General features: G+C 64.1%; 110 protein-coding genes and 1 tRNA gene (1 of these 111 running past the window's edge). 64 read left to right on the top strand and 47 right to left on the bottom strand.

Features of this window, described 5'->3' with window-relative positions; translation table 11 throughout:
- Positions 1–529, bottom strand: partial view of a haloacid dehalogenase type II gene (locus tag SLT36_RS22585; protein WP_432284525.1) — the 5' portion only. 134 nt of this gene lie to the left of the window's left edge; 529 of the gene's 663 nt are visible here — the first part of the coding sequence; its start codon is at positions 527–529; its stop codon lies beyond the left edge, outside the window.
- Positions 530–670: 141 nt separating this feature from the next.
- Here SLT36_RS22585 and SLT36_RS22580 point away from each other — a divergent pair, with 141 nt between their 5' ends.
- From SLT36_RS22580 to SLT36_RS22565, 4 genes are all read left to right on the top strand, one after another.
- Positions 671–1549: a branched-chain amino acid aminotransferase gene (locus SLT36_RS22580; RefSeq protein ID WP_432284524.1), complete on the top strand. Its 879-nt coding sequence runs from the start codon at positions 671–673 to the stop codon at positions 1547–1549.
- A gap of 107 nt (positions 1550–1656) precedes the next feature.
- Positions 1657–2253 (top strand): superoxide dismutase, encoded by a 597-nt coding sequence (locus SLT36_RS22575; RefSeq protein WP_067964376.1) that lies wholly within the window; start codon positions 1657–1659, stop codon positions 2251–2253.
- 198 nt (positions 2254–2451) lie between these two features.
- Entirely contained in the window at positions 2452–2889 is a 438-nt protein-coding gene (locus tag SLT36_RS22570) for a c-type cytochrome (protein ID WP_432284523.1), read from the top strand.
- A gap of 10 nt (positions 2890–2899) precedes the next feature.
- Complete coding sequence (locus tag SLT36_RS22565; RefSeq protein ID WP_432284522.1) at positions 2900–3853, top strand: c-type cytochrome; 954 nt, start codon at positions 2900–2902, stop codon at positions 3851–3853.
- A gap of 79 nt (positions 3854–3932) precedes the next feature.
- Here SLT36_RS22565 and SLT36_RS22560 read toward each other — a convergent pair whose 3' ends face one another.
- Complete coding sequence (locus SLT36_RS22560) at positions 3933–6032, bottom strand: S9 family peptidase (RefSeq protein WP_432284521.1); 2100 nt, start codon at positions 6030–6032, stop codon at positions 3933–3935.
- 125 nt (positions 6033–6157) lie between these two features.
- On the opposite strand from SLT36_RS22560, the gene SLT36_RS22555 reads away from it, so the two are divergent.
- The 10 genes from SLT36_RS22555 (at position 6158) to SLT36_RS22510 (ending at position 13550) form a co-directional block, all read left to right on the top strand.
- Positions 6158–6520, top strand: coding sequence for an SH3 domain-containing protein (locus tag SLT36_RS22555; RefSeq protein WP_432284520.1), 363 nt, complete (start codon positions 6158–6160; stop codon positions 6518–6520).
- Between the two features lie 159 nt (positions 6521–6679).
- Positions 6680–8992 carry a putative monovalent cation/H+ antiporter subunit A gene (locus SLT36_RS22550; protein ID WP_432284519.1) on the top strand — a complete coding sequence of 771 codons (2313 nt, stop codon included), beginning with the start codon at positions 6680–6682 and terminating at the stop codon, positions 8990–8992.
- A 1-nt stretch (position 8993) separates the two neighbouring features.
- The gene (locus SLT36_RS22545) at positions 8994–9413 is read left to right on the top strand and encodes a Na+/H+ antiporter subunit B (protein ID WP_432284518.1); all 420 of its coding nucleotides are present in this window, start codon (positions 8994–8996) and stop codon (positions 9411–9413) included.
- Positions 9413–9790 (top strand): Na+/H+ antiporter subunit C, encoded by a 378-nt coding sequence (locus tag SLT36_RS22540; protein WP_067964363.1) that lies wholly within the window; start codon positions 9413–9415, stop codon positions 9788–9790. Before SLT36_RS22545 ends, SLT36_RS22540 begins: the two co-directional genes overlap by 1 nt.
- A gap of 4 nt (positions 9791–9794) precedes the next feature.
- Positions 9795–11369, top strand: a complete 1575-nt coding sequence (locus tag SLT36_RS22535) for a Na+/H+ antiporter subunit D (RefSeq protein WP_432284517.1) — start codon at positions 9795–9797, stop codon at positions 11367–11369.
- Positions 11366–11839: a Na+/H+ antiporter subunit E gene (locus SLT36_RS22530; protein ID WP_067964359.1), complete on the top strand. Its 474-nt coding sequence runs from the start codon at positions 11366–11368 to the stop codon at positions 11837–11839. Before SLT36_RS22535 ends, SLT36_RS22530 begins: the two co-directional genes overlap by 4 nt.
- Complete coding sequence (locus tag SLT36_RS22525) at positions 11836–12153, top strand: cation:proton antiporter (protein WP_432284516.1); 318 nt, start codon at positions 11836–11838, stop codon at positions 12151–12153. Before SLT36_RS22530 ends, SLT36_RS22525 begins: the two co-directional genes overlap by 4 nt.
- Positions 12150–12524 (top strand): monovalent cation/H(+) antiporter subunit G, encoded by a 375-nt coding sequence (mnhG, locus tag SLT36_RS22520; RefSeq protein WP_432284515.1) that lies wholly within the window; start codon positions 12150–12152, stop codon positions 12522–12524. The genes SLT36_RS22525 and mnhG overlap by 4 nt, the downstream gene beginning before the upstream one ends.
- Positions 12525–12790: 266 nt before the next feature.
- On the top strand, positions 12791–13216 hold the full coding sequence (locus tag SLT36_RS22515; protein WP_067964353.1) for a MucR family transcriptional regulator: 426 nt from the start codon (positions 12791–12793) through the stop codon (positions 13214–13216).
- Between the two features lie 22 nt (positions 13217–13238).
- On the top strand, positions 13239–13550 hold the full coding sequence (locus SLT36_RS22510; protein ID WP_432284514.1) for a hypothetical protein: 312 nt from the start codon (positions 13239–13241) through the stop codon (positions 13548–13550).
- A 9-nt stretch (positions 13551–13559) separates the two neighbouring features.
- On the opposite strand, the gene SLT36_RS22505 is transcribed toward SLT36_RS22510, so the two are convergent.
- Together SLT36_RS22505 and SLT36_RS22500 are read right to left on the bottom strand one after the other, a co-directional pair.
- Complete coding sequence (locus SLT36_RS22505) at positions 13560–13988, bottom strand: SufE family protein (RefSeq protein ID WP_432284513.1); 429 nt, start codon at positions 13986–13988, stop codon at positions 13560–13562.
- A gap of 212 nt (positions 13989–14200) precedes the next feature.
- On the bottom strand, positions 14201–14602 hold the full coding sequence (locus SLT36_RS22500; RefSeq protein ID WP_432284512.1) for a DUF5330 domain-containing protein: 402 nt from the start codon (positions 14600–14602) through the stop codon (positions 14201–14203).
- Positions 14603–15055: 453 nt separating this feature from the next.
- Between SLT36_RS22500 and SLT36_RS22495 the strand changes: the two genes are divergently transcribed.
- The 3 genes from SLT36_RS22495 to SLT36_RS22485 all read left to right on the top strand — a co-directional run bounded on the left by SLT36_RS22495 (position 15056) and on the right by SLT36_RS22485 (position 18032).
- Positions 15056–16831, top strand: coding sequence for an ATP-binding protein (locus tag SLT36_RS22495; protein WP_432284511.1), 1776 nt, complete (start codon positions 15056–15058; stop codon positions 16829–16831).
- The gene (locus SLT36_RS22490; protein WP_432284510.1) at positions 16806–17600 is read left to right on the top strand and encodes a peptidoglycan-binding domain-containing protein; all 795 of its coding nucleotides are present in this window, start codon (positions 16806–16808) and stop codon (positions 17598–17600) included. The genes SLT36_RS22495 and SLT36_RS22490 overlap by 26 nt, the downstream gene beginning before the upstream one ends.
- An 84-nt stretch (positions 17601–17684) precedes the next feature.
- Positions 17685–18032 (top strand): DUF1491 family protein, encoded by a 348-nt coding sequence (locus SLT36_RS22485; RefSeq protein WP_067964346.1) that lies wholly within the window; start codon positions 17685–17687, stop codon positions 18030–18032.
- On the opposite strand, the gene SLT36_RS22480 is transcribed toward SLT36_RS22485, so the two are convergent.
- The gene (locus SLT36_RS22480) at positions 18019–19026 is read right to left on the bottom strand and encodes a DUF2336 domain-containing protein (protein ID WP_432284509.1); all 1008 of its coding nucleotides are present in this window, start codon (positions 19024–19026) and stop codon (positions 18019–18021) included. The genes SLT36_RS22485 and SLT36_RS22480 overlap by 14 nt on opposite strands.
- A gap of 393 nt (positions 19027–19419) precedes the next feature.
- On the opposite strand from SLT36_RS22480, the gene SLT36_RS22475 reads away from it, so the two are divergent.
- Positions 19420–19608, top strand: coding sequence for a hypothetical protein (locus SLT36_RS22475; RefSeq protein ID WP_067964341.1), 189 nt, complete (start codon positions 19420–19422; stop codon positions 19606–19608).
- A 60-nt stretch (positions 19609–19668) separates the two neighbouring features.
- Here the strand turns inward: SLT36_RS22475 and SLT36_RS22470 are convergent, their stop codons facing one another.
- The 3 genes from SLT36_RS22470 to SLT36_RS22460 all read right to left on the bottom strand — a co-directional run bounded on the left by SLT36_RS22470 (position 19669) and on the right by SLT36_RS22460 (position 23069).
- The gene (locus tag SLT36_RS22470) at positions 19669–20211 is read right to left on the bottom strand and encodes a DUF1254 domain-containing protein (protein ID WP_432284508.1); all 543 of its coding nucleotides are present in this window, start codon (positions 20209–20211) and stop codon (positions 19669–19671) included.
- Positions 20204–20788 (bottom strand): DUF1214 domain-containing protein, encoded by a 585-nt coding sequence (locus tag SLT36_RS22465; protein ID WP_432284507.1) that lies wholly within the window; start codon positions 20786–20788, stop codon positions 20204–20206. Before SLT36_RS22465 ends, SLT36_RS22470 begins: the two co-directional genes overlap by 8 nt.
- Positions 20789–20915: 127 nt before the next feature.
- Positions 20916–23069 carry a transglycosylase domain-containing protein gene (locus SLT36_RS22460; protein WP_432284506.1) on the bottom strand — a complete coding sequence of 718 codons (2154 nt, stop codon included), beginning with the start codon at positions 23067–23069 and terminating at the stop codon, positions 20916–20918.
- A gap of 431 nt (positions 23070–23500) precedes the next feature.
- On the opposite strand from SLT36_RS22460, the gene SLT36_RS22455 reads away from it, so the two are divergent.
- The 14 genes from SLT36_RS22455 (at position 23501) to SLT36_RS22390 (ending at position 39601) form a co-directional block, all read left to right on the top strand.
- Positions 23501–23797 carry a hypothetical protein gene (locus SLT36_RS22455; RefSeq protein ID WP_067964334.1) on the top strand — a complete coding sequence of 99 codons (297 nt, stop codon included), beginning with the start codon at positions 23501–23503 and terminating at the stop codon, positions 23795–23797.
- 66 nt (positions 23798–23863) lie between these two features.
- On the top strand, positions 23864–24529 hold the full coding sequence (locus SLT36_RS22450; RefSeq protein ID WP_067964332.1) for a response regulator transcription factor: 666 nt from the start codon (positions 23864–23866) through the stop codon (positions 24527–24529).
- A gap of 22 nt (positions 24530–24551) precedes the next feature.
- Positions 24552–25952, top strand: coding sequence for an ATP-binding protein (locus tag SLT36_RS22445; RefSeq protein ID WP_192319625.1), 1401 nt, complete (start codon positions 24552–24554; stop codon positions 25950–25952).
- Positions 25953–26057: 105 nt separating this feature from the next.
- Complete coding sequence (locus SLT36_RS22440) at positions 26058–26501, top strand: hypothetical protein (RefSeq protein WP_432284505.1); 444 nt, start codon at positions 26058–26060, stop codon at positions 26499–26501.
- A 99-nt stretch (positions 26502–26600) separates the two neighbouring features.
- Positions 26601–27737 carry a c-type cytochrome biogenesis protein CcmI gene (gene ccmI / locus SLT36_RS22435; protein WP_432284504.1) on the top strand — a complete coding sequence of 379 codons (1137 nt, stop codon included), beginning with the start codon at positions 26601–26603 and terminating at the stop codon, positions 27735–27737.
- 3 nt (positions 27738–27740) lie between these two features.
- Positions 27741–28181 (top strand): cytochrome c maturation protein CcmE, encoded by a 441-nt coding sequence (gene ccmE / locus SLT36_RS22430; protein WP_067964325.1) that lies wholly within the window; start codon positions 27741–27743, stop codon positions 28179–28181.
- A 16-nt stretch (positions 28182–28197) separates the two neighbouring features.
- Positions 28198–30180, top strand: a complete 1983-nt coding sequence (locus SLT36_RS22425) for a heme lyase CcmF/NrfE family subunit (protein WP_432284503.1) — start codon at positions 28198–28200, stop codon at positions 30178–30180.
- Positions 30177–30644 carry a cytochrome c-type biogenesis protein gene (locus tag SLT36_RS22420; protein WP_432284502.1) on the top strand — a complete coding sequence of 156 codons (468 nt, stop codon included), beginning with the start codon at positions 30177–30179 and terminating at the stop codon, positions 30642–30644. The genes SLT36_RS22425 and SLT36_RS22420 overlap by 4 nt, the downstream gene beginning before the upstream one ends.
- Positions 30645–30762: 118 nt before the next feature.
- The gene (locus SLT36_RS22415; protein ID WP_432284501.1) at positions 30763–32292 is read left to right on the top strand and encodes a Do family serine endopeptidase; all 1530 of its coding nucleotides are present in this window, start codon (positions 30763–30765) and stop codon (positions 32290–32292) included.
- A 186-nt stretch (positions 32293–32478) separates the two neighbouring features.
- The gene (locus SLT36_RS22410; RefSeq protein WP_432288437.1) at positions 32479–33153 is read left to right on the top strand and encodes a response regulator transcription factor; all 675 of its coding nucleotides are present in this window, start codon (positions 32479–32481) and stop codon (positions 33151–33153) included.
- Complete coding sequence (locus SLT36_RS22405; protein ID WP_432284500.1) at positions 33153–34589, top strand: ATP-binding protein; 1437 nt, start codon at positions 33153–33155, stop codon at positions 34587–34589. The genes SLT36_RS22410 and SLT36_RS22405 overlap by 1 nt, the downstream gene beginning before the upstream one ends.
- Positions 34590–37553 (top strand): bifunctional [glutamine synthetase] adenylyltransferase/[glutamine synthetase]-adenylyl-L-tyrosine phosphorylase, encoded by a 2964-nt coding sequence (locus tag SLT36_RS22400; RefSeq protein WP_432284499.1) that lies wholly within the window; start codon positions 34590–34592, stop codon positions 37551–37553.
- Between the two features lie 66 nt (positions 37554–37619).
- A complete protein-coding gene (locus SLT36_RS22395; protein ID WP_432284498.1) occupies positions 37620–38072 on the top strand; it encodes an EF-hand domain-containing protein in 453 nt (150 codons plus the stop codon).
- A gap of 140 nt (positions 38073–38212) precedes the next feature.
- On the top strand, positions 38213–39601 hold the full coding sequence (locus SLT36_RS22390; RefSeq protein ID WP_432284497.1) for a serine hydrolase domain-containing protein: 1389 nt from the start codon (positions 38213–38215) through the stop codon (positions 39599–39601).
- Between the two features lie 3 nt (positions 39602–39604).
- Here the strand turns inward: SLT36_RS22390 and SLT36_RS22385 are convergent, their stop codons facing one another.
- Both SLT36_RS22385 and pepN read right to left on the bottom strand, forming a co-directional pair.
- Positions 39605–41935: a PAS domain-containing sensor histidine kinase gene (locus SLT36_RS22385; RefSeq protein ID WP_432284496.1), complete on the bottom strand. Its 2331-nt coding sequence runs from the start codon at positions 41933–41935 to the stop codon at positions 39605–39607.
- 234 nt (positions 41936–42169) lie between these two features.
- The gene (gene pepN, locus SLT36_RS22380) at positions 42170–44815 is read right to left on the bottom strand and encodes an aminopeptidase N (protein ID WP_432284495.1); all 2646 of its coding nucleotides are present in this window, start codon (positions 44813–44815) and stop codon (positions 42170–42172) included.
- A gap of 149 nt (positions 44816–44964) precedes the next feature.
- Here pepN and SLT36_RS22375 point away from each other — a divergent pair, with 149 nt between their 5' ends.
- From SLT36_RS22375 to SLT36_RS22365, 3 genes are all read left to right on the top strand, one after another.
- Positions 44965–47274, top strand: coding sequence for a xanthine dehydrogenase family protein molybdopterin-binding subunit (locus SLT36_RS22375; protein ID WP_432284494.1), 2310 nt, complete (start codon positions 44965–44967; stop codon positions 47272–47274).
- On the top strand, positions 47271–48218 hold the full coding sequence (locus SLT36_RS22370) for a DMT family transporter (RefSeq protein ID WP_432284493.1): 948 nt from the start codon (positions 47271–47273) through the stop codon (positions 48216–48218). Before SLT36_RS22375 ends, SLT36_RS22370 begins: the two co-directional genes overlap by 4 nt.
- Before the next feature lie 81 nt (positions 48219–48299).
- Entirely contained in the window at positions 48300–49307 is a 1008-nt protein-coding gene (locus tag SLT36_RS22365; RefSeq protein ID WP_432284492.1) for a Stealth CR1 domain-containing protein, read from the top strand.
- On the opposite strand, the gene SLT36_RS22360 is transcribed toward SLT36_RS22365, so the two are convergent.
- Entirely contained in the window at positions 49285–50079 is a 795-nt protein-coding gene (locus SLT36_RS22360) for a helix-turn-helix domain-containing protein (protein WP_432284491.1), read from the bottom strand. The genes SLT36_RS22365 and SLT36_RS22360 overlap by 23 nt on opposite strands.
- A 132-nt stretch (positions 50080–50211) precedes the next feature.
- On the opposite strand from SLT36_RS22360, the gene SLT36_RS22355 reads away from it, so the two are divergent.
- Positions 50212–50616 carry a hypothetical protein gene (locus SLT36_RS22355; RefSeq protein WP_432284490.1) on the top strand — a complete coding sequence of 135 codons (405 nt, stop codon included), beginning with the start codon at positions 50212–50214 and terminating at the stop codon, positions 50614–50616.
- 13 nt (positions 50617–50629) lie between these two features.
- Here SLT36_RS22355 and SLT36_RS22350 read toward each other — a convergent pair whose 3' ends face one another.
- Both SLT36_RS22350 and SLT36_RS22345 read right to left on the bottom strand, forming a co-directional pair.
- Positions 50630–51487, bottom strand: a complete 858-nt coding sequence (locus SLT36_RS22350) for a uracil-DNA glycosylase family protein (protein WP_432284489.1) — start codon at positions 51485–51487, stop codon at positions 50630–50632.
- 37 nt (positions 51488–51524) lie between these two features.
- Positions 51525–52139 carry a hypothetical protein gene (locus tag SLT36_RS22345; RefSeq protein WP_432284488.1) on the bottom strand — a complete coding sequence of 205 codons (615 nt, stop codon included), beginning with the start codon at positions 52137–52139 and terminating at the stop codon, positions 51525–51527.
- 290 nt (positions 52140–52429) lie between these two features.
- On the opposite strand from SLT36_RS22345, the gene SLT36_RS22340 reads away from it, so the two are divergent.
- Complete coding sequence (locus SLT36_RS22340) at positions 52430–54112, top strand: electron transfer flavoprotein-ubiquinone oxidoreductase (RefSeq protein ID WP_432284487.1); 1683 nt, start codon at positions 52430–52432, stop codon at positions 54110–54112.
- An 87-nt stretch (positions 54113–54199) separates the two neighbouring features.
- Here SLT36_RS22340 and SLT36_RS22335 read toward each other — a convergent pair whose 3' ends face one another.
- Positions 54200–55234, bottom strand: coding sequence for an endonuclease/exonuclease/phosphatase family protein (locus tag SLT36_RS22335; protein WP_432284486.1), 1035 nt, complete (start codon positions 55232–55234; stop codon positions 54200–54202).
- Between the two features lie 225 nt (positions 55235–55459).
- Between SLT36_RS22335 and SLT36_RS22330 the strand changes: the two genes are divergently transcribed.
- Both SLT36_RS22330 and SLT36_RS22325 read left to right on the top strand, forming a co-directional pair.
- Complete coding sequence (locus tag SLT36_RS22330) at positions 55460–56062, top strand: DUF922 domain-containing Zn-dependent protease (RefSeq protein ID WP_432284485.1); 603 nt, start codon at positions 55460–55462, stop codon at positions 56060–56062.
- Positions 56063–56190: 128 nt separating this feature from the next.
- Complete coding sequence (locus SLT36_RS22325) at positions 56191–57351, top strand: hypothetical protein (protein ID WP_432284484.1); 1161 nt, start codon at positions 56191–56193, stop codon at positions 57349–57351.
- A gap of 26 nt (positions 57352–57377) precedes the next feature.
- Here SLT36_RS22325 and SLT36_RS22320 read toward each other — a convergent pair whose 3' ends face one another.
- Positions 57378–58880, bottom strand: coding sequence for an AMP nucleosidase (locus tag SLT36_RS22320; RefSeq protein ID WP_432284483.1), 1503 nt, complete (start codon positions 58878–58880; stop codon positions 57378–57380).
- 64 nt (positions 58881–58944) lie between these two features.
- Entirely contained in the window at positions 58945–59139 is a 195-nt protein-coding gene (locus SLT36_RS22315; RefSeq protein ID WP_432284482.1) for a hypothetical protein, read from the bottom strand.
- Here SLT36_RS22315 and SLT36_RS22310 point away from each other — a divergent pair.
- Complete coding sequence (locus tag SLT36_RS22310; RefSeq protein ID WP_432288534.1) at positions 59139–59351, top strand: hypothetical protein; 213 nt, start codon at positions 59139–59141, stop codon at positions 59349–59351. The two genes, SLT36_RS22315 and SLT36_RS22310, sit on opposite strands and share 1 nt — an antisense overlap.
- A 116-nt stretch (positions 59352–59467) precedes the next feature.
- The gene (locus SLT36_RS22305; protein ID WP_432284481.1) at positions 59468–60190 is read left to right on the top strand and encodes a glutathione S-transferase family protein; all 723 of its coding nucleotides are present in this window, start codon (positions 59468–59470) and stop codon (positions 60188–60190) included.
- Between the two features lie 88 nt (positions 60191–60278).
- On the opposite strand, the gene SLT36_RS22300 is transcribed toward SLT36_RS22305, so the two are convergent.
- Positions 60279–60620 (bottom strand): DUF2147 domain-containing protein, encoded by a 342-nt coding sequence (locus SLT36_RS22300; protein WP_067964273.1) that lies wholly within the window; start codon positions 60618–60620, stop codon positions 60279–60281.
- A 438-nt stretch (positions 60621–61058) separates the two neighbouring features.
- Here SLT36_RS22300 and SLT36_RS22295 point away from each other — a divergent pair, with 438 nt between their 5' ends.
- The 3 genes from SLT36_RS22295 (at position 61059) to SLT36_RS22285 (ending at position 63720) form a co-directional block, all read left to right on the top strand.
- On the top strand, positions 61059–61325 hold the full coding sequence (locus SLT36_RS22295; RefSeq protein ID WP_067964272.1) for a sel1 repeat family protein: 267 nt from the start codon (positions 61059–61061) through the stop codon (positions 61323–61325).
- A gap of 408 nt (positions 61326–61733) precedes the next feature.
- Positions 61734–62855 carry an ABC transporter substrate-binding protein gene (locus tag SLT36_RS22290; RefSeq protein WP_067964270.1) on the top strand — a complete coding sequence of 374 codons (1122 nt, stop codon included), beginning with the start codon at positions 61734–61736 and terminating at the stop codon, positions 62853–62855.
- 202 nt (positions 62856–63057) lie between these two features.
- Entirely contained in the window at positions 63058–63720 is a 663-nt protein-coding gene (locus SLT36_RS22285; RefSeq protein WP_432284480.1) for a peroxiredoxin, read from the top strand.
- 56 nt (positions 63721–63776) lie between these two features.
- Here the strand turns inward: SLT36_RS22285 and SLT36_RS22280 are convergent, their stop codons facing one another.
- The 5 genes from SLT36_RS22280 to SLT36_RS22260 all read right to left on the bottom strand — a co-directional run bounded on the left by SLT36_RS22280 (position 63777) and on the right by SLT36_RS22260 (position 68946).
- Complete coding sequence (locus SLT36_RS22280; protein ID WP_432284479.1) at positions 63777–64397, bottom strand: YitT family protein; 621 nt, start codon at positions 64395–64397, stop codon at positions 63777–63779.
- A gap of 106 nt (positions 64398–64503) precedes the next feature.
- Entirely contained in the window at positions 64504–66459 is a 1956-nt protein-coding gene (locus SLT36_RS22275) for an acetyl/propionyl/methylcrotonyl-CoA carboxylase subunit alpha (protein WP_432284478.1), read from the bottom strand.
- A gap of 14 nt (positions 66460–66473) precedes the next feature.
- Positions 66474–68081 (bottom strand): carboxyl transferase domain-containing protein, encoded by a 1608-nt coding sequence (locus SLT36_RS22270; protein ID WP_432284477.1) that lies wholly within the window; start codon positions 68079–68081, stop codon positions 66474–66476.
- A 152-nt stretch (positions 68082–68233) separates the two neighbouring features.
- Complete coding sequence (locus tag SLT36_RS22265; protein ID WP_432284476.1) at positions 68234–68611, bottom strand: type II toxin-antitoxin system VapC family toxin; 378 nt, start codon at positions 68609–68611, stop codon at positions 68234–68236.
- Entirely contained in the window at positions 68608–68946 is a 339-nt protein-coding gene (locus tag SLT36_RS22260; RefSeq protein WP_432284475.1) for an AbrB/MazE/SpoVT family DNA-binding domain-containing protein, read from the bottom strand. The genes SLT36_RS22265 and SLT36_RS22260 overlap by 4 nt, the downstream gene beginning before the upstream one ends.
- Before the next feature lie 341 nt (positions 68947–69287).
- On the opposite strand from SLT36_RS22260, the gene SLT36_RS22255 reads away from it, so the two are divergent.
- Positions 69288–69680 carry a hypothetical protein gene (locus tag SLT36_RS22255; RefSeq protein WP_432284474.1) on the top strand — a complete coding sequence of 131 codons (393 nt, stop codon included), beginning with the start codon at positions 69288–69290 and terminating at the stop codon, positions 69678–69680.
- 41 nt (positions 69681–69721) lie between these two features.
- Here SLT36_RS22255 and SLT36_RS22250 read toward each other — a convergent pair whose 3' ends face one another.
- The 9 genes from SLT36_RS22250 to SLT36_RS22210 form a co-directional block, all read right to left on the bottom strand.
- Complete coding sequence (locus tag SLT36_RS22250; RefSeq protein ID WP_432284473.1) at positions 69722–70882, bottom strand: isovaleryl-CoA dehydrogenase; 1161 nt, start codon at positions 70880–70882, stop codon at positions 69722–69724.
- A complete protein-coding gene (locus SLT36_RS22245) occupies positions 70848–71492 on the bottom strand; it encodes a TetR/AcrR family transcriptional regulator (protein ID WP_432284472.1) in 645 nt (214 codons plus the stop codon). The genes SLT36_RS22250 and SLT36_RS22245 overlap by 35 nt, the downstream gene beginning before the upstream one ends.
- 94 nt (positions 71493–71586) lie before the next feature.
- Positions 71587–73014 (bottom strand): HlyD family type I secretion periplasmic adaptor subunit, encoded by a 1428-nt coding sequence (locus tag SLT36_RS22240; RefSeq protein WP_432284471.1) that lies wholly within the window; start codon positions 73012–73014, stop codon positions 71587–71589.
- Between the two features lie 2 nt (positions 73015–73016).
- Positions 73017–74636, bottom strand: coding sequence for a type I secretion system permease/ATPase (locus tag SLT36_RS22235; protein WP_432284470.1), 1620 nt, complete (start codon positions 74634–74636; stop codon positions 73017–73019).
- A gap of 207 nt (positions 74637–74843) precedes the next feature.
- Entirely contained in the window at positions 74844–76073 is a 1230-nt protein-coding gene (locus tag SLT36_RS22230; RefSeq protein ID WP_432284469.1) for a CAP domain-containing protein, read from the bottom strand.
- Positions 76074–76268: 195 nt separating this feature from the next.
- Positions 76269–77378: a pyridoxal phosphate-dependent aminotransferase gene (locus SLT36_RS22225; protein WP_432284468.1), complete on the bottom strand. Its 1110-nt coding sequence runs from the start codon at positions 77376–77378 to the stop codon at positions 76269–76271.
- A gap of 281 nt (positions 77379–77659) precedes the next feature.
- Positions 77660–78535: a tyrosine-type recombinase/integrase gene (locus SLT36_RS22220; protein WP_432288436.1), complete on the bottom strand. Its 876-nt coding sequence runs from the start codon at positions 78533–78535 to the stop codon at positions 77660–77662.
- Positions 78536–78832: 297 nt separating this feature from the next.
- Positions 78833–79891 (bottom strand): porin, encoded by a 1059-nt coding sequence (locus SLT36_RS22215; RefSeq protein ID WP_286296399.1) that lies wholly within the window; start codon positions 79889–79891, stop codon positions 78833–78835.
- Positions 79892–80038: 147 nt separating this feature from the next.
- A tRNA-Ser gene (locus SLT36_RS22210) sits at positions 80039–80129 on the bottom strand.
- A 472-nt stretch (positions 80130–80601) separates the two neighbouring features.
- On the opposite strand from SLT36_RS22210, the gene SLT36_RS22205 reads away from it, so the two are divergent.
- Positions 80602–81672, top strand: coding sequence for a porin (locus SLT36_RS22205; RefSeq protein ID WP_286296401.1), 1071 nt, complete (start codon positions 80602–80604; stop codon positions 81670–81672).
- Positions 81673–81864: 192 nt separating this feature from the next.
- Here SLT36_RS22205 and SLT36_RS22200 read toward each other — a convergent pair whose 3' ends face one another.
- Positions 81865–82791 carry an alpha/beta fold hydrolase gene (locus SLT36_RS22200; RefSeq protein ID WP_432284467.1) on the bottom strand — a complete coding sequence of 309 codons (927 nt, stop codon included), beginning with the start codon at positions 82789–82791 and terminating at the stop codon, positions 81865–81867.
- Between the two features lie 139 nt (positions 82792–82930).
- Positions 82931–84973, bottom strand: coding sequence for a lytic transglycosylase domain-containing protein (locus tag SLT36_RS22195; RefSeq protein WP_432284466.1), 2043 nt, complete (start codon positions 84971–84973; stop codon positions 82931–82933).
- 231 nt (positions 84974–85204) lie between these two features.
- Here SLT36_RS22195 and dapA point away from each other — a divergent pair, with 231 nt between their 5' ends.
- The 3 genes from dapA to SLT36_RS22180 all read left to right on the top strand — a co-directional run bounded on the left by dapA (position 85205) and on the right by SLT36_RS22180 (position 87557).
- Positions 85205–86086: a 4-hydroxy-tetrahydrodipicolinate synthase gene (gene dapA / locus SLT36_RS22190; protein WP_432284465.1), complete on the top strand. Its 882-nt coding sequence runs from the start codon at positions 85205–85207 to the stop codon at positions 86084–86086.
- A 232-nt stretch (positions 86087–86318) separates the two neighbouring features.
- Positions 86319–86798, top strand: a complete 480-nt coding sequence (gene smpB / locus SLT36_RS22185) for an SsrA-binding protein SmpB (RefSeq protein WP_432284464.1) — start codon at positions 86319–86321, stop codon at positions 86796–86798.
- Positions 86799–87341: 543 nt separating this feature from the next.
- The gene (locus tag SLT36_RS22180) at positions 87342–87557 is read left to right on the top strand and encodes a hypothetical protein (RefSeq protein WP_432284463.1); all 216 of its coding nucleotides are present in this window, start codon (positions 87342–87344) and stop codon (positions 87555–87557) included.
- Positions 87558–87739: 182 nt separating this feature from the next.
- Here SLT36_RS22180 and SLT36_RS22175 read toward each other — a convergent pair whose 3' ends face one another.
- The 3 genes from SLT36_RS22175 to SLT36_RS22165 all read right to left on the bottom strand — a co-directional run bounded on the left by SLT36_RS22175 (position 87740) and on the right by SLT36_RS22165 (position 89689).
- The gene (locus SLT36_RS22175; protein ID WP_432284462.1) at positions 87740–88231 is read right to left on the bottom strand and encodes a hypothetical protein; all 492 of its coding nucleotides are present in this window, start codon (positions 88229–88231) and stop codon (positions 87740–87742) included.
- A 196-nt stretch (positions 88232–88427) separates the two neighbouring features.
- Positions 88428–89108, bottom strand: a complete 681-nt coding sequence (locus SLT36_RS22170) for a uracil-DNA glycosylase (protein ID WP_432284461.1) — start codon at positions 89106–89108, stop codon at positions 88428–88430.
- A complete protein-coding gene (locus tag SLT36_RS22165; RefSeq protein WP_432284460.1) occupies positions 89108–89689 on the bottom strand; it encodes an NYN domain-containing protein in 582 nt (193 codons plus the stop codon). The genes SLT36_RS22170 and SLT36_RS22165 overlap by 1 nt, the downstream gene beginning before the upstream one ends.
- Before the next feature lie 276 nt (positions 89690–89965).
- Between SLT36_RS22165 and rpoZ the strand changes: the two genes are divergently transcribed.
- From rpoZ to era, 7 genes are all read left to right on the top strand, one after another.
- Positions 89966–90361, top strand: a complete 396-nt coding sequence (gene rpoZ, locus SLT36_RS22160; RefSeq protein WP_067964237.1) for a DNA-directed RNA polymerase subunit omega — start codon at positions 89966–89968, stop codon at positions 90359–90361.
- Positions 90362–90647: 286 nt separating this feature from the next.
- Positions 90648–92882, top strand: a complete 2235-nt coding sequence (locus tag SLT36_RS22155) for a RelA/SpoT family protein (protein ID WP_432284459.1) — start codon at positions 90648–90650, stop codon at positions 92880–92882.
- A 36-nt stretch (positions 92883–92918) separates the two neighbouring features.
- A complete protein-coding gene (pyrE, locus tag SLT36_RS22150) occupies positions 92919–93497 on the top strand; it encodes an orotate phosphoribosyltransferase (RefSeq protein WP_432288434.1) in 579 nt (192 codons plus the stop codon).
- A gap of 100 nt (positions 93498–93597) precedes the next feature.
- Positions 93598–94014: a holo-ACP synthase gene (gene acpS, locus SLT36_RS22145; protein ID WP_432284458.1), complete on the top strand. Its 417-nt coding sequence runs from the start codon at positions 93598–93600 to the stop codon at positions 94012–94014.
- A 103-nt stretch (positions 94015–94117) separates the two neighbouring features.
- Complete coding sequence (gene lepB, locus SLT36_RS22140) at positions 94118–94864, top strand: signal peptidase I (protein ID WP_432284457.1); 747 nt, start codon at positions 94118–94120, stop codon at positions 94862–94864.
- A gap of 2 nt (positions 94865–94866) precedes the next feature.
- On the top strand, positions 94867–95589 hold the full coding sequence (gene rnc / locus SLT36_RS22135) for a ribonuclease III (protein WP_432284456.1): 723 nt from the start codon (positions 94867–94869) through the stop codon (positions 95587–95589).
- Positions 95586–96515: a GTPase Era gene (gene era / locus SLT36_RS22130; RefSeq protein WP_432284455.1), complete on the top strand. Its 930-nt coding sequence runs from the start codon at positions 95586–95588 to the stop codon at positions 96513–96515. The genes rnc and era overlap by 4 nt, the downstream gene beginning before the upstream one ends.
- On the opposite strand, the gene SLT36_RS22125 is transcribed toward era, so the two are convergent.
- The 3 genes from SLT36_RS22125 to SLT36_RS22115 all read right to left on the bottom strand — a co-directional run bounded on the left by SLT36_RS22125 (position 96512) and on the right by SLT36_RS22115 (position 99135).
- Entirely contained in the window at positions 96512–97450 is a 939-nt protein-coding gene (locus SLT36_RS22125; RefSeq protein WP_432284454.1) for an IS481 family transposase, read from the bottom strand. The two genes, era and SLT36_RS22125, sit on opposite strands and share 4 nt — an antisense overlap.
- 118 nt (positions 97451–97568) lie before the next feature.
- Positions 97569–98000 carry a hypothetical protein gene (locus SLT36_RS22120; RefSeq protein ID WP_432284453.1) on the bottom strand — a complete coding sequence of 144 codons (432 nt, stop codon included), beginning with the start codon at positions 97998–98000 and terminating at the stop codon, positions 97569–97571.
- Between the two features lie 217 nt (positions 98001–98217).
- Positions 98218–99135: an AraC family transcriptional regulator gene (locus tag SLT36_RS22115; protein WP_432284452.1), complete on the bottom strand. Its 918-nt coding sequence runs from the start codon at positions 99133–99135 to the stop codon at positions 98218–98220.
- A gap of 99 nt (positions 99136–99234) precedes the next feature.
- Between SLT36_RS22115 and SLT36_RS22110 the strand changes: the two genes are divergently transcribed.
- A complete protein-coding gene (locus SLT36_RS22110; RefSeq protein ID WP_432284451.1) occupies positions 99235–99978 on the top strand; it encodes an SDR family oxidoreductase in 744 nt (247 codons plus the stop codon).
- A gap of 45 nt (positions 99979–100023) precedes the next feature.
- Here the strand turns inward: SLT36_RS22110 and SLT36_RS22105 are convergent, their stop codons facing one another.
- Positions 100024–100542, bottom strand: coding sequence for a GNAT family N-acetyltransferase (locus SLT36_RS22105; RefSeq protein ID WP_432284450.1), 519 nt, complete (start codon positions 100540–100542; stop codon positions 100024–100026).
- Between the two features lie 80 nt (positions 100543–100622).
- Complete coding sequence (locus SLT36_RS22100; RefSeq protein ID WP_432284449.1) at positions 100623–101072, bottom strand: helix-turn-helix domain-containing protein; 450 nt, start codon at positions 101070–101072, stop codon at positions 100623–100625.
- Between the two features lie 68 nt (positions 101073–101140).
- Between SLT36_RS22100 and SLT36_RS22095 the strand changes: the two genes are divergently transcribed.
- Positions 101141–102349 (top strand): MFS transporter, encoded by a 1209-nt coding sequence (locus SLT36_RS22095; protein WP_432284448.1) that lies wholly within the window; start codon positions 101141–101143, stop codon positions 102347–102349.
- Positions 102350–102383: 34 nt separating this feature from the next.
- On the opposite strand, the gene SLT36_RS22090 is transcribed toward SLT36_RS22095, so the two are convergent.
- Complete coding sequence (locus SLT36_RS22090; protein ID WP_432284447.1) at positions 102384–102977, bottom strand: TetR/AcrR family transcriptional regulator; 594 nt, start codon at positions 102975–102977, stop codon at positions 102384–102386.
- A 104-nt stretch (positions 102978–103081) separates the two neighbouring features.
- Here SLT36_RS22090 and SLT36_RS22085 point away from each other — a divergent pair, with 104 nt between their 5' ends.
- Positions 103082–103690 (top strand): NAD(P)H-dependent oxidoreductase, encoded by a 609-nt coding sequence (locus tag SLT36_RS22085; protein ID WP_432284446.1) that lies wholly within the window; start codon positions 103082–103084, stop codon positions 103688–103690.
- Between the two features lie 10 nt (positions 103691–103700).
- Here the strand turns inward: SLT36_RS22085 and SLT36_RS22080 are convergent, their stop codons facing one another.
- Both SLT36_RS22080 and SLT36_RS22075 read right to left on the bottom strand, forming a co-directional pair.
- The gene (locus SLT36_RS22080) at positions 103701–104348 is read right to left on the bottom strand and encodes a pentapeptide repeat-containing protein (protein ID WP_432284445.1); all 648 of its coding nucleotides are present in this window, start codon (positions 104346–104348) and stop codon (positions 103701–103703) included.
- A 57-nt stretch (positions 104349–104405) separates the two neighbouring features.
- On the bottom strand, positions 104406–105038 hold the full coding sequence (locus tag SLT36_RS22075) for a LysE family translocator (protein ID WP_432284444.1): 633 nt from the start codon (positions 105036–105038) through the stop codon (positions 104406–104408).
- Positions 105039–105281: 243 nt separating this feature from the next.
- Here SLT36_RS22075 and SLT36_RS22070 point away from each other — a divergent pair, with 243 nt between their 5' ends.
- A complete protein-coding gene (locus tag SLT36_RS22070) occupies positions 105282–106010 on the top strand; it encodes a GNAT family N-acetyltransferase (protein WP_432284443.1) in 729 nt (242 codons plus the stop codon).
- Between the two features lie 94 nt (positions 106011–106104).
- On the opposite strand, the gene SLT36_RS22065 is transcribed toward SLT36_RS22070, so the two are convergent.
- The gene (locus SLT36_RS22065) at positions 106105–107133 is read right to left on the bottom strand and encodes a serine hydrolase domain-containing protein (protein WP_432284442.1); all 1029 of its coding nucleotides are present in this window, start codon (positions 107131–107133) and stop codon (positions 106105–106107) included.
- 332 nt (positions 107134–107465) lie between these two features.
- On the opposite strand from SLT36_RS22065, the gene SLT36_RS22060 reads away from it, so the two are divergent.
- Both SLT36_RS22060 and SLT36_RS22055 read left to right on the top strand, forming a co-directional pair.
- On the top strand, positions 107466–108278 hold the full coding sequence (locus tag SLT36_RS22060) for a hypothetical protein (RefSeq protein WP_432284441.1): 813 nt from the start codon (positions 107466–107468) through the stop codon (positions 108276–108278).
- A gap of 45 nt (positions 108279–108323) precedes the next feature.
- Entirely contained in the window at positions 108324–108683 is a 360-nt protein-coding gene (locus tag SLT36_RS22055; RefSeq protein WP_432284440.1) for a hypothetical protein, read from the top strand.
- A gap of 24 nt (positions 108684–108707) precedes the next feature.
- Here the strand turns inward: SLT36_RS22055 and SLT36_RS22050 are convergent, their stop codons facing one another.
- Complete coding sequence (locus tag SLT36_RS22050) at positions 108708–109259, bottom strand: MarR family transcriptional regulator (RefSeq protein WP_432284439.1); 552 nt, start codon at positions 109257–109259, stop codon at positions 108708–108710.
- Positions 109260–109308: 49 nt separating this feature from the next.
- Here SLT36_RS22050 and SLT36_RS22045 point away from each other — a divergent pair, with 49 nt between their 5' ends.
- Together SLT36_RS22045 and SLT36_RS22040 are read left to right on the top strand one after the other, a co-directional pair.
- Entirely contained in the window at positions 109309–110223 is a 915-nt protein-coding gene (locus SLT36_RS22045) for a DMT family transporter (RefSeq protein WP_432284438.1), read from the top strand.
- Positions 110224–110252: 29 nt separating this feature from the next.
- Positions 110253–110483 (top strand): DUF4287 domain-containing protein, encoded by a 231-nt coding sequence (locus tag SLT36_RS22040; RefSeq protein WP_154385033.1) that lies wholly within the window; start codon positions 110253–110255, stop codon positions 110481–110483.
- A gap of 78 nt (positions 110484–110561) precedes the next feature.
- On the opposite strand, the gene SLT36_RS22035 is transcribed toward SLT36_RS22040, so the two are convergent.
- The gene (locus SLT36_RS22035; RefSeq protein WP_432284437.1) at positions 110562–112067 is read right to left on the bottom strand and encodes an amidohydrolase family protein; all 1506 of its coding nucleotides are present in this window, start codon (positions 112065–112067) and stop codon (positions 110562–110564) included.
- Positions 112068–112099: the final 32 nt, after the last annotated feature.

Genomic DNA, 112099 nt, shown 5'->3' with positions numbered 1-112099 from the left:
ATCGATTGGACGACTGGAACGATATTGCCTCGGGATAGAGGCGCCAGCTGCTGGCCACCAGATCATACACCGACTGGTCCGTCTTGAAGCGGCGGACGCTGTCGACGGAGAATATCTCGTCCAGGATGAGGTCGAGCCCGGCGGAACGGGTGGCTGCCTCTAGCATGGCGGGCGAACCATTGGACAGGATCGCCAGCCGGGCGCCGTTGTCCTTCAGGTTGCGCAGGACGGCGGGCACCTCCGGGTAGCAATCGAGCCGCCAATAGGCGTCGAGCAGCTTGCTGCGCATGGCCGGATCGACGGAGGGCACCTTGCGGAAGGCGAAGTCGAGCGCCTGTTCTGTGAGCTGCCAGAAGTCGAGATAGGCGCCCATCAGGGTGCGGACCCAGGAATATTCGAGCTGCTTGGCCCGCCAGATCTCGGACAGCAACTGGCCGTTCGGGCCGATGTCGGCGGCATGGCGGCGAACGGCGGCGTGCACGTCGAACAGCGTGCCATAGGCGTCGAATATGTAGGCGGCGTGGCGCATGCCTGTGGTTTTCCAACGGCTTGGCGGCGAGCGCAAGCACAACTATTCCCTGGCTCCAACATTTAGGCCTGCTGCCGGTTGACGGGGCCGGCCAAAGCCTTTTCGATGCCCGAAACCAACAAGATGCGACGGGAAAAGACCATGACGCTCGCTGCGGCTGCACAATCCACGACCTGGACCTATGTCGACGGCGATTGGCACGAGGGCAATGTCGCGCTCATCGGCCCGCGCAGCCACGCCATGTGGCTTGGGTCCAGCGTCTTCGACGGCGGCCGCTGGTTCGAGGGCGTGGCGCCCGATCTCGAAGCGCATTCGCGGCGGGTCAACTCCTCGGCGATCGCGCTCGGTCTCAAGCCGACGATGAGCCCGGAGCAGATCGTCGGGCTGACCTGGGATGGGCTCAAGAAATTCGACGGCAACACGGCGGTTTACATCAGGCCGATGTATTGGGCCGAGCATGGCGGCTACATGGGGGTCCCGGCGGACCCGTCGTCGACGCGGTTCTGCCTCTGCCTCTACGAATCACCGATGCTGCCGCCGACCGGATTTTCGATCGGCCTGTCGCCGTTTCGCCGGCCGAGCATGGAAACAATGCCGACCAACGCCAAGGCCGGCTGCCTTTATCCGAACAACGGCCGCGCCATCCTCGATGCCAAGATGCGCGGTTTCGACAATGCGCTGGTGCTCGACATGCTGGGCAACGTCGCCGAGACTGGATCGTCGAACATCTTCCTGGTCAAGAACGGCCAGGTGTTCACGCCGGCGCCGAATGGAACTTTCTTGTCCGGAATCACCCGCAGCCGGACAATGTCGTTGCTTGCCGAGCGTGGCCACACCGTCATCGAGAAGACGCTTTCGGTGCGCGAATTCCTCGAAGCCGACGAGATTTTCTCGACCGGAAACCACTCCAAGGTCGTTCCCGTGACGCGCATCGAAGACCGAAATCTGCAGCCGGGACCGGTAGCAAAAAAGTCTCGCGAGCTATATTGGGAGTGGGCTCACTCTACCGGCAAGGCCTGAGTGCAGCGAAGAAAAAACAGTGCCTCTCATCTGTTTCCAAGATGACGACGACCTATCTGTAGACGGCATAGTCATGCCGCGAAATTGCCAGCAAGGGAGTATGATCCATGGCTTTTGAATTGCCCGAATTGCCCTACGACTACGAGGCGCTGCAGCCCTTCATGTCGAAGGAGACGCTCGAGTACCATCACGACAAGCACCACAAGGCCTATGTCGACAACGGCAACAAGCTGGCTGCCGAAGCGGGCATGGACAAGTTGTCGCTGGAAGAGGTGGTGAAGCAGTCGTTCGGCAAGAACGCCGGCCTGTTCAACAACGCCGCCCAGCACTACAACCACGTCCATTTCTGGAAGTGGATGAAGAAGGGCGGCGGCGGCAACAAGCTGCCGGGCGCACTGCAGAAGGCCGTCGACGCCGATCTCGGCGGTTACGACAAGTTCAAGGCCGACTTCATCGCTGCCGGCACCACGCAGTTCGGCTCGGGCTGGGCCTGGCTGTCGGTCAAGGATGGCAAGCTCGCCATCTCCAAGACCCCGAACGGCGAGAACCCGCTGGTTCACGGCGCGACCCCGATCCTCGGCGTCGACGTCTGGGAGCACTCCTACTACATCGACTATCGCAATGCCCGTCCGAAGTACCTTGAGGCATTTGTCGACAGCCTGATCAACTGGGACTACGTGCTCGAGCTCTACGAAAAGGCCTGAGCCGCAGACCTGCCCGGTCGCATCCCCTGATGTGACCGGCCGACGCATCTGAAACCCCGGCAACCGCCGGGGTTTTGCGTTTGGGTGGAAATGTTCGAAAAACTCTAACAGTCACGGAAGCGTGAAGAGAATTTCAGGACGAATTCGGCCAGTTTCGCCGTTGGCCCTAGGCAGCTGTTGCAACCGAGAGAGGACCTGATGAAGAAAATTGTGTTTGCCGTCGCAGCGCTCGCGCTCGCTACCACCGCAGCATTCGCCGATGTGATTGCTGACCGCCAGGCAGTGATGAAGGAAAATGCGAAGCAAGTCGGCACACTGGTGAAGATGGTGAAGGGCGAGGCGCCGTTCGATGCGGCGGCTGTCGTCGCCGCCCTGACCGCGCTCAACGACAACGTCCAGAAGATCGACGTGGCAGCGTCGTTCCCCGCCGGCAGCGACCAGGGTGACACCACCGCCTCGCCGAAGATCTGGGAAGACCTGGCCGGCTTCCAGGCTCAGGTCGACAAGTTCAAGGCTGTCACCGCCGCTGCAGTCGCCAGCCCGGCTGCCGACATCGATGCGTTGAAGGCACAGGTCGGCACGATCGGCCAGACCTGCGGCACCTGCCACGAGGCGTTCCGCGTGAAGAAGGGCTGACCCCTCGCGGATGGCTGTTTTCAGGAAACTCGCAGTTGCGGCTCTGGCGCTCGGTGGCGCCGGGGCCGCGATTTTCTGGTGGCTGACGGTTCCGCAGAGACTGGCGCCAGAGACGTTGGCGGCACTGGGCACTGGTGACGCCAGCCGCGGCCAGCGGATTTTTGACGCCGGCGGCTGTGCTTCCTGCCATGCCCAACCTAAATCCGAAGGCGATGCGCGGCTTAAGCTTGCAGGCGGCGTCGAGCTCAAGACCCAGTTCGGCACCTTCGTTGCGCCGAACATTTCTTCCGATGCCGCTGATGGCATCGGTGCATGGTCGCTCCAAGACTTCGCCAATGCGATGCTGAAGGGCGTGTCGCGCGACGGACAGCATCTCTACCCGGCATTTCCTTACGCTTCCTACGCCCGCATGAAGCCGTCCGATGTTGCCGATCTCTATGCATTCCTGAAGACGCTTCCGGCCGTTGAGGGCAGGGCGCCCGATCACGAGCTAGGTTTCCCCTTCAACATCCGGCGCGGGCTCGGGCTGTGGAAGCAGCTCTATCTCAGCAACGAACCGGTGGTCGCCTTTGCCGAGGGCACGCCCGAAAACGTGCTGCACGGTCGGGACCTGGTCGAAGGTGCCGGCCATTGCGGCGAATGCCACACACCGCGCAGCCTTGCCGGCGGCACCGAAAAGGGCCAGTGGCTGGCTGGCGCCACGGCCGCCGAAGGCGACGGCGTCGTGCCCAACATCACGCCCGAAGGCAAGGACATCAGCGGCTGGTCCGAGGGGGACATCACAGGCTATCTCGAAACCGGCTTCACGCCGGAGTTCGATTCGGTGGGCGGCACCATGGTCGAGGTGCAGAAGAACATGGCGAGGCTGACCGCCGCCGACCGGGAGGCGATCGCCGCCTATCTCAAGGCCATCCCGCCACGCGCCAACGGTTACCCGGCGCAGCAGCCGAAACCTGCGGGTTGAGCCCCACCGGCGGCCAGAGGCCGCCGGTTCTAGTCCCGATGCAGGGCGGCCAGCGACCGCCGGTCTCTCCATCGCGATCTCAGGCGCGCCCGGCTACCTTCAGGGCAAAAGCATAGTTGAAGGCGACTTCCTCGAGCCTGGAGAAGCGGCCGGAGGCGCCGGCATGGCCCGAATCCATGTTGATCTTGAACAGCACCGGGCTGTCGCCCGACTTGCGCTCGCGCAGCCGTGCCGCCCATTTGGCCGGTTCCCAATAGGTGACGCGCGGATCGGTCAGGCCGGCCACCGCCAGGATCGGCGGATAGTCGACATCAGCGACATTGTCGTAGGGCGAGTAGGCGGCGATGGTCTTGTAGTCCGCTTCCGAGGCGATCGGATTGCCCCATTCGGGCCATTCCGGCGGCGTCAGCGGCAAGGTGTCGTCGAGCATGGTGGTCAGCACGTCGACGAAGGGCACTTCGGCGATGATGCCGGCAAAGGCCTCGGGCGCCATGTTGGCCACCGCTCCCATCAGCATGCCGCCGGCCGAGCCGCCTTGCGCGACGATGCGCTCATGCGCGGTGTAGCGCTCGGCGACGAGATGGTGGGCTGAGGCGATGAAGTCGGTGAAGGTGTTGACCTTGGTCGCGCGCTTGCCGTCCTCGTACCAGGCATAACCCTTGTCCTTGCCGCCGCGGATATGGGCGATGGCATAGACGAAGCCGCGGTCGACCAGCGACAGGCAGTTGGTGTTGAACGAAGCCGGAATGGTCATGCCGTAGGAGCCGTAGCCATAGAGCAGGCACGGTGCTGTTCCGTCGAGCGGGGTGTCGCGGTGGTGGATCAGCGAGATCGGCACCAGTTCGCCATCCGTCGCCGGAGCCATCAGGCGGCGCGTGACATAGTCGTCGATGTTGTGGCCCGACGGTACTTCCTGCGTCTTGAGCAGGGTCCGTTCGCGTGTCCGCATGTTGTAGTCGAACAGCTGCGACGGGGTGGTCATCGACGAATAGGAAAAGCGCATGGTGTCGGTGTCGTATTCGTAGGAACCCGACAGCCCGAGCGAGAACGCCTCTTCGGGGAAGGAGATGAGGTGCTCGGCACCCGTGGCGCGCTCATGGACGACGATGCGGGGCAGGCCCTCCTTGCGCTCGAGACGGACCATGAAGTCCTTGAAGCCGACCACCGACAGGATGAGGCGGCCAGGTTCATGGGCAACCAGCTCCTTCCAGTTGCTTCGCGCCGGATCGCTGACCGGTGCGGTCATGATCTTGAAGTCTTTGGCGCCATCGGCATTGGTCAGGACGAAAAAGACGTCGCCGCCTTCTTCGAGGTCGTATTGCAGGCCGATCTCGCGCGCTGCCACGAGTTTTGGCGCGGCCAGCGGATCGTTTGCCGGGAACAGCCGGTACTCTGAGGTCTCATGGTCGCTGATGGAGATCATGATCCATTCGTTAGAGCGCGTGCCGCCGACATTCATGAAGAAGCCGGGGTCGGTTTCCTCATAGACCAGCCGGTCCGCTGCGGCGTTCGTGCCGAGCCCATGGTAGAACACCTTTGACGGCCGGTGGTTGGGATCGAGGCGGGTGTAGAAGAAGCCGGTATTGGCCGCGTCCCAGGTGCCCGAACCGCCGGTGTCGCCGACCACGTCGTCAAGTTCCGCGCCGCTGCCGATGTCGCGCACGCGCAGCGTGTAGAATTCCGACCCCTTGTCGTCGAAGGCCCAGATCAGGCGCTTGTGGTCCGACGAGTGGTCGATGCCGCCGAGGCGGAAATAGGCGTGGCCGTCGGCTTCCTTGTCGCCGTCGAGGATGATCTCTTCCGGACCGCCTTCGCTCGGAATGCGGAAGTAGCGCGGCTGCTCGCCGCCCTTCTTGAACGAGGAGCCATAAGCGAAAGGGCCATCCTTCATCGGCACCGAGGAATCGTCTTCCTTGATGCGGCCCTTCATTTCCGCAAACAGCGCCTTCCTGAGCTCGGCAGTATCGGTCATCAGCTCGGCCTGGTAGCCGTTTTCGGCTTCGAGATGGCTGCGGATATCGGCATCGAGCACGCTCGGGTCGCGGAACACCTCCTGCCAGTTGTCGGCGCGCAGCCAGGCATATTCGTCGACGCGCGTGATGCCGTGGCGCGTGTCGGAGACGGGGCGCTTGTCGGTCACGGGCGCGGCGATGTCGGCGAAAATCTTGGGTCGGGTCATTAGGTCTCGCGTGGGTGCTGGTTCTTGAATGCCGAATGAACACGTCGATCAGGGCGGGTTCAAGGGCGGAGTTGCAGTGTGGCGGCAACGTATATGTGACCGGCCATGCCGAAGGAGAAGACCAGATGTTCAAGAAGACCGCCGCCGTGCTTGCCATTGCCTCGACAGTCGCCGTGTTCGCGGCCGAATCCCATGCCGCTGCCTTTTCCGCCTGGGAAGTTGCCAGGGTGCCCTGGGGCGATACGCTCAACATCCGCAAGTTCCCGTCGAACGGCTCGCAGAAGCAGGCGGCCTATCCCAACGGCAAGGTGCTGCAGATGACCGGCCGTTGCACCGGCGGGGTCGATCTGCGCGACATAAGTCGTCTGCCCGAGTGGAAGCAGGAACAGCGGGTCCGCTACAGCTGGTGCCAGGTCTGGCATGACCCCGCACAGAACGGCAACTACGTCACCGGCTGGGTCTATGGTCGCTACATCACCCCATACTGAGGCGTTTCGGGCGATATTGCCGCAGCTGCCGCAGGGGCGAGGAGCGGTTGTCGTTGACAAGGTCCGATTGCGCTTGCCCCTTGGCTGCCCGACGTCTATGCCCTCAGGTCAACAACGTGAGACACAAAGAGGGCCCGTCCGCTGACCTTCCTGATACTCATGCTGCCGTTTGCGGGAGCGTTGCTTGCACCCGCGCTCGTTCGCGTGATGAAACACAATGCCGGCTGGCTGCTGGCCGCCATTCCACTGGTCGTTTTCCTGCATTTTGCCGGCATGCTCGATGCCGTCAGCAAAGGCAGTTCGATCTCTGGTGGATTTGACTGGGCTCCGAGTCTCGGTCTTCGCTTCTCCTGGTTTCTCGATGGCCTGTCGCTGACCTTTGCCCTGCTGATCTCAGGGATCGGCACGCTGATCGTCATTTATGCCGGCGGCTATCTCAAAGGGCACCCGCATCAGGGCCGCTTTTTCTCGTTCATCCTGCTGTTCATGGGCGCGATGCTGGGACTTGTCGTCTCGGATTCCTTCCTGATGCTGTTCGTCTACTGGGAGCTGACGTCGATCACGTCGTTCCTGCTGATCGGCTTCGACCACGGGCGGGAAGCTTCGCGACGCGCGGCGCTGCAGGCGCTGCTGGTCACCGGCATTGGCGGGCTTTCCCTGCTGGCAGGTCTGCTGGTCATCGCCCAGGCAACCGGCATGAGCGAGCTCTCGTCGCTGCTTGGCTCCGGCGACGCCTTGCGCAACAGCCCGCTCTACCTCGCTGCCCTGTTGCTCGTGTTGGGTGGCGCTTTCACCAAATCGGCGCAGTTTCCGTTCCATTTCTGGCTGCCCAACGCCATGGAAGCGCCGACGCCCGTCTCGGCCTATTTGCATTCGGCGACCATGGTGAAGGCCGGCGTCTATCTCGTCATGCGCCTCAATCCCGTCATGGGCGACACTGCGGCCTGGGAGACGATCCTGCCCTTGTTCGGCGGCGCGACACTTGCAGTGGGCACGCTGCTGGCAGTCAGGCAGACCGATCTCAAGCTGATGCTCGCCTACACCACGGTCGCCTCGCTCGGTCTGCTGGTGATGCTGACAGGCCTTGGCTCCGACAAGGCGATCGAGGCGGCGGGGCTCTACCTGATCGCGCATTCGATGTTCAAGGGCGCGCTGTTCATGGTCGCAGGCCTGATCGACCATGAGACCGGCACACGCGACATCACCGGTTTGCGCGGCCTGCGCAAGGCCATGCCGATCACCTTCGCGGCAGCCAGGCTTGCAGCACTCTCGATGGGCGGGCTGCCGCTGTTCTTCGGCTTCCTGGCCAAGGAAGAGATCTATGCGGCATTCGGCTCGCCCTGGGGCTGGCAGGCGGTGCTGCTTTTCGTTGCGCTCTGCGGCAACGCCTTGATGTTCGCCATCGGCTTTGCGGTCGCGCTCCGGCCTTTCATCGGCGATGCCGTCAAGACGCCGAAGGCCGCGCATGAAGGGCCGATATCGTTGTGGCTGGGGCCGGCCGTGCTCGGGGCCTTGGGTCTGGCTGCGGCCCTTGCCGCGCCGATCACGCATCGGTTCCTCTCGTCGCCCGCGGCGAGCGCCGTTGCCGGCAGCCCCATCGAGGTCACCATCTCGACGATCCCGCACATCGGCGTGCCGCTGTTGCTGTCCGGCCTGACGGTCGCGCTGGGCATCGCCGCCTATGTCAGGCTCGACAGGCTGCGCGGAGCGATGGCAGCAGTCCTCGGGGCGATCGGCTGGGGTCCGGACCGGGGCTTCGACCAGGTGCTGCGCGGCCTCTTGCGGCTCGCGACCGGCCTGACGCGCATCATCCACAACGGCCGCCTCGACATCTACATGACCGTTACCTTCGTCGCGGTGGCGGCAGCGCTGCTGCTGCCGATGGTGCTGTTCGGCGAGCTGCCCTCGATGCCTGATGTGCCGGAATTGCGCTTCTATGAGTGGGGCGTTCTGGCCATCGCCGTGATCGGCATCGCTGCCGTGGTCCAGGCGCGGAGCCGGCTGACGGCCATCGTTTCGCTCGGCATCCAGGGTTTTGCCGTCGCCTTGCTCTACATGCTGTTCGGCGCGCCGGACCTGTCCTTCACCCAGTTCATGGTCGAGACGCTGTCGGTGGTGATCCTGGCCCTTGTCATGACGCGGCTCAGGCTTGCGCCGACCGACCGCCGCCCGCATGCGCAGAAGCTTCTGGACATGGCGATTGCCGCAGCTTGCGGTACGGCCTTCGCGCTGCTTCTGCTCAAGGTGACGCAACTGCCGTTCGACGACCGGCTGTCGCAGTTCTTCAACACCTACGCCAAGACCATCGCCCATGGCCGCAATGTGGTGAACGTCATCATCGTCGATTTCCGCGGCCTCGATACGCTGGGCGAAATCGCCGTGGTGATGGTGACGGGCCTCGCCATCCTGGCCCTGGTGCGCATCCGCTCGAAGAAGGCGGACGTGCCCACCGCCGTGGTCGAGGAGGCCTAGCATGCAGACGCTGATCTTCCGCACCGCCGCACCCTACCTCACCGGCCTGATGCTGATGTTTTCGGTGTTCGTCTTGTTGCGCGGCCACAATGAGCCGGGCGGCGGTTTCACCGGCGGCCTGATCGCGGCATCCGCCTTCGCCATCCACGGCATCGCCTTTGGCGTGCCGGCGGTGCGCCGGGCGCTCTACTTCCATCCCATGGCGATATCAGGCTTTGGGCTGTTTGCCGCCGCTGCGGCCGGTCTGCCGTCACTTCTGTTCGGCGTGCCGTTCCTGACCGGGCTGTGGACCTCGTCCGCCTTCTTCGGGATGTCCGTCGATCTGTCGACAGTCATCGTCTTCGACATCGGCGTCTATCTGGTCGTGGTCAGCTCGTTCACCTCGATCGCGCTGGCGCTCGAAGACAGGGAGCACGACTGATGGAAGCCGTGTTCGCCATCCTCGTCGGCCTGTTCTTCGCTGCCGGCATCTATCTGATGCTGTCGCGGCACATCATCCGCATCCTGCTCGGCGTTGTGCTGTTCGGCAACGCGGTCAATCTTCTGATCTTCACCAATGGCCGCATCATCCGCGAGGTGCCGCCGATCATCGCGGAAGGTCTCGACGTGCCGGCGGGCGCCGTGGCCAATCCGTTGCCGCAGGCGCTGATCCTGACGGCAATCGTCATCTCGTTCTGCTTCTTCTGCTTCCTGCTGGTGCTTGCCTATCGGGCCTATCAGGAGATCGGCACCGACGACACCGACAGCATGCGTGTCGCCGAGCCCGTGGACGACGGCTTGCCGCCGATGGGGTACTGAGACCATGGCCGTGCAAGGTGAGATCGTCGACAAGGCCTCTGCCATGGTTGCCGGGCCGATTGCATCAGTCGACTGGCTGGTCATTGCCCCGGTCGTGCTGCCGATCATTGCGGGGGCCGTGCTTCTGATGATCCGGCACAGCATTCGCTGGCATGCGGTGCTGGCGCTGGCGGTTCTTGTTGCCATGGTCGGCGCCAATGGCCTGCTGCTGCAGCGCGTGCTGGCAACAGGCCCGGTGTCGATGACGATGGGAAGCTGGCTGCCGCCATTCGGCATCTCCTTTACCGCTGACGTGCTGGGGGCTGCATTTTCGCTGACGGCGTCGCTCGTCGCATCCGTCTGCTGCGCCTATTCGCTGCGCGACATCGACGCGACCGGCAGGCGCTACGGCTTCTATCCGTTCCTGATGCTGATGATGGCCGGCGTCAGCGGCGCCTTCCTGACCGGGGACATGTTCAACCTCTATGTCTGGTTCGAGGTCTTCCTGATCTCGTCCTTCGGCCTGCTGATCCTGGGGTCCGACAAGGCGCAGATCGACGGCGCCACCAAATATGCGATCCTGAACCTGGTCGGCACGACCTTGTTCCTGATCGCGACCGGCTATCTCTATGGCACGTTCGGCACGCTGAACATGGCCGACCTTGCCACACGGGCAGGGCAGATCGGCACGGCTGCGCCGCTGATGACGCTGGCCACGCTCTATCTGCTCGCCTTCGGCATGAAGGCGGCGGCCTTTCCGCTCAATTTCTGGCTGCCGGCGTCCTATCACACGCCGCCCGTCATCACCGGCGCGCTGTTTGGCGGATTGCTGACCAAGGTCGGCATCTATGCATTGTTGCGGACGCTGGTGATGATCTTCGCCGCCGAACGGCTGGTGCTGGCCGGCCTCATCGGCTGGGTGGCGGTGGCGACCATGCTGATCGGCGCGCTTGGCGCCCTGGCGCAATCCGACATCCGCAGGATCGCCGGCTTCCTGGTCATCTCGGGCGTCGGCATCATGCTTGCCGGCATCGCGCTCGGTAGCAATGGCGGGCTGTCGGGGGCGATCTTCTACGCACTGCATTCGATGCTGGCGCTGTCGGCGCTGTACTTGCTCGGCGGGCTGATGCGCCAGCGCGGCGGCAGTTTTTCGCTGCACAGCCTGTCAGGGCTCTATGGCGCAAGTCCATTTCTCGCCGCGCTCGCCTTCATCATCTCACTTGCGGTTGCCGGCCTGCCTCCCGGCTCGGGACTGTGGCCGAAGGTGATGCTGGTGCGGGCGTCGCTCGACAGTGGCGCCTGGCAGATTGCGGCCGCTATCCTGGTGAGCGGCTTCCTGGCGACCGTAGCACTTGGCCGTGTGTTCATCCTCGCTTTCTGGCGCGAGGCTCCAGGTGACAAAGCTTCAAGTGACAAGACAGCGGCCGCTGGTCCGATGTCGGCGTCGGGTTGCTCAGCCCTTGTCGTTCTTGTTGCGGCGATGCTCGCGATGGGCGTCCTGCCGGAGCCCTTCATTCGGCTCTCGACGGCGGCGGCCAGCGGACTGCTCGACGCTTCGGCCTATGTACAGGCAGTCTTCCCGGCGGGGAGTGGATCATGATCCCGTTCCGCAACGAATTGATACTGGCGCTTGTCTGGGTCGCTGTCTCGGGAAGCTACTCGATCCCCAATCTGGTCTTTGGTTTTGCCGTCGGATGGGTGGTCCTGTTCCTGGTGCGCGACCAGATCCAGGCCACAAGGGCCGTCATCCGCCCGGTGGCGTTGCTTCTGCTGATTGCCTTGTTCATCAAGGAACTTTTCCTCTCGGCCTTCAGGGTTGCAAAGCTGGTGCTGTCGCCACGCATGGACATCAAGCCCGGCATCTTCGCCTATCCTTTGAAGGTCGACCGGGATTTCGAGATCACCTTGCTCGCAAATCTGATCACGCTCACGCCCGGCACCTTGTCAGTCGACGTTTCCGATGACCGGCGCACGCTGTTTATTCATGGGATGGACTGTTCCGACCTGGACCAGGCGCGGCGCGACATCGCCCAAGGCTTCGAGCGCAGAATACTGGAGGCATTCAGATGATGTCTGGAACTGCTTTCCTCAACATCAGCGCGATCTTTGCGCTCGGCGTTCTCACCATCTCGTTTCTGCTGGTGGTGGTGCGCGTCGTGAAGGGGCCGTCCTTGCCGGACCGGATCCTGGCGCTCGACATGCTTGTTGCCGTTGCTATCGGCTTTATTGCCGTGCTCGGAGTGCGTTCGGGCTTCACATTGTATGTCGATATCGCCATCGCCCTTGGTCTTGTCGGCTTCCTGGCCACGGTTGCCTTCGCGCGCTTCGTGATGAGCGGCGGGATCGATGCCAAGGAGCAAGAAGCCGAAGAGGACAGGCCATGATCACCGCAGCAGCCGATTACCTGGCCGGAGCTCTCATCATCGTCGGCGCGTTGTTTGCGCTGGTCGCATCTGTCGGGTTGTTGCGGCTGCCTGATCTTTACACACGCATGCATGCGGCATCGAAGGCCGGCACGGTGGGATCTTGCCTGATGCTGATTGCCCTTGCCGTGCACATCGGCGAAGCCGCAACCGCATTGCGGGCGCTGGCCGGTGTCGTGTTCTTCCTGCTGACAGCGCCGATCTCGGCCCATCTGCTTGCCAAGGCTGCTTATTCGGCCGGTTATCGCATGTGGCAGGGCGCAGTGAGTGACGATTTGGCTGAAACGGCCGCCGCGGCAAAGAAGAACGGCCCCTCTGGCACTGAAGGTTGATAATGACCTTTCGGGACAACTTTCAGCGTTGTCAAAAATGTTCTCATCTCAATGCCACAGCGTATCAAAAAGGTTCATTTGTTAGAGATGTGATGAAATCAATGTTGTTGTAGTTCACAAAGAATAGTGAATTGACTTGTTCTGGCGACGGGCTCATTAAAGTGATGGAGTGCGAGTCGCAGAGGCAATCTGCGATACAAGAACGCACCGCATCCCGATCGGAATATCGGGCAAAAAAACATCCAGTCACATTGGGGCCTAAGCATATGGATACTTCCGAAACGCCTGCAACCAACAATGACACGCTGATCGAGTTGACCGCCGATGTGGTGGCTGCCTATGTCAGCAACAATCCAGTTCCGGTGGGAGAACTTCCGGGCCTGATCGCAGATGTCCACGCAGCTCTCGGCCGCGTTGGCAATGTCACCGAGACGCCGCCAGCCGACAAGCAGAAGCCGGCCGTCAATCCCAAGCGCTCGGTGCACGACGACTACATCATCTGCCTTGAAGATGGTAAGAAGTTCAAATCGTTGAAGCGTCACCTGATGACGCACTACAACATGACCCCCGACCAGTATCGCGAGAAGTGGGGCCTTGACGCCGCCTATCCCATGGTGGCGCCCAACTATGCGGCTGCGCGTTCGCAGCTCGCCAAGAAGATGGGCCTCGGCCGCAAGCGCAAGGGCAAGTAACGCCCTTCGAACGAGTTTCAGCTTGCGGCGCCCGCGGGCGCCGCATTGCGTTTTGGTCTGGGATGGTGCGGCACAGCGACAGCTGGTCCGGCTGGCCAGGAAAGAGGCTCGTCAGCCGGTCGCGCACCTGCCCGAGGGCGATGCGGCGATCGAGATCATCGCTCCGGTGGCGATCCTCTGGGCCTCTCGCGTTCGTCTGGGCCTCTCGCGTTCGATTGCCTGCTCGGCCGATGCGGTGCTCGCCGCACGACAATGCGTCGTCATCGCAAGGTGCTGCCGAGCCGAAAAGGTGCTGCCCGGCATCAAGGGACGGAGGCGCCCGAGATGCGGCTGAGACGGAGGCTCAGGCGATCTGGTGGAGCGCTGCCTCGGCATCACGCTTGATGCGCTTGACCATCGAACGCAGGCCGTTTGCGCGCTGGGGCGACAGATGCTCGTTGAGGCCAAGCTCCTTCAGCGTCGCCTCGGCGTCGATGGCCGTGATCTCGCTGGCGCGATGGCCTGAAAAGAGCGCAAGCATGATGGCAACCAGGCCGCGCACGATATGGGCGTCGGAAGTGCCTTGGAAATGGATGACCGGGTCGGTCCCGTCGCCAAGATGGGTCACCAGCCAGACCTGGCTGACGCAGCCTTGCACCTTGTTGCTGTCGGTCTGGGCGCTTTCCGGAAAGGACGGCAGCGCTTCACCCAATTCGATGACATAGCGATAGCGGTCCTCCCATTCCTCGAGGAATGAGAAGTCGTCGCGAATGGTGTCGATCGAAGCCGTCATGATGGGTTGGATATAGTCGCAGCATCGCTGCCCGTCACGAAAAAAGCCCGTCACGAACAAAGAAAGACACCGCAGGCGCCAGAGGCGGGCGACCTGCGGTGGGGTCTGGCGCCTTGGGCTTGCAGCCGGGCTGGCTGAGCCGAAGCGCTGAACCGAAAGGGACTGGCTGCCCGAACGCCTGCTCCGGTCGCGGCAATGCCTTGTGTCGGAAATCAGTTGGCCGGAGCCGCGGGCCGCGGGGTCGGCACGGCGGCAGCCTCGATCGGCACGATGTCAGCTTTCGGGCCAGCTTCCGGGCCAGCTTCTGGAGCAGCCTCGGGGACGCTGCCGGTCTGCGTTGCCGTGTCGGGCTGGCCGAACTGCTCATCAAGCGCCTGATAGGCGATGCGGGCGCTTTCACGGGCCCTGACACCGATGGTCTGCATCGCGGCCTTGCCCGTCTCGCAGACGTCAGGCTTGCGCTCGCAGATGCCGGCGAGGTCGCCGACGGCTTCGCGGGCGGCAAAGATCGCCTGCAGCGGGCTCACGCTGTTCTCACCATTCGGCCCGGTGCCGAGCGGCAGAACAAGAAGGACGAGCGAGAACCAGAATGCGGTCCTGATGAGAAAGCCCATGCTGTGCCTCTTACTGTGTGGCGGGCCTGATTGTTTTTTTGTCGACCCACATCTTGTTGAGCCGACAATGACATGGAGGAACGAAGGAGCGATTGCTGCAAACGGTGGCATTTTGCGCAGGCTTTTCACCAAAGTTTAACGGACTGGCTCGGCTTGCGCAGGTGGTTTCGCAGGCAATGTCTCACGGTTTCCGTAAGCAATTGATTTAAATTGAAAAACCGCGGGAAAATGCGGCCAGGACAGATTCGCAGGCGCCAAGTCGGCAAATAACCCCCTGTTTACCATGGCGATAACTGTTCTCGAATGTCGGCGCTGTGATCCCGATATTCGCCGCGTAGCCGGGTTTCGGTCGGCCAGCCTTATCCCTTCATTAAAGGCTCGGTGCGAGTTTGGGACAACCACAGAAGAGCCGCAAAGCGAGCCACGGAAGAGTGCGTAGCGTTGAGTTTTGTCATGACCAGATACGGTGAGTTTTCCGGCGCGATGGCCGGCGGCTGCGACCGGCTGGTCCATCCGTCAGCAGATGGCATCGAGCGTTCGCGCCAGCGGCGCCTCGTCGGCTTGCTGCTGGCGGCGCCCTTCCTGGTTGCCGGCGCGGGTGTGTTCCTGGTCTCAGCCAATCTCGGCGCAGCCTCGACCTTTGCCGTCATTTTCGCGGCCTTCAGCCTGAGCTGGCTTGCTGCATTGCTGATTGCCGCGACCGGCAAGACCGGACAGATCGGCGCGACATCCCTTGTTGTCGCAACGACTGCGATCGCTGCGATCGTTGCCGCGGCGGGCGGATTGACGTCGCCGGCGACATTGCTTGTCGCGGCACTCCCGCTGGAGGCGCTGTGGGTCTGGCGGACGCGCAAGGCGGCAAAGCTCGGCACTGTGGCGGCCGTCGTCGCGCTGCTGTCCCAGGCTGTTATCGGTTCCATGCCTTTTGCAGATGGCGCAGCCGTCTCGGCCTGGCAGTGGCTTCTGCCGGTTGCCTGGCTTGCCACATTTGCCGTTCGTGCCGGTGCATTCCTCGATCGCCGCGTCGAACAGCAGGACGCGCCCGCTGGTTCTCTCGAAACGATCCTCAAGGCGGTCGTGTTGCGCATTGCCCATAATGGCGACGTGACCGACGTCTCCGAGCAGGCTCGGACCATGCTCAGGCTGCAGCCGGAGCTGCTGCTGGGAACGGCGCTTTTCGACCGCATCCATGTTGCCGATCGTGTCGGCTATCTCTGCGCGCTGGCTGACATGCGCGACGGTGCGCAACTGCGCGAGGTCGAATTGCGCCTGCGCCTGCCCAGGCAGAATGAGGGCGACGCCGGTGACAATTTCCGGCCGTTCGCGCTCGAGCTGATGAAGGCCGACGGCCAGGCCTTCGTTGCCGTCGTCCGCAACAACGACATGGTTGCCGAACTGCGCGATCAGCTGGCCACCGCAGCTGACGCGGTCAAGAGCGCCGAACTCGCCAAGAGCAATTTCCTCGCCGCCGTCAGCCACGAGCTGCGGACGCCGCTGAATGCGATCATCGGCTTCTCCGACATGCTGCTGCACGAGATGTTCGGTGGCTTCAAGGAGCCGCGCCAGAAGGAATATGTCGGTATCGTCCGCGATTCCGGCCAGCACCTGCTCGACGTGGTGAACTCGATCCTCGACGTCACCAAGATCGAATCGGGCTGCTATGCGATCACGCCTGAGCCGTTCAGGTTCCGCGATGCTGTCGACATGTGCGCCTCGATGCTGGCGCTGCAGGCTGAGGCCAAGTCGCTCGACCTTGCGGTCGAGGTGGCGGCCGGAACGGGGGAACTGAAGGCTGACCGGCGCGCCGTGCAGCAGATGCTGATCAACCTCGTCTCCAATGCGGTCAAGTTCACGCCCGATGGCGGCAGGGTCGAGATCGGCGCCAAGCGTCTCGGTTCGCGCCTGCACTTCTGGGTTTCCGACACGGGCATCGGCATTGCGCAGGACGACCTGTCGCGGCTGGGCACGCCGTTCACGCAGATCCAGAACGACTATACCCGCCGCTTCGAAGGCACCGGCCTCGGACTGTCGCTGGTCAAGGGACTGGTTGCCCTGCACGACGGCACGATGTCGATCGAGAGCGCGCCGGACGAAGGAACGACTGTCACCATCAGCCTGCCCATCGAGGGCCCCGCCTTCCGGCCCGAGCCTGCGCGGGGCGAGTTGATGAAGCTTCCTGCCGGCAGGAACAAGGAGATGCGCAGTGGCCCGCTCCGCAAAGCAAGCTAAACGGCAGGTCATTGAGGAACGTAGCCCGCTGCAGGACGGCGTCCTGGCGCTCGGCGGGCTGATTGCCCGCAACCCGGTCCTGGTGGGCGGATCGACGGCGTTCATGGTGGCGCTGTTTTATGTCTCGGCGAATGCGCTCTGGTATCAGCCCTATGCGCACAAGGGGGCCTTCTTCTCGACCCGCGAGGCGGTCGAGTTTCCCGACATGAACCAGAACGCGCCCGAGACGACGATCAAGATCGAACGTCCCGAGGAGGCTGCGGAGGCCGTGCGCCCGCAGGGCGATCCGCGCATCGAACGGGTGCAGGGTATTCTCAAGGACCTTGCGTTCTACGACGGCAACGTCGACGGGTTGAACGGTCCGGCAACGCGCGGCGCCATCCAGGCCTACCAGAAGAAGGTCGGCATGGCGGCATCAGGCGAAATCGACGCGCAGCTGCTCGAGCAGCTGGGCGCGGCCGACACCACCGCTGGCATCGCCCCGCGACCGACACCACGTGAAGAGGTGATGCCTGCAGCGGCACAAAGGGCAACACAGGCTGCGACGCCGGCACGTGCCGAGCCTGCCGCTGATACCAGCGCGCGGATCATGAAGATCCAGGCCGGGCTGAAGGCTTTCGGCAATGACGGCATCGAGATCGACGGCGTCCCCGGGGCACGGACGAAGTCCGCAATCCGTGAATTCCAGGCCCTGTTCGGGCTGCCGGAAACGGGCGAGCCCGACCCTGGCGTCTATGTCAAGATGCGCGAGATCGGCCTGACCAACTGAAGCAGGGCAGCATTGGCTCGGATTGGCCTGTGCGCGCCGAGCCGCTATAGAGGCTTCGTCGAAACTGCGATCGGGCCCGGTCCTATGCGTCTCACCACTGACTTCTGGGTGTCGGCCCTTTTGCGTCGCGTCTTCGGCGAGGGCGGGTTTGGCGCGATCCTCAACCGTGGCGCGCTGGAAGCAGGTGCCGTCTTCATCCTCACCCGCGATCGTTTCGGCCGCTCGAACCTCTACGGCCCGGCACCGCAGACCAGCTACGACATGGCCCGACCCGGCGAACGCCAGTTCAGCCTGCTTGAAAGCGATGATGACGGCACGGCGATCGAAAAGCGGCTCGAACGCGAGCGGCGTTTCGACCCCGACATCTGGGTGGTCGAGATCGAGCCCGGCAAGACGGGGATCGTCGACCTCGTTGCGATTACGACGCCTTGAGCCGGTCGCCCTTGGGCGTGGAGGACTTGACCCTCGTCTGCAGGCGCTCGGCATTGCTGCGGATGCGGGCACCGACCGACGCGGCCTTCCAGTCGCGAACACGGTCGAGTGCCACGTCGCGATGCAGGGCGCGATAGCGCTCCAGGAACAGCCTGACCGATTCCGCATGGGCGAACTGGCCGGGCAGGATGGCGGCGGCGAGCAGGAATGCCTGCTCTTCGGCGAGGTCGAGCGCCTTGAGCGCGTCGATGAGCTGGGAATAGCCAGACTTCTCGGTGATCGAGCGAGCGGCGAGAAGGTCGATTTCCAACGCGTCGGCAAGGGCTGTCTGGAAGAAGCTGTCGTTGCCCGTCAGCGCCGTCGTCTTGAGCCTGTCGTAGGCCGGCGCGCGCTCTTCATCCGGCATTGCCTGGCGGGGCGTGGCCGGTGTCATCATCGCGCGCAGCTTGCGGCGGACATTCTCGGCAAGCTCACCGGGGACGGGGCCATTGGACATGTCGGGTGCAGCGATCGCGTCGGCGGCTTGCGACGCGTTGGCGGCCGGCTCCTGCTGCCTGGCCACTTCGGGATACACCAGGCGTGGGCGCTCGAGCACCCGGATCAGGTCGGCGATGGTCTTGTGCAGGTTCGGGCGGCGGGCGATGGCGCGCGCATGCGGCAGGCCGTGACGGCCGATCAGCGCGATCAGCGTGACGTCGGACAGAACAGGTGACCGCACGAGCAGCGGTGCTGCGATGTCGACGGGTTCGTCGCAGAGTTTGCGAACCAGGCCGAACGGCGCGTATTCGCTTTCCGAAAGGGCTGCGGCGACAAACCGGCGGGCTTCCACCGATACCTTGTCGAACAGCGGCAGGGTCAGGTCTTCCAATTGGGCGATCTCGCGGCGCGACGGCCGGGGCAGGGCGCAGAAGGCTGAGACCGCTGCTCGGAACAGCCGCTCTGGCTTACCGGTTTCGCGTCCGATGGCAATTTGCCTGAAGTCCGATGCTGACACGAACGGGTACGCCTGACAAAAACTCGACACTGCCCTGGATCGTCTGACGCCCACGCGCCATGGCTTCCTAAGGTGAACATAAACTTAGCGAGGATTTGTTAGCGCACTGTTAACTCTGGCGTTAAGGAATCCGTTTGTTACCAATTGGTTACGCGGATTTTCCAGCGAAACCGGGCAAAGCGGGCCGCACCAGGCCCGTGTCATCGGCAATGCTGCTGCTTTCACGCGCGTCTAACGGCGATCGGATATCTAGAGGATGCCAAGGGCGCAGGCGAGAACCGGGAATTGAATCAAATCCTTGGCAGTAACGGTCTGTTAACCTCTCTGCTGGCCTTATCGAAGCGGAGGCGTTGCGTGCTTACTCCGGTCGAACCGAGAGGGAAATCGCGAACCATGGGCAGCGTTGTGTCATTCATGCCGCGTCAGGCGGCCATCCGCCGGTCTCCCCGGACAGCGGAAACTTCGGCATCCATCATCATCTTTCCAGGCGTGCGCTACGAGCGGACCAAGGGCCCGGCTTCGGGTGCCGGTGAGTTGCGCAACGATGCGCCCCGCCGCAACGATCCCGTGCCGCGTCACTGAAGGCGACGGAGCGGAGCATCCGCAAGGCTGGGCATTGCACGCCCGGCTTGCTGCGCACCCTTACTGGATGTCGCAGTTGATGCCGTCGAGGAAGCGCGACACCGTCGGCTTCCAGCTGTCGTCGGGAACGAAGACGCGAACGACGACGATGCCTTCATCGATGGGCGTTTCGACGAAAATCGATTTCTCGAACTCGGTCGGCAGCTCCTTGCGCAGGTCGATCATCTGTGCCGGTGTCAGCACGACGAAATCGAGGGTGCCGTCGGTCGCGGTGCGGTCGTTGAAGCTGTAGATGTTCTGCCCGCTGCGGTCGTAGACCGAGGCCGACCAGTAGGGGACCTTGCCGGCATTGTCGATGCGGACGACACCTTCGTCGAGATCGAAACGGCAGGCGGCCTCGAAGAAGGACGGATCGAGCGCCTTGACCACCGGCGTGCCGCCGATCTCCTGGTCGAGACGGACGACCTTGTTGGGGCCGGCGACCATGGCAAGGCGCGACCAGGCATCGCGCTCGGAGAAGCTCGGCACCAGAAGCAGGATGACGATGTGGGCGATGCCGGCGCCGATCAGGCCGATCGCCAGGGCATGAAGCAGCCTACGCATTGCACTGGACCCTGACGATGCGCGGCATCTCGATGCCGGAGAGGCCGGTGCTGCTGGCAATGGGCGTGTCGTAGAGGGTCAGCACCAGGTTCATCGCGCCGACACCTGTGACCGAGAGCCAGTTGCCTGGTTCGGGCCGCGTGCCGACCGCGACGCTGATCGAGTTGTCGGGCTGGCGCAGCACTTCCAGCGAATGCAGCGTGGCATCGCGGCGTATCCCCGACTTGAGCGCGATATGCGCCCTGTCGGTCGCATAGAGCGTCCAGAACCTGGCGACCGGCAGCGACCCTTCGATGCGGTAGTTGCATTCGCTCTTCAGGCTAACGCCTGCGGAGTCGCGGTCGGCGACAAAGCTGAGGCCCTCGGCGCGGCCCAGCGCCAGAACGCCGTCGCGGGCGACACGCGCTTTCGAATAGGGGTCGGCTTCCGGGGTGCCGATGTCGGGAAAGGCGGTCCAGGGGCCGACTGACACGGCGCCGATGCCCTCCTGCGAGTTCAGCACCATGCCGACACTGGCAGCGCCGCCGCCGACAGCGACGGCGAGGGCGAGGGCGATCAGGATCGATTGTTTCAGCATGAGCCGCCGCAGGATGGAGTTGGCGGAGGAATATCCTGCCCTTTGACAGGAAGGCAAGCGGGCAGCGGCTGCAACCGGTGGGTGAACATGTGCTGGCCCGAACTTTGCCCCAATCCTTGCCCCGATGTCACAGCGCCGACAGCGTCTCGGGTTCGGGCGGTGCAGCAATCGCGGGCGCCTTGTGGAAGACGTCGGCGATGTCGCGCAGCGCACGGGTGGTCGTGCTGGACAGGACGGGAGGACGGTCGGAGGTATCGACGGCCTGCTGCGGCCCGTTCTTGGCGGCTTCCTCGGCCTTGGCGATGGCCGCCGGATCGACATAGGGATTCTTGATGCCGGGGATCGGCTTGAGGTCGATGTTCTGGTGGGCGTAGGCCATGAAGCGCTGCCAGACCATGGCAGGAAGCGAGCCGCCGGTCATGTTGTTGGTGGTCGAGAAGTCGTCATTGCCCAGCCAGACGGCGGCTGTGTAGTTGCCGGTGTAGCCGATGTACCAGGCGTCGCGATAGGATTGGGTGGTTCCTGTCTTGCCGGCGGAGCGGATGTTGGGCAGCGCCGCCTTGCGCGCCGTGCCGACCTCGGGGATCTGCACCATGATCGAGTTCATCGAGGCGACCGCCTGCTCGGACAGCACGCGGTGCGGCGGCGGCGCATCCTTGCTGTAGTCGTAGATGAGCTGGCCGGAATGGGTGACGAGCTGGGTGATGCCGTGGCGGGTGCCGACGATGCCGTTCTGCGCCAGCACGCTGTAGCCGGTCGCCTGATCCATGACGGTCAGGCCCGAGGTGCCGAGCACCATCGTCTTGTGCGAGCTGACAGGAGATTCGACGCCCATCGCCTCGGCCATCGCCTTGATCGGCGGGATCGACAGATGGTCCTTGGCAAGGCGTACCGGCACGGTGTTGATCGACTTGATCAGCGCGGTCGACAGCGTCATGCGCCCGGAATAGCCGCGGGTGTAGTTCTTCGGCGACCAGGCACCCCAGCTGATCGGGCCATCCGAAATGACCGATTCCGGCGTGAAGCCGTTTTCCATGGCGGTGGCATAGACGTAGGGCTTGAACGACGAGCCGGTCTGGCGCTGCGCCCTGGTGGCGCGGTTGAACTGGCTGGCACCATAGTCACGCCCGCCGACGATTGCGCGCACCGCACCATTGGTCTCGATGACGACGACCGCACCTTCGCTGACGTGATACTCCTTGCCGAACTGGCGAAGGTGAAATTCGACCGACTCTTCCGCCGCCTTCTGGATGTTCATGTCGATGGTGGTGCGGGCGACCAGCGAGTGGATGCCTGATTTGGCCGCGATCTTCTTGACCTCGTCGAAGGCCCAGTCGAGGAAATAGTCTGGGCTCTTGCGGTCGCCGCGGTCGACGATGTCGGCCGGATGCAGCCGTGCCGACAGCACCTGGCCTTCGGTCATGAAGCCCGCCTGCACCAGGTTGCTGAGCACGACATTGGCGCGGGCGCGGGCGGCGGGAAGGTTGATGTGGGGCGCGTATTTGGTCGGCGCCTTGAACAGGCCGGCGAGCATCGCCGCCTCGGCGAGGTTGAGGTCCTTGACCTGCTTGCCGAAGTAGAAGTCGGCCGCAGCTGCAATGCCGAAGGTGCCGCCGCCCATATAGGCGCGGTCGAGATAGAGCTGCAGGATCTCTTTCTTGGACAGGTTCGATTCGAGCCAGATCGACAGGAAGGCTTCCTTGACCTTGCGCTCGACGGTGCGTTCGTTGGTCAGGAACAGGTTCTTGGCCAGCTGCTGGGTCAGGCTCGAACCGCCCTGGACGACCGAATTGGCGCGGACGTTTTCCGACATGGCCCTGACAAGGCCGAGGAAATCGATGCCGTAATGCTCGAAGAAGCGCCGGTCCTCGGTCGCCAGCACCGCCTTGATGACATGGTCCGGCATCTCGTCGACCGGCACCGAGTCGCGCTGGATGATGCCGCGCTGGCCGATCTCGTTGCCGTAGCGGTCGAGGAAGGTGACGGCGAAGTCGTCCTGGTTGCGCCAGTTGCCGGTGGTTTCCTGGAAGGCCGGCATGGCCAGCGCCAGCATCACCACCGAGCCGCCTGCGGCCATGGTGAAGGATTCGCTCAGGACCTCGATGACGCCGCGGCGCCAGCCTTTGACACGGAAGCGGCGGAAGAAGATCGTCGCATTTTCCCAGAACTGCTGCGCCCGGAAGCGGAGTTCATAAAGCGACGAGTCGAGCCAGGCGTCGAATGCCAGCAGACCGGCCGAGATCCGGCCTCGTTTCTTGCGCGGTGGGATGGGATTTTCCATTCGAGACGAGCCCGGCACGTGACTGCAGCTTACACCAAAACACTTTTGCTGGCGAATTCAGGGCGCGCGTCCCTCGGCCCAGCTTCGACTTGTCCCCGATTTTTGTTGCCGCGACAAGAGCAAGTTGAACACAGTCCAGCGATTAGCAGCCGGCATTCTAGCGACGAGGAGATGAAGATTTCGATCCCGAAACGCTGCTGTCTCTCGCGCATCGACGGGCGCCGCCGTCGCGGGCCGCACCGGTCGGTGCCGGCTCGCCTGTCCGTCGGCGGGATCGACGGCAAACCCGCATTGTCGGGGCCGATCGCAGCATTTTGCCGGGTATCGGCAAGAGGACGGATCGGCAAGAATTAGCAGACTTGCAAATGCAGCTGTTTGCATGAATTCATTGTTCATTCCACGTTCAGCACTGGCGTATTAGAAATCCTGACATGAAAACGCTTCGCTCCATATTCCGGCCTGCCATGACTGCGGTCTGCGCGCTTGGCCTGTTTGCCACCTCGGCGGCAGCGGCGCCGATGCCGTCAGCGGAAGGTGGCGAATATCTCGTGGCTGCCGCGGATTGCTACTCGATCGGCCAGCAAGTGGCCGACGAGCATGGCGGCACCCTGGCGCGGGCGTCCGAATCCAACCAGGGCGGCCAGTCGGTCTGCGTCATCGTGGTGCTGGTGCCGGCCAAGGACGGCCAGCGTCCGCGTCGCGTCGAGGTCGTGGTGCCGGCCAACTAGTCTGGATTTCCCGCAACTCCGGAATCGCCTATATCTCCATCATCTTTTCACTGGTCGCAAAACCGCATGCGCATACTCGTCGTCGAAGATGACAAGGACCTGAACCGCCAGATCTCCGAGGCGCTGACCGATGCCGGCTACGTCGTCGACAAGGCCTTTGACGGCGAGGAGGGGCATTTCCTCGGCGACACCGAGCCGTATGACGCCATCGTGCTCGACATCGGCCTGCCGCAGATGGACGGCATCAGCGTCGTCGAGCGCTGGCGCCGCGAGGGCCGCAAGATGCCGGTGCTGATGCTGACGGCGCGCGACCGCTGGAGCGACAAGGTTGCCGGCATCGACGCCGGCGCCGACGATTACGTCACCAAGCCATTCCATATCGAGGAAGTGTTGGCGCGGGTGAGGGCGCTGATCCGCCGCGCCGCCGGCCATGCCTCGTCCGAACTGTCCTGCGGGCCGCTCAGGCTCGACACCAAGGCCTCCAAGGCCGACGTCAACGGCGTGCCGCTCAAGCTGACCTCGCATGAATTCCGGCTGCTTGCCTATCTGATGCACCATATGGGCGAGGTCGTCTCCCGCACCGAACTGGTCGAGCATCTCTACGACCAGGATTTCGACAGGGATTCCAACACGATCGAGGTGTTTGTCGGGCGTCTTCGCAAGAAGATGGGCATCGACATGATCGAAACCGTCCGCGGTATGGGCTACCGCATGCGCGAGCCGGAGGCGTAAGGCGGAAAAGCTGGCCAAACGACTGGGGCGCTGGAAGCGTTACGCGCTCGGGCTCGGACCGCGTTCCCTCGCGTTTCGCGTCATCGCGTTTTCGACCGTCTGGGCGATCCTCGCCTTTGCCCTGATCTTCACCGTCATCAGCTCGCTCTACCGCCAGACCAGCGAGCGCGGTTTCGACAGCCTGTTGTCGGCGCATCTGTTCAATCTCATCGGCTCTGTCGGCGTTTCGGACAGTGGCACGCTGACCGGCGGCCCCGATCTCGGCGATCTCAGGTTCTCCGAGCCTGAATCGGGCTGGTACTGGTCTGTCGAGCCGGTGTCCAAGGGCCTCGTCGGCCAGCTCAGGTCGTCGTCGATGACCGAGCCGGTCACATCGCCTGACGTCGCCGACGTGCCGTTCAACGCCGAGTTCCAGCGCCATTATCGCGTCGCCGGCATCGTCGGCGAGGAACTCGAGGTCTTCGAGACCGAGTTCGTGCTCGATGCGCAGAACCGCATCGCGCGGTTCCGCGTCATGGGCAACCGCTCCGAGCTCGAAGCCGAGATCAGCGGCTTCGAATGGCGCCTGTTCACCTATCTCTCGCTGTTCGGCCTCGGCATGATCGCGATCAACGCCATCGCCATCCTGCTCGGACTGCAGCCGCTGGCGCGCGTGCGCAATGCGCTGGCCATGGTGCGAGAAGGCACGGCGCAGCGCCTGACCGGGCGGTTTCCCGCCGAGATCCAGCCGCTCGCCAATGAAACCAATGCGCTGATCGAAAACAACCGCCGCATCGTCGAGCGCTCACGGACCCAGGTCGGCAACCTGGCGCATTCGCTGAAGACACCTCTGGCGGTGATGCTGAACGAGGGGCGCGCCTTGGGCGGGCCCAAGGGGCAGCTTTTCGCCGATCACGCGGCAGCCATGCAGAAGCAGATCGACCATTATCTCCAGCGCGCCCGGGTGGCCGCACAGCGTGAAAGCGTGGTCTACCGCACGCCGGTGGCGCCTTTGCTCCAGCGCATGGTGCGGGTGATGGAGAAGCTTTCGCGGGGGACGGCGTTTTCGCTGAATTTGCCGGCGACCGAGGTGGTGTTCGCCGGCGAACGCGAAGATCTCGAGGAAGTTGTCGGCAATCTGCTCGAAAACGCGATGAAATGGGCGCACAGTGCGGTCAGGATTTCAGTCGAAGCGGCCGAGCCGGTGAATGAGGAGCCGCCACGGTTTTCGATCCTGATCGAGGACGACGGTCCGGGCATTCCGGAGGACAAGGCGCGCGAGGCGTTGCAGCGGGGCAAGCGCCTCGACGAGACCAAGCCGGGTACCGGCCTCGGGCTGGCGATCGTCGCCGATCTGGTCAAGGAATATGGCGGTACGCTTCGGCTCGAGCGCTCGACGATGGGCGGATTGAAGGCCGTCGTCGAGTTGCGCGGCGTCCAGTAGGGAATAGCAGGAGAAATGGCTGGCCGAATCGGCCCCATTTCGGCCAAAGATGCAATCTAACGCGGCGCCAAGCCCTTGTAAGCGGACGCAAATTCGGGACCGGTGATGAGCAGGACACTTCAGGTAGCACTGGTTGCGGGATTGCTTGCCGGCTCAGGCTGCACGACCACCAGCTTGAGCAGCGGTGGCGGCGTGGTGCCGGCGCTTGGCGGCGGCGACGATGGCTCGAGCGGCAAGGTTGCCACACGCATCATCAATGCCATGGATGGCGGCCTCATCGGCGGCACGATCGGCAATGGCCTGAACAGCGACGACCGGCGCAAGGCGCTGGAAGCCGAATACCGCGCGCTGGAATATGGCCAGGGCGGACAGGCAGTCGCCTGGAAGGGTGACGGACGGTCGGGCGAAGTCGTGGCCGCGCAGCCCTATCGCGTCGGCTCTCAGGACTGCCGCCAGTATTCGCAGACCGTGTTCACCACCGGCACGCCGTTGACCGCGCGCGGCACGGCCTGCCGCAATGCCGATGGAAGCTGGACGCCGCTGACCTAAGTCTTCACGTGTTGTTGCTTTGGCACGGGCGTTCGAACCGTCAATAAGCCGCAGCACGGAGATGTTGGCAGCTTGGAGGCTGCTGGCTATTTAGGTGACATGCTGTTCTGGATCATAGCCGCTGTTCTGACGCTTGGTGCAAGCCTTGCGGTCTTGTTGCCGCTGACGCGGCATGCCAGGGCCAGGGACGATGCCAGCCATGACCTCGAAGTCTATCGCGACCAGCTTGGCGAGGTCGACAGGGATGCGGCGCGCGGGTTGATTGCTGCCGCGGATGCCGAACAGGCCCGCGCCGAGATCGCGCGCCGGATCATCAGGCTCGATGCCGAAAATGCGCGCGAGCCAAAGAAGGCATCGCAGCTTGGGCCTCGTCTCGTCGGCATGATCGCCGTGCTGGCCGTGCCGCTGCTGAGCTGGGGCGTCTACACCGCGATCGGCTCGCCCACCGTTCCCTCCCAGCCATTGAGCGCGCGCCTGTCGCAGAAACCGGCGGACAGCTCGGTCGACGAGCTGATTGCCCGCGCCGAGGCGCATCTGGTGGCCAATCCGTCCGACGGCCGCGGCTGGGACGTGCTCGCCCCTGTCTATCTCAGGATCGGGCGCGCCAACGATGCCGTCACCGCCTATCGCAACGCCATCCGCATCCTCGGCTCGACCACGGCGCGCCAGGCCGGCCTCGGCGAGGCGATTGCCGCCGCCGCGGGCGGCATCGTCACGTCGGACGCGCGTCTCGCCTTCGAGGCCGCGCTCAAGCTCGAGCCCGCCGATGCCAAGGCCCGCTATTTCCTGGCGCTGGCGCTCGCCCAGGAGGGCAAGATTTCAGACGCCGCCGCTGCCTGGCGGCTGCTGGCCGCAAGCCTGCCTGCCGGTGCGCCGTGGCGTGCGGCAACCGAGCAGGCGATAGCCCAGGCGGAGGTGCGTGCCGCACCGGTCAAGGAGGCCGCCGGCGCGCCTGCACCGAGCCAGGACGACATCGACGCGGCCGCATCCATGTCGTCGGGCGATCGCACGGCGATGATCGAGGGCATGGTGGCGACGCTGGACGAAAAGCTGCGCCAGAACCCGCGCGATCCGGAAGGCTGGCTCCGGTTGGTGCGTTCATACCAGGTGCTCGGCAAGACCGATCTGGCGCAGGATGCGCTCGGCCGGGCCTATGCGGCGCTCGGCCGCGACAGCGAGGGCGGCCGCAAGCTGACGGAACTTGCAGGCTCGCTTGGCCTTGATGTCACGGAGTAGACGATGACGCGCAAGCAAAAGCGGCTTTCGGTGATCGCGGGCGCGCTGGCCTTCCTGGGCGCCGCCACCGCGCTGACCTTCTACGCGCTTGGCCAGAAGGCGTCCTATTTCTACATGCCCGCCGACCTGCAGACGGCGACCCTGCAGCCCGGCCAGCGCATTCGCCTCGGCGGCCTTGTCGAGAACGGCAGCATCCTGCGCGGGCAGGGCACCCAGGTCGAGTTCGGCGTCACCGATTCCGAAAAGACGGTGAAAGTGCGCTATACAGGCATCCTGCCCGACCTCTTCCGCGAGGGGCAGGGCGTGATCACCGAAGGCAGCTTTGGCCCCGACGGCGAGTTCATCGCCGACAGCGTGCTGGCCAAGCACGACGAGAACTACATGCCCAAGGAAGTCGCCGACAGCCTGAAGGCAAAGGGCGTATGGCAGGAAACGACGCAATGAAGGGCGGGCAGCGCTGATGGTCGAGACGGGTCACTTCGCGCTTATCCTGGCGTTCGCCCTGTCGCTGGTGCAGTCGCTGGTCCCGCTCTATGGGGCCTACAAGGGCGACACCAGGCTGATGGCGGTCGGCGGTCCTGTCACCGTCACCGGCTTTGCCCTGATCGCCCTGTCTTTCGCCGCATTGACGATGGCCTATGTCCAGTCCGACTTCTCGGTCGCCAATGTCTGGGAGAATTCGCACTCGCTGCAGCCGCTGATCTACAAGTTCACCGGCACCTGGGGTAACCACGAAGGCTCGATGCTGCTGTGGGTGCTGATCCTCAGCTTCTTCGGCGCCTTGGTCGCGGCCTTCGGCAGCAACCTTCCGGCCACGCTGCGCGCCAACGTGCTCGCCGTCCAGGGCTGGATCGGCACGGCCTTCCTGCTGTTCATCCTGATCACCTCCAACCCGTTCGCCCGCCTCGTTCCGGCGCCGATCGAGGGCAAGGACCTCAACCCGATCCTCCAGGACATCGGTCTCGCTGTTCATCCGCCGCTGCTCTATCTCGGTTATGTCGGCTTTTCCGTCTGCTTCTCCTTTGCCGTCGCAGCCCTGATCGAAGGCCGCATCGACGCGGCCTGGGCCCGCTGGGTTCGGCCGTGGACGCTTGCCGCCTGGGTGTTTTTGACCGGCGGCATCGCCATGGGGTCCTACTGGGCCTATTACGAGCTCGGCTGGGGCGGCTTCTGGTTCTGGGATCCGGTCGAAAACGCGTCCTTCATGCCTTGGCTGGCCGGCACCGCACTGCTGCACTCGGCCATCGTCATGGAAAAGCGCTCGGCGCTGAAGATCTGGACGCTGCTGCTCGCCATCCTGACGTTTTCGCTGTCCTTGCTCGGTACCTTCCTGGTGCGTTCGGGCGTGCTGACTTCGGTCCACTCATTCGCCAGCGACCCGAGCCGCGGCGTGTTCATCCTGTGCATCCTGACGCTGTTCATCGGCGGTTCGCTGGCGCTGTTTGCCTTCAGGGCATCGCAGCTGACAGCCGGCGGCATCTTCCACCCGATTTCGCGCGAAGGCGCGCTGGTGCTGAACAATCTGTTCCTGACCACGGCGACCGCGACCGTGCTGATCGGCACGCTCTATCCGCTGGTCGTCGAAGCCTTGTTCGGCGACAAGATTTCCGTCGGCGAGCCGTTCTTCAACCTCACCTTCGGCCCGCTGATGATCCCGCTGCTGGTCGTCGTGCCGTTTGGTCCATTGCTGGCCTGGAAACGCGGCGATGTCTTTGCTGTGGCGCAGCGGCTGATGTTTGCCTTTGGCGCCGCCCTGCTGGCGGTGCTGGTGACCTACCTGTTCATCGACGGCGCCTCGGTGTTTGCGGCGCTCGGCGCCGGCCTTTCGGCCTGGCTCGTGCTCGGCGCGCTCACCGATCTCGCCTTGAAGGCAGGCATCGGCAATGTCGCGCCCAGGATGGCGCTGCGCCGTTTCGTCGGCCTGCCGCGCTCGGTGTTCGGTACGGCGATCGCCCATCTCGGCCTTGGCTTGACGCTGCTCGGCATCGTCGGGGTGCTGTCCTTCGAAAAGGAAGCGATCCTGGTGATGAAGCCGGGGCAGGTGGTCGAAATCTCCGACTACCGCCTGCGCTTCGACGGGCTGACGCCGGTGCGTGGGCCGAACTTCACCGAGGACCAGGGCCATTTCTCCCTGCTCGGCGCCAACGGCCAGCCCAGCGCCGTCATCATGTCGTCCAAGCGCTTCTATCCGGTGCGCCAGATGCCGACGACCGAGGCCGGCATCAAGACGATGTGGCTCAGCCAGCTCTACATCTCGCTCGGCGATGAAGCGGGCGACGGCTCGGTGGTGGTGCGTGTCTGGTGGAAGCCGCTGGTGACGCTGATCTGGGGCGGATCGCTGGTCATGATGCTGGGCGGTTTCGTCTCGCTGCTCGACCGCCGCCTGCGGGTGGGCGCGCCGGCGCGGCGCAAGTCCGCCAAGACGGTTGCGGTGGCGTCATGAAGGTTCGGCTGCCGGCGCTCGCGGGATTTGTCGCCGCACTGCTGTTTGCGGGAACCGCGTTTGCGGTGAAGCCCAGCGAAATGCTGGCAGATTCGAAGCTCGAGGCGCGCGCGCGGCTGCTTTCGGAAGAGCTGCGCTGCATGGTCTGCCAGAACCAGTCGATCGACGAATCCGATGCCGAACTGGCCGGCGACCTGCGCGTGCTGCTGCGCGAGCGGCTGCTGGCCGGCGACAGCGACGAGCAGGTGATGGCCTATATCGTCTCGCGTTACGGCGAGTTCGTGCTGCTCAAGCCGCAGTTCAACCTGCGCAATGCCTTGCTGTGGGGCACGCCGGTGCTGCTGCTGCTCGGCGGCGGCACCTTCGTCGTCCTGCAGGCCCGCTCCAGGCGCAGGCAGGAGCCGGCCGGGCTGACAAAGGACGAGCAGGCAGCGCTCGACGCGATCCTGAACAAGGACGCCTGAGCCCGCCCAACATTACGAAAGTTTCATGCTTCGGAAATGGTGGCGTAATGTGAGCTTCTCTATCTCTTGAACCAACGGATGCGAACCCAAGGCGTCCAGTTCAAGAGGATCAGAGACAATGAGCACCACCCCCCTTTCGCGTTCTCGCAAGCGTCTCATGGCTGCCGCCGCATCCGTTGCCCTGGCGGGCGCGATCGGTTTCGGTGCCGTCACCGGCGGAACCGCCCCCGTCTATGCCGAGGCCGTGCGCGTCGAAGCGCCCCAGGCCCCCGGCTTTGCCGATGTCGTCCAGCAGGTCTCGCCGGCAGTCGTCAGCGTGCAGGTCAAGGCCCGGATCGACCCGGCTGCCGACCGTGGCATGTCGCCCTTCTCCGACCAGCAGGGTTTTGACAATCTCCCCGACAACCATCCGCTGAAGCGTTTCTTCCGCCAGTTCGGCCAGGACGGCAATGGCGACCAGAACCGCCCGCGCTTCAACCGTCGCGACGGCAGCCAGAAGCCGCGTCCGGTGGCCCAGGGTTCGGGCTTCTTCATCTCCGAGGACGGCTATCTCGTCACCAACAACCATGTCGTTTCGGACGGCACCGCCTATACCGTCGTCGCCAATGACGGCAAGGAATACGACGCCAAGCTGATCGGCACCGATCCGCGCACCGACCTCGCCGTGCTCAAGGTCGATGCCAGCACCAAGTTCACCTATGTCGGCTTTGCCGACGACGCCAAGGTCCGCGTCGGCGACTGGGTCGTTGCCGTCGGCAATCCATTCGGCCTCGGCGGCACCGTGACCGCCGGCATCGTCTCGGCCCGTGGCCGCGACATCGGCGCCGGTCCCTATGACGACTTCCTGCAGATCGATGCTGCGGTGAACCGCGGCAATTCGGGCGGCCCGGCCTTCAACCTCAACGGCGAAGTCGTCGGCATCAACACCGCCATCTTCTCGCCTTCGGGCGGTAATGTCGGCATCGCCTTCGCCATTCCCGCCTCGACCGCCAAGCAGGTGGTGCAGGACCTGATGAAGAACGGCAGCGTCCAGCGCGGCTGGCTCGGCGTGGAAATCCAGCCGGTCACCGCCGATGTCGCGGAGTCCCTCGGTCTCAAGGACGAGAAGGGCGCGCTCGTTGCAAGCGCCCAGGACGCCGGCCCGGCCAAGAAGGCGGGCATTGCTGCCGGTGACATCATCACCGGGGTCAACGGCCAGGATGTCGCCTCGCCGAAGGAGCTGTCGCGCCTCATCGCCGGCATCACCCCCGGAAAGTCCGTCGACATCACTGTCTGGCGCAACGGCAAGGCCGAGACCCTGAAGGTCGACCTCGGCGAAATCCCCGGCGGCGACAAGCAGGCCTCAGCTGATCAGCCGGCATCGCCCGCCGAGCCGAGCACGCTTGCCGATCTCGGCATGACCGTGACCCGCTCGGAGGATGGCAACGGCCTTGTCATCACCGATGTCGATCCCTCCAGCGACGCCGCCGACCGCGGTATCCAGGCCGGCGACGTCATCACCGCGGTGAATGCGGTCGCGGTCCAGTCGGCCGCCGACGTCACCAAGGCGCTCGACCAGGCCGAGAAGGCGGGCCGCAAGGCAGTGCTGTTCCAGATCAGCCGCGAGGACTCCAACCGCTTCGTTGCCCTGCCGCTGAACCAGGGCTGATCGGTCGCTCCCGTCGGGTGGCTCATCACCCCCGACCACCATGGCGGGAGATGACGGCCGGATAGTCTGTCAGTCTTCTATTCCGGCCCGGCGGCAGCGGACTCCCATCAGCCCGCTGCCGCTTTCACGTTGAGAGGAAACGACATGTCGCCTCTGACTTCCCGCAAAATCGCGTATAACGACGGCATGAAGATTCTTGTCATCGAAGATGACCGCGAGGCCGCCGACTACATGCAGAAGGCCTTCGCGGAAGCCGGCCACACCGCCCATGTCGCGGGCGACGGCGATTCAGGTTTCGCGCTTGCCGATGCTGCCGAATACGACGTGCTGGTCGTCGATCGCATGTTGCCGAGGCGCGATGGTCTTTCGGTGATTGCCGGCCTGCGCTCGCGCGGCAACACGACACCTGTGCTGATCTTGTCGGCGCTCGGCGAGGTCGACGACCGGGTGACCGGCCTGCGCGCCGGCGGCGACGACTATCTCACCAAGCCATATGCGTTTTCGGAGCTTTTGGCCCGTGTCGAAGTGCTCAACCGCCGTGCGCCGACGCGCGAATCCGAAACGCTCTACCGGGTCGGCGATCTCGAGATCGACCGGCTGTCGCATACGGTGCGCCGCGCCTCGCAGGAGATCGTGCTGCAGCCGCGTGAGTACCGCCTGCTCGAATACCTGATGCGCCATGCCGGCCAGGTGGTGACGCGCACAATGCTGCTCGAAAACGTCTGGGACTATCATTTCGACCCCCAGACCAACGTCATCGACGTCCATATTTCGCGCCTGCGCGGCAAGATCGAAAAGGGCTTCGAGAAGCCGATCCTGCACACCATCCGTGGCGCCGGCTACATGCTCAAGGCGGGCTGATGGCATTCAGGCTGCCGGCCATCATGAAGACCACGGCCGCGCGCCTTTCGGCGCTCTATTTGCTGCTTTTTGCGCTCTGCGCCGTGCTGCTGGTCTTCTACATGACGTCGCTGTCGGCACGCATGCTGATGGTGCAGACCCAGGAAACCATCAACGAAGAGGTCCAGGGCCTTGCCCGCGGCTACCAGCGCGGCGGCATCCCCGTGCTGGTGCGGGTGGTCGAGCAGCGCTCGCGCCAGCCCGGCGCCAACCTCTATCTGCTTGCCGACCCCAACGGCCAGATCCTGTCGGGCAACGTCCAGAGCATCCAGCCGGGCGTGCTGCAGCGCGAGGGCTGGACCGAACTGCCTTTTTCCTATGAGCGCTACGGCGAAGCGACCGGCAGGCGCCAGTCGACCGAGACGGAAACGCCGACCGAGGTCGGCCACAACGCCATAGCGGTGGTGTTGCGCCTGCCCAACCAGATGATCCTGATGGTCGGCCGCGACCTCGGCGAACCCGAGCGTTTCCGCGACGTGATCCAGCGCTCGCTGATGCTGGCGCTCGCCATGATGGGCTTCGGCGCGCTGCTGATCTGGTATTTCGTCGGCCGCCGCGCGCTCAAGCACATTGACGGCGTCTCGGAGGCCAGCCGGCGCATCATGGCTGGCGACCTCAGCGGACGCCTGCCGGTGACCGGCGCCGGCGACGAGTTCGACCGGCTGTCGGAAAACCTCAACGCCATGCTGGCCCGCATCGCCCATCTCAACGACGGGCTGAAGCAGGTCTCCGACAACATCGCCCATGATTTGAAGACCCCGCTGACGCGCCTGCGCAACCGCGCCGAGGCGGCGCTGTCGGGCAAGAAGACCGGTGCCGACTACCGCGAGGCGCTCGAAGGCACCATTGCCGAGTCCGACCAGCTGATCCGCACCTTCAACGCCATCCTGATGATCTCGCGCCTCGAGGCCGGTTACTCCGCCGAATCCACCGACAAGGTCGATCTCGCCGCCGTCGTTCACGACGTTGTCGAACTCTACGAACCGGTCGCCGAGGAACTGGGCGTCGGCTTCGAGGCGTCCGTCGCTGGTCCGGTCGTCGTCAACGGCAATCGCGAGCTGATCGCCCAGGCGCTGTCCAACATCATCGACAACGCCATCAAATATTCCGCCGGCGCGGTCGACAAGCCGCATGTCGGCGTCACCCTGCAGCGCGACGGCGACGAAGTCAGGCTGCAGGTGTCGGACAATGGCCTCGGCATTCCTGACGAGGGCGATCGGGCACGCGCCACCGAACGTTTCGTGCGGCTCGAAAAGAGCCGCTCGCAGCCGGGCTCGGGCCTCGGGCTCAGCCTCGCCAAGGCGGTGATGAAGTTTCACAATGGGCGGCTTGATCTTCTGCCCGGCAATCCCGGATTATCGGTCCTGATGGGTTTTCCAGGATCGAAGGATGCGTAAATGAAGACTGTCGCCGCCAGCAAGTCCGCGACCGAGTGGCGCCTGGAGCCCGCAAGCAACGTCGCGCCGCTCGATCCGGCACGCGCGCAAGGCGAGCTGGCGGAGTTTGCCGGCACGGCCAAGGAGGAGGGGCTCGACCGTCTGGCCACGTTCCTCAAGGCGAAAGGCCCGGCCCAGTCCTTTCTCGCCGCCGTCTTCGATCTTTCCGAATTCATGCGCGACAGCGCCCGACGCCAGCCGGAGATGCTGGACAGGCTGTTCGACCAGACCATCGAGCAGCGGCTTTCAGACATCGGCATCGCGATTGCCGCGATCCCGTTCGAAGACGGCATTGCGGAAAATGCCCTGATGATGCGCCTGCGCCGGCTGAAGGCCGAGGCGCATTTCCTGATCGCGCTTGCCGACCTCGCGGGCGAGGCGAATGCTGCCGACAGCGTGCACCGGCTGAGCGACCTCGCCGACCTGTGCACCGGTGCGGCGGTGAACTTCCTGCTCCGCGACGCCCATGGCCAGGGCAAGCTCAAATTGCCCGATCCCGAAAACCCGACCGTCGGCTCCGGCTGGATCCTGCTCGGCATGGGCAAGCTCGGCGCCCACGAGCTGAACTTCTCTTCCGACATCGACCTCGTCGTGTTCTTCGATCCCGAAGCGCCGGCGATTGCCGACCCGTATGAAGCAACTGAGCTGTTCGCGCGCCTCACCCGGCGGCTTGTCCGCATCATGCAGGACCGCACCGAGCACGGTTATGTCTTCCGCACCGATTTGCGCCTGCGTCCCGATCCTGGCTCGACGCCACTGGCCATCCCGGTGCTGGCGGCGCTGCATTATTACGAAAGCCGCGGCCAGAACTGGGAGCGCGCCGCGATGATCAAGGCGCGCCCGGTAGCGGGCGACATCGCGGCCGGCGAGGCCTTCCTCAAGGAGCTCCAGCCCTATGTCTGGCGCAAATACATGGATTACGCGGCGATCGCCGACGTCCATTCGATCAAGCGCCAGATTCACGCCCACAAGGGCCATGGCGAGGTCGCGGTCAAGGGCCACAACGTCAAGCTCGGCCGCGGCGGCATCCGCGAGATCGAGTTCTTCGTCCAGACCCAGCAGCTGATTGCCGGTGGCCGCTTCCCCGAATTGCGCGGCCGGGCGACGGTGCCGATGCTGACGCAGCTCGCCTTGCGCGGCTGGATTACGCCCGAGGCGCGCGACGCGCTGGAGCGGCAATACTGGTTCCTGCGCAGCGTCGAACACGCCATCCAGATGGTCGCCGACGAGCAGACCCACATGCTGCCGGAAGATGACGAGGGGCTCCAGCGCATCGCCCATATGCTCGGCTTTGCCGATGCGGACGCTTTCTCCACGGCGTTCCGCGCCTCGCTGCAGGAGGTCGAACGACATTATGCAGCGTTGTTCGAGGCGGCGCCCGAACTCTCCTCCGGCGTCGGTAACCTGGTCTTCACCGGCGACGTCGACGACCCCGATACGCTGCACACGCTGCACCAGCTTGGTTTCCAGCGCCCCTCCGACATCTGCCGCGTGATACGCAGCTGGCACTTCGGCCGTTACCGCGCCACCCAGTCGGCCGAGGCGCGCGAACGCCTGACCGAACTGACGCCGGCGCTGCTCGAAGCCTTCGGCAAGACCCGCCGCGCCGACGAGGCGCTGATGCGTTTCGACGAGTTCCTCGCCGGCCTGCCGGCGGGCATCCAGCTGTTTTCGCTGCTCCAGTCCAACCCGGCGCTGCTCAAGCTGCTCGCCACCATCATGGGGGCGGCCCCCCGGCTGGCCGGCATCATCACCCGACGGCCGCATGTCTTCGATGGCCTGCTCGACCCGGCCTTGCTGTCCGAACTGCCCGACCGCGCCTATCTTGCCGCGCGGCTTGCGGCCTTCCTCGAAAGCACCCGGCTCTACGAGGAGGTGCTCGACCGCCTGCGCATCTTCGCCGCCGAACAGAAATTCCTGATCGGCGTGCGCCTGCTCGCCGGTGCCATCGACGCCGCCCGGGCCGGCAAGGCTTTTTCCGATCTCGCCGACCTGACGGTCGGAGCGGCGCTCGAGGCCGTCGAGGCCGAATTCGCCCGCCGCCACGGCAAGGTCGCCGGCGGCAGGGTGGCGATCCTCGGCATGGGCAAGCTCGGCAGCCGCGAACTGACGGCAGGCTCCGACGTCGACCTGATCCTGCTCTACGACCACAGCGAGACCGCGGAGGAGTCCGACGGCGACAAGCCGATGGCGCCGTCGCATTATTTCTCGCGCATGACCCAGCGCCTGATCGCTGCGGTGTCCGCGCCGACGGCCGAAGGTGTGCTTTATGAGCTCGACCTCCGGCTGCGCCCCTCTGGCAACAAGGGGCCGGTGGCCACCCATATCGACTCGTTCCGCAAATATCAGCGCGGCGAAGCCTGGACCTGGGAGCATATGGCGCTGACCCGCGCCCGCCCGATCGCCGGCGACGCCTCGCTCTGCACCGAGGTCGAAGCCGAGGTCGCAGCCATCATCGCCTTGCCGCGCGATGCCGCAAAGGTTACGACCGAGGCCCGCGAGATGCGTGAGATGATCGAGGACGAAAAGCCGCCGCACGATCTCTGGGACATCAAGCTTGTGCCCGGCGGGCTGATCGACCTGGAATTCATCGCCCAGGTCGCGGTCCTGACCGGCCGGATCGAGGGCCAGGGCCACGCCACCGGAACGGCCGAGACGCTGCACCGGCTTGCGCCTGGCTTTGCCGATGCGCAGATACGGCAGGATCTCATCGATGCCTACGGGCTCTATCAGGCGATCACACAGATGACGAGGCTGTGCCTCACCGGTGCGTTCGAGCGGAACGACGTTCCGCCGGGGTTGTCGGACCTTTTGCTTGCGGCGACCGACCTTCCCGATTTCAGCGTGCTGGAGGCACATCTCAAGGAGACGTCGCAGAAGGTCAGGGGCCACTTTGACCTTCTGCTCCGTGCGAAGGGCAAATGAGGCGATGGGACGCCGCATGAGCACTTCGATCAGCATCGGGGGTGTCGATGCAACAGGAGAAACCCCATGAACACGTCAACAAGGATCGCGATCGCCTTTCTCGCCCTCGCGGGCACGGCCGGAACCTCAGCCTTTGCCGCCAACGGGCAAGGGCCGCGCGGCCAGAACATGAAGCCTGAGATGCGCTTCGAAAAGGCCGATGCCGACAAGAGCGGCGACGTCACCTTCGAGGAGTTCGCGGCCGCCATGAACAACCGGCTGCTGGACGCCGATGAGAACACCGACGGCAAGATCACCGTTGCCGAGGTGGCGGACCAGATCCAACGCATGCGCGCCGAGCGCATGGCAAAGCGCCTGATCAAGCGCTTCGACGCCAATGGCGATGGCGAGCTGACCAAGGCCGAGATCGAGGGGCGGCAGAAGAAGCTGTTTGCGCTGCTCGACCGCAACGACGACGGCAAGATCGTCAAGGACGAGATGCCTGTCCGCAACTGGCACGGCGGCAACGGCAAGCGCTGACCCCGGAATTCCGGCCGATAGCAGAGAGACCTCCCGGAGATTGCCTCTCCGGGAGGTTTTGTTTTGTCCGGACACGGCCTCGCGCAACCTTGTCGCAATGAAGCCGGCCTCTGCTTGCCTCCTGCACAGGAGGACCCGTCATGGGCTGGATCGCCGCCATTCTCTCGATGTTCATTGCAACCGGCGCCTTGGCGCAATCGGCCTTGCCGCCGACGCCGGCGGGCAAGGTGCTGGCCGAACTGCTGGAGGCGTTCAACAGCGGCGATGCGGCCAAGGCCGAGGCCTTCGACCGCGCCTACCGGCCCAGCGACCCGATCGCCGGCATGGCTGTCTTGCGCGCCCAGACGGGGGGCTTCGAACTGGTCAAGGTCGAGACCAGCGACGCCACCGCGCTCACCGCCATTCTCCGGGAAAAGGCCGGCGACCGCTTTGCCCGGTTGCAACTGTCGTTGAGCGACGGCTCGGAACACAAACTGACGGGCTTTCGCCTCGACCCGGCGGCGCCGCCGCCTGGTCTGGGCCCCAAGCGCCTGTCCTTGACAGAGGCGCTCGCAGCACTTGTCAAACGCCAGGACGAGGCGGCTGTTGCCGACAGCTTTTCCGGCGCGGTGCTGGTCGCCAGGGACGGCAAGGTCGTGCTGGAGAAAGCCTGGGGTCTGGCCGACCGCCAGCGCAGCCTGCCGGTGACGGTCGATAGCAGCTTCCGCATCGGCTCGATGAACAAGATGTTCACTGCGGTGGCAATCCTGCAGCTCGTCGAAGCCGGCAGGCTCGGCCTCGACGACCCGGTCGGCAAACATCTCACCGACTATCCCGACAAGGACATTGCCCGGAAGGTCACCGTTCGCCATTTGCTGACCCACACCGGCGGCACCGGAGATATCTTCGGTCCCGAATTCGACCGTAACCGGCTCAAGCTCAAAGCCATTACCGACTACATTGCGCTCTATGGTGCGCGCGCCCCGCTGTTTGCGCCCGGCACCACGCAGCGTTATTCGAACTACGGCTTCATCCTGCTCGGCGCCTTGATCGAGAAGGTCAGCGGGATGAGTTATGACGACTATGTCGAGAAGAACGTTTTCGAGCCGTCCGGCATGACATCGACGGGCTCTTTGCCGGAAAGCGAGACTGTCCCCGGTCGCGCGATCGGCTATCTCAATGAAGGCGGCAGGCTTGCGCCCAACACGGCCACGCTGCCCTGGCGCGGAACCTCCGCCGGCGGCGGCTATTCGACCGTCGGCGACCTCTGGCGTTTCGTCGACGCGCTACAGGCCGGCAGGCTGATCTCGAAGAACATGCTCGATCAGGCGACCAGCACGCAGGTCCAGATGTTCGGCCTTGGCTTTGCGGTTGTCGGCGAGGGCAACTGGAAGGGGTTTGGCCACAATGGCGGCGCGCCGGGCATGAGCGGCGACCTGCATGTGTTCCCCAAGCTGGGTTATGTGCTGGTGTCCTTGTCCAATCTCGATCCGCCTGCCAGCACACGGCCGCTGGAGTTCATCGAGGCGCGGTTGCCTGAAATGCGGTGATGCTCAGGCGGCCTTGGCCAGGCGCTCGACCTTCTTGACCGGGATGCGCACCGACACGATGGTGCCGACGCCTTCGGTCGAGCGGATTTTCAGCGCGCCGCCATGCAGCTCGGCCAGCGAACGCGAAATGGCAAGGCCGAGGCCCGAGCCGGCATGGTTCTTCGAGAACTGGTTCTGCACCTGCTCGAACGGCCGGCCGAGCTTGCCCAATGCGTCCTTGGGAATGCCGCAGCCATTGTCTTCGATCGACAGCGTCAGCGCCCCCGAGGCGTTGCGCGCCCGCACCGAAATGCGTCCGCCTTCGCCGGTGAACTTCACCGCGTTGGACAACAGGTTGATGACGATCTGCTTGACCGCGCGGCGGTCGGCGAACAGCGTCATCGAGTCGGCGATCTGCGTCTCCACGGTGATCGACTTCTGTGCCGCCTGCAGCGACACCACCCGGACCGTCTCGCGGATCAGCGGGCAGAGATCGATCTCCTCGCGGTCCATCGAGAACTGGCCGGCCTCGATCTTCGACATGTCGAGGATGTCGTTGATGACGCCCAGAAGGTACTTGCCGCTGGAGTTGATGTCGCGGGCATATTCCTCGTAGCGCGGCGAGCCCATCGGGCCGAAGAGGCGACCTTCCATCAGCTCGGAGAAGCCGATCACCGCATTGAGCGGCGTGCGCAGCTCGTGCGACATGTTGGCGAGGAATTCCGACTTGGCCCGGTTGGCCGCCTCGGCGCGCTCGGTTTCCTTCATGTATTTGCGGTTGAGCTCGACCAGCTCGTGCGAGCGCTCTTCCTCGGAGCGGCGCGCCAGGCTGAGATCGTGGATCGTCGACATCAGCCGGCGTTCGCTCTCCATCAGCTTGTCCTGGTGCTGCTTGATCTGGGTGATGTCGGAGCCGACCGACACCAGGCCGCCGTCGCGCGTGGTGAGCTCGTTGACCTGCAGCCAGCGGCCGTCGGCCAACTGCCGCTCATAGGTGGCGCCGCCGCGCGGGCCGTTGGCATTGGCCAGCCGCCGCTCGGAGGCGAAAGCGACCATGCGCTCCTCGATCTCCTCGCGCGCCGTGCCCGGCAGCACGTCGCGGTCGGCGAGCCCGTTGTCGTGCTGGTATTTCGAATTGCACATCACCAGCCGCCCGTTGGCATCCCACAGCACGAAGGATTCGGTGATGTTTTCGATCGCCGCGCGAAGCCGCTGGTCGGCGGCCTCCGAGCGCAGGGCGAGGTGGCGCTGCTCGGTGATGTCGACCGCAATGCCGGTCATCTGGATCTCGGGCGCTTCCGGGTCGACGACCTGGGCGCGGGCGCGCATCCACACCCAGCGGCCGTCGGCATGGCGCATGCGGAACACCCGGTCGATATGGTCGACCTCGCGCATGATCACCTGGTTGGCCAGTTCGAACAGGTCGCCGTCTTCGGGATGGATGATGCGGGCGACTTCGCCGAACGACAGCATCGCCTCGCAGGCCTCGTAGCCGAGCAACTCGTACATCGAGCGCGACCAGTACATCTTGCCGCGCACCATGTCCCAGTCCCACAGCCCGCATTTGCCGCGCACCAGCGCCAGGTCGATGCGCTCATGCGCCTCCAGATAGATGCCGTCGGCGGCCTGGGCGCGCGCCGCCTGGCTGAAATAGGCGAACAGGATGACGATCAGCATGCCGGCGGTCATCACGAACAGCGCGACATTGAGCGACACGGTCTTGCGCCAGTCGGCAAACACCGCGTCCTGCGGCACCATGGCGGCGGCCGCGGCACGCTTGTCGTCGGCGATGCTGACTGCCGCCAGCCAGTCCCGGCCGCCGATGCGCACCTCCATCACCCCGGCGCGGTCGCCGAACATGAACAGCGGCTGCCCGCCCGAGACGAGGCCGTCGAGCGCCTGGCCCTGCCAGCCGGTCGACTGCGGGCTGACGGCGACGATGCGGAAATTCTGGTCGGTCAAAGCAACCACATGGCTGCGGCTCAGCGTACCTTGCTGGCTGGTGCGTTCGAGCAGGTCCTGGCTTGCGGCGGCAAGCGGCCGCTCGGTGGTGGCGCCGACCATCAGCGCGTTGACCAGCTCGCCGGCCGAGAGCGCCAGGATCGCCTTGGCGTTGCGCTCGACGTCGTCGCGCTGCGCCATCAGCGACAGGAAGCGTGTGCCGGCGATCACGATCAGGAAGACGACGATCAGCGTCGGGATCGAGCGGCGCAGCAGCGGCTCGGCGGCCAGCAGGCGGCGGTATGCGGGTTCGGCGATGAGGCGTGCATTGCCCGCCAGGCCAGCGCTGCGCGCCTGCCTGCGACGGCCAATAGCAGTCTCATCGGGCGCGCCCCACGCGTCCGCCTTTGCCATAAATGGCTCCCCAAATCCCGTTTCCTGGTAACTCGATGCGGAATACGCCGAACATCCGAATCGTCACTAAAGAATCAAAGCTGATTCGCCTTGTCCAGTGGCCGACGCGAAAAAGATTAAAGTTCGACTAAAAGCCTGACGAATTGGCGGCGTGGTAGCGCACAAAAATGAGCGGCGCCCCCCGGTTTCGGAAGCCGCCTCATTTCGGGCGATGTCGGTGGCAAGCCGGCCCGGTCAGGCCAGCGTGCGCTCGATGATGTCGCGCAGGTCGGCCGACAGACCTTCCCTGGCCTGTATCGTCAGCAAGGCATCGCGGGCCTTGGCCTGACGCTTCGGCTCGAGCGAACGCCACGACCGCAGTGCCGTTGCCAGCCGCGCCGCGACCTGCGGGTTGCGCTTTTCCACCGTCAGCACCGTCTCGGTGAACAAGGCGTAGCCGGCGCCGTCGGCGCGGTGGAAGCCGGTCTGGTTGGCACTGGCAAAACCGCCGATCAGCGAGCGCACCCGGTTGGGATTGGCGATCGAGAAGGCCGGATGCTCGGTCAGCGCCCGCACCGCTTCGACCGCGCCGGCGCCCGGCGCCGTCGCCTGGATCATGAACCACTTGTCCATGACAAGCGGGTCGCCGCGATAGCGCTTGTCGAACTCGGCAAGTGCTGCCTTGGCTTCCGCGCTGCCGGCATGGCGATGCGCCAGCACGGCAAGGGCCGCGGCCCGGTCGGTCATGTTGGTGGCGGAAGCAAAATGTGCCGACGCGCGCTTGGCGCCATCGGGCAGGATCGCGAGATAGTCGAGCAGCGTGTTGCGCAGCGCCCGCCGTCCGGCGCTTGCCGCATCGGGCGAGAACGGACCTGACATCAGCAGCTCGTCGTAAAGCTGCGCAAAGACGCCTGCATTGGCTTCGGCGATGCTGCGTGCCAGCGCCTCGCGTCCGGCGAAGATGGCGTCGGGGTCGATGTTCTTGCCGATCTCGCGGGCAATGTCGGCCTCGCCGGGCAGAGCGAGCGCCAAAGCGCGGAAGGCATGCTCGAGCGTGTCGTCGACTGCGATGCGCCCGGCAAGTCCTGTCAGCTCGGCGCCGAATTTCGGCTGCTTGCCGCCGAGGATGTTCCTGAACGCCGCGATGATCGCGTCGGTCAAAAGCGTGTTGAACGCCTGCCAGCGCGAGAATGCGTCGCTGTCATGGGAGGCAAGAAAGATCTGGTCTTCCGGCCGCTGCTCGATGCTCAGCGTGATCGGCGCCGAGAAGCCGCGATTGAGCGACAGCACCGGCCGCTCGGTGACGCCGGAGAAGGTCACGACATGCTTGCGCTTGCGCACATGGATGACGCCGTCCTCGACCGTCGCGCCCTCGGCGCCGCCATAGGCCATGTCCTTGCCGTCGCTGCCGACCAGGCCGAAGGCAAGCGGGATGTGCATCAGCCGCTTGCGGCTTTCCGACGGTGTCGGCGGCACCGATTGCTCGACCTCGATGGTGAACTCGGCGGTGGCGGCGTTGTGCCGCGTCGTCACGCTCAGATTGGGCGTGCCGGCCTGGTGGTACCAGAGCGCGAACTGCGACAGGTCGCGGCCCGACACGTCCTCGAACACCTGGAGGAAATCCTCGATGGTCGCTGCGTCGCCGTCATGGCGCTCGAGATAGAGGTCCATGCCGCGGCGGAAGGTTTCGGCGCCCAGGATGGTGCGGATCATGCGCACCACTTCCGAGCCTTTTTCGTAGACCGTCGGCGTGTAGAAGTTGTTGATCTCGCGATAACGCCTGGGGCGGACCGGGTGGGCCAGCGGCCCCTGGTCCTCGGGGAACTGGTGGGCGCGCAAGGTGCGCACTTCGGCGATGCGCTTGACCGGTCGCGAACGCTGGTCGGCGGAGAATTCATGGTCGCGGAAAACCGTCAGCCCTTCCTTGAGGCAGAGCTGGAACCAGTCGCGGCAAGTGATTCTGTTGCCTGTCCAATTGTGGAAATATTCATGCGCGATGATCGCCTCGATATTGGCGAAATCGGTGTCGGTCGCGGTCTCTTCGTCGGCAAGCACATATTTGTCGTTGAAGATGTTGAGGCCCTTGTTCTCCATCGCGCCCATGTTGAAGTCGGACACGGCGACGATGTTGAACACGTCGAGGTCGTATTCGCAGCCGAACACCTCCTCGTCCCATGTCATCGAGCGGCGCAGCGCGTCCATGGCGTAGCCGGCCTGGTTCTCCTTGCCGTGCTCGACATAGATGCCGAGCTCCACCTGCTTGCCCGAGGCGGTGACGAAGCGGTCCTTGATGCAGCCGAGATCGCCGGCGACCAGCGCGAAGAGATAGGACGGCTTGGGGAAGGGGTCGTGCCACACGGCATAGTGCCAGCCGTCTTCGAGGTCGCCATGCTCGACCGGATTGCCGTTGGAGAGCAGCAGCGGCGCTTCGGTGCGCTGTGCCTCCATCCGCACCGTATAGACCGACAGGATGTCGGGCCGGTCGAGGAAATAGGTGATGCGGCGGAAGCCCTCGGCCTCGCACTGGGTGCAGTAGACATTGCTGGAGCGGTAGAGGCCCATCAAAGCCTCGTTGCGCGACGGCGCCAGCTCGGTCTCGATCAAAAGCGTGAAGCGGCCGGATGCGGGCGGATTGTAGATGACCAGCCGGTCTGGCGTCGCGTCGAAATCGGCGGCATCGACGGCTTCGCCATCGATCTCGACGCGGCGCATGGTCAGGCCGTCGCCGTCGAGTTCGAGCTGCACCGGCTTGTCGATGCCGGCGCGCCGCTCGATCGTCAGCTTCGCCACCACCCTGGTGCTGTCTTCGCCGAGCCGGAAGTCGAGTTCGGTTCTCGGGATCAGGTAGTCGCTGGGCCGGTAGTCTTCGAGACGAAACACCTGTCCAGTATCAGTGCGCATGTGATGGCCTTCCTGTCGACTTCCGGATGCTGGCCGCAGGCTGGTAGAATAAATATGCGGCCGCTGCTCTTTACACGAAACGCCCCCTCGGCAAAACTGTCCGGGACCGCACATTCGCTGCGCTCCCCACCAATCCTCACGAGGCAGATATGACAGTCGTCACGCCGAAATTCGGAATGGGCGCGTCCGTATTGCGCGTCGAGGACGGCGCCTTCATCACCGGCAAGGGCCGTTACACCGACGACATCGCCGCCGCTGCGCAACTGCACGGCTACGTCCTGCGCTCGCCCGTCGCCAAGGCCAGCTTCACGATCGGCTCGCTCGAGGACGCGCGCGCCGCCCCTGGAGTCCACCTGGTCCTGTCAGGTGCCGATGTCGCCCATCTCGGCGATCTCAAGTCGACGGTCATGCAGAAGCAGCCCGATGGCAGCCGTGCGCCGACACGCGACATTCCGATCCTGTGCCGCGAGCGGGTTCATTATGTCGGCGATGCGGTGGCCTTCATCGTCGCCGACAGTCGCGCGCTTGCCCAGGACGCCGCCGAGCTGATCGAGGTCGACTATGACGGCGAGGACGCCGCCGCCAACACGGCGACCGCCCTCGACGCCGAGGCGCCGCTGGTCTGGCCTGAGCTCGGCAGCAACCGTGCCTTCACCTACCATCTCGGCGACAAGACGAGGGCCGACAGCGCCTTTGCCAAAGCCGATCACGTCACCAGCATCGAGTTCATCAACAACCGCCTGATCTGCAACTACATGGAGCCGCGCTCGGCGATCGGCGAGTGGCGCGACGACGAAGACCGCTTCGTGCTCACCACCGGCTCGCAAGGCGTGCATTCGATGCGCACCGTTTTGACCGGCCAGGTGTTCGGCATCGCTGCCGACAAGCTGCGCGTCGTCACGCCCGATGTCGGCGGCGGTTTCGGCACCAAGGCCTTCGTCTACCGCGAGCATGCGCTGGTGCTGGAAGCGGCCAGGCGGCTTGGCCGGCCGGTCAAATGGGCGAGCGACCGCACCGAACACTTCCTTACCGACGCGCAAGGGCGCGACAATGTCGTCGCGGCCGAGATGGCGATGGACAGGAACGGCCGCTTCCTCGGCCTGCGCGTCAGGTTGCTCTCCAATGTCGGCGCCTACGTCTCGCAGTATGGCCCTGTCATCGCCTATATCGGTGCCAGCATGTCGACCGGCGTCTACGACATCCAGGCGCTCGATGTGACGATCGAAGGTGTCTACACCAACACCTGTCCTGTCGATGCCTATCGCGGCGCAGGGCGCCCGGAAGCAGCGCTTCTGGTCGAGAAGCTGGCTGACGCTTGCGCCCGCGATCTCGGTCTCACCGTCGACGAAATCCGCCGCCGCAACTTCATCCGCCCGGAGCAGTTCCCGTACCGCACCCAGACCGGCCGGCTCTACGATGTCGGCGAGTTCGAGGCGCATATGGACCTGTCGATGCAACGCGCCGGCTGGGCTGCATTCCCCGACCGTCTCGCCGAAGCCCGGTCGCGTGGAAAAATCCGCGGGCTCGGCATGGCGACCTATATCGAAGCCTGCGCCTTCGCCGGCTCCGAGCCGGCGCGGGTCGAACTCAATGCCGACGGCACCGTCTCGGTGTTCATCGGCACCCAGTCCAACGGTCAGGGCCATGCCACTGCCTATGCCCAGTTCGTCTCGGAAAAGCTCAATCTCGACGTCGCCAGCATCAGCGTCCACCAGGGCGACACCGACCAGCTTGCCAAGGGCGGCGGCACCGGTGGCTCGCGCTCGATCCCGCTTGGCGGCGTTTCCGCCTCCCGCGCGGGTGCAGCCCTTGCCGAGAAGCTGAAGAAGATCGCAGCCGACGAGCTGGAGGCGGCGGCCGCCGATATCGAGCTTGGCAATGGCGAGGCGCGCATCGTCGGCACCGACCGCGCCATGGCTTTCGCCGATCTCCATGCGGCGGCGAAAAACCCCGACGATCTCAAGGCGATGGGCGAATTTGTTCAGGACGAGGCGACCTATCCCAACGGCACGCATATCTGCGAGGTCGAGATCGATCCGGAAACCGGCACCACCGAAGTGGTCGCCTACACCATCGTCGACGATTTCGGAGCAACCGTGAACCCGATCCTGCTTGCCGGCCAGGTCCATGGCGGCGTCGTCCAGGGCATCGGCCAGGCGTTGCAGGAGGAGGCCGTCTACAGCGAGGACGGCCAGCTGCTGACGGCCAGCTTCATGGACTACACCATGCCGCGCGCCGACAGCGTGCCGTCCTTTCATTTCGAGACGCGCAACGTGCCCTCGACCACCAATGCCATGGGCATGAAGGGCGCGGGCGAGGCGGGCACCATCGGCGCGACGCCGGCGGCGCTCAACGCGGTCACCGACGCGCTCCACCGCGCCTACGGCATCACCCACATTGAAATGCCCGCGACGCCGTTGCGCATCTGGGCGGCGATAGAGGCGGCACGGCAGCAGTGAAGCAAAACGTGGTTCAGGCGGCGTCTTCGCCGCTTACAGGTATCGCTCTCAAGGTCATCTCGGTGGCGATCTTCGTCGGCATGTCGACGGCCATCAAGCTGGCCGGCCAGGTGCCCGCCGGCCAGATCGTGTTCTACCGCTCCTTCTTCGCCATCTTTCCGATCCTCGTCTTCCTCGCCTGCCGCGGTGAGCTGCGCACGGCGGTCACCACCAAGCGGCCATTCGGCCACATCATGCGCGGGCTCGCCGGCGTCACCGCCATGGGCTTCGGCTTCTATGCGCTGACCCAACTGCCGCTGCCCGAGGCGATCACGCTCAACTATGCCCAGCCGCTGCTCGTCGTCGTCTTCAGCGCGCTGATCCTCGGCGAAAACGTTCGCGCCTATCGCTGGACCGCGGTTGCCGTCGGTCTCGTCGGCGTGCTGATCGTGTCGTGGCCCAATTTGACGCTGTTCACCTCTCCCGGCGGCGTCAGCGACAAGGCGGCGATGGGTGCTGTCGCCGCCATCATCGGCGCGGGCCTGTCGGCCATCGCCATGCTTTTGGTGCGCAACCTCGTCCACACCGAACGCACGGCAACCATCGTTTTGTGGTTCTCGCTGACCGCCAGCGTCATGGCCCTGTTCAGCATCCCCTTCGGCTGGCAGTCGTTGACCTGGCAGCAGACTGCGCTGCTGGTCACCGGCGGTTTCTGCGGCGGTATCGCCCAGCTGTTCATGACCGAGGCCTACCGCCACGCCGAAGCCTCGACGGTCGCGCCCTTCGAATACACGTCGCTTTTGCTCGGCATCGCCGTCGGCTATCTCGTCTTCGGCGACCTGCCGACCATCCATACGCTGGTCGGCGGCATCATCGTCATCGCCGCCGGCATCTTCATCATCTGGCGCGAACAACGCCTTGGCCTGGAACGCCAGGCGGTCAAGAAAGCGTCGTCGCCGCAATAGGCGGCGAAGGCCCATGCATCCGGAGCCTGCCCGCTCCTCGGACTGATCTGAGGCGACCGAATTCCCGTCGAAGGGCGAGCCATGACTTTGAACGCATTTTCCGAGCCGATCGACGTCGTCATGCCCTGGGTCGACGGCAGCGATCCTGTCCACCGTGAAAGCCTGCTGCGCCACTGGCCGAAGCAGCCCTGGATGCGGCCGGCAGCCTATCGTTTCCGCGAAAATGGCGAGTTGCGTTATGCGCTGCGCTCGATCCATTTCCATCTGCCGTGGGTCCGCACCATCCATCTCGTCACCAACGGCCAGGTGCCGTCATGGCTCGACCTCGATCGTCCCGGCATCAACCTGGTCACCCATGCCGAATTCTTCGCCGAGCCTTCCAGCCTGCCGGTGTTCAGCTCCAGCGCCATCGAGGCCAATCTCCACGGCATCGGCAACACAGGTGTCGCCAACCGCTTCCTGCTGTTCAACGACGATTTCTTCGTCGGCCGGATGGTATCGAAGGAAGAGTTCGTCACGCCCGACGGTCGTGCGCGGCTTCACGTCATGGCGGCGCGATTGCCGGGGTTTCGGCTGCGGGCGGACCGCTACATCAGGATGCTCGCCTTCAACAATCTGCTTTTGTGCCTGGCGTTCCGCCGCAGGCGCTGGTCCTACCCGCCGCATGTCCCGCTGCTGCTGGAACTCGACAAGCTGGCCTGGCTGCACGACCGCTTCGGCTTCTGGCTGCGCCGCACCGCGCGGCATCGTTTCCGCCAGAGCACGGACGCGTCGGCGAAGGTGCTCTACATCAATGCCATTGCCGAGCGTGATCGCGGCCGCGCCGACGGCGTCGTGCAGGTGAAGCTGGTAAAGGAGAATGTCGTAGCCGTCAGGGACGACGAGGCGTTCAGTCGGTCGCTGGTTGGCCTGGTCGCAGCACCGCCGGCCTTTTTCTGTCTCAATGACGAGATCGACGACGAGGCGCGTGCCGCTGTCAGGGCCGTGGAGATGCAGGCAGCCCTGGCGGCGATCTTTCCGGACCCGTCGCCGTTCGAAAAGGATCGTGTTTTGTCGCGGCCCGACGCTATTGAACGGCCAGGCACCTGAGCCGCGCCGCCGTCTCTTCGTCGGCGGGGAAGAAGGATTCGATGGCGACTTCCGACAGGGTCACGTCGAGAGGCGTGCCGAACACGGTGATCGTGCTGATGAAGGACAGCACGTCGTCCCCGACGCGCAGCCGGAGCGGTTGGGCGATCGCCAGCGGATCGGCCTGCAACGGCCGGCCCTGGCGCGGCCCGTCGGGATAGGAAAGCAATTCCTGCTCCAGCGCCTTGAGCACCGGGTCGCCAGCCGTGTCGTTCTGGTGCTTCAGCCGTTCGAGCAGATGCGAGCGCCATTCATGCAGGTTGACGATGCGCGGCGCCACGCCTTTCGGGTGCAGGCTGAGCCGGAGCACGTTGACAGGCGGCTCGAGCAGGGCGGCATCGACGCCGGCAAGCATCGGGCCGAGCGCCGCATTGCCCTCGATCAGGTTCCAATGCCGGTCGACCGCGATGGCGGGGTAGGGCTCATGCCCCTTCAGCACCATGCGCACCGCCTCCATGGCGGGTGCCAGCGAGGGGTGGTCGAGCGGTTTTTCGCTGAAGCTCGGTGCGTATCCGGCGGCGAGCAGCAGCTGGTTGCGCTGGCGCAGCGGGATTTCGAGCTGTTCGGCGAGATGCAGCACCATCTCGCGCGACGGCGCCGAGCGCCCGCTTTCCATGAAGCTCAGATGCCGTTGCGAGATTTCAGCTTCCATCGCCAGGTCGAGCTGGCTCATGCGCCGCCTGGTGCGCCATTCGCGGATGAGGTCGCCGACGGAGTTTTGTGTGTTTGTCATGCCGTCACACTAAGCAGAGGCAATTCTGATTGCTATTACCTCAAGCGTAATCGCATTGGTTCAGCGGCGGTGAGATGTTCGGTTTCAGGAAGGCGGTCGCAGACAGCCTCCACAACGAAACAGGAGCTCGCCATGTCCATCACCGTCACCCCCTTCCTCCGCAACGTCCTTCATGCCGATGCGCTGATCAGCGGCGCGGCCGGCCTGCTGATGATGCTTGGCGCCCCGCTGTTGTCGCCGCTGCTCGAACTGCCGGCGCAACTGCTGTTCTGGGCCGGCCTGGTGCTGGTGCCCTTCGTTGCCACGCTGGTGGTCATCGCCCGCCGCGCCACGGTGTCGAAGCTCGTCATGATCGACATCATCGCCATCAATGTGCTGTGGGTGGTCGCCAGCTTCGGCCTGCTCGTCAGCGGCGTCGTGGCACCGAATGCGCTCGGCATCGCCTTCGTGGTTGCCCAGGCGCTGGCGGTAGCGGTCTTCGCCGAACTGCAGTTCATCGGCATCCGCCGCGCCACGTCAGTGGTCGCGGCTGCCTGATCGGCGACAAACGCTAGAGGCTGCCGAGTTGCCGCAGCTTCGCCTTGACCTCGAGGAAATCCCGCCACGCAAGCTTCTTGTGGGCGGGATTTCTCAGCAGATAGGCCGGGTGCAGCGTCGGCATGACAGGGATTACGGTGCCGTCTGCCGTGACATGGCTCTTCCAGCTGCCACGCAGTCTCAGAATTCCGTCCTGCGAGCCGACCAGCAGCTTGGCCGAGGGGCCGCCAAGCGTCACCAGCACCTTGGGCCTGGAAAGGGCGATCTGGCGCTCGACGAATGGCCGGCAGATCTCCGTTTCATGCGGGGTCGGCGTGCGGTTGCCGGGCGGACGCCACGGGATGACATTGGCGATATAGGCTGATGTCCTGTCGAGCCCGATCGCCGCAAGGATGCGGTCGAGCAATTGGCCCGAGCGGCCGACGAACGGCAGGCCTTCGAGGTCTTCGTCGCGGCCGGGCGCTTCGCCGACCAGCATCAGATCGGCTTCGGGGTTGCCGTCGGCAAAGACCATGCTCTTGGCCGTGGCCTTCAGATTGCAGCCCTCGAAACCTTCCATGATCTGCTTGAGCTCGTCGAGCGTTGCTGCCTTGGAGGCAAGTTCGCGTGCCGCGGCGGCCTGCGCCTCGTCAGGCACGGCGGCAACCGCTGCCGGTCGCGGCTGAGGCGGTGTCGCGGCAGGGGCGCCGCCGGGGCGGGGCGCCTCGGCCGCCCTGTCCGCCTGCTGCCGTGATGCCGCCAGGCGCTGCTGGGCGTTTTCGGCAAAGCGGTCGATCGGGTCGTCGACAAGCGCATCATCGACCCCCGCCGCCGCATAGAAGGCGAGCAGATCGCGCAGATCCGGAGGTTCGTTTCCCGAAAGTGAGGCCATTGGCACAGTTACGGCGTTACGCCGCCGGTTTGCAAGTTCACGAGGACGGAATGCGCGGGTCCTGCACCAGATAAAAGCGCCAGCGTGGTGTGTAGTCGGTGACCAGGAAGCTGAAGCCGGCAATTGCCAGCGGGTCGACCTTGCCGTCGATGAAGCGCAGCCGGTCATATGGTTCGAAGTCGCGGCTGTACTGGGCGAAGCTGTCGGAGGAGATGTTGACGTTGTCGGTGCGGCGTTGGTCGAAGGACAGCCCGTCGCCAAACACGCTGGCCTGGCCTTGCTGCTCCTGCAGCTCGAACTCGAATTCCACCCAGGCCTGGCCGCTGTTGTTCAGCGCCTCGATGCGCATGAACATGATGCCGTTGGCGTAGAAGCCCGAGCTGTCGAAGGGCCGGATCGGCCGGGTCGTGCGGATCGTCAGCGTCACCGGCGTCGAGGAATCCAGTTCTTCCCTGATGACGAAGGGGTCTTCCCTGGTGCCGGTTCCCGAAACGCCGGTGATCTGGAAGCCACCGAGTTCATCGGAAAACGAATAGGCCCCGGCATTCCAGACCTTTTGATCGGCCTCGGTCTCCTGCGAGCGACCTTCGCTGACAAGACATGTCGCAATAAGAAGGGCAGCCCCAGCCAGGATCTGGCGTTTGGGGTGCAAGCGCTCCAGTCCGGTCCTGCAAGGCACGTGTTGGCGCATATGGAATCAATGGACGAAAAGGCTGTTGAACAACACCTGTTTCGTGACAGTACGGGCCATAACCCACAGCCGAAAGGTGAATTCTTTTGACCTTTACGTTAACGTAAGATAATTCATTGCTCGGAGGAGAGCGTCGTTAGGCCAAACAGCCGATGTGCGGATTGGTCCGTTTGACGTTTGCCGACGATGCGCTATGCAGCGCTTAGCTACAGATTGCCCCTGGGACAGGGCTAGCCAACGCGGAGGGATTGATGAGCGATATCGAACGCGAGAGCATGGAATTCGACGTTGTCATCGTCGGTGCAGGTCCGGCGGGTCTGGCGGCGGCGATCCGGCTCAAGCAGGTCAATCCCGAGCTCTCCGTCGTCGTGCTCGAAAAGGGCGGCGAGGTCGGCGCTCACATCCTGTCCGGTGCCGTCGTCGATCCGATCGGCATCGACCGGCTGCTGCCCGACTGGCGCGACGACAGCGACCACCCGTTCAAGACGCCCGTCACCGACGACCACTTCCTGGTCCTCGGGCCGGCAGGTTCGGTCAAGCTGCCGAACATGTTCATGCCGCCGCTGATGAGCAACCACGGCAACTACATCGTCTCGCTCGGCAATGTCTGCCGCTGGCTGGCAACGAAGGCCGAGGCGCTTGGCGTCGAGATCTATCCCGGCTTCGCCGCTGCCGGCCTCATCTACAACGACCAGGGTGCCGTTACAGGCGTCTACACCGGCGACATGGGTGTCGAGCGTGACGGCTCGCACGGCCCGTCCTTCGCGCCCGGCATGGCGCTGATGGGCAAATATGTGCTGATCGGCGAGGGCGCCCGCGGTTCGCTCGCCAAGCAGCTGATGGCCAGATACGACCTCGGCGCCGGCAAGGAGCCGCAGAAGTTCGGCATCGGCCTCAAGGAACTGTGGCAGGTCGCGCCCGAACATCACAAGCCGGGCCTCGTCCAGCATTCCTTCGGCTGGCCGCTCGATTTCAAGACCGGTGGCGGTTCGTTCCTCTACCACCTCGAAGACAACATGGTTGCGGTCGGCTTCGTCGTCCACCTCAACTACAAGAATCCGTATCTCTCGCCCTTCGAGGAATTCCAGCGCTTCAAGACGCATCCGGCGATCCGCCACACCTTCGACGGCGCCAAGCGCCTGTCCTACGGTGCGCGTGCGATCACCGAGGGCGGCTACCAGTCGGTGCCGAAGCTGTCCTTCCCCGGCGGCGTGCTGATGGGTTGCTCGGCCGGCCTGGTCAACGTCCCGCGCATCAAGGGGTCGCACAACGCCGTGCTGTCGGGCATGCTCGCCGCCGAACATGTCGCAGAGGCCATCGGCGCCGGCCGTGCCAATGACGAGCTAGCTTCCTATGAAGCCGCCTGGCGCTCGACCGACATCGGCAAGGATCTGAAGAAGGTCCGCAACGTCAAGCCGCTGTGGTCGCGCTTCGGCACCATCCTCGGCGTCAGCCTCGGCGGCCTCGACATGTGGCTCAACACGCTGTTCGGCGTCTCGCCCTTCGGCACGCTGAAGCACGGCAAGTCGGACGCCCAGTCGCTCGAGCCGGCGTCGAAGCACAAGAAAATCGATTACCCCAAGCCCGACGGTGTCCTGACCTTCGACCGCCTGTCGTCGGTGTTCCTGTCCAACACCAACCATGAGGAAGACCAGCCGGTCCACCTCCAGGTCAAGGACATGGAACTGCAGAAGCGTTCGGAATATGGCGTCTTCGCCGGCCCTTCGAGCCGCTACTGCCCGGCCGGCGTCTATGAATGGGTCGACAAGGACGGCAATTCGATCGCCGGCGATCCCGGCCATGCCGATGCGAAGTTCGTCATCAACGCGCAGAACTGCGTCCACTGCAAGACCTGCGACATCAAGGATCCCAACCAGAACATCAACTGGGTGCCGCCGCAGGGCGGCGAGGGGCCGGTCTATCCCAACATGTGATGGGGCCCAACATGATCGGGGCCGCTTGACCTCTGGCTGACTAACGAAACGGCCAGGAAATCTGCTGATTTCCGGGCCGTTTCGTTTTTAGCTGTGGGGCGTCGATGCGCTTTCGGTCGCCACGGTCTCCGTTTCGCTGTCTTCCGGATGGGTCGCCGTGTCACGGAACGAGAACTCGACCAGCAGCGGACGATGGTCCGAGCCGGCATCCTCGCCCATCGTCACCGCGTGGACCAGCACGTCGCCCTTGGCCATGACGTGGTCGATGGTCAGCCCGGCAAAACGCATGAAGTCGGGCAGCATGAAGGTCAGCCAGGTGCGGCCGGCAGCCGGCATCAAAGTCAGTCCGCCAAGCCGGGCGACACGGGCGACCGCGGCACTCCATGGCGTGGCGTTGAAGTCGCCGCCGAGAATGGCGTTCTGGCCCAGGGCGGCGAGATTGCCGCCCAATTGATCGATCTGTTCCGACTGCTCGAACGGCCAGGGCCAGCCGAGGTGGATCGAAACCACGTCGCTTGCCCGGCCGCCGAAATCGACGCTCGCGACAGCGAGCGCGCCCTCGCCGAAACAGTGCGGCGCGCTGCCTTCAACAAATGGCCGCCGCGACAGGATCGCGACGCCGAAGATGCCGTTCGGATAGGGGCACATCATCCGGTAGGGGTAGCGCGCAAACAGCGGCTTGAGCTTGCCTTCCCACATCGCCGACACCTCCTGGAAGGTGATGACGTCGGGCTGCCAGCGCCCGACAAGCGACAGCACCTTCTGAGGCTCGCTGTTCTTGAAGCGCAGGTTCATCTGCAGCATCTTGTAGACCGGCCGGCCATCGGCGCGCGGCTGGAACGCCGCATGCACCGGCCCGAGCCCGGGCAATGGCAGCGAACTCGAGGTGGTGGACAGGGCTGCGGCACCGAATGCCAGCGCAGCAACGGCCTGCCAGCGCAGCGAGGTCAACAGCAGCGGCAATGCCGCCAGCATCATCGCCACCGCCAGGTGCACCCTGAAATGCGCAAAGGAGTCGAGCGACGGATGCCAGGCGCCGAAGAAGCCGGCGACCAGCGGCACCGACAAGATCATCATTGCGAGGAAGCAGGCGATCCTGCCCAGTCTGTAGAACGTCGTCATTCCAGTTTCATGTAGCAACAAATACGGCCCATTGATGATCTATCATGGGATGATCGATTATGGGCCGCTTCCGCTTTGCTGGAAAGCTCCGTCGGCGCAGGACGGGCAAGGTGGCAGCGCTGGCGACCGGCGGTTGAAATGCCGGGCGACTCGTGAGACCGATGGCCGGGAAATCGGCATCGATGCGCTCGTGATGCGCAACTGATCGGCCTTGTGGAGACTGGAATGAATTCGACCGCCCATCGCTGGCTGCGCGCATGTGCGGCGCTGTTCGTCATGGCTCCCTTTGCCGCGCATGCCGAGGGGCAGGTGGTCGAGCAGGTCAAGACCTACGCAATCTCGGGAAGCACGGCCCCCGAGCTCTACGCCTCGATCGGCGAGCGCGGCCCGAAGGCCGGCATCGGCCGTGCCATCGCCCACACCAATTTCAAGCTCACCTGGCAGCGCAACTACGTGCCGCAAGGCGACGGCTGCACCTTGGTTTCGGCAAAGCCCAAGCTCATCATCACCTACACCTTGCCCAAGCCGGCCGGGCGCCTTCCCGATGGCCTGAAGCAGCGCTGGGACGTCTTTTTCGAAGGCGTCCGCCGCCACGAGCTGGTGCACGGCCAGATGATCAAGGACATGGTGGCGACGATCGAGAAAACCACGATCGGCCTCTCGGTGCCGGGCGATCCCGGCTGCAAAAAGATCAGGCAGGAGATCATCAAGCCGCTGTCGGAGGCGTCGCTGGCGCAACGCCGGCAGAGCAGCGACTTCGACCGCGTCGAACTCAACGATGGCGGCAATGTCCACCGCCTGATCCTGTCCTTCGTCAACGGGGAGTAGCCGTGCCGGCCGCCGGCTTTGGAGCTCAATGACGCAAGGGCATTCTTAACCACAGCTTGTGGTTGTTCTGGCGGTTAACCTCGTTTTCGCGGCCAAATGGCACCGTTGCCTTGAGGCGAGGTGCAACCATGACCGGCAGGTACACCAACAACATCCAGGCAGCGATCCTCTATGAGGGCGGCGACGAGATCTATCCGTCGCTGCATCTCAACGCCTTCCGAAAGGCGATGCTCGAGAGGCAATTGCCGCTCAACGTCGTCCAGGAGGACCGCCATTTCGTCCTGATGAGGGGCCCCGGCGAATTCCAGATCCTGGTCACCTATTTTCCCCGGCCCGCCGATGCAGCGGTTTTCGCCCCGACCCTCGGCTCAGCGGCAACCACGCTGCTGGTGCCGGATGCCCGGGAGCGCGTGCGCCGGCACACGGCGCATGTGCTTGTCGAAGTCCATCATGGTGTTCTCGGCGGCGTCACCGACAATCCTGACATTGCCGGCTTCTTCAGCCAGATCGGCATGCAGCGCCCGGGGGCGACGCTGCGCGAATTCAACATGCGCGTCGAGATCCTCGGCGAGGTCTGCCGCCATCTGCTCAAGCTGCAGCCCGCCAGCGCCATTCATTGGACCCAGAGCAACATGCTGATCGCCGGCGAGCAGTTCGCGGCGTTCCTGGACCAGCCGCAGCCCAGCATGCTGACGGTTCATCCCAAGCTTTTCGCCGGCGAGCCGTTACAGGGTTTCAACGAACAGCCGGCTGGCCTGCTGACGCTGGGCGGCGCCGACTATATCGGCCGCGAAGTCTATGTCGCGCCGGCGCCCATTCCGTGGATCGATCTCTATGACGCAGCGCTCGCCTTCATCCGCGTCGCCATTCAGCCCAATGGCTATATCGTCCCCGACGACGAGACCTTCGGTCCGGAAAACGGCGACTATTCCTATCGCGTCAGGCATCTCCCTGCCGAACAGCACCCGATCGGCATGCGCGAGCCCTGCTATGCGCTGACCCTGCGCTTCTCCCGCCAGCACAGCTACACCACGATGGAGCACGAGACCCGCACGCTGGTCCCAGGCGGCATGCGCTCGGTCGCCGCCTCGGTCGAACCGGACCGGGACAAGCGGCGCGAACTGATCGCCGATTGGGAGCAGAAGGAGCGCACGGCCAAATCAGTGGGCAACAGCCTGCAGCTCTACCGCAAGGGCGAGGGCGGCTCGGACGAGCCGCCTGCAGGATCGCCGCCGCGCTTCGGCGGTGGCTTCAACAGACGCACGGCCGTCTTCGGCCGCAAGCACTAGCCGGCGGCCCCCGGTCGGTCCGCAGCTTACTGGAACGCCGTCTCGGCGAAGCTGCGCAGCTTGCGCGAATGCAGCCGCTCATTGGGCATTTCGGCCAGCTTTTCCATGGCGCGGATGCCGATGGTCAGATGCTGCGCCACCTGCCGCTTGTAGAACTCGGTCGCCATTCCTGGCAGCTTGAGCTCGCCATGCAGCGGCTTGTCGGACACGCACAGCAGCGTGCCGTAGGGCACGCGGAAGCGGAAGCCGTTGGCGGCGATCGTCGCCGATTCCATGTCGAGTGCGATGGCGCGCGACTGCGACAGACGCTGCACCGGTCCGCGCTGGTCGCGCAGTTCCCAGTTGCGATTGTCGATGGTGGCGACGGTTCCGGTCCGCATGATGCGCTTGAGGTCGTAGCCGGAGAGCCCCGTCACCTCGGCGACGGCCTCCTGCAGCGCCACCTGCACCTCGGCCAGCGGCGGGATCGGGATCCACACCGGCAGGTCGTCGTCGAGCACGTGGTCCTCGCGGACATAGGCATGCGCCAGTACATAGTCGCCCAGCGCCTGGGTGTTGCGCAGGCCGGCGCAGTGGCCGAGCATCAGCCAGGCATGTGGCCTGAGCACGGCGATGTGGTCGGTGATGGTCTTGGCGTTGGACGGCCCGACGCCGATATTGACCATGGTGATGCCGGCATGGCCTGCTTTCTTCAGGTGATAGGCCGGCATCTGCGGCAGCCGTGCCGCCGGCGTGCCTTCCGATGGCGCCGATTGGCCCGCCTTGGTCACCACGCCGCCCGGCTCGACGAACTCCGTATAGCCGCCGCCGCCCTTGGCCATCAGGTCACGGGCCAAAACGACGAACTCGTCGATGTAGAACTGGTAGTTGGTGAACAGCACGAAGTTCTGGAAGTGATGCGGCGTCGTTGCGGTGTAATGCGCCAGCCGGTGCAGCGAATAGTCGATGCGTTGGGCGGTGAACACGGCCAGCGGACGGGATTCGCCCGGCATGATCTCGAAAGTGCCGTTGGCGATGTGGTCGTCGGTGCCGTCGAGATCCGGCACGTCGAACAGGTCGCGGATCGGCCGCTGGATGCGGTCGGCGGCGGCACCGTCGACATGGGTGCCCTCGAGGAAGGCGAAATGCAGCGGGATCGGCGTCGTCGATTCCGAAACCGTCACCGGGCCGCCATGGTTGCGCATGATCAGCTTGAGCTGCTCGGTGAGGTAGCTCTTGAACAGGTCGGGCCGGGTGATCGTCGTCGAGAAATGCCCAGGGGTCGGCATGTGGCCATAGGCCTGGCGCGAGTCGACCTGGGAATAGGACGTCGTGGTGACGCCGACTTCGGGATAGCAGGCGCGGAACCTGACATTGGTGTCGGCACCGGCTGCCAGCGAGGCGAAGGCATCGCGCAGGAAGGCGGTGTTGCGCTCGTAAAGCGCCTGCAAGGCAGCAACCGCCTTGTCGGCATCAGTAAAGCTCTGCCGAGGAAACGGCAGCGGCGAAGAGATCGATTCGATAGGTTGAGGATAGATTCGCTTTTCCATGACCTATTATAGAGATCAATTATGACGGCTGCGAGAGGTCTCGCGGCGCGTCCTTTCAAATCTCTCAGCTGCGCTGCAGGCTGACTAGGAGCACGAAGCCGACGCCGCTCTTGCGGGCGGCAGGCGCCTCGATGGTCGAGCCGTTGTCGGCGCGAAGCTGCGGAACGGCCAGCACCGGAGCGGCAAGGACCATCAGGATCATGGCGGCGCGCGGCAGCAGCCGGAGCGTCTTCTTGATCTGGGTTGCGGTGCGGGTCATTGGCGTTGCTTCTTTTCGATCTTGTGTTGCGTCGTTACTTCTTCACGATTTCCCAGGAGCGGGCAGGGCGGCTGGTCTCTGCCACCAACGTTGCGAACATGATCCCGAACAGGGCACTGAGCAGGCAGACGATGGTGAACCGGCGGGCGAGCATTGGTGTCTTCTCCTTCGATGGATCGGACTATGCCAAGCTGCGACTGAACGGGTTCTGAGACCTCCGTTCATCTTCGGTTCAAATTTATTGACGAGCCTTGATGGGTCCGCAGGGTTGTGTTTCGTCCCGCCGCGCATATCTCCAGAGCATCGCTCACCTGACGGAGACTGCGGAATGACCAGCCAGACATTGCCGATCGAACTCTATTACTGGCCCACGCCCAATGGCTGGAAGATTTCGATCATGCTGGAGGAACTTGGCGTTCCCTACACGGTCAAATACATCAACATCGGCAAGGGCGAGCAGTTCGAGCCGTCATTCCTCAAGATCGCGCCCAACAACCGCATGCCGGCGATCATCGACCCGGAAGGGCCGACAGCAGACGGCAAATGGGGCGGCGCGCCGATCTCGATCTTCGAATCCGGGGCGATCCTGCAATATCTCGGCCGCAAATTCGGCAAGCTCTATCCCGCGGACGAGCGCGGCCGCGCCGAGGTCGATCAGTGGCTGTTCTGGCAGGTTGGCGGCCTCGGCCCGATGGCCGGCCAGGCCCATCACTTCCGGCAATATGCGCCTGAGAAGATCGCCTATGGCATCGATCGCTACACCAATGAGGTCAACCGGCTCTATGGCGTGATGAACAAGCGCCTCGCCGATCGCGAGTTCCTTGCCGGCGACTATTCGATCGCCGACATCGCCTCGCTCGGCTGGGTCAAGCCTTACAAGAACCAGGGCCAGGAGCTCGAGGACTTCCCGCATCTCAAGCGCTGGTTCGACACGTTGCTGGCTCGTCCGGCGGTGAGCCGCGGTCTGGCTGTCGGCGAAGACCACCGCCGCAACCTCGCCGACGACAAGGAAGCCCAGAAAGTGCTGTTCGGCCAGCGCGCCAGGGCCTGAACGCGCAGACAGCGCGCAAACGAACAGGGGAGGCAGCGCCTGCCGGCACTGCCTCCCCTCGAATTCTGACGACTATTTCCTGGTCGCCTTACAGTTTCTTCCAGTTCTGCGTCTTGCAGATCAGGCCGCCGAGCACGCAGCCGCTCATCTTGAGCGTCGAGCCTGCGACCGAAGCCTTGCCGGTGTAGGTCTTGTCATTGGCCGGATCGGTGATCTTGCCGGCATAGGTGCCGCCATTGGCATTGAACGTGCCGATCTTCTTGCCGGCGTGCTTGCCGTCCTTCAGCGTGATGCAGAAGCCGCCGCCGCAGGGCGTGATCGCGGCAGTCGATCCGGCTTCCGTCTTCCAGTTGCCTTCGATCGGATCGGCATAGGCCGCACCCGCCATCATCAGGGTGGCCGCGATGGCCAGGCTCATCTTGCGAAGCATTGAAGTCCTCCCGGTTGAATTGTCGCCCACAGGCACTCTCCCTGCCTGACGTTTACGCAAACGTAAGCGTAATGCAGCCGTCGGCAAAACGAAAGTGGTGCCGCTGGGTAAGTTTTGAGCCTTTTTGAGACCGCCGAAAAGCGCCATCCGGGTGCCGAAGTTCATCCCTGGCTATCGATCAATGTGCCGCGTGGTTATCAAAGACTTATCCGGCGACTTGAGAATTTTCATCGCATTTTCTTCAAATTCCAGCCGCCGCAAGGACTCCTATCCTTAATGAATTCCGAGCTTTACCCTTTGTTTTCAGTTTGTTTTCTTCGAGTTAAGCAAGCCATTTAACGGCGGATTCAAGGCTCCCCGGCATTCTCGGAAGCATCGAAAGGGCAGCTCCTGACTACCAGCGGGCCGGCTCTCAGGAGACAGGCAGGGGATAAGAAAATGGCACGTTTCGAAATCTTTGACGCTGGCTTCGGCGCGATGGGAACCACCGCTCAGGCCGACATTCTTCTCGAACTCGGCATGATGTATGCGACCGGCCGCGACTGCGAGGTCGACGTGGTTGCCGCCCACAAATGGTTCAACATCGCCGCGATCAAGGGTTCGGCCCGGGCGGCCGCCCTGCGCTCGGAGCTCTCCGGCACGATGTCCAAGCTAGACATCGTCAAGGCGCTGCGCGAAGCGCGCGAATGGATGACGATGCACTGATCAAGCTTCTTCGGGGGAAGAGCCGGGGCGCCGGGATGGCAGCCCCCAATCACAAGAGCGCACTGCTTGAAGGACGAGCAAGATGTGCCAGGGACATGACCTCCAGCATGTCTCATCACCAGCTGGACCGAGTTAGACAGGGCAGGCGAATGTCCGACGGGCCGAAGATGCTCGCGGCGCTCTCCACGAAAAAGGCCGTGACCGATCACACAAGATCGGCGCGGCCTTTTTGTTTTGACCCCATGGCGTGGCAGCATCGTTCGGCCACCGCATTGCCCGCCGCCCCGTTTGCAGGCACAACATCCTGACGCCGATGCGCCAAGACAAGTCCCGGTCGCAATGACAGCTTTCGGCGATTGCACGCATGACGTGATCCGGGGAAGCCGGAGCGTCCCAGGGAGGGTAACAATGCATTTGAAACGTACATTTGGCGCGGCACTTGTCGGCCTGTCGCTCAGCGCAGGCGCTGCCTACGCGCAGGATATCGGCATTGCCGTAGCCGGCCCGATGACCGGCCAGCTCGCCAATATCGGCGACCAGTTCAAGCAAGGTGCGGAAGCCGCCGTCAAGGCGATCAACGAAAAGGGCGGCGTTCTCGGGCGCCAGCTCAAGCTGTCGATCGAAGACGACGTCTGCGATCCCAAGCAGGCGGTTTCGGTGGCCAACCGCATCGTTGCCAACGGCATCAAGTTCATCGACGGCCACGCCTGCTCGGGCTCGAGCATCCCGGCCTCCGCCGTCTATGCCGAGAGCGGCGCGCTGATGATGTCGCCGGCATCCTCGAACCCGGTCTTGACCGACGACGCCGCCAAGAAGGGCTGGCCGACGATCATGCGTCTCTACACGCGTGACGACGCCCAGGGCGCCTTCATCGGCCCGTGGATCGCCGAGACGTACAAGGGCAAGAACGTCGTCGTGCTGCACGACAAGAGCGCCTACGGCCAGGGTGTCGCCGACGCCGTCAAGGCGACGATGAATGCCGGTGGCCTGACCGAAGTTCTCTATGAAGGCATCAATGCCGGCGAGAAGGATTATTCGGCGCTGGTCACCAAGCTCAAGGAGCTCAAGGCCGACGTCGTCTATTTCGGCGGCTACCACCCCGAGGCCGGCCTCATCCTGCGCCAGTCGGCCGAGCAGAACTTCAAGTATCAGCTGATCATGCCCGACTCGATCGCTTCGCCCGAGTTCTGGCAGATCGCCGGCCCGGCCGGCGAGGGCACGCTGTTCGTGTTCCCCTCCGACCCGCAGGCCAAGCCCGAGGCCAAGGAAGCTGTCGAGAAGATCAAGGCCGGCGGTTTCGTGCCGGAAGGCTTCACTCTGTTCTCCTACGCCACCATCCAGGCTTTCGCCCAGGGCATCGAGCGTGCCGGCACCGATGACCCGATGAAGGTCGCCGAGGCGCTCAAGGACGGCAAGCCGATCAGCACCGTCGTCGGCGATGTCGTCTTCGACGAGAAGGGCGATCTCAAGAACGCCAGCTATGACATCAACCAGTGGCACGACGGCAAATACGCGCCGATCAAGCAGTAAGCCGTCTGGACGCATTCAATGGCCGGGCACGTCCCGGCCATTGTGGCAGTAAGCCACAGAGATGCATTCAATGGCCGGGCACGTCCCGGCCATTGTCGTTTTCACGCGCTTGGCGCAAAATGGCGTTTTCGCACACGGACGCCAGGATCAGGCCATTGTGGCCGGCGCAAGCCGTGTGCATCGCATTCAGGAGGAACCGACAATGAGCCTTCGCATCAACGATACTGCCCCGGATTTCAAGGCCGACACCACGGAAGGCGCAATCAGCTTCCACGACTGGATCGGTGACGGTTATGCCGTGCTGTTTTCGCACCCAAAGGATTTCACGCCCGTCTGCACCACCGAACTCGGCTACATGGCCGGGCTGAAGGCCGACTTTGCCAAGCGCAATGCCAAGATCATCGGCATTTCGGTCGATCCGGTCGAGAACCACCACAAGTGGAAGGCCGACATCGAGACGCTGTCGGGCAACAAGGTCGACTATCCGATGATCGGCGACCCGACGCTGGCCATTGCCAAGCTTTTCGACATGCTGCCGGCGACGGCCGGCGACAGCTCGGAAGGCCGCACCCCGGCCGACAACGCCACCGTGCGCTCGGTGTTCGTCATTGGCCCCGACAAGAAGGTCAAGTTGACCCTGACCTATCCGATGTCGACGGGGCGCAACTTCGACGAGATCCTGCGCGCGCTGGATTCGATCCAGCTGACCGCCAAATACCAGGTGGCAACGCCGGTGCAGTGGAAGCAGGGCGACGACGTCATCGTCACGGCAGCCGTCTCCGACGAGGACGCAATCAAGCGCTTCGGCTCGTTCGAGCGCGTGCTGCCCTATCTCAGGAAGACCAAGCAGCCGAGCGCCGGCTGATCCGGCATAGCTGTCGCACGCAATAGGGCCGCGCCTTCTGGCGCGGCTTTTGCGTTTCAGCTCATGCCGACATAACGGCCGGGGCGATGGTTGATGGCGATGATCAGGTTGAGCACCGCAGCACCCAGAACCGAAAGCGCGATCTTGTCGAGCTCGAGATAAAACAGCGACACGACGAGGATGACGAGGTCGACCGCGAGCTGGAAATAGCCGGCGCGGATGCCATGATTGTCCTGCAGGTAGAGCGCCAGGATGTTGAAGCCGCCGAGGCCGGCACGATGGCGGAACAGCACCAGAAGGCCCATGCCCATCAGGCCGCCGCCCGCTATCGCCGCGTAAAGCGGGTTGAGATGGCCGATGCCGATCCAGTCGGGCACCAGCCGCGACAGCAGTGAAATCAGCGCCACGGCGGCAAAGGTGCGCAGCGCGAACGGCCAGCCCAGGCGCTTCACGGCGAGATAATAGAACGGCAGGTTGATGACGAAGAAGATCGCGCCGAAGCCATAGCCGGTGGCGTATTGGACAAGCAGCGCCAGTCCGGCCGAGCTGCCGGTGATCAGCCCGGCACTGGTGTAGAGCACCAGCCCGAGCGCCACCATCATGGTGCCGGTGAGCAGGGCCAGAACGTCCTCGTACTGGCGATGCGGGAGGGCATCACTGTTGCTGATGTTGGTCACTGCGCTTGCCTGTCCATGTTTGCTGCATCGCAGCAATACGGCACCAGCCCGGAATCCGATACGGATTTTCGGGCTGGTCTGGCATGCGCCAACAGCAGGGCTCGTGTCAGTCTTCGAAGCGCACCAGAACGGTTCCGTCGGTGACCTGCGCGCCCTCGACGGCGATTTCGCTGATCACCCCATCATGAGTGGCGGTGATGGTGTGCTCCATCTTCATCGCTTCGAGCACAAGAAGCGGCTGGCCCTTTGCCACCTTGTCACCCTTTGTCGCGCGAACGAGCTTGACCAGCCCCGGCATCGGCGCGCGCATGCTCGACGTGCCTTCGCCGATCTCGGCGGCCCGGGCGAACGGATCGCTGATGGCGAAGTCGAAGGAGCGGCCACCTTCGAACACCGTGACATGGCCGGGCCATGCCGCCACTGTCGCGCCCGCATCGCTGGCACCGGCCGCAAGCACGAAGGCCTCGCCGCCATCCGGCCGGACGTCGAACCGCCCGTCCGGCCGCGCCGTGATGTGGGCGACGATGTCGGCGCCGCCGAACGACAAAGTCGCGCGCCGCGCCAGCGGGTTGAAATGGGCGTAGCCGGTGAGGCCGGACCACGGATCATCGGAGGCGACGGATGCGGTCGCTCCCGTGGCTGCCAGCGCGGCAAGCGCCACGGCCCGGCTGCTCGGCGGCGCAGTCGCCGTCAGCTCGTCCTGCTTGCGCCCGATCAGGCCGGTGTCGACGTCGCCGGAGGCGAAGTCGGGGTCACGGGCAAGGGCAGCGAGGAAGGCCGCATTTGTCGTCGACCCCGCCACTTCGGTGCGGGTGACGGCATCGGCCAGCGCTTCGAGTGCCGTGGCGCGGTCCGGCCCGTGCGTCACCACCTTGGCGATCATCGGATCGTAGAAGGGCGAGATCGCATCGCCCTGGCGCACGCCGGTTTCGATGCGGAGTTCGGTACCCGCCGCAGCTTCCCCGGGGAAGCTGAGATGATGCAGCGTGCCGATCGCCGGCAGGAAACCCTTGGCGGGATCTTCGGCGTAGAGCCGCGCCTCGAAGGCGTGGCCTGATAGCGTGATCTCCTCCTGCGCCAGCGGTATCGGCTCGCCCGAGGCGACCCGAAGCTGCCATTCGACAAGGTCGACGCCCGATATCATCTCGGTCACCGGGTGCTCGACCTGCAGCCGCGTGTTCATTTCCATGAACCAGAAGCGATCCGGCTTCAGCCCGTCCGAGGCATCGACGATGAACTCGATCGTGCCGGCGCCGGAATATTGGATCGCCTTTGCGGCCTTGACGGCGGCATCGGTCATCGCCGCGCGCAATTCGGCGGTCATGCCGGGGGCAGGGGCTTCCTCGATCACCTTCTGGTGGCGGCGTTGCGCCGAGCAGTCGCGCTCGAACAGATGCACGGCATTGCCAAGATTGTCGCCGAACACCTGCACTTCGATGTGGCGCGGCTTGTCGACATATTTCTCGACCAGCACGCGGTCGTCGCCGAAGGCAGCCTTGGCCTCGCGCCGCGCACCCGACAGTGCATCGGCGAAATCGTCGGGGTGGTCGACGCGGCGCATGCCCTTGCCGCCGCCGCCGGCACGCGCCTTGATCAGTACGGGATAGCCGATCTCACGCGCCTTGGAAGCGAGGATGACGATCTCCTGCGCCTCGCCGTGATAGCCTGGAACGACCGGCACGCCGGCCTTTTCCATCAGCCGCTTGGCGGCATCCTTGAGCCCCATGGCGCGGATCGAATCTGCCGACGGGCCGATGAAGACGAGGCCTGCCTGCGTCACCTGGTCGACGAAACCGGGGTTCTCGGACAGGAAGCCGTAGCCGGGATGGATCGCCTCGGCGCCGGTCGCCTTGGCCGCCGCGATGATGACGTCGCCGCGCAGATAACTTTCGGCGACAGGCGAGCCGCCAATATGCACGGCCTCGTCGGCCATGGCGACATGCAACGCGCGCGCATCGGCGTCGGAGTAAACCGCCACCGTCTTCACGCCCATCCTGCGGGCGGTGCGGATGACGCGGCAGGCGATTTCGCCACGATTGGCGATGAGGATTTTCGAAAACATTCTTTGATCCCCCATCACATCCTGAACACGCCGAACTTGGTGTCGGCGACAGGCGCATTGAGCGCTGCCGACAGGCTGAGCGCCAGCACCTCGCGCGTCCTGGCCGGGTCGATGATGCCGTCGTCCCACAGTCGGGCCGACGAATAGAGCGGGTGCCCCTCGCGCTCATATTTCTCGAGGATCGGCGCGCGGAATTCGGTCTCTTCTTCCTTGCTCCAGCTGCCGCCCTTGCGCTCGATGCCTTCGCGCTTGACCATGGCAAGTACTGTCGCTGCCTGCTCGCCGCCCATCACCGAGATGCGCGCGTTCGGCCACATCCACAGGAAACGTGGCGAGTAGGCGCGGCCGCACATGCCGTAATTGCCGGCGCCGAACGAACCGCCGATGATGATGGTGACCTTCGGCACCTGGGCGGTCGCCACCGCCGTCACCAGCTTGGCGCCGTCCTTGGCAATGCCGCCGGCTTCGTATTTGGCGCCGACCATGAAGCCGGTGATGTTCTGCAGGAAGACAAGCGGGATCTTGCGCTGGCAGCACAGCTCGATGAAATGTGCGCCCTTCAGCGCGCTCTCCGAAAACAGCACGCCATTGTTGGCGATGATGCCGACCGGCATGCCGTGGACATGGGCAAAGCCCGTCACCAGTGTGGTGCCGTAGTTCTGCTTGAACTCGTCGAATTCGGAGCCGTCGACGACGCGCGCGATCACCTCGCGCACATCATAGGGCTGGCGCAGGTCGGCCGGGATGACGCCATAGATCTCTTCCGGTGCATGAACGGGCGGAATCGATGTCTTCAGGACCAGCCCGATGTCCTTCTTCCGATTCAGGTTTTTGACGATGCGCCTGACGATCGCCAAAGCGTGTTCGTCGTCGACGGCATAGTGGTCGGCGACACCCGACACCCGCGTGTGCAGGTCGGCGCCGCCCAGCTCCTCGGCGCTCACATCCTCGCCCGTCGCCGCTTTCACCAGCGGCGGCCCGGCGAGAAAGATGGTCGCCTGGTTGCGCACCATGACGGTCTCGTCGGACATTGCCGGCACATAGGCGCCGCCCGCCGTGCACGATCCCATGACGCAGGCGATCTGCGGAATGCCCGACGCCGACATGTTGGCCTGGTTGAAGAAGATGCGGCCAAAATGATCGCGGTCGGGAAACACCTCGTCCTGGTTGGGCAGGTTGGCGCCGCCTGAATCGACCAGATAGATGCAGGGCAGATTGTTCTGCAGCGCGATCTCCTGCGCCCTCAGATGCTTCTTCACCGTCAGCGGATAATAGGTGCCGCCCTTCACCGTGGCGTCGTTGACCACCACCATCACCTCGGTGCCTTCGACGCGGCCGATGCCGGCGATCACGCCGGCGGACGCGATGTCGCCGCCATAGAGGCCGAAGGCGGCGAACTGGCCGACCTCGAGGAAGGGCGAGCCGGCGTCGAGCAGTTGCGCCAACCTTTCACGCGGCAGAAGCTTGCCGCGCGACACATGCCGCTTACGCGCATCCTCCGAACCGCCGCGCTCCACCGTCGCAGCCTTTTCGCTGATGTCAGCCACCAGCGTTCGCAGGCGCGCGGCATTGGCCTTGAAGCTTTCGGAGGAGGGGGAGAGCTGGGAATGAAGCGTCGGCATTTTTCCTCTTGGAGTGATACCCATGCGCTGCCGCGCCCAAAGGCGCGAAGCAGTCATGGTGGGTGGCGAATCTAACGCACTAGCCTCGTAATTTCCGCGAAGTCCAGACGTCGGTGTGTTGCTGTCGAGCCATCTCCGCTCTCGATCGCCTCTCAGCGAATGACCTCTATCTTGCAGCCGACATCGAGGTCGGCCCATTTCCTGTCGGCGGTGACGGCCGTTCGTTCCGTCAGTATCGCCAGCGCCAGGCAGGCGCGGTCACCCAGCGACAAGCCCTTGTGGCGCGTCGATGCGCGAAGGTGCCCGGCGACCAGCGCCAGATGTTGGTCGAACGACACCACCTCGAGACTCAAGTTCTCGTACTGCTGGCGCACGTCAATTTCGTCGTAGCCCTTGTCGGTCAGCTTCGAGATGACCTCTGTGACATTGACGGCGCAGATCACGCTCTTGTCGACGAGCGCATGGACCCGGTCGGCTCCGGGCTCCTGCAACATCGCCGCCAGCACGGCCGAGGCGTCGAGCACGATCACTCTTCACCCCACATCGCGCGGCGTTCGGCCAGGAACTCGTCGACAACGCTTTCTCCCGGCTTCTTGTACTTGGCCATCTCTTGCTGCACGCGGGTGAGAGCCATCTGGTGCGAGATCAGCCTCAGCTCTCCGTTCTCGACATGGGCGACGAGATCGTCGCCGGGCTTGATGCCCATGTCCTCACGCATGGCGGCGGGGATGACGACGCGGCCGCCGTCGCCCACGCGCAAACGCTCGAACTTCGGCGGCTTGCGCAGCAACTCGGCCCGGATCCTGGAGTTGTATGGCTTCTGCGGCTCCTCGGCGAAACCTTTGGGCGACTCTGGCTCAGTCATGGCGTGAACCCCGATCTGTGGCAGAAAGAGAGATTATGCCATGAATGGCCATTTGCGGCAAACAGGCTGCCAGACAGTTGCGGAAACCTCTGATTGTTTTGGCTTGATATCGTTCCGGAATGCGTGTAATTGCCCGCTCCCGATTGGACGAGCCGCTGGCGCGTCCGCGGGTTCCGCAACTTGTCCTCCAGGAGACGACCGATGAGACGCATCGACATGCGCCTGGCATTCCGTCTCCCTTCGGCAAAAGGCTGAGGCCGCCGAAGGGCGGCACTTTCACACCTTGAATTCACCGAAGTTGCAGGGGAGCGCGCCGCCGTCGAGGCCGCGCGGTTGTCATCATGTATGTGCGTTTCGTTACGCCGCTCATCCATCCGAACAGCCGGGTGGAGGCCGGCTTCTTCCGCGCGTCCTGGTATCTCTACAGGAATGGCTGCCCGGACTGGATCCTGGCCGAATTGCGTGAGCAGTTCGACTGGTTCAACGAGCATTTGCCGATACCCGGCAGGATCGGTCGCCACTTCAAGCGGCGTAACTCGATCTGGGGAATCTGCTGGTTCGACCCGCACGCCGCCGAGGCGATCAGCCGTGCGCGCTACTGCGCCTGGCTGATCGGCGAGGGCGGTCTGCCAGTGCGCACGATCAAGACGGTCGGTCAGCGCGAGGTCATCTGGCGCGACGCCCATCAGATCGTGTCGAAGCCGACCGCCGATCTGCCAAGGGCTTTCCAGTGATCGGGCCAGTGATCGGACCTGTGACCAGGCGGGAGGCTTCATCAGCCTTCCGCCATGATCTCGCGGCCGATCAGCCAGCGCCTGATCTCGCTGGTGCCGGCGCCGATCTCGTAGAGCTTGGCGTCGCGCAGCAGCCGGCCGGTGGGATAGTCGTTGATGTAGCCGTTGCCGCCGAGCAGCTGCAGCGCGTCGAGCGCCATCAAGGTTGCCTTTTCCGCCGCAAACAGCACGCAGCCGGCGGCGTCCTTGCGGGTCGTCTGGCCGCGGTCGCAGGCAGCCGCCACGGCATAGACATAGGCGCGCGCGGCATTCATCGTCGAATACATGTCGGCAAGCTTGCCCTGCACCAGCTGGAATTCGCCGATCGGCTGGCCGAACTGCTTGCGCTCGTGCACGTAAGGCACGGCGACATCCAGACACGCCGCCATGATGCCGATCGGCCCGCCGGCCAGCACCACGCGCTCATAGTCGAGGCCCGACATCAGCACTTCGACGCCGCGGCCTTCCTCATGCAGCACGTTTTCGAACGGCACCTCGACATTTTCGAACACCAGCTCGCCGGTGTTGGAGCCGCGCATGCCGAGCTTGTCGAGTTTTTGAGCCACCGAAAAGCCCTTCATCGTCTTCTCGATGATGAAGGCGGTGATGCCGCGCGATTTGCGCTCGGGATCGGTCTTGGCATAGACCACCAGCGTGTCGGCGTCGGGCCCGTTGGTGATCCACATCTTGGAGCCGTTGAGCACATAGACGTCGTTGCGCTTTTCGGCCCTGAGGCGCAGCGACACGACGTCGGAGCCGGAGCCGCTTTCCGACATGGCGAGCGCGCCGACATTCTCGCCCGAGCACAGTCTGGGCAGATATTTCGCCTTCTGCTCCGGCGTGCCCCAGCGCTTGATCTGGTTGACGCAGAGGTTCGAATGCGCGCCATAGGACAGGCCGACCGAGGCCGAGGCGCGGGAGATTTCCTCGACCGCCACGACATGGGCGACATAGCCCATTTCCGAGCCGCCATATTCGCCTTCGGCGGTGATGCCGAGCAGGCCGAGCGCACCCAGCTCCTGCCAGAGATGGGCGGGAAATTCGTTGCTGCGGTCGATGTCGGCGGCGATGGGGGCGATGCGCTCCTGGGCGAAGCGCCGGACCATCTCGCGCAGGCTGTCTATGTCCTCACCGAGCCCGAAGTTCAGCGTCTTGTCGTACATGGCGGTCCTCCGCATTGGTCCTGGCGCCGGTCAGGCGCATCGTCATGGCAAGATAGGTCGCGGTCACTTCATCGACCGACAGTCTCTCATCGGGACGAAACCAGACGATGACGCCCGTGATCATCTGGATGATCGCCATCGCCGTCAGGCCGGTGTCGTCGATATCAAGCAGGCCCGCATCCGCGCCGTCGCGCAGGATCGTCCTGAGCTCCTTCTCGTAAGCCGTGCGGAGCTTGAGGATGCTGGTCAGATTATCGCGCGAAAGGCTGCGCAGCTCCATGTTGGAGACATGGGTGGCGTGCCGGCGTTCGACATGGAAACGGATGTGGTTGGCGACGAAGCTGGTCAGCCGCGCCAGCGGATCGTCATTGGCGGGACGCGCCGCCTCCCAGGCGCCGAGCAGCGCCTCCATATGCTCACGCATCAGGGTGTGAAGCAGGTCTTCCTTGGTCGGGAAATAGCGGTAGAGCGCGGCAGCCTGGACGCCGACCTCGGCCGCCAGCTGGCGCATCGTCACCGCCTCGAAGCCGTAGCGCGCGATCAGCTGTACCGCTGCCTCGCGGATCGCCGCTTCCGTCCTGCCGCCGTCCGAACCCGCCGTTCGCGCCATCCAGCCATTCCTCCCGAATGGCTAGATTAATAAAACGAACGTTTAATTAATTCAAGGGGTGCGCTTTGCGCCCTGTGGATGGCGGTCCTCGGCGTCAATCGCTGCGGAAGGCGCGGCTGGCCTGGTCGGTCAAAGGCTTGAACAGATAGGACAGCACAGTGCGGTCGGTGGTCTTGAGGAACACTTCCGCCGGCATGCCTGGCTTGAGCTCCGGTGAGCCCGCTTGTTCCAGGCTCTTGGCCGACAGGGCGATACGCACGGCATAATAGGACAGCCCGGCCTTCTGGTCCTCGATCATGTCGGGTGACACCCGGTCGACGGTGCCGTCCACTTCAGGCGTGGTCTGCTGGTTGAAGGCCGAAAGCCTCAGCGTCGCCGGCTGGCCGATGCGCACCTGGTCGATATCCTGCGGCGCAACGCGCGCCTCGACCACCAGCGCATCCGCCGTCGGCACGATCTGCATGATCGCTTCGCCCGGCGTGACCACGCCGCCGACGGTATGGATCGCCAGCTGGTGGACCCGGCCGGCCTGCGGCGCGCGGATGTCGATCTGCTTCAGCGACTGCTCGGCGGCGACCTGCCGTTCCCTGAGTTCGCCGGCCTTGGCGTCGATCTCGCGCAGCTCGCCGGCCACCTGGCTGCGCATGTCCTGGTCGATCTGGATGATGGCGAGCTCGGTCTCGCTGATCCGTCCGCGCGTCTGCGCCGCCGCCGCCGTCAACTGGCCGTCTTCGCCGTCGAGCTGCGCCTGCGCCCGCTGGCGGTCCGCCAGCCGCGAGATCGGCACCAGCTTCTTCTTCCACAGCTCTTCCATGCCCGCGAGCTCGACCTTGATCAGGGCGATCTCCTGCTTCTTGCTTTTCTGCTGGGCCTCGACGCCGGAAATCTCCTCGCGGAACTGGGCAATGCGTTCGCGCAATTGCGACACCTGCCCGTCGCGGGCCTGCCGCCTCAGCGCAAAAAGCTTGTTCTCGCCTTCGATCAGTTGCGCGATCGCCGGATCGGACGCCCGCCCCGCAAGTTCGGCCGGGTAGGTGACCGCCTCGGTGCCGTCGCGCTCGGCGATCAGCCGGGCGCGTCGCGCCATCAGCTCGTCCAGGCCGTTGTCGACGATGGCGAGATTGGCCTTGGCGACGGTGTCGTCGAGCCGCACCAGCACCTCGCCGGCCGAAACCATGCTGCCATTGTGCACGTTGAGCGCGCCGACGACGCCGCCCTGCGGATGCTGGACCGCCTTGACGTTGGAATCGACGACAAGGTGACCCGCCGCCACCACCGCGCCCGACAGGCTGCTTGTTGCCGCCCACAGGCCGAGGCCGCCGACAAGCGCAAGCGCGGCAAAGCCGCCCAGCCTGACATTGCGCCTGATGTCCTTGCGCAGCCGCTGCTGTTGCGGGGTGACGCCGGCAACCGGCATCGCGCCCTTGTCGAGCAGGGCAAGCACTTGCGTCTTTGCCGAGGTCGCAAGATCTCTCGCTGCCTTCAGCCGGTCTGCCGAAAAATGGTTGGTCACCAGTGTCATGGTCAGCCCGCCGTTCCCACCGCATGCAGCGGCACCGGCACCGGTTGCAGTGCCTGCCTTGCAATCTCGTTCTTCAGGCCGAAGGCCTGCTGCTTGCCGCCGCCAAGGACCAGCAAATGGTCGAGCGCTGCCAGCGCGCTCGGACGGTGCGCCACCACGATGACGATGCCGCCGCGCGCCTTGATGCGCTCGATGGCCTGCGTCAGCGCCTGGTCGCCCGATGCGTCGAGATTGGAATTGGGTTCGTCGAGCACGACCAGGAACGGATCGCGGTAGAGCGCGCGCGCCAGCGCCACGCGCTGGCGCTGGCCGGCGGACAGGGCAGCACCGCTCTCGCCGATCTCTGTCTGGTAACCCTCGGGCAGGCGCAGGATCATGTCGTGCACACCCGCAGCCTTCGCCGCCGCGATGATCGTCTCGGCTGCTGCCCCGTCTTCGAAACGCGAGATGTTCTGGCCGACGGTTCCGGCAAACAGTTCGACATCCTGCGGCAGGTAGCCGACATGGCGGCCGAGCGCCTGCGCCGGCCACTGCTCCAGCGCCGCACCATCGAGCCGCACCTTGCCACGCATCAGCGGCCACACGCCGACCAGCGCGCGCGCCAGCGAGGATTTTCCGGAGCCGCTGGGGCCGATGACGCCCATGCCGGCTCCCGCCCGAAGCGAGAATTCGACGTCCTGCAGCACAAATCGCCGATCGCCGGGTGCGACCACGCTGATGCCCTCGACAGTGAGTTCGTCTGTCGGCGCCGGCAGCTCCATGCCGCCTTCCGACGCCGGCATTGCTGCGAACAAAGCGTCGAGCCGGTGCCAGCTCTGGCGTGCGTTGAGAAAGCCTTTCCAATGCGCGATGGCGAGTTCGATCGGCGCCAATGCGCGCGACGTCAGGATCGAGCTGGCAATGATGATGCCGGGCGTCGCCTGCTGGTAGATGACAAGATAGGCGCCGAGCGCCAGCACCATCGACTGCAGCATCATGCGCAGGATGCGCGACATGGCACCAAAGCCGCTGGTCAGGTCGCTGGCGCGTTCCTGCGCCTCGCGGAAGTCGCCATTCGCCTTAGCCCAGCGCTGCGCCAGCCGGTCGCCCATGCCCATCGCGGCCAGCACCTCGGCATTGCGGGCGCCGGCCTGGGCGATCGCGCTGCGCTTCGTGCTGAAACCCGACATCGCCTTGGTCGGCCCGCGCACAAGGCGGTCGGTCAGGACGGTGAGCGCGACAAGCAGCACAGCGCCGGCGAGTGCCGCGACGCCGATCCAGGGATGGAAAAGAAAACAAATGCCGACATAGATCGGGATCCACGGCAGGTCGAACAAGGCTGCTGGTCCCGCGCCGGAGAGAAAACCGCTGACCTGATCGAGGTCGCGCATGGCCTGCAGGCCTTCGCCGCGGTCGCGCGTGCGCAGCGGCAGCCTGACGATGCAGTTGAACACGCGGCCGCTGATGATTTCGTCGATGCCGGCGCCGATCCGCGTCAGCACCCGTGCCCTGACGGCTTCGAGCACGCCCTGGAAGGCATAGAGCACGGCCACCAGGATGATCAGCGCCACCAGCGTCGGCACGCTGCGGCTCGGCAGCACCCGGTCATAGACCTGCAGCATGAACAGCGAGCCCGACAGCATCAGGATGTTGATCAGGCCGCTGAAGCCGGCAACGGCAGTGAAAGCGCCCCGGAACGAGCCCAGCGCATCGCGCAGCTCGGAACGGTTGGTACGGCCTGGATCAGTCGCAAGCGGATAAGTCAGGACGTTTCCCCCAATGGCAGCCGTGTGACTGCGTTGTGGCGGGCCTCGCCAAAACGAGACCCGCCTCTTGGATCGCAACCAGGATCAGGCGACGAGGTCGCCGTTGTGGTGGCCGGAATGGGCGGCCATCTGCGCCAGGATCTTGGCGACCGCCGCCTGGGCAGCGTCGCCCGCATCGGCAACGGTGTGGCCATCTGCCGGAAGTTGCGCCTGCAGGGCCGCGATCACATGGTCGACCGCCTGCTGGACGTGGCCGCCGTCGACGATGTCGTTGACATGGTCGGCATTGACATGGGCTGCCACCTTCGAGCTGAAGTTGAAGTGGTCGCCATCGAGCGCCACCGTCTTCTTGGCGGTGCCGCCGGCGCCGGCCACTTCATGTGCGCCACGGGTACCCTGATCCTGGCCGAAATGGTCCATCTTCTTGAAGAAGTCGGCGAGCCAGTTGTTTGCGGGGTTTGCGCCCGCATCGCCGCCGGTCGTGCCGCCGCCGGCGCTACCGGTATCGGTGCTGTCGGCAACGTCGACCACCTTGGTCGGCGTCGTCGGTGCTGTTGAGCCGGCATCGTCGGCCGAAGCGGTGGCTGCCAGCGTGCCCGACTTCATCACCGGGTCGATCAGGTCCTTCTTGACGTTCTTGGTGCCGATCGTGACCGTCTGCGTCGAGGTCGCGATGTTGGCGCCAGAGAAGGTCACCGTATAGGTGCCGGGCTTCAGCACCAGGTCGTAGCCGCCTGCCGCCGAGGTCGTGGTCTTGAAGGTCTGGCCGGCGGCGTTCTTGGCCGTCACGGTGATCGCGCCAAGCCCTTCGCCGGGATCGTAGAAGCGGTCGCCGTCCTTGTCGTCGAAGGTCACGCCGGTCAGGAACAGGTCGGAACCGGTCTTGCCGAAATCTTCGGTCACGAAGGCGGATGAACGGCCCTTGTAGTCACCGACCTCGAAGCCGAGGCCGACCTCGCGGAAGTTCGGGTTGAGAATGTTCGCCCGATGTCCGGAGGAATTCATCAGGTTGGTGTGAAGCAGCTTCACTTCGTCGACATAGCCGGTCGGTGCGCGGGTCGTGGCCCAGGCGATGTTCTCGCCCGTCGCCCAGGAGCCGCTGAGCGTGTAGCCGGCCGCCTTCATGCGTGTCGTCGGCGACGAGCCGCCGGAGCCTGTGTGTGAAAAGACATCTGCCGAGAGCATCCACTTGTCGTGGTTTTCGGCGGCTTCGCTTAGGTCGTTGTCGAATGCCAGAGGCTGGGCGCCGACTTTGGCGCGCTCCGCGTTGATGAGCTCGAGCAAATACTGCTCGTTGGCGCTGTGCTGAGGCATAGGGTCTCCCCGGTTTGGTTCTTGATTGCTGATGAACCCCCAAATGTCCCGTCCGTCCCACGTCCGGCCTAGGCAGGAAGTGTGTTGATGATGCGGCGCTGAAATGAATAAATTAGGATATACGCATATATATTCGCGCGAGACGACACGGCGCGGATGCGCCGTCTATCGACGGTTGAAAATCCTGTGTCGTGATCAGCCGCGGGCGGCAGCGATCGCCTTGGGCAGTTCTTCGGCGAAGATGTCGAGCTCATGGTCGAGACCGACGCTGACGCGGATGCAGCGGTCAAGCACCGGCGCCATCGGCTTGCGGATGAAGACGTCGCGGGCAAGCATGTTGCGCATCACCGCAAGCGCGAAGGCGGCATCGCCGCCGCAGTCGATGGTGACGAAGTTTGTCGCCGAGGGCAGGGGCTTCAGCCCGTTGTCGCCGGCGATTCCAGCGATCCGCTTGCGTCCGGCGTCGACCTTGGCGACGACTTCGGCGAGATAGGCCTGGTCGGCGAGCGCTTCCTCGCCCGCGATCTGCGCCATGCGGCTGACGCCATAGTGGTTGCGCACCTTTTCAAAGTTCGCGATCACCTCGGCATCGCCAAAGGCATAACCGCAGCGGATGCCGGCAAGCCCATAGGCTTTGGAGAAGGTGCGCATGCGCACGACATTGAGGCGCGCAATGTCGACCGGCGGCAGCGCCGAGGCTGGCGCCGTCTCGCCATAGGCTTCGTCGAGCACCAGCATCGTCGTCTCGGGCAAGGCCTCGGCAAAGCGAAGAATCTCCTCCGCTTCCCACCAACTGCCCATCGGATTGTCCGGGTTGGACAGATAGACGACAGGCGCATTCTCGCGCTTCACCGCGTCGAGCAGGCCCTGGAGATCTTCCTTGTCGTTGCGGAACGGCACCGGCACCAGGCGCGCGCCGACGCTGGCGACGTGGAAATTGAAGGTCGGATAGGCGCCGAGCGAGGTCACCACTGGTGTGCCCTCGCGGGCATACATGCGCACGACGAGGTTCAAAAGGCCGTCAATGCCTTCGCCGACGACGACGTTCTCGATGCCGATGCCGAGATGACGCGCCAGCGCGACTTTCAGGTCGTAATTGTCTGGGTCGCAATATTTCCACATCTCGGCTGCCGCCTCGGCCATCCGCGCGATCACGCGCGGCGAAGGACCAAAGCCGCTCTCATTGGCGCCGATACGGGCCCGAAACGGCGCGCCGCGGTCGCGCTCCTGCGCCTCAGGCCCGACAAACGGCACGGTAACGGGCAGGGCGTCGATGACGGGGGTGAGGGCAGGGCGGTTGGTCATGGCAGCATACTCGATGGCGTCATCCGGCCCTGGCCGGGCGCGGCAATCTCTGGATGTTTTGCCTATACGACAAAAGCAGCCGGGCAGGGATATGCTTTGTGAGCCTATTTGCGCGCCAACCGACCGGTTTCACGCCACCGCGACGTGGCGATCCGGCAAAGCCCGAGCGGGCGTGACGGCGTGACGACGAGCAAGTCCGCGAGCCATTGCAACGTGTTGCTGCCGGCGCGCGTGCAGATGCGGCCCGAATCCGGGCGCATCATGCGAATCATTTGCCGGAATCAGTGCCGTTCCAGCACCACCACGCAGCGATCGAGATCGTTGGTGGCGAGATGCGCGTAGCGCATCGTCATCGACAGCGTCTGGTGACCGAGCCACATCTGGACACGGCGGATGTCGATGCCACCCTGGACCAGGCGCGAGGCACAGGTGTGGCGCAGGATGTGCGGCACCACCTGGTCGTCGGCGCCAAGGCCGACTTCCGCCTTGGCCTCGTTCCAGATCGCGCGGAACTGCGGCTGCGTCAGCATGGCGAACGGTCCTTTCGGACGCGGCCCGCGCTCGGCCGGCCATTTGGCCGTTTCTCTGGCCCGTGCGGTCAGGGGAATCGTCCGGCTGCGCCCGGATTTGGTGATCCAGAAGCTGACGCGGGTGTCCTGGATGTCGTTCCAGATCAGCCCGATCGCCTCGCCGAGGCGGCAGCCGGTATCGACAAGGAAAACGGACAGCCGGTAGGCGTCTTCGCTCTTGGCCTTGATGGCAGCAAACAGCCTGTCCTCTTCCTCGAGCTCGAGAAAGCGGATTCGTCCCGCCCGCTCTTTCTGGCGGCGGAACTCGGGCAGGCTGTGGACATCTCCCATCTTGTAGGCCTTGCGCAGTAGTTTGCTCAAAGCGGCCATCTTTCGGTTGATGGTCGCGTTGCTGTTACCGCGTTGGCGCAGGGAGCCTATCAGGCCGTCGAGCGTCTCCTGGGAAAATGCGCTGAAACGCTCTCCCAACAGAATCTCGTCGATCTCACCAATGAAGGAGCTGACATTGTATTTGTGCTTACCGTCGTCCCACAAGATATCTTTGTAAGACAGAAAAAGGTCTATAACCCTGAATGACTTTACTTCTTTAACGCTGTTGAAATTATACGTTACCTTGCAATTCGTCATAAGGGCGGCAGAGTGGTGGCCGCTCAAAGTATCGTCCTTTGAAGTTGCTTTTTTCATTAGGTGTCGGCAACCCAAGAAGGAATATTAGCGAATGCTACATTGCAAAAGGGTATCCGACAATGTGACGGTTTTCCGTAAGCATGAACAGGAAGCGAAATAAGTTCCCGATCCGGCTTGCACCTGACAGCGCCTTTTAGCTCCTCTTTGGTTTGACACCCCAGCGCTAGCCGCTGGTAGAAAAACGGCCCGGGCCTCCTAGGAAACCCGGGCCGCCTTATGCCTTACGACGTCAGCCTATTAGAAGGAGGCGTCGAGACGGAGGAAGCCGTTGAACGAGCCGTCCGTGAAGCTGTCGCCGTCGTCGTAGTTGACAGCCAGCTTGGCGTTGAGGTTCTCAACGATCGTGTAGTCGACGACCGCGCCGATCGACCAGTCGTCGTTGCCGACGTCAACGGTCGCGAGGCCGGTGCCATCCGGGTTGAACACGCCGAAGTGGCTGTCAGCGAAGTACTGACCACCGAAGCCGACTGCCAGCTTCTCGTTGACCTGGTACTTCAGGTAGCCGCCGACCGACCATTCGTAGCCAGCGTAGAAGTCCGACAGGCCGAACCAGGTAGCGCCCGACTCGTAGGCTGCGAGCAGCTCGAGGGTCAGAGCGTCGGTTGCCTTGATCTTGGCGATACCCTTCAGAGCGAACTCCGAGAAGCGGTCGTCATAAGCGGCGAACAGGTCGACAGAACCCCAGCCCTGAGCGACCGAGACCTTACCGGTGACGAGCGGCACGTAGTCGAAGTTGTTGTCTTCTTCTTCGAGGCCGACCGACACTGCGATGCCGTTGCCGGCGTCGAAGGTGTAACGAATCTGCTGGACGAAGTCGCCGCCGCCGGCATCGAACTCACCCGACAGATCGCCGTCGAACAGCGTATCGTTGCGGCCGATCATCAGGCCACCGAGTTCGAAGTAGGCATAACGAACCGAGAAGGTGCTGGAATCAGCTGCCCATTCGTCTTCTTCCGGATCGTAGTTGCCGCCGTTGTTCGAGCCCTGGAACTCGATGTAGCGCTTGAACGTGCCGTATTCGGTTTCCGAACGGGCATCGAACTTCAGGCGGAAGAGGGCGGTCTTGCGCCAACCTTCATCTTCGTCAGCCCAGTCGATCTGGTAACGAACGAGGCCGCCGATCTTGAGGCAGGTCTCGGTGCCGGGGATGTAGTAGAAGCCCGCGCCGTAAACGTCGCAGATGCGGACGTATTCCATGGGCTCCGGCTCAGCGACGACGACAGCGTCGGCCGCACGAGCGCCGGAGACTGCGAGCAGAGCCGCAGCGGAGCCGAGAAGAAGGCTCTTAATGTTCATTTTCTGACCTCCAGTCAGAATCGCGGCTGGAGATCGAGGAATTCAGGCGGAAAGCCATGAAAATCCGGCTTCACCGCGCGCAATGGCGCCGCAAGCGATTGAAATGTCTAGGCATTCTGAGATCTGAAAGGGAAGGTAGCCTGAGGCTGGCGGAGAGGATGGGATTCGAACCCACGAGAAGCTTTTGACCTCTACTCCCTTAGCAGGGGAGCGCCTTCGACCACTCGGCCACCTCTCCGTTGCGCCGCTGGATAAAGAAAAGGCGCGGCACAATCAATAAGCCATTCTACATATCGGCATGAAAAAGCACTGCCTGGCGAATTCAACGCTCGAATCGTCCATCCGGCCGGGCATCGATGGAATCGGATCACCGGCGATTCTGCGGAACGAGACCTCGATTCCGACCAAAGAGACCTCGATCAGGGTCCGCGCCAGGCGCAAAAGCTGCGCTCGAATGGCGCCATTTCTTAATGACTTCTTTATGGGGGGTATCAAATCGTGTCATTTGTGCAACATGGCTCGGCGATCCAACGTTGCGGGAGGCTTGCGAGCCGTCTTGGCTGTTGAACCGCGACGGCTCATGGGTAATGTCGGGGTCGAAGAGGGAGCGCGGTGCGCATCTTTTTCAAACGGGGATGGGGCAGGGAACGCTGTCCTTCAGCAAAAAATACCCAGACCCTCTTTTGAAACTTTTGACTGGAGGTCAGAAAATGAACATTAAGAGCCTTCTTCTCGGCTCCGCTGCGGCTCTGCTCGCAGTCTCCGGCGCTCGTGCGGCCGACGCTGTCGTCGTCGCTGAGCCGGAGCCCATGGAATACGTCCGCATCTGCGACGTTTACGGCGCGGGCTTCTACTACATCCCCGGCACCGAGACCTGCCTCAAGATCGGCGGCCTCGTTCGTTACCAGATCGACTTCGAAGAAGACGACAACGGCTGGAAGAAGACCGCTCTCTTCCGTCTGAAGTTCGACGCTCGCTCGGAGACCGAATACGGCACGTTCAAGCGCTACATCGAGTTCCAGGGCGCAAACAACGGCGGCGAAACCGTCTACAATAGCGTTGGTCAGCAGATTGGTTTCCTTGGAGACTCGAGCACTTTTGGCGTCCGTTACGCCTACTTCGAGCTCGGCGGCCTGATGATCGGTCGTAACGACACGCTGTTCGACGGCGACCTGTCGGGTGAGTTCGACAGCGGCGGTGGCGACTTCATCCAGTCGATCCGTTACACCTTCGACGCCGGCAACGGCATCGCAGTGTCGGTCGGCCTCGAAGAAGAAGACCGCAACTTCGACTACGTGCCGATTGTCACCGGTAAGGTCTCGATCGCTCAGGGCTGGGGTTCGGTTGACCTGTTCGCTGCCTACGACGACCGCTTCTCGGAGTTCGCCCTCAAGGGTATCGCCAAGATCAAGGCAACCGACGCTCTGACCCTCGAGCTGCTCGCAGCTTATGAGTCGGGTGCAACGTGGATGAGCCTTGGCTTCGATGCCGGCGACTATCTGGGCTACGATTACTCGATCGGCGGTTACCTGAAGTACACCGTCAACGACAGGCTGACTGTCGGCGCTGGCGGTCAGTTCTTCGCTGACGCACATGCAGGCGACTTCCTCAACAACACCACCCTCGAGTCGGACCTCGACACGTGGACGGTTGGCGCAGTTGTCGACTACAAGATCGTCGAGAACCTGAACGCCAAGCTGGCAGTCAACTACGTCGACACCGAAGTCGGTGGCGATGACGAATACTTCAAGGGCTTCTTGCGCCTTGACGCTTCGTTCTAATCAGCTCACCAGCTGAATTAGGGAAAACCCGGCGGGCAACCGCCGGGTTTTTTCGTTTGGTTTGCGGTCTTCGGGTGACGTGACGCATCGCAGCGCGCAGGGCGAAGCGCTGGCCGTCAGCCAACCCTGCCTGATTATTCGCTCTCTATAGTAATTAGCGAAGCCGGCCGATCTTCGTCGGCCCGCCGCCGGTCAGGCCTTTGCAGGAGCAGCCTTTGTCTCTGCTTGTCGCAGAAAGGCAGCGATTGTCGCCGGCAGGTTTCCGGTCTCCAGCAACGGCGCGTGGCCCTGTCCGTCGACGGTGACCGCTTCAAGGCGCGGATGGCGTCGGCCCATTTCATCAATGGTTTCTGCCGACAGCAGCCGCGAGTTGGCGCCGCGGATCGTGAGCACCGGCACTGACGCAAGCGCCTCGAACTGCGGCCAGAGATCCGGCAGCGGCTGGCTGAGGTCCAGCGCCAGCACGGTGTTGAGCAAAGCGGGGTCGTAATCGGCGACGGGCACACCCGCCTCGTTGCGGTAGATGGCGTGGACGAAGCGGTGCCAGTCGGCATCAGACAGCGCCGGAAACGCCTCGCTATGGACCGCCTTCTGAATCTGGACGGCCTCGGTGAAATCAACGGGGCGAGGGGCGTTTTCCAGATAGGACCTGATATGGGCAAGGCCTGTCGTCTCGATCACCGGGCCGATGTCGTTGAGCACGACCGCCTTGATCAGGGCAGGGCGCATCATCGCCAGCACATGGATGATCAGCCCGCCGCGCGACGTCCCGACGAAGGCCGCCTCGCCGATGCCGAGGGCGTCGAGGCCGGCGATGACGTCGGTCGCTTCCATGCCGACATTATAGTTCTGCCAGTTCGGGTCATAGGCCGACCGGCCCCGGCCGCGATAGTCGAAGCATATGATTCGGCGAGGGTTTTCGACGTCGTTGGCAAGATGCAGTGCCAGCTCGTGAAAGTCCCTGGCGTTGCGGGTCAGGCCAGGCAGGCAGACGACCGGGCAGTTGCCGCGGCGAGCGGTATCTTCGTGACCAGCCGCGGCGCCATAGAGTCGTGCGTGCAGCCTGAGCCCGTCCTGCGAGGTGTAGAAGAAGTCCGCAAAGCCTTGCGCATCGGTCATCAGGCTGCCTCTCCGCTCCCGACACGACCTCGTGTCGGCCGGACCTAGCTAACGAAGCCATGGGGCGCGGTCAAACCCGCCGCCGATCTGCGGGGGTGACGCCGCGTGGCTGGATGCACCGAGACCTGCCTGGGCAAGCCTAGCGGCCGTTCACCAGGTCGCCGTTGATGTCGTAGCTGCCCGACAGCCGCATCTTGTAGACCTGATAGTTCTCCATCACGCGCTGGACGTAGCTGCGCGTCTCCGCATAGGGGATGCGCTCGATCCAGTCGACGACGGTGTCGACATCCTTGCCGCGCGGATCGCCATATCTTGATATCCACTGGTCGGCGCGGCGCGGGCCGGCATTGTAGCCGGCGAAGGTCAGCACGTAGGAGCCGTTGAAGCGGCCGAGCTGCTCGCCGAGGAAGCTCGCGCCCAGTGTGGCGTTGTAGCCGGCATCCGACGTCAGGCGCTCCTGCGAATACGCCATGCCGGCTTTCTTCGCCAGATCCCTCGCCGTACCCGGCATCAGCTGCAGCAGGCCGCGCGCCCCGGCGCTCGAGACGGCCGAGACCTTGAACTCGCTTTCCTGGCGCGCGATCGCATAGGCGAGCGCCTTGCCGGAGCCTGAAATGTTGGCCGAGCCTGGGATCACCCCGATCGGGTGCGACAGGGCGCCGACGTCGAGCCCGCGCTGGGCGGCGATCTTGCCGACGCGCAGCGCCAGATAGTGGTTGTCCTGCTTCTCGGCCATGACGGCGAGAAGCGCGAGTTCGCCCGGGCTGTTCAACTGCGAGGCGAGGTCGCGATAAAGCATCTCGGCGTAAGCGGCATAACCCGCGCCCTCGAGCCGGGTGATCGCGCTGACCGCCTCGCGCTGCGCAAAGGCCTGGCGGTCGGCTGAGGTCGGTGCGGGATAGACGACATTGAGCGCCTTGCGGCCGATGCGTTCGGCGGCAAGCTGGCCGTAGAAGCTGGTGCCATAGGTTGCGGCGCGGGCGAAATAGTCCTTGGCATTGCCGGGACCGCCGGCTTCGGCGCTGCGGCCGAGCCAATAATAGGCGCGCGACAGCGAGATCGGGCTGCCGGCGATCTTGGCGATGCGCTCGAAATGGCCTGATGCCAGCTTGGCGTCGTTGAGGCCGCGCAGCGCATACCAGCCGGCGTGGAATTCGGCGTCGGCGGCATTCGTCGCGTTTTCGGCCGAGTGCGCGGCGGCAATCCGGTAGGCGGTCTTGACGTCGCCCTCGTCGAGCAGTTCGCGCGACAGCACGCGGCGTTCCACCCACCATGTGTCGGGGTCGATCAGGCTGGCGCGATCCCCAGGCGCCTTCAGCATGACGGCTGCGGCTTCGGTGAACTTCTCCTGCTTGCGCAAGAGGCGCGCCTTGGCAAAGACATAGCCGGCCGAACGCTGGCTTGCGGGCACCGCATCGAGCAGCGCTTGTGCCTTCCTGTCGCCCTTGATGACGGCAGCCCAGGCGTCGGCCAGCGGCTTTGCCCCGGCGAGCTCGGCGACACGCGCGGCGGAATTGACCCGGTCGGCATAGAGCATGCGCTCCATGCGGATGCGATGGTCGGCGGCGGGGATCAGGCTGCCGAAATCCTTGAGGATCGCCACCTCATATCTGGCATCCAGTTTTTCGGTGCGCCAAAAGGGCTGGAGTACGGCAAGTGCCGCCTTGGCATTGCCGAGCTCCTTCTGGGCGCGGGCGAGCAAAAGCGCACCTTCGATGGTTTGCGGTTCGCTGCCGGCAAAGGCCGAAACCACGATATTGGGCCCAGGCGTTTCGCGCGCCATGGCGCGCTCGCTGTTGCGGCGCAATGTGGCAAGGCCCGGCCAGCCCGGCAGGGCCTGGGCCGCCGCCGCGATATCGGCACTCGGCACCTGGTCGCCGCCATTGATGGCGATCGCCCACATCAATATGTGGCGGTCGAGCGCTGTCGCGGGCAGGGCGTCACGCACCGCGCGCGCCTGCGCCAGATCGCCGCTCGACAGCGCGTCGAGCCCGCTCTTGAGCTGGTCGATGGTGCCGAAGGCGGCACGTGCGGCGTCGCCCTTGCCGATGCTGGCGAAGGGGATGGCCGAGGTTGCCTGCGGGTCGAGCGCCGAACTGCCGGCGGGGACGGGCGCCAGGGCGATGAAGGCGCTCAACAGCGCGACATGATGCGGCCTGGCAGCCGGAATGATTCTGGTCATTCCTTATCCTTGCGGGTGACGATCGGGAGCAGGGCTTTCGAGCCTAGGTTCATGTCGTGAAGAGCGGGTTAACGAAAGGTTAGCGCGGTCGTTCGATTCGGTCGGATATAGGGTGCGGCCACACTTGCCGCAAATTGGTGTCGAGACTATGGTGCCCGGCCCTGCTTTCGGCTAGAAAGCCGGCGGCATTGAAAAGGCTGTGAAACCGTAGGATTCCCGGAGTTGGACGACATGCTGAGAGGCTCACTTACCGCGCTCGTGACCCCATTCGAAAAGAATGGCCGTCTCGACGAGAAAGCCTTTCGCGAACTCGTCGAATGGCAGATCGCCGAGGGCACCACGGGCCTGGTGCCTGTCGGCACCACGGGCGAGTCGCCGACGCTGACCCATGACGAGCACCGCCATGTCGTGAAGATGTGCGTCGAGGTTGCGCGCGGCCGCGTGCCGGTCATTGCCGGCGCCGGTTCAAACAACACCGAAGAGGCCGTCGGTCTGGTCAAGTATGCCGAGAGCGTCGGCGCGGACGCCGTGCTCGTGGTCACGCCCTATTACAACAAGCCGACGCAGCGCGGCCTTTATGCGCATTTCGCAGCCGTTGCCCAGGCAACGACGCTGCCCGTCATCATCTACAACATCCCGCCGCGCTCGATCATCGACATGTCGCCGGAGACGATGGGCCGGCTGGCCCATGACTTCAAGAACATCGCCGGCGTCAAGGACGCGACCGGCAAGGTCGAGCGTGTCTCCGAGCAGCGCATCACCTGCGGCACCGATTTCATCCAGCTGTCGGGCGAGGATGCCTCGGCGCTCGGCTTCAACGCCCATGGCGGCGTCGGCGCCATTTCGGTGACCTCGAATGTCGCGCCGCGTCTCTGCGCCGAGTTCCAGAACGCCAGCCTGTCGGGCGACAACGCCAAGGCGCTCGAGCTGCAGGACCGCCTGATGCCGCTGCACAAGGCGATCTTCATCGAGCCTGGCGCTTCGGGCGCGAAATATGCGCTGTCGCGTCTCGGCCGCATCGAGAACGTGCTGCGTTCGCCGCTGGTGACGATCGAGCAGTCGACGGCCGAGAAGATCGACGCGGCAATGAAATTTGCCGGCCTCATCAACTGAGTGCCCAAGGGTTGCGAAACAGCCGCTTCGCAGCCATGTAAGCGCTCTTCGAATTGTGCGTCCTTCGAGGCTCGCTGTTGAGCTCGTGCCTCGGGAGAAGGGCAGTCAGCACATGGCGTCCGGGATCTGATGCGCTGTTGGCGCAGGGTTGTGGGCGCGCAGTGCTTTCCCATCCTGAGATGCGTGCCCGGCGGCCGAGCATCGGTGGACGCACCAGAAAAGTAGCGACGTCATGAGCCAGGGCAAGAAATCCGACCCCAACAACAAGATCGCCGCGGAAAACCGCAAGGCGCGCTTCAACTATGAGGTTCTCGACACGCTCGAGACCGGCATCGTGCTGAGTGGCACCGAGGTCAAGGCGCTGCGCCTGGGCCAGGCCAATATCCAGGATTCCTACGCCTCGTTCGAGGGTGGGGAATTGTGGCTGATCAATTCCTACGTCCCGGAATATCTTCAGGCCAACCGCTTCAACCACGAGACACGCCGCCGCCGCAAGCTTCTGGTCAGCAAGCGCGAAATGGCCCGGCTCGCCCAGAACATCGAGCGCGAAGGCATGACGCTGATCCCGCTCAAGATCTATTTCAACGATCGCGGCATGGCCAAGATGCTGCTCGCCGTCAGCCGCGGCAAGAAGCTGCACGACAAGCGCGAAAGCGAAAAGCAGCGCGACTGGAACCGCGAAAAGGGGCGGCTGCTGAAGGAGCGCGGGTAGGCTTTTTCTGGGCGGTGCTGCCCTACGAAGCAAACCTTCTGTCTCCAGATCCTGCGCACCCCCCTCTGGCCTGCCGGCCATCTCCCCCACAAGGAGGGAGATTAATCTCGTCGCTGGCGGCGCTCATCCTGCGATGTCGCAAGGCGTAAGCATCTACGTTGGCGATTGGGCGAGGCGTCGATGCAGGCCGGATCTCCCTCCTTGTGGGGGAGATGGCCGGCAGGCCAGAGGGGGGTGCGAAGGATCACAGCCGTCCAAAGTCTGGCACCTGTCGACAAAGAGGACCACTCTAGATCCCCTCCGCGCCCCTGCCGGAAGTCCCAGACGCCCCAACGGGCGAGCGAAGGCCTTGCTCGTAAACGTGAGTTAACCAACGCCTCGTGTCGGCCCTCACCAGCCGTCGAAATACGGCATCTGCCGTATGCCAAAACCAGCGTCTTTCGGTCATTTCTCGACGCAGACCACGAGTGGCGCGGCGTGGTTCGGCACCGGGGGCGGTGCCTGAGCGCCTTGGGCCGGACCTCCGGTGAAAGGAACACATCGATGAAGACGATCATGATGGCAACGGCGGTGTCGCTGATGCTGACGCCCTTGGCATTCGCCGCGGTGCCGGTTGTGGCAAGCGCTGCCTCAAAGGCGGTTGCTGCCAGCCAAGGGGAAAAGGACGGCGTGGTTCTGGCTGCTGGCCCTGGCCGTACCGGGACCATATCCATTCCAGGCGGCAAGGGCTTCATGCCGGGCAAAGGCTTTGCCGGTTGAGGCTGTCGCTGAGGGGATCATCCAATCCTCGTGGGTGGCTGGCTCGTGCTTTGGCCACGCCGCGCCGCAGCTTGAGCCGGACGACGACCTGACCACAACCTTGCGGCTGGCGCCGTAGCCAGCCGTTCCATTTGCCAAGTGCCCCTTGCCTGGTTGTCGCCTCACAGCGCAACCGGGCATTTTCACTGGCGGCAAGCCGGGGCAAGGCAGGTTTTCCGTAAACCATCGGCTAACCAAGTCGCCGCAATCAAGGCCTGGCCGGCGTCGAAATACGGCATCTGCCGTATGCCAAAGTCCCGAGTTTGCTTCCATTTCTCCGTGCAGACCGCGTTTTTGGCGCAGGCGTGGTCCGGCACCAAGCGGGGGGCGGTGCCATCTGCGTCACGCGACGGCCGGATGGCCAATGAAGGAGGCAAACCAATGAAGACGATCATGATAGCGGCAATGGCAGGGATGATGCTGTCGCCGGCGGCATTCGCTGCAGCACCGATGGCGGCAAAGACAGTGTCCAAGCCTGCGGTGAGCGGCCAAGCGACACAGGGCGGGGCGATCCTGCTGATCAAGGGAAACAACAAGCCCACCAAGGGTGGTGCCCCAAGTAGCAAAGGCCCGGGAAAGAGTTCGTTTTTCGATCCTCGCTGAGATTTGGGCGGGTTCTGATCCTGATTGAGCATGATCCTTGCCGAAGGCCGCTTTCGATCGGCCGCAGGCGGAATTGCCGTTCGGGATGGTGCTCCGCGACCTCACGGCTGACGCGTCGCCGCGAAAAGCCAGCCGTTCCATTTGCCAGTGCCCCTTGCCCGGTTGTCGCCCCACGCGCAACCGGGCTTTTCTGACCGGAAAGCGCGGCGGGCAGGGCAGCGGCAGAATCTATTTCTGCAGGAAGTCGGCGACGTCACGAAAAACGTTGACGAACATCTCTTCGGTCAGCACGCCGGTATTGGTGTTGTAGCGCGAGCAATGATAGCTCGAAAACACCGCGATGTTGCCGACGTCGCTTCGGGCGCCGTGCTTGAAGGGCACGGCCGCGACGCGCGCGCCGAGCGCCCTGACCGTCGACTGGTGGCCGATCGAGCCCAGCGTCAGGATGGCTTTGAGGTTGGGAAAGCGCGCGATCGTCGGCACCAGGAAGGAACGGCAGGTGTTGATCTCGGCGCCCACCGGCTTGTTGTCGGGCGGCACGCAGCGCACGGCATTGGTGATCGCCGTGCCGATCAGCTCCAGGCTGTCGTCGGGGCGCGCTTCGAACTCGCCGCGCGCCATGCCGAAGCGCTTGAGCGTCGAATAAAGCAGCTCGCCGGCATAGTCGCCGGTGAAGGGGCGACCGGTGCGGTTGGCCCCGCGCACGCCCGGCGCCAGCCCGACGATCAGGAAACGCACCGCCGCTTCGCCTTCGGGAGGAAGGAAGGAGCGGACGGGTCCGTTGTACCAGCCCGGCTCGCGGGCGCGCCAGCTGGCGATGAAGTCGTGCAGGCGCGGGCAGAGCGGGCAGTCCCGGTCGGGATCGACCGGCAAGGCCGGGCAGCCGGCTTGAAGCGTGGTGCCGGACATCAAGCGTCGTCGGTGGTCGGATCGACGGGGTCGGGTTTGCGCACCGGACGCTCCGACGGCTCGCGGCCGATCTCGGATTTCAGCGTCATCAGGTCGACGAAATGGTCGGCCTGGCGGCGCAGATCGTCCGAGATCATCGGCGGCTGGGAGGCCATCGTCGAAATGACCGAGACCTTGCGGCCGCGGCGCTGCAGCGCTTCGACAAGCGTGCGGAAATCGCCGTCGCCGGAGAAGATGACGTAGTGGTCGACGACATCGGCGAGTTCCAGGGCATCGACTGTCAATTCGATGTCCATGTTGCCCTTGATCTTGCGCCGGCCCGAGGCGTCAGTGAATTCCTTGGCCGGCTTGGTGACGACCTTGAAGCCGTTATAGTCGAGCCAGTCGATCAGCGGGCGGATCGAGGAATATTCCTGGTCCTCGACGAGTGCAGTGTAATAATAGGCGCGCAACAGATAGCCGCGCTTCTGGAAGCTGGAAAGCAGTTTGCGATAGTCGATGTCGAAGCCGAGGGAGCGGGAGGTTGCGTAGAGATTAGCTCCGTCGATAAAAAGTGCGATTTTCTCGCGAGGATCAAACATAGGAAAATATCCTTGTTGAAATAGGCTGACGCCACATACGCTGAACCGAGCGCCCGTTCCCCCAAATCAATGACTTACCCCACTGGGGCAAATATCGCTCGCGATGGTTCATTCCAAGGGGGCAGGATCGCGGAGCGGTAAATTAATTGTGGGTGGTTGGCTGTCCGAAATCCGACGCGTCGGTGGCAAAGCCGGCTTGATGCTTGAATTGCGCGGCCGTTCAGGTTATGGCACGCGTCAGCTTTCCGTCAAATCCATGCATGAAAGGGGCACTTCATGGCCCGCGTAACCGTTGAAGACTGCATTGACAAGGTCGACAACCGCTTTGAGCTGGTGCTGCTCGCCGGCCACCGCGCCCGCCAGATCTCGCAGGGCGCGCAGATCACCCTGCCGCGCGACAACGACAAGAACCCCGTCGTGGCACTGCGCGAAATCGCCGACGAGATGCTGTCGCCCGACGATCTCAAGGAAGACCTGATCCACTCGCTGCAGAAGCATGTCGAAGTCGACGAGCCGGAGCCCGAGGCACCGGAGCCCGCCGACCAGACGACCGCCTCGGCGATCGACGCGGACGAGCCGGAAGAGAACATCAACTTCGACCGCATGTCGGAAGAAGACCTGCTCGCCGGCATCGAGAGCCTGGTCGCGCCCGAAAAGAGCGACGACTACTAAGAGTTTGACGCTAACTCTACCCTGCCGGGCATCTGCCTCGGTTTTCTGCGCTTCCGGTGCTCACGGACCTTAAAGTCCGCTCCGCTCCGGTTCTCGAAAACCAGGCCATCTCCCTCGGCAGGGCGAGTTATCGAGCGAACTCTGGTCCGCCAAGGCGCCAAAAAGCTCGCAAGCGGCGCCAAACCGGCGTATCGGCACTTCCGCGCCGCCACATCTGTGTTTATCTATGACATGCGTCGCAAGCCCTTGCGGCGCATGATTCATTTCAAGTTCCGGGAAGCCGCCCATGATGCGTCAGTATGAGCTTGTCGAGCGCGTCCAGCGCTACAAGCCTGACGTCAACGAGGCGCTGCTCAACAAGGCCTATGTCTATGCCATGCAGAAGCATGGTCATCAGCGCCGCGCCTCGGGCGATCCCTATTTTTCGCACCCGCTCGAAGTGGCGGCGATCCTCACCGACATGCATCTCGACGAGGCGACCATCGCGGTCGCCCTGCTGCATGACACCATCGAGGACACTTCGGCGACCCGCGCCGAGATCGACGAGCTGTTCGGTCCCGACATCGGCAAGCTTGTCGAGGGCCTGACCAAGCTCAAGAAGCTCGACCTCGTCTCCAAGAAGGCCGAGCAGGCGGAAAACCTGCGCAAGCTTCTGCTGGCCATCTCCGAGGACGTGCGCGTTCTCCTGGTCAAGCTCGCCGACCGGCTGCACAACATGCGCACGCTGCACCACGTGCCCGAGAGCAAGCGCCTGCGCATCGCCGAGGAGACGATGGACATCTATGCGCCGCTCGCCGGGCGTATGGGCATGCAGGGCATGCGCGAGGAGCTCGAGGAGCTCGCCTTCCGCTACATCAATCCCGAGGCCTACCGCACCGTCACCGAACGGCTTTCGGAGATGTCGGAGCGCTCGAAGGGCGTGCTCGGCGACATCGAGAAGGCGCTGTCGGCGCAGTTCGAGAAATACGACATCAAGGCGACGGTGAAGAGCCGGCAGAAGAAACCGTGGTCGGTGTTCCGCAAGATGGAGACCAAGGCGCTGTCGTTCGAGCAGCTGTCCGACATCTTCGGCTTCCGCGTCGTCGTCGAGTCCGTCGAGGATTGTTATCGTGCGCTGGGTTCGATCCACACGACGTGGTCGATGGTGCCGGGGCGGTTCAAGGACTACATCTCGACGCCGAAGCAGAACGACTACCGCTCGATCCACACCACCATCGTCGGTCCGTCGCGCCAGCGCATCGAGCTGCAGATCCGCACCCGCGAGATGAACAAGATCGCCGAATATGGCGTCGCCGCGCATTCGATCTACAAGGACAATGCCGGCAAGCCGACCAATGGCGCCGGTCACACCATCTCGAAGGAAACCAACGCCTATGGCTGGCTCAGGCGCACCATCGAGCAGCTCGCCGACGGCGACAATCCCGAGGATTTCCTCGAAAACACCAAGCTCGAGCTGTTCCAGGACCAGGTCTTCTGCTTCACGCCCAAGGGCATGCTGATCGCGCTGCCCAGGGGTGCGACCCCGATCGACTTTGCCTACGCGGTGCATACAGACGTCGGCGACACCTGCGTCGGCGCCAAGGTCAACGGCCGGGTGATGCCTTTGATGACCGAGCTCAAGAATGGCGACGAGGTCGAGATCATCCGCTCCAAGGCGCAGGTGCCGCCGGCGGCGTGGGAATCGATCGTCGTCACCGGCAAGGCGCGCTCGGCGATCCGGCGGGCGACCAAGAACGCCATCCGCAAGCAATATTCCGGCCTCGGCGCCCGCATCCTCGAACGCGCCTTCGAGCGCGCCGGCAAGAAGTTCTCCAAGGACAGCCTGAAGCCGGTGCTGCACCGCCTAGCGCGCAAGGACATCGAGGACGTGCTGGCGTCCGTCGGTCGCGGCGAGCTGTCGTCCAACGACGTCGTCCGCGCCGTCTTCCCCGACTACAAGGAAGAGCGCGCCACCCATCCGGCCAAGCCGCGCGAGGAGGGCTGGTCGAAGATCCGCAACGCCGCCGGCATGCTGTTCCAGATTCCCGGCCGCTCGACCGCGCCGTCGCGCAAGGAACAGAAGGCGCAAGGCAGTGCCGTGCCGATCCGCGGCGTCAGCGGCGACCTGCCGGTGCGTTTCGCCCCCGAAGGGGCGGTGCCGGGCGACCGCATCGTCGGCATCATGCAGCCGGGTTCGGGCATCACCATCTACCCGATCCAGTCGCCGTCGCTGATGGCCTTTGACGACCAGCCGGAGCGCTGGATCGACGTGCGCTGGGACCTCGACGAGGGCTCGAAGGAGCGCTTTCCGGCCCGGCTTTCGGTGACAGCGATCAACGCGCCCGGCTCGCTCGCCGACATCGCCCAGGTGGTGGCGGCCAACGACGCCAACATCCACACGCTGTCGATGATCCGCACCGCACCCGACTTCACCGAAATGCTGCTCGATCTCGAAGTCTGGGATCTGAAGCACCTGAACCGGCTGATCTCCCAGCTCAAGGACAACTCCAGCGTCAGCGATGCCCGCCGCGTCAACGGGTGAGGCAGGGGCACTGGACTGACGACAGGAAAGACGATGATGCAGACACAAGACGTTCTCGACATTTTCCGCTCGGCGGGCGCCGTGCTCGAAGGCCATTTCATCCTGACCTCGGGCCTGCGCAGCCCGGTGTTCCTGCAGAAGGCCCGCGTCTTCATGCATGCCGACAAGACCGAAGCTTTGTGCAGGGCGCTGGCCGACAAGATCCGCGCCGAGGTCAAGGGCGACATCGACTATGTCGTGGGGCCGGCGATCGGCGGCCTGATCCCCGCCTATGAAACGTCAAGGCATCTCAAGGTGCCGGCGATCTGGGTCGAGCGCGAGCAGGGCACCTTCCGCCTGCGCCGCTTCGAGATCGAGAAAGGCGCGCGTGTCGTCATCGTCGAGGACATCGTCACGACGGGCCTGTCGATCCGCGAGACCATCGCCTGCCTGAACGAACTCGGCGCCGAGGTGGTGGCCGCCGCCTGCATCATCGACCGCTCGGCCGGCAAGACCGATGTCGGCGTGCCGTTGATCGCGCTCGCCGAATATGAGGTGCCGGCCTATCCGGTCGACCAGTTGCCGCCGGAACTGGCGGCGATCCCGGCGATCAAGCCGGGCAGCCGGAACATTTGAGGTTCTCGTTGAGCCCGGTCACCCCCCTCTGGCCTGCCGGCCATCTCCCCCGCAAGGGGGGAGATCGGCAGCTTGGGCCAAGTGCCTCGAGAGGGAAAAAATGATCCTCGGCATCGGCAGCGACCTTGTCGACATCAGGCGGATCGAGAAATCGATCGTCCGTCATGGCGAGCGCTTCATCCAGCGTATCTTCACCGATGCCGAGCAGGCGCGCGCCGAGGGGCGGCGGGGGCGGATCGCGTCTTATGCCAAGCGTTTCGCCGCCAAGGAGGCCTGTTCCAAGGCGCTCGGCTGCGGCATATCAGAAGGTGTGTTCTGGCGCGACATGGGCGTGGTCAACCTGCCGGGCGGGCGTCCGACGATGGAACTGACCGGCGGTGCGGCGCACAGGCTGTCAACCATGCTGCCCCCAGGCCATCGCGCGGTGGTTCACCTGACCATCACCGACGATTTTCCGCTTGCGCAAGCCTTTGTGATCATCGAGGCGCTGCCGGTCGAACAACCGCCACTATCTTAGGGTTTTGGCACCGGCTTGGACATTGCTCCTGGGGCGGTGAGCCCTTATACCCATCGCGCCCCCAATCGGTGACGACAAGGGCGTGGTAAAAAACGAGGACGACATGAGCGTGGCTGAAAAACAGAAGAAGTCCGGCGGGCTCGGCGAGACCGTAAGCGTCATCGTCCAGGCGCTGCTGCTCGCTTTGGTGATCCGGACGCTGCTGTTCCAGCCGTTCTCGATTCCGTCGGGCTCGATGCGGCCGACGCTGCTCGAGGGCGACTATCTGTTCGTCACCAAATGGGCCTATGGCTATTCGCGCTATTCGCTGCCGCTGTCGCCCAACCTGTTCTCCGGCCGCATCTTCGGTTCGGATCCCGAGCGCGGCGACGTCGTCGTCTTCAAGTTCCCGCCCAACCCGTCGCTCGACTACATCAAGCGCGTCGTCGGCCTGCCCGGCGACCGCATCCAGATGAAGGACGGCCAGCTCTACATCAACGGCACCGCCGTGCCGCGCGAGAAGGTCGGCCAGATCGACAACCCCGATATCACCGAGGTCAACCGTCCGGTCGACGTCTATCGCGAGACGCTGCCGAACGGCGTCTCCTACGACACGCTCGACCTGACGCCGGATGCGATCGGCGACAACACGCGTGAATTCGTCGTGCCCGAAGGCCACTTCTTCATGATGGGCGACAACCGCGACAACTCGACCGACAGCCGCTTCAATGTCGGCTTCGTGCCCGCCGATCACCTCGTCGGCCGCGCCAACATCATCTTCTTCTCGATCGCCAGCGGCGCAAGCCCGCTCGAGATCTGGAAGTGGCCGACCGAGATGCGCGCCTCGCGCCTGTTCAACTTCGTCCGATAGGCATGGCAGGCAAACGGCTCACCGCCACGGAACTCGCCGACGCGCTGCAACTCCGCACCGGCCACAATTTCCGCGACCATCAGCGCCTGCAACGGGCGCTGACGCATGGCAGCGCGCGCAGCGCCAATGCCGGCGTCGACTACGAGCGTTTCGAGTTCCTGGGTGACCGGGTGCTCGGCCTCGCCGTTGCCGACATGCTTGTGTCGGATTTTCCCGATGCGCCCGAAGGCGAGCTGTCGGTCCGTCTCAACGCGCTGGTCAATGCCGAGGCGCTGGCCCAGATCGCCGACGAGATCGGCCTTGCCGAACTGATCCGCGCCGGCTCGGAACTGCGCAATCTGGCCGAGCGCAAGCGCGTCAACCTGCGTGCCGACGCGCTGGAATCGCTGATCGCCGTCATCTATCTCGACGGCGGGCTGGACGCGGCCAAGCGCTTCATCCACACATTCTGGAAGCCGCGCGCCAAGGCCGTGGGGGCGGCACGCCGCGACCCCAAGACCGAACTGCAGGAATGGGCGCACCAGGCGTCGACTTCAGTGCCTGCCTACGAGATCGAAAGCCGCACCGGCCCTGATCACGACCCCGTCTTTTCGGTGATCGTGCGGGTCGGACAATTTTTGCCCGCCACCGGCACCGGACGCTCCAAGCGCGAGGCCGAGCAGAGCGCTGCCGCAGCCTTGCTGGTGCGCGAGGGCGTATGGAAGAATGAGGAGACCGCATCGTGACCGATGCCCCTGAAACCACACTGCCCGCGACGGGCGGCACTCGCTCGGGTTTCGTCGCCCTGCTGGGCGCGCCGAATGCCGGCAAGTCGACGCTGGTCAACCAGCTCGTCGGCGCCAAGGTGTCGATCGTCACCCATAAGGTGCAGACCACCCGCGCCATCGTGCGCGGCATCGCCACCCACGACACCGCCCAGATCGTGTTCATCGACACGCCGGGCATCTTCAAGCCGAAGCGCCGCCTCGACACCGCGATGGTGACGACTGCCTGGGGCGGCGCCAAGGATGCCGACCTGATCCTGGTGCTGATCGATGCCGAGCGTGGCATCAAGGGCGATGCCGACGCCATCCTCGAACGGCTCAAGGATGTGCGTCAGCCCAAGGTGCTGATCCTCAACAAGGTCGATCGGGTCGATCCCGAAAAGCTGTTGAAGCTGACCGCAACCGCCAATGAGCGCGTCGACTTCGAGCGCACCTTCATGGTGTCGGCGCTGACCGGCTCCGGCTGCAAGGACCTGCTCGATTTCCTCGCCAGGCGGCTGCCCGAGGGGCCGTGGTATTACCCGGAAGACCAGATCTCCGACCTGCCGATGCGCCAGCTGGCGGCCGAGATCACCCGCGAGAAGCTCTATCTCAGGCTGCACCAGGAATTGCCTTACTCCTCGCATGTCGAGACCGAGAAGTGGGAAGAAAAGCCCGACGGCTCGGTGCGCATCGAGCAGGTCATCTATGTCGAGCGCGACAGCCAGAAGAAGATCGTGCTCGGCCACAAGGGCGAGACCATCCGCGCCATCGGCCAGGCCTCGCGCATGGAAATCGGCGGCATCCTCGAGCAGAAGGTGCACCTGTTCCTGTTCGTCAAGGTGCGCGAAAACTGGGGCGACGACCCCGAGCGCTACCGCGAGATGGGACTGGATTTCCCGCGCTAGCTGTCGTTTCCAAGAAGGTTGTTCAGTCTTTGGAACGGGCTGATGCCGCCAAGGGCGGAATGTGGGCGTTCCAGGTTGTAGTTGGCTGCCCAATGGTGGATGGCCTTGGCGCGTTCGTTCGATGAGGCGTATGGCCTTGCATAGGCCCATTCGCGCAGCGAAGTCTGGATGAAGCGCTCGGCCTTGCCGTTGGTGCGCGGAGTATAGGGTCTTGTGCGGATGTGTCGGGCACCGGCACCTTGGAGCGCCTGGGCGAACAGTTTGGAGCGATAAGCCGAGCCATTGTCGGTCATCACCCGCTCAACCCTGGCGCCCAGCCTGGCATACCAGGCCAGTGCCCGGTTGAGGAAACCGGTGGCATCTTCCCGGCCCAGGCTTGGCAGCAGTTCGACATAGGCGAGGCGCGAGGCATCGTCGATGGCGACATGCAGGTGTTCGTAGCCGATGCCGCGGGCGCGATGATGGCCCTGGTGCTGGCTCGTGATCCGGTGGCCAACGCCGTCGATGCGGCCCAGGGTCTTGATGTCCATATGGATCAGTTCGCCCGGCCGCTGCCGCTCGTAGCGCAGCACCGGCGGCCGGGGATCAAGCCAGGCCAGCCGGTTCAGTCCCAGCCGGCGCAGCACCAGGCCCACCGTCGAGCGCGCCAAGCCCAAGGACCGGGCAATCGCCGGCCCCGTCATGCGCTGGCGGCGCAACTGCTCGATCCGAGACACCTGCATGGCTGCCAGCCGATGCCGGCAGCGGTGCGGCGCTGAACTGCGATCGTGCAGAACCCGGTCGCCGGCCCGGTAGCGGCCGAGCCAGCGATAGGCTGTCCGTTCCGAAACCCCGGCCGAACCGGCAGCACGCCGCACGCTCCAGCCCTGTTCAATGCGTTGAACCAAAAGCACTCGACCTGAAGGCGTCAAAAGCGCATTCTTATGAACGTTCATTCGGGGAGCTCCACTGAAGGTTGGTTGGCTTCGCAACCCCAGCTTCTCAGTCCATCCTCGAATGAACAACCTTCATAGCTTCGACAGTTAGGGCATTTTCTTGCGCAGCAGTGCACGGTCAGTTCAGTCCTGCGATCCTGTGGGCTGCATGGCCAGCGAGCGCACTGATCGGAATGGCCGCCGCAGATGGTGCGGCCATGATAAACGTGGCGATGGCGAACAGAGGATGTTCGCCTGTCATCAGCAGACCCAACGCCATGATGGCGGCGACGACGAGAGCCGCACCCGTCCATATCGCCGCCGAAACCACTGCGATGATCGAGCCGCGGGTTCCAAGGCGCTGGATTGCCCGCCATCTCAAAAGCGAATAGGCGCAAAAATTGATCGGTGCGAGCATCAGTGGCCAGATCATGATGCCCCATGCGCCGATGCCGTAGAGCGCGCTTGCGGCCAGGCAGGAACCTGTCGTCAGCAGTGCAAATGTCGCGCAGGAGATCAGCACTGGCCTGAAGGACGGTGCAGCACCAGTTGTCCGAATGGACAGGCTCATCGTGACCAGATCCATCAAAGTTGACGTTGCGAAGAAATCACCGTCTGCCGAATGTTCAGCGTGCTTTCCGGCAAGTCATCCTAGTGAAACAACCGTTATCGCGGCAAGCAGGCTCAGGTTGCACTGGCTGGCGATTTGAAACGAGGCTTGACCTGATATCCAGGATCTCTGGCCTGGGCAGATAGACTGCTCCGTCCGCCAGATGTCCAATCCCGCATCAGCTGCGATCGCTGCGCGCGTAGCGGCCCGGCGGCTGCCCGACATGGCGGCTGAAGGCGGTGCTGAAGGTGCTGGCCGAGCCGTAGCCGACCTTTCGGGCGACTTCGTCGAGCGCGATGTCCTTGCCGGCGAGCAGGTTCTTGGCCAGCGCCATGCGCCAGGCCTGCAGATATTCCATCGGCCTGATACCGACGGTGCGGGTGAAGCGGTCGAAGAAGGCCGAGCGCGACAGGCCGGCCGCGCCGGCCAGTTCGGCCACCGTCCATGGCCGCTGCGGATCGCCATGCATCCGCCTGATCGCCGCTGAAATCCTGGCATCCGAAAGTCCGCTGAGGAAGCCGGGTGGCGAGCCCTTGGTGCGGTTCGCCCTGAGCGCTTCGATCAGCAGGATCTCGACGAGGCGGCCGAGCACCAGCTCGCGGCCGGCATTGTCCCGGCTCGCCTCCTCGCCGACGAGCCGCACCAGCGTCGAAAGCCGCTCGACACCGCTGATATGGATCATGGCGGGCAGCAGCGACACCAAAAGTGCCGCATCGGGCGAGCCGAAGACGAAATAGCCGCCGAGCAGGCGGACATCGGCGGGGCCGTCCTGCCGGCCGTGGCGAACCTCCTCCGTCGGAGCGGGCGTTGTCTTCGGATCGATGCGTCGTGGCGTCACCGGCTCGAAACCGGACATGGTGAAGGCAGGGGTGGCCGGCAACAGCACGAAGTCGCCCTGTTCGAGCACAACCTGTGCTTCCCCATCGACGGCAAGGCGGCATCGGCCTTCGAGCACGGCGCAGAAGCCGGGCTGGCCGAATTCCGAATAACGCACGCCCCACGCGCCAGCGCCGCTGATCCCCTTCGAGAACACGGTGCGCGGCTGCAGCAGCTCGATGACCTGGGCGAGCGGGTCGGTGGTGAGGGTGTCTGCCATATCAGGACTATTGCCAATAAAATACGGATTATAGATTGATGATAGTCCTGATTTTGGACGGTATTTTCGTGGCGTCAACAATCATCAAGGGAAAATGTCATGAAAACCGTACTGATCACCGGATGCTCCTCGGGTTATGGCCTGGAGACCGCCCGTCACTTCCATGCCCAGGGCTGGAACGTCGTTGCCACCATGCGCAGCCCACGCCAGGACATCCTGCCGCGCTCAGAGCGGATGCGGGTGGTTGCACTCGACGTTACCAATGAGGACAGCATAGCGGCTGCGCTCGACGCCAGCGGTCCGCTCGACGTGCTGGTCAACAATGCCGGCATCGGCCTCGTCGGCGCCTTCGAGGCGATGCCGATGGTGCATGTGCGCAAGCTGTTCGAGACCAACACCTTTGGCGTCATGGCGATGACCCAGGCGGTCATCCCGCAGTTTCGCGCGCGCCGGTCGGGCGTCGTCGTCAACGTGACGTCGAGTGTGACGATTGCGCCGATGCCGCTGGCCGCCGCCTACACCGCAAGCAAGATGGCGATCGAGGGTTTCACCGGCTCGCTGGCGCATGAGCTCGGCGCCTTCGATGTCAGGGTCAAGCTGGTCGAGCCGGGCTATGCGCCAAGCACGCGTTTTGCCCACAACACCGAACTGCGGGTCGAGGATCTCATTCCCGAAGCTTATGCCGGCTTTGCCGGGCCGATCTTCGCCGGCTTTGCGACACCTGAAATGGTGACGAAGGAAACCGACGTCGCCGAAGCCGTGTGGTTGGCCGCGAACGATATGTCGGGGCAGCTGCGCTTTCCGGCGGGACCCGATGCGGTGGCGCTGGCGCAGGCGAGCTGAGTCAGAGCATGATCCCTGGAAGTGGGGGCCGGTTTTCGGAAAAGATCATGCTGCGACAAGAGCCAGATCGTAGCGCAGCACGTGGTTGGGGTAGGACTGGTCGTGGATCTGGAACCGGGTTTCGCCGGCCTTGGCAAAACCCTTCCTCAGGTAGAAGTCGGTGGCGCGCTGGTTTTCGGCATTGACCGCAAGCCAGACGTCGGGCCGTCCGGTGCCGGCGCAGACGCGCAGTGCCGCCTGAAGCAGCCTGCCGCCGGCGCCCGAGCCCTGGTGGCGGGGCTGGACATACAGCTTGGCGATTTCGAGGTCGGAACAACCTGCCACCGGGGCGGGGGCATCAAGCGCGATGTGCACAAAGCCGTCGATGCCAGCCTTGTTTTCGGACACCAGGATGAAATTGTCCGCCTTCGACAAGGCATCCTCGAAGCGGCTCGTCGTGAAGTGCTCCAGCGCGTAGTCGGCGAAAAGCGCATTCACGCCGTCGCGGATGTAGGTGTTGAGCCAGACCTCGATGCCGATGGCAGCCAGGCTGGAGGCATCTTCAAGCCTGGCAGTTCTGATCATCGACATCTCGTCCATTGCTTTCGCCGGCTCAATGGCATGGCGAGGCCGCCTGGAACAAGTCCGTTGTCATTGCCAACAGACTAGCGCCGGCGCGCCGATCTTGCCCGTGCCGTCGGCGGTTTCGGCGAACGGCTGGCAGCAGTCGTCGTCGCCGACTTCAGCAATTTGCGGAAGCTCGGGCACTCCATGTGCGAGGGCGCGGGGCAGTCGGCAACGTGGCGGATGACGTCGCGCAGCATCCTGAGCTCGATAATCTGCCGTTCCAGCTCCCTGGCCCTGGCATGCAGTTGCTCGCGCGGGATATCGGGCCGGTCGTCGCGGCCGAACATGCCCGCTATCTCGGGCAGCGAGAAGCCGGCCGCCTTGCCCATGGCGATGAGCGACAGCTTCATCAGCACGTCGTGGTCGAACTGCCTGCGCAGACCGTGCCGCGCCACCGAACGGATCAGGCCGATCTCCTCGTAATAGCGCAGCGTCGACGGCGGAACGCCCGTGCGTTCGACGACCTCGCCAATATCCAGAAAATGCATGCTTGACCTCAAGTTGGCTTGAATTCGTACGCTGTGCCGAACAGTCGAATTCAGCAAGAGGAAAAATCATGCAAGTCATTCAACAAACACTGGAAAGACCGGTCTGGCTGGATGGGCGCGCGCTCGCCCTGCTGCTGGCCGCGTCGCTGACCACCATGGCAAACGCGACCATCAGCCCGGCGCTGCCGGGGCTCGAGCGGCTGTTTGCAGGCGATCCGAACGCCGCGATGCTGACCCGCCTGCTGGTGCCGGCGCCGTCGCTCAGCGTCGCCTTGTTCGCGCCCTTCGCCGGGCTCGCGGCAGACCGGTTCGGGCGCCGCCTGCTGCTGCTTTGGGGCGTGATCCTGTTTGCCGTTGCCGGATGCGCCGGATTGGTCCTGCCCGACCTGCCCAGCATCTTCATGAGCCGACTCGTTCTCGGGGTGGCGGTGGCACTCATCATGACGGCGCAGACCGCCCTTGTCGGCGACTATTTCAGCGGCGACAAGCGCAGCGCCATGACCGGGCTGCAGATATCGGCGCGCAATTTTGGCGGCCTGGTCTTCATCTCGCTCGCCGGATGGGCAGCGGCGATGTCGCCGCGCTGGCCTTTCGCCATCTATGGGCTTGCGATTGTCTTTCTGCCCCTGATGTGGATGGTCATCGTCGATCCGCCCCGGCGTTCGCAGGCAACAGGCGCCACGGCGGCGGGCGATGCCGCCGGGCATAAGTCCTGGGTGCTGCTGCTTTCGCTGCTGGTGCTGCTGCAGGCGGTGACCAACATGATCTTCTTCGTCATGCCGACGCAGATGTCGTTCTTTCTCGAGGCTCAAGGCTATGACGCCGCCATGATGACCGGCGCGATCCTCGGCACGGTGATGCTTTCCGGCGGCGGCTTCGCGCTGATCTATCCCAAGCTGCAGCGCGCCACGGGGTATGCCGGCATCTTTCTCCTCGGTTATGCCGCGATGGCAGTTGGTTTCCTGCTGCTCGTCCTGGCCGACGCGACGCCGACACTGTTTGCCGCGGCGGCTTCGATCGGCGCGGGTTATGCGCTGGTTTCGCCGAGCTTCGTTGCGCTGACCTTGAACCTTGCACCACTGCGGCGCAGGGGCGTCAGCGGCGGCATACTGACCGCGTCGATCTTCATCGGCCAGTTCATTTCGCCGTTGCTCGTCACGCCGCTGATAACCCGCCATGGCTACGGAACGCTGTTCAGCTCCATGACGCTGCTTCTGGCAGCTATGGCAGTCGCAGCCGGAGCGGCGGGTGCCCTTGCAAGGACCGCCAGGCGCTGAGCCTTGACCTCGCACACAGTGCGGCCGCGTCGCATCAGCGCGCGTTTCTGGCGACCATGGCGAGGATGGTCTGGAACAGCTCGTCCTTGGCCTCAGCGGCCGTAATGTCTCCGCTCGCCGCGGCGAAGGACAGCGCTTCTGCTGCACCGAGCATCGCCAGAAGCCCTGACGCAGCTACGGTGCCGGCCGGCGCGAACGGGGCGAGCAGGGTCCGGCACTTCTCCATGAAAACAGCTTCATAGTCGCGCTTGACCCTGGCCAGCTCGGGCGAGCCGGCAAGCGCCGAGATCACCCCGGGGATCTCGCGGCCCTGTTCGAGCACGCAGTCGACATAAGACGAGGCGATGACCATCGCCCGGCTCGGCAGGGTTGGCTCGCTGGCCTGGAATGCCGCGTCCATCAGCGCGGTCTGGTGCGTGTCGAACTCCTGGTACAGCGCTGCGAGCAAGGCGGGCCGCGTGGCGAAATGATCGTAGACGACGGGTTTTGCCACGCTGGCCTGCTCGGCCAGCCGGGGCAAGGTCAGCGCTTCGGTGCCGTCTTCGCGGATGATCTGCCAGGAGACCTCGATCAGCTGCCGGCGACGGTCCTCACGTGACAGGCGGCGGCGGGCCGGCGGTTCGGTCATTTCGGTGCTTGACGGCATAATATAACAAAAGTATATACTAAAAGTAGGTTACAAAAAGTATATAGGCGGCGGCCGTTGCCCGCAACCACGAAACAGGAATTCCAATGCACGCTCTTATCGTCGTCGCCCATCCCGATCCGAAGTCACTCAGCCATGGCGTCGCAGCCCAGCTTGCCGAAGGTGTCGCGCTGGCCGGCCACACCCACGAGATCGCCGACATTGCCGGGGAAGGCTTCGACCCGCGCTATACGGCAACCGATCTCGCCGTTCACCGCCGGGAAGTGGCGCCTGCTGCCGACGTCGCCGCCGAGCAGGCGCGGATCGACCGCGCCGACACGCTGGTACTGGTCTACCCCGTCTACTGGTGGTCGATGCCGGCGCTTCTCAAGGGCTGGATCGACCGCGTCTTTGCCAATGGCTGGGCCTATGACGAAGGCACGGGCATCAGGCCGGTCAAGCGGCTGCGCCATCTCAAGGTGCATCTTGTCGCCATTGGCGGCGCAACCATGCGGACCTACGCCCGGCACGGCTATTTCGGCGCGATGAAGACGCAGATCGACCATGGCATCTTCGATTATGTCGGTGCGCCCGTCGTCACATCGGAGCTTTTGCTCGACACTGAAACGCTGGGCGCGGCCGAGCATCTCGAAGCGGCGCGCGCCATCGGCCGCAACCTGTTCGAAGCCGGGCAGGGCCGGACCGAGGCGGCGTGAAAGCGGGGTGCTAAAGCACCAGCAGGCCGAGGCCGCGCAACAGCTCGGTCGCCTGGCTTTTCGAGATCGCAGCACCCTTGAGGATGACCGCCTCGTTGAGTTTCATCGGGCCGATGTCGCAGCCGCGCAGGTCGGCACCTTCGAAGCGGCAGGAGCGCAGGCTGGCACCGCGCAGGCTGCAGCCGTCGAAGATCGCCTCGCGGAAATCGCAGCCGGTGAGCTCGGCATCGCTGAAATCGAGATGGTCAAGCGTCTTGCGCCGGAACGAGATCGCCGGCAGCAGGGCGCTGACCAGCCGGCATTGCCGGAAGTCGGCGCCGATGAACGTGCTGGCGGCGAAATTCGCCCCCGTCAGCTTGCTCTGGCTGAAGGTCGAGCCGTTGAGCCGCGACCTTGTCCAGTCGGTGTTGGAGAGGTCGCAATTGTGGAGCTGTGCGTCGACGCCGTCGATGGCCATGAGTTTGGCGCCCGCCATGCGGCAACTGGTCCAGCGTGTGTCGGTCAGCGTCGAACCCCTGAAGTCGGCGTCTGAAAGAGCGCAGTCGGCGAATGTGCAGCCGCTGAAGTCGAGCCGCGACAGATCGCTGCCGGCCAGCTGCAGGCCGCTGAAGGAGCGCTGCCCCTGGGCGATGAGGTCGACGAGGGCGGTGGCAGGCATGTTGGCTGGCATGGTTTTCGAAACTGTCGCGTCGCGGGCGGTCGAGGTGTCGGCAGGTCAGCTTTTCTGCAGCGCGACGTGGACGCCGAGGCCGACGAGCACAGCACCGCCGGCACGTTGCATCATCCGCTGGGCGCGGCGCGAACGCTTGAGCCGTCCGATCATCGCGCCGGCCAAAAGGACGCCGACGACGTCGGCCAGGGTGAACATCGCATTGACCACGGTGCCCAGGATGAAGAACTGCAGCCAGACCGAGAATGCCGCCGAAGTGTCGATGAATTGCGGCAGGAAAGCCATGAAGAAGATCGCCGTCTTGGGGTTGAGCACCTCGACGGCGATGCTCTCGATGAAGGCGCGGCGGGCGGATTTCGGCGCGATAACGGGCAGGTCGCCGTCACCGTCATTCCTGGCGCGGAACATGGCGATGCCGAGCCAGACGAGATAGGCGGCACCGGCAAGCTTGACGACCATGTAGGCCAGCGGCACGGCGTGGAACAGCACCGACAGGCCGGCGGCGGCGGCAATGACATGGACATAGCCGCCGAGATGGATGCCGAGTGCCGCCATCAGCCCCGACCAGCGCCCGCGCGCCAGCGTCTGGGCGGCGGCATAGAGCATGGCCGGGCCCGGCATGAAGGCGAAGATTGCGGTGGTGGCGACAAAGGCGATCAACAGTTCGGCTGACGGCATGGCAGGCTCCCCGTCGCACCCGAACGGTGCGACGCATGCCGGCAAATTCGCACAGGGCGCGATCGTTCGGTAGGCGAAACCGGTCTGCCAGCCCGGCCTATATTTGGTCCAGCGATCACGAAGCGCTGTTATGCCGCACATTTGCCGGTTTTTGCTGGCTACGGCTTTCTTCACGAAGTCGTGAGAATCGTGGGTCTACACTTTCCGCGCTCACGCTCGTCCAGACGAGACCGAGTATTCACAATGTCATACTTTTCGCAGACGATCGTCGATTTTTGGCGGGCGCAGTTTCTCAACGGCGACATTCTCCACAGCGACGACAATTTTACTGTCGCCGCCGACCCTGATCTCGACGAGGACTGCCGGGTCATGGTGCTGGAGACGATCGATGGTCGGGCCATGGCGGTGGTGACGCCCGAGCTGGCGGTCAAGGCCGGCCTGCGCAAAAGGCAGGGCCTGTCCATCGCTGGCTTTCGCCACGCCCTTGATGGGGCGGGTGTGATGCTGCATGGCGCCGACCGCATCTATCATTTCACCGAGGCGGAGAAGAAGCGGCTGGCACTGGATGAGCCGGTTGCCGGGCCGAGGCGTCTGAGCGCCGAGGACGCGGCGCTGTTTTCAGGCTTCCAGGCGCAGGCGTCGGAGCAGGACCTCGATGGTGCCTCGGTCGAACTCGACCACTGGCTGGTGTTCGGTTCCTTCGAGCAGGACCGCCTTGTCTGTGCCGGCAGCATGTATCCCTGGATGGACGGTCGCGTCGCCGATCTCGGCGTGCTGACGCTCGAGCCCTACAGGGGCAAGGGCCACGCCCGCAAGGTGGTGCGTTCGATCAGCCGGCATGCCTGGGATCTGGGCTACGAGCCGCAATATCGCTGCCAGCTCGACAATGCGGCGTCGATCCTGCTTGCCGGCAAGGCCGGCCTCGAGCTGTTCGGCACCTGGGAGGTGGTTTCGCCCGATTCCGCCGTCTGATCCCGGCGGCGGTCCTCATCCTGGCCGACTACCCCAGGCGGACGAGCCCGGCCTCTGTCGGCTCGAGTAATATGGCTCGCAGCCGGCGGCGGGGTCAGCCATGCCAGCCCTCGGCGGCAAGCACCTGGCGGATGACCGACACCAGCGTGTCGCGCGCTTCGCGCCGGGTCGCAAACCCGGCGATGGCAATGCCCTTTGCCGGTGCGTAATAGGCTGCGGTACCCCAGAAGCCGAGATGCGAGTAGATCTCGGCGCCGTCGATGGTTTCGACTGAGACGCCGAGGCGATAGCCGGCAGCACCTTCATGCCTGCCTTGCCCAAGCATTTCGCGCAGCGTGTCGGGGCTGTCGAAGACACGGCCTTCGAACAGCGCGGCAAAGAGGGTGGCGAGGTCGCGCACCGACATCACCAGCCCGCCGCCGCCATAAAGATCCATCGAGGCGCTGATCCCGGTGGCGTCGACATCGCCGAAAAACTGGCGCGCCCGCGGCTCGACATGCGGCGGCTGCGGCTCCGATATCTCCCACCAGCTCGTTGCAAGGCCGAGCCGCTCGAATCCCATCTCGCGCCGGACGGTTGCCGCAAGCGTCGTGCCTGAGATGCGCTCGATGATGTCGCCAAGCAGGATATAGCCGGTGTCGGAATAGCTGAAGCGCGTGCCCGGTTCGCTGAGCGGCGCCGAGAATTTGGCGCCGAGGCGAACCTGCTCTTCGCGTGTCCACAAATGCTGCGGCTCGCGCACGACTGTGGCAAAGAAGGTGGGGGCGTTGGTGTGGTCGACAAGGCCGCCGCTATGGTTCAGCAGATGGCGAACGGTGATCCTGTCGGTGCGGTAGCCGGCGGCGGTGAGCAACTTGTCGAACAGCGGGTCGATCTCCAGGACGATCGGGCCGTCGAGGTCGACAAGTCCACGTTCCCAAAGGCGGAGAATCGTTGCGGCAACGAAGGTCTTGGTGTTGCTGGCGATCCGGAGCGGCGTGTCGAGCGACATCGGCCTGCCGGCTTGTTCGTCGGCCATCCCCGCGGCCGTGGCCCAGGGGCGCTCCAGGCCCTGGCCCGTGGCGTAGAGTGCCAGCGGAATCTGCTGCTCACGGGCAAGGTCGACAAGCTCTTTCCGGTTCATTCCAAATTCCCAGTGGCGGCGCTGGCGCGTCTCGATTCGCTGGCGTCACTCTGCGGTGGTGGTGCCGGCACGGGATAGCGCCAGTTTGCGCAACAGTCTGGCCAGCGGTGCCAGTGGCGTGGCTTGATGCCGAGGACCGACCGGGCCGCGTGTTCCACAGGCCGAGCTGTATTCTCCGATGCAAGTTTGCTAATATGGTGCGGCCAAGTTGTTCGTGGGGCGCGGGGCGCTTTATGACAGACGATGAAGTACTGGGAAGCCTCGAACAGATCAGCGGATACTGCGGGTCCCAGGGTCTCAACTTCGTTCTGACCTGGGATACATCCATCCTGTTGTCGATCGGCGAGGTCATCGGCTTCGTCGCTCATTTCAGCCGACCGGGCGACCCTCCTATTGTCCGCGCCGTGAGCCTGGGCGCCTTCGAACGATCGACGCTGTCGGAGCGGGCGAGAAACCTTAAGACGGTGCTGCGCGATCTCACCGGCCGGGAGCCGGGGCCCGAGGCGGTGTCCGAGCTGCAAAGGCTTCTGGGCCGGGCGTCGATTAAGCTGCTGCCCATCGAGCAGGGACTGCGGACCTATCAGCCCGGCGCAGCCAAAGCCCTCGAGGTCCTTGTCGAGGCCGGCCATGTCGCAAGCCTGCCGAAGTCGTTTCAGGCCCTTGCCGAGCGATCGCCAGATGTCGCCCCCGATTTTGGCGCTAACGAGGCCAATGACGAGCAGCCGCCGGTCGAAATTGCCGTTGCTGCCGACCCCGAGCCCGTTCCGACAGCCGTCCTGGCGGATGAAGGCGACGGCATCAGGTCACAGCTCTGGCCGCTGCTGTCGTCGGCCGCCGCCGCGATCCTGCTCGCCGCGATGATCCTGGCGCCCCGCTTCGGCATCGAGCTCAGCCTGTTTGGCCGCGATGCCGACATTCTTCACGGCGCGGTGGTGGTGGGGCTCTGTATCGTCGGCGCCGCCGTGCTGGCGGTGCGGCTGCAGGGCATGCTCGCCGATCGGCGGGACATCGAGAGCACTGAGCGAAGTCTCGCCACCGCCAGGCTGGAGGCTGCGCGGATTTCGCGTGGTCTCGGGTATCGTGACGCAGCATCGGGTGCGCAACGGGAGGAGGCTGAAAGCGGCTACGCCTCTCCAGGCGGCTGACCTGCTGTCATGTCCCGCTTTGCCGGATTTCCCCAGGCAGAGTTGTTGAAGGAACGGGCCGCCAGGCGGGCGGAAGTATCAGCCATTTCGGCCGAACTCGACCAGCTCGAGGTCGAGTTGAAGCGCCGCAAGGCAGAGCTGCGGTCGGCTGGCCTGTGGCTGGCCGCCGACGGCACCATCTTCGTCATCGGGATCATCGCGTCGCCTGTCACCGGCGGTGCTTCCCTGCTCGTTGCAGCTTATGAGTTGTTGGGATTGGCCAAGGGCGGACTGGAAGCAGCACGGATCAGCGGTCCGGTGCGCGAGCTGCAAAGACGCATCCTCGGCTGCGTGCTGAAACTGGAGCAGGCGGGTAGGGAGATCGGCCAGATCGACCGGGAACTGGCGCGAAAGCCGAAGTCCTGAGCGACGGCCGGCGAGGCGGGGGCTTCACTCCAGCGACGGCGAACTGCCGAGCGACAGCGCCAGCTTGCGCAGCAGCCGCGCCAGTTGCGCCTGCTCGTCCCAGCTCAGGCTTTCGAGCATCAGCGTTTCCACCGCCATGTCGGCTTCGAAGGCCTCGCGGGCGCGGCCAAGACCTTCCTCGGTCAATTCGACCGGCAGGCTGCGGCCGTCGCCATCGGACGCGACCTGCCTGATCAGGCCCGCCTTGACCAGCTTGACGATGCGGTTGGTGGCGCCGCCCGACGAGATCATCATCGACTTGTAGAGCTCGGTCGGACGCAGCCGGTAGGGCGGGCCCGAGCGCAGCAACGTGAACAGCACGTCGGCCTCGCCGGTGTCGAGCCCGTAGGAGGCGAAGATCGCCTCGATCTTCGGCCGGGCGGCAAGCGTGATCCAGCGGGCGCGGCCGAGGATCGCCATGCCGCGCGTGTCGAGATGCGGCAGTTCCCTGGCCCATTGCGCCCGGCGGGCATCGATGCCGTCCTGCAGGCCGTCGCCGGCCAGTTCCCCAATATTCTCGTCGAGATGTCTTGACACTAAGATAATTCCATATTTATCTTAGCGCTAAGATATCTCGGGGTTGACCATGACGCAACAGGAAGTTCTTCGTTTGCCGGTGTCTTATGCCGCACGCTCGCCGCTGATCCTGCTGGCCTTGTGCGGCCTTGTCTTCGCCACCCGCATCATGATCTCCAAGGCGGCGCTGAATGCCGGCATGCAGCCATTCCAGCTGGCGCTGGTCGCCAATGTCGGCGCCGGCATGGTGCTGCTGCCGCTGCTCGCCGCCTCCGGGCAGGGCATTCCGCGCCAGCGCAGCCACATCCTGCTCTATCTGGTGCTCGGCATCATCAGCTTCACCGTGCCGACGGTGCTCGGCTACTACATCGTCGACCGGGTCGGGCCGGCCTACACCTCGACGGTCTATTCGCTATCGCCGCTGCTGACGATGAGCTTTGCCGCTGGCCTCGGCATCGAGCGCATGTATATCAGGCGTTTCGCCGGCATCCTGATCGGCCTCGCCGGCATGGCGGCCCTGGTGCAGCAGCAACTGGCCGAGATCGACTTCTCGCAGACTGTCTGGGTGCTGCTCGGCATCATCGTTCCGGCCTGTGCCGCCGCCGGCAACATCATCCGCACGGCCTACTGGCCCAAGGGCTCGTCGGCGCTCGCCTTTTCCTGCGGCATCCTGTTGAGCTCGAGCCTGATGGTGGCGCTGGTGGCGCCGTTCTTCGAGGCGCCGTCGAGCTGGGTCTTTTTCGACCGCGACATCCTGTTCTGGATCGGTTGCATGGTCGCGACGTCAGCCTCGTCCTATCTGCTCAACTTCCGCCTGCAGGAGATCGGCGGGCCGGTGTTCTTCAGCCAGCTCGGCTATTGGGGCACCGGCTTCGGTGTGGTGCTGGCGGCAATGCTGTTCAACGACGTGCTGACTGTGCTGTCGGTCGCAGGTCTGGCGGCGATCATCGCCGGCGGCGTGCTGGCCAACCGCAAGCGCGCCTGATCAATTTTATCTTCAAAGAGGAAAACATCATGTCCTTCCAGGCCTATCTCGACACCATCAAGACCAAGACCGGCAAGGGGCCGGAAGAATTGGCAGCACTCGCCGACGGCAAGGGATTTTCCGACGCCGGCAAGCTGAAGGCTGGCGTGAAGGCCGGGCAGATCGTCGAATGGCTGGGCTCCGAGTTCGGCCTCGGCCACGGCCATTCGATGGCGGTCTATGCGCTGCTCAGCGGCAAGAGGAAGCCCGGCGACAAATAGCTGTCGCCGTCTGCTGGACATTCGTCTGGCTGCGAGATCAGGCATCCGGGCGCAGACGAAACCTGCGCCCGGCCCGCACTATCCCTTTTTGTTCAACTGCTCGACGCTTTCCTTCGTGTTGGCGATGATGTGCTCGAGCTTTTCGTGCATGGCACGCCCGGCCTGTTCGGCCTTCGCCACTACGTCGGAGCCGTCGACCCGGACATGCTGGCCAGATTTTACGACCAGGACGCCGTCAACGATGACGGTGTCGACGTTGCGCGCGCCTCCCGAGAAGATCAGGGAGAAATACGGATCGATCACCGGCGCGATGTTGAGGTCGGTCTTGCGAACCAGAATGATGTCGGCCTTCTTTCCCGGCGTCAGCGAGCCGATCTCCCGATCGAGACCGAGGGCCCTGGCGCCGCCGAGCGTAGCGATTTCAAGGATCCGTTTCGGCTCGAGCGCACGGTCGACGTCGGCTCGCTGCTTGTGGGACCATTGCAGTGCCCGCATGACGGTGAAGAAGTCGGCGGTCGCCATGGCGCTCGATGCGTCTACGGACAGGCTGAGGCTCGCGCCCAGTTTCTCAAGCTCGGCGAACTGGATGTAGCCGTTCCTGACCGTCGAGTAGGGGATCTCGATCGCTGGCGACATCGAGAACTGCACGTTCTTGGCGACCAGTGTCTTCCGTTCTTCCTCGGTCAGGCCTTGCGCATGGATGAACAGGATGTGGGGGCCAAGCAGATCGTGCTTGTCCATGAAGGCGACCAGCCCTTGGGCCGTGTTGCCGTAGTGCAGAGAGATCGGCAATCCGAGCTCTTTCGCAAACCTCGCTTCTTCGACGAACTTGGCGTCGTCTCCGCCGTTTTTCAGGATGTCCGGGGCAGGCGTCTGGAGGTTGACGCCGATCGTGATGAGCGGGTGTCCCGTGGCCCACTGCTTGTGCACCGCTTCGACGCCGTTGGTGTCGAGGCGTTCTCCGCGGCCTGGCGTTCCATAGGAGTACCGTGTGCGGACTCCGAGATCGATCGAGGCGCGTATCTCGGCGTTGGCGTGCTCGACCGAACGGGTGTTGTGGCAGAAGTTATTGATGCTGGTGGTGCCGGAGAGAAGCGCTTCCAGAAGCCCGAACCTTGCCGAGGCGGCCGCGTCGTCGGGCGTGCACAGCGAGGCTGCCCTATTGGTCGTCGGGAAGTAACCCCGGACCGGATCGTCGCCTCTTATCGAACCGCGCAGGAAGGCATTCCAGAGATGGGAATGTGTGTCGACGAAGCCAGGCATGACGATCATGTCGGTGGCATCGACCGCCTCGATCCCCGCAACACTCAGTCTCTCGCCGACCGCAACGATCCGGCCATCCTTGACGTGAACCTCGCCGCTGGCGAAATCGCCGACGTCCCCATCCATGGACAGGATGTGACCGGCGCGAATGACGAACTCGTTGCCCAATGCCGGATTTGCGGCTGCAGCGCCCTCGGTCTGCGCACTGCTGCCGACGGGCGCGGCAGCAGCGGCGCCCATGACCAGCGTTGCCTTCAGAAAGCCGCGACGGCCGATCTTCGATGCAGGTGCTCCGCTATCCGTGGAACCGGAATGGCTCATAAAGTTCCTCCCCATCAGCACTCAAATTATTT

Origin of the sequence: Aminobacter sp. BA135 (assembly GCF_050859125.1) — a bacterium.
GTDB lineage: Bacteria > Pseudomonadota > Alphaproteobacteria > Rhizobiales > Rhizobiaceae > Aminobacter > Aminobacter ciceronei.
The sequence above is the reverse complement of the archived record's forward strand: the minus strand, read 5'-3'. Positions and strand labels throughout refer to the sequence as shown.

Coding starts and splice junctions, on each gene's coding strand:
- SLT36_RS22350 (WP_432284489.1), bottom strand. CDS start 51,487: ATGGCCTCACTTTCGGGAAACGAACCTCCGGATCTGCGCGATCTGCTC.
- SLT36_RS22565 (WP_432284522.1), top strand. CDS start 2,900: ATGGCTGTTTTCAGGAAACTCGCAGTTGCGGCTCTGGCGCTCGGTGGC.
- lepB (WP_432284457.1), top strand. CDS start 94,118: ATGAGCGTGGCTGAAAAACAGAAGAAGTCCGGCGGGCTCGGCGAGACC.
- SLT36_RS22450 (WP_067964332.1), top strand. CDS start 23,864: ATGCGCATACTCGTCGTCGAAGATGACAAGGACCTGAACCGCCAGATC.
- SLT36_RS22360 (WP_432284491.1), bottom strand. CDS start 50,079: ATGACAAACACACAAAACTCCGTCGGCGACCTCATCCGCGAATGGCGC.
- SLT36_RS22120 (WP_432284453.1), bottom strand. CDS start 98,000: ATGAGCCTGTCCATTCGGACAACTGGTGCTGCACCGTCCTTCAGGCCA.
- SLT36_RS22250 (WP_432284473.1), bottom strand. CDS start 70,882: ATGTACGACAAGACGCTGAACTTCGGGCTCGGTGAGGACATAGACAGC.
- SLT36_RS22420 (WP_432284502.1), top strand. CDS start 30,177: ATGAAGGTTCGGCTGCCGGCGCTCGCGGGATTTGTCGCCGCACTGCTG.
- SLT36_RS22555 (WP_432284520.1), top strand. CDS start 6,158: ATGTTCAAGAAGACCGCCGCCGTGCTTGCCATTGCCTCGACAGTCGCC.
- SLT36_RS22100 (WP_432284449.1), bottom strand. CDS start 101,072: ATGCATTTTCTGGATATTGGCGAGGTCGTCGAACGCACGGGCGTTCCG.
- SLT36_RS22560 (WP_432284521.1), bottom strand. CDS start 6,032: ATGACCCGACCCAAGATTTTCGCCGACATCGCCGCGCCCGTGACCGAC.
- SLT36_RS22205 (WP_286296401.1), top strand. CDS start 80,602: ATGAACATTAAGAGCCTTCTTCTCGGCTCCGCTGCGGCTCTGCTCGCA.
- SLT36_RS22485 (WP_067964346.1), top strand. CDS start 17,685: ATGCGTCTCACCACTGACTTCTGGGTGTCGGCCCTTTTGCGTCGCGTC.
- SLT36_RS22085 (WP_432284446.1), top strand. CDS start 103,082: ATGCACGCTCTTATCGTCGTCGCCCATCCCGATCCGAAGTCACTCAGC.
- SLT36_RS22535 (WP_432284517.1), top strand. CDS start 9,795: ATGGCCGTGCAAGGTGAGATCGTCGACAAGGCCTCTGCCATGGTTGCC.
- SLT36_RS22090 (WP_432284447.1), bottom strand. CDS start 102,977: ATGACCGAACCGCCGGCCCGCCGCCGCCTGTCACGTGAGGACCGTCGC.
- pepN (WP_432284495.1), bottom strand. CDS start 44,815: ATGCGCACTGATACTGGACAGGTGTTTCGTCTCGAAGACTACCGGCCC.
- SLT36_RS22220 (WP_432288436.1), bottom strand. CDS start 78,535: ATGACGAATTGCAAGGTAACGTATAATTTCAACAGCGTTAAAGAAGTA.
- SLT36_RS22170 (WP_432284461.1), bottom strand. CDS start 89,108: ATGTCCGGCACCACGCTTCAAGCCGGCTGCCCGGCCTTGCCGGTCGAT.
- SLT36_RS22465 (WP_432284507.1), bottom strand. CDS start 20,788: ATGCTGAAACAATCGATCCTGATCGCCCTCGCCCTCGCCGTCGCTGTC.
- SLT36_RS22200 (WP_432284467.1), bottom strand. CDS start 82,791: ATGACCGATGCGCAAGGCTTTGCGGACTTCTTCTACACCTCGCAGGAC.
- SLT36_RS22255 (WP_432284474.1), top strand. CDS start 69,288: ATGTATGTGCGTTTCGTTACGCCGCTCATCCATCCGAACAGCCGGGTG.
- SLT36_RS22080 (WP_432284445.1), bottom strand. CDS start 104,348: ATGCCTGCCACCGCCCTCGTCGACCTCATCGCCCAGGGGCAGCGCTCC.
- rpoZ (WP_067964237.1), top strand. CDS start 89,966: ATGGCCCGCGTAACCGTTGAAGACTGCATTGACAAGGTCGACAACCGC.
- SLT36_RS22240 (WP_432284471.1), bottom strand. CDS start 73,014: ATGACACTGGTGACCAACCATTTTTCGGCAGACCGGCTGAAGGCAGCG.
- mnhG (WP_432284515.1), top strand. CDS start 12,150: ATGATCACCGCAGCAGCCGATTACCTGGCCGGAGCTCTCATCATCGTC.
- SLT36_RS22230 (WP_432284469.1), bottom strand. CDS start 76,073: ATGCCTCAGCACAGCGCCAACGAGCAGTATTTGCTCGAGCTCATCAAC.
- SLT36_RS22375 (WP_432284494.1), top strand. CDS start 44,965: ATGACAGTCGTCACGCCGAAATTCGGAATGGGCGCGTCCGTATTGCGC.
- SLT36_RS22155 (WP_432284459.1), top strand. CDS start 90,648: ATGATGCGTCAGTATGAGCTTGTCGAGCGCGTCCAGCGCTACAAGCCT.
- pyrE (WP_432288434.1), top strand. CDS start 92,919: ATGCAGACACAAGACGTTCTCGACATTTTCCGCTCGGCGGGCGCCGTG.
- SLT36_RS22540 (WP_067964363.1), top strand. CDS start 9,413: ATGGAAGCCGTGTTCGCCATCCTCGTCGGCCTGTTCTTCGCTGCCGGC.
- SLT36_RS22425 (WP_432284503.1), top strand. CDS start 28,198: ATGGTCGAGACGGGTCACTTCGCGCTTATCCTGGCGTTCGCCCTGTCG.
- SLT36_RS22475 (WP_067964341.1), top strand. CDS start 19,420: ATGGGCAGCGTTGTGTCATTCATGCCGCGTCAGGCGGCCATCCGCCGG.
- acpS (WP_432284458.1), top strand. CDS start 93,598: ATGATCCTCGGCATCGGCAGCGACCTTGTCGACATCAGGCGGATCGAG.
- SLT36_RS22095 (WP_432284448.1), top strand. CDS start 101,141: ATGCAAGTCATTCAACAAACACTGGAAAGACCGGTCTGGCTGGATGGG.
- SLT36_RS22180 (WP_432284463.1), top strand. CDS start 87,342: ATGAAGACGATCATGATGGCAACGGCGGTGTCGCTGATGCTGACGCCC.
- SLT36_RS22405 (WP_432284500.1), top strand. CDS start 33,153: ATGGCATTCAGGCTGCCGGCCATCATGAAGACCACGGCCGCGCGCCTT.
- SLT36_RS22415 (WP_432284501.1), top strand. CDS start 30,763: ATGAGCACCACCCCCCTTTCGCGTTCTCGCAAGCGTCTCATGGCTGCC.
- SLT36_RS22355 (WP_432284490.1), top strand. CDS start 50,212: ATGTCCATCACCGTCACCCCCTTCCTCCGCAACGTCCTTCATGCCGAT.
- SLT36_RS22235 (WP_432284470.1), bottom strand. CDS start 74,636: ATGCTGTCGGGCTCGCTGTTCATGCTGCAGGTCTATGACCGGGTGCTG.
- SLT36_RS22325 (WP_432284484.1), top strand. CDS start 56,191: ATGACCGGCAGGTACACCAACAACATCCAGGCAGCGATCCTCTATGAG.
- SLT36_RS22575 (WP_067964376.1), top strand. CDS start 1,657: ATGGCTTTTGAATTGCCCGAATTGCCCTACGACTACGAGGCGCTGCAG.
- SLT36_RS22295 (WP_067964272.1), top strand. CDS start 61,059: ATGGCACGTTTCGAAATCTTTGACGCTGGCTTCGGCGCGATGGGAACC.
- SLT36_RS22075 (WP_432284444.1), bottom strand. CDS start 105,038: ATGCCGTCAGCCGAACTGTTGATCGCCTTTGTCGCCACCACCGCAATC.
- SLT36_RS22365 (WP_432284492.1), top strand. CDS start 48,300: ATGACTTTGAACGCATTTTCCGAGCCGATCGACGTCGTCATGCCCTGG.
- ccmI (WP_432284504.1), top strand. CDS start 26,601: ATGCTGTTCTGGATCATAGCCGCTGTTCTGACGCTTGGTGCAAGCCTT.
- SLT36_RS22245 (WP_432284472.1), bottom strand. CDS start 71,492: ATGGCGCGAACGGCGGGTTCGGACGGCGGCAGGACGGAAGCGGCGATC.
- SLT36_RS22395 (WP_432284498.1), top strand. CDS start 37,620: ATGAACACGTCAACAAGGATCGCGATCGCCTTTCTCGCCCTCGCGGGC.
- SLT36_RS22390 (WP_432284497.1), top strand. CDS start 38,213: ATGGGCTGGATCGCCGCCATTCTCTCGATGTTCATTGCAACCGGCGCC.
- SLT36_RS22550 (WP_432284519.1), top strand. CDS start 6,680: ATGCTGCCGTTTGCGGGAGCGTTGCTTGCACCCGCGCTCGTTCGCGTG.
- SLT36_RS22290 (WP_067964270.1), top strand. CDS start 61,734: ATGCATTTGAAACGTACATTTGGCGCGGCACTTGTCGGCCTGTCGCTC.
- SLT36_RS22505 (WP_432284513.1), bottom strand. CDS start 13,988: ATGACGGCTTCGATCGACACCATTCGCGACGACTTCTCATTCCTCGAG.
- SLT36_RS22515 (WP_067964353.1), top strand. CDS start 12,791: ATGGATACTTCCGAAACGCCTGCAACCAACAATGACACGCTGATCGAG.
- SLT36_RS22315 (WP_432284482.1), bottom strand. CDS start 59,139: ATGACCCGCACCGCAACCCAGATCAAGAAGACGCTCCGGCTGCTGCCG.
- SLT36_RS22530 (WP_067964359.1), top strand. CDS start 11,366: ATGATCCCGTTCCGCAACGAATTGATACTGGCGCTTGTCTGGGTCGCT.
- SLT36_RS22045 (WP_432284438.1), top strand. CDS start 109,309: ATGACGCAACAGGAAGTTCTTCGTTTGCCGGTGTCTTATGCCGCACGC.
- SLT36_RS22125 (WP_432284454.1), bottom strand. CDS start 97,450: ATGAACGTTCATAAGAATGCGCTTTTGACGCCTTCAGGTCGAGTGCTT.
- ccmE (WP_067964325.1), top strand. CDS start 27,741: ATGACGCGCAAGCAAAAGCGGCTTTCGGTGATCGCGGGCGCGCTGGCC.
- SLT36_RS22040 (WP_154385033.1), top strand. CDS start 110,253: ATGTCCTTCCAGGCCTATCTCGACACCATCAAGACCAAGACCGGCAAG.
- SLT36_RS22275 (WP_432284478.1), bottom strand. CDS start 66,459: ATGTTTTCGAAAATCCTCATCGCCAATCGTGGCGAAATCGCCTGCCGC.
- SLT36_RS22570 (WP_432284523.1), top strand. CDS start 2,452: ATGAAGAAAATTGTGTTTGCCGTCGCAGCGCTCGCGCTCGCTACCACC.
- SLT36_RS22470 (WP_432284508.1), bottom strand. CDS start 20,211: ATGCGTAGGCTGCTTCATGCCCTGGCGATCGGCCTGATCGGCGCCGGC.
- SLT36_RS22285 (WP_432284480.1), top strand. CDS start 63,058: ATGAGCCTTCGCATCAACGATACTGCCCCGGATTTCAAGGCCGACACC.
- SLT36_RS22270 (WP_432284477.1), bottom strand. CDS start 68,081: ATGCCGACGCTTCATTCCCAGCTCTCCCCCTCCTCCGAAAGCTTCAAG.
- SLT36_RS22340 (WP_432284487.1), top strand. CDS start 52,430: ATGAGCGATATCGAACGCGAGAGCATGGAATTCGACGTTGTCATCGTC.
- SLT36_RS22260 (WP_432284475.1), bottom strand. CDS start 68,946: ATGACTGAGCCAGAGTCGCCCAAAGGTTTCGCCGAGGAGCCGCAGAAG.
- SLT36_RS22525 (WP_432284516.1), top strand. CDS start 11,836: ATGATGTCTGGAACTGCTTTCCTCAACATCAGCGCGATCTTTGCGCTC.
- SLT36_RS22455 (WP_067964334.1), top strand. CDS start 23,501: ATGAAAACGCTTCGCTCCATATTCCGGCCTGCCATGACTGCGGTCTGC.
- SLT36_RS22110 (WP_432284451.1), top strand. CDS start 99,235: ATGAAAACCGTACTGATCACCGGATGCTCCTCGGGTTATGGCCTGGAG.
- rnc (WP_432284456.1), top strand. CDS start 94,867: ATGGCAGGCAAACGGCTCACCGCCACGGAACTCGCCGACGCGCTGCAA.
- SLT36_RS22580 (WP_432284524.1), top strand. CDS start 671: ATGACGCTCGCTGCGGCTGCACAATCCACGACCTGGACCTATGTCGAC.
- SLT36_RS22035 (WP_432284437.1), bottom strand. CDS start 112,067: ATGAGCCATTCCGGTTCCACGGATAGCGGAGCACCTGCATCGAAGATC.
- SLT36_RS22410 (WP_432288437.1), top strand. CDS start 32,479: ATGAAGATTCTTGTCATCGAAGATGACCGCGAGGCCGCCGACTACATG.
- SLT36_RS22300 (WP_067964273.1), bottom strand. CDS start 60,620: ATGCTTCGCAAGATGAGCCTGGCCATCGCGGCCACCCTGATGATGGCG.
- SLT36_RS22305 (WP_432284481.1), top strand. CDS start 59,468: ATGACCAGCCAGACATTGCCGATCGAACTCTATTACTGGCCCACGCCC.
- dapA (WP_432284465.1), top strand. CDS start 85,205: ATGCTGAGAGGCTCACTTACCGCGCTCGTGACCCCATTCGAAAAGAAT.
- SLT36_RS22495 (WP_432284511.1), top strand. CDS start 15,056: ATGACCAGATACGGTGAGTTTTCCGGCGCGATGGCCGGCGGCTGCGAC.
- SLT36_RS22105 (WP_432284450.1), bottom strand. CDS start 100,542: ATGATCAGAACTGCCAGGCTTGAAGATGCCTCCAGCCTGGCTGCCATC.
- SLT36_RS22500 (WP_432284512.1), bottom strand. CDS start 14,602: ATGGGCTTTCTCATCAGGACCGCATTCTGGTTCTCGCTCGTCCTTCTT.
- SLT36_RS22320 (WP_432284483.1), bottom strand. CDS start 58,880: ATGGAAAAGCGAATCTATCCTCAACCTATCGAATCGATCTCTTCGCCG.
- SLT36_RS22175 (WP_432284462.1), bottom strand. CDS start 88,231: ATGCTCAATCAGGATCAGAACCCGCCCAAATCTCAGCGAGGATCGAAA.
- smpB (WP_432284464.1), top strand. CDS start 86,319: ATGAGCCAGGGCAAGAAATCCGACCCCAACAACAAGATCGCCGCGGAA.
- SLT36_RS22385 (WP_432284496.1), bottom strand. CDS start 41,935: ATGGCAAAGGCGGACGCGTGGGGCGCGCCCGATGAGACTGCTATTGGC.
- SLT36_RS22330 (WP_432284485.1), top strand. CDS start 55,460: ATGAATTCGACCGCCCATCGCTGGCTGCGCGCATGTGCGGCGCTGTTC.
- SLT36_RS22225 (WP_432284468.1), bottom strand. CDS start 77,378: ATGACCAACCGCCCTGCCCTCACCCCCGTCATCGACGCCCTGCCCGTT.
- SLT36_RS22115 (WP_432284452.1), bottom strand. CDS start 99,135: ATGGCAGACACCCTCACCACCGACCCGCTCGCCCAGGTCATCGAGCTG.
- SLT36_RS22335 (WP_432284486.1), bottom strand. CDS start 55,234: ATGACGACGTTCTACAGACTGGGCAGGATCGCCTGCTTCCTCGCAATG.
- SLT36_RS22070 (WP_432284443.1), top strand. CDS start 105,282: ATGTCATACTTTTCGCAGACGATCGTCGATTTTTGGCGGGCGCAGTTT.
- SLT36_RS22195 (WP_432284466.1), bottom strand. CDS start 84,973: ATGACCAGAATCATTCCGGCTGCCAGGCCGCATCATGTCGCGCTGTTG.
- SLT36_RS22440 (WP_432284505.1), top strand. CDS start 26,058: ATGAGCAGGACACTTCAGGTAGCACTGGTTGCGGGATTGCTTGCCGGC.
- SLT36_RS22545 (WP_432284518.1), top strand. CDS start 8,994: ATGCAGACGCTGATCTTCCGCACCGCCGCACCCTACCTCACCGGCCTG.
- SLT36_RS22400 (WP_432284499.1), top strand. CDS start 34,590: ATGAAGACTGTCGCCGCCAGCAAGTCCGCGACCGAGTGGCGCCTGGAG.
- SLT36_RS22215 (WP_286296399.1), bottom strand. CDS start 79,891: ATGAACATTAAGAGCCTTCTTCTCGGCTCCGCTGCGGCTCTGCTCGCA.
- SLT36_RS22065 (WP_432284442.1), bottom strand. CDS start 107,133: ATGAACCGGAAAGAGCTTGTCGACCTTGCCCGTGAGCAGCAGATTCCG.
- SLT36_RS22165 (WP_432284460.1), bottom strand. CDS start 89,689: ATGTTTGATCCTCGCGAGAAAATCGCACTTTTTATCGACGGAGCTAAT.
- SLT36_RS22460 (WP_432284506.1), bottom strand. CDS start 23,069: ATGGAAAATCCCATCCCACCGCGCAAGAAACGAGGCCGGATCTCGGCC.